The organism is Streptomyces sp. NPDC001902 (genome assembly GCF_042891295.1).
Lineage (GTDB): Bacteria > Actinomycetota > Actinomycetes > Streptomycetales > Streptomycetaceae > Actinacidiphila.
In genome coordinates this window covers 55,830-169,686 of record NZ_JBIATA010000011.1, presented here as the reverse complement: position 1 = coordinate 169,686, position 113,857 = coordinate 55,830, and the positions used below count along the sequence as shown (strand labels likewise).

Sequence of the window (113,857 nt, the reverse complement as noted above, 5' to 3'; positions counted from 1 at the left end):
CGCCCATCTTCCGCTCGACCTGCTTGCGGTACTCGACGGTGCCCTGGGTGGGGATGAACTGGTCGGCCTGACCGTGCCAGGTCAGCAGTTTGCCGCCGGACGTGCGGAAGCCGGAGAGGTCGGGGTCGTCCGTGCCGATCACCTTGTCGTACTCGGCCTCGGACTGCCGGAACAACTGGGTGAACTGGCTGTAGGTGATCTCCGAGAGGTCGAAGGTCGGGTCCTTCTTCAGCCAGAGCTGGACCCACGCGGCGGGTACCGGAAACGGCGCACCCGTGACGTTGCCGTTCGCGTCCGGCTTGTTGGTGGCCGCAAGGCCGTTCAGGTCGGCCCCGATCGGGACGCCGGACCACAGCTCCTCACCGGTGGCGGTGCGCGGGCCGTCCCAGATCTTGCGCACCACGGCCGCGTCGGCCGCCGTGATCGTCAACTCCCGGCCGTCGCAGGCGACCTTGGTGCCGATCAGCTTGCGAGGATCGAAGTCGCACCGCTCCGGGTCGTTGACCAGGCCGTCCTTGACGCGGTCGAGCGAGTCACAGGCCTTGACGGCGGCATCGGTGAACGCGTCGAACTCACACCTGGTCGGGTAGGCCTTCTCGTTGTTCATGACCACCTGCGGCCACAGGGTGGCGACCTCGAACTCGTCCCAGTTGATGGCGGGCGCGTCGGCGAGGATGCCGTCGTAGTCGTCGGGGTAGCGCTGGGCCTCCATGTAGCCCTGGCGTCCGCCGGTGGAGCATCCGGTGAAGTAGGAGTAGGCGGCGCGCTTGCCGTAGACCGCGTCGACGACCTGCTTGCCGACGACCGCCGCCTCGTGCTGGGAACGGGAGGCGAAGTTCTTCAGCGGAGTGGTGCTGACCTCGCCGTCGCTGTTCAGCGCCCAGCTGACGTCGAGGGCGTCACCGACGCCGGCGTCCGTGGTGGTCGCCGCGTAGCCGCTCTTGACCGCGGTGCCCATCCCGACGCCGTTGTCCCCGGCGAGGTAGGCGCTGCCGCCGAGTGCCTGGAAGCGGCCGTTCCAGCCTTTCTCGGGCAGCCAGGTGGTCACCTTGGCGTGGTCACCCTCGCCCGGGTGGGTGAGGGTGACGGTCACCTTGCAGAAGGCCGGGACGCCGGTGACCTCGCCTTGGAGGACGCCGGTCCCCTTGATGGTGCCGCCCACGTCGCGGACCGCCGCCAGGGCCTCCACCTCGGTACCGGCCGGGGCCCGAACCGGCATGGAGGCGCAGCCGAACGGCTTGGCCGAAGCGGGAGTTGGGGTCTGGGCCGAAGCGGTCGGCAGGTACACCGCCGCGACCAGCGGCACTCCGGCCGCGATCACGGTCAGAAGTTTCTTCTTCAATTTCATAGCTTTCACAATCCGCTGAGTAGGTGTGCGCCTGACCGCGGCGACACATGTGCACATCACACGATGGGAAGGGCGAGGGCGGGTCTCCGGGCGAGCTGCCCCGTGACCTCGGCAGGTGCCCCGAGACGGCCTCGGGGCGCCAAGACTGATCCGAACGTATCACCGGTTAAGGCGGTGACGAAAGTGGGTGGCGAAAGTGAGTGCGATGCATGCAAAGGTGTGACCCACGGCCTCGGTGCGATCCGTCCGGCGGTGCGCCGCACATCCGAGACCAGGTCAGGTGGTGGACCCGCCCGGGCGTCGCAGGTCAACTCGCCGGGTACGGTCGGCGGGTGGGGCTTCGCGGACGCTGGGGGCGGTCGCCGCTCCGGCCCGGCCCGGGCAGGTCGCCGTCGAGGTGCATCCGGTGCCCCGGATACGCCCGCCCCGATGGTTCGGCGAACGTCGAGACGGAGCTGCCGGCGCGGTTGACGGTGGTCATCACGCGGTGGCCTGCGGCCGGAACCTCCACGTCCATGGCGGAGCGACCCGGCTCGCCGGCCGATCCGCCCGGAACGGCCGCGGGCCTCAGCCCAGGGTCAGCAGCCCGGTGACGGCGACGTGTAGGGTACGACCGAGCCGCTCGGCGAAGTCGACCCGCGTGCCGGCGAGTTCGGGGTCCCGCTGGGCCTCGGCGACCGCCTCCGAGGGGTGGGCGAACGGCCAGAGTCCGGCCGTGCACACGACGGTCAGGGAGACCAGCTCCCGGGCGGCCGCCGGCGTCAGTGCGGTAATGTTGCGCTGCACCAGATTCGCCAGCGTGCCCAGCAATCTGCCATGGGCCAGCTTGAACTCGCGCGCCGACTCGGCGGACAGGTTCCGCTCCAGTTCCGACCCCAGCGCGCTCAGCAGGCCGCACAGCAGGGACCTGCGGGCCAGAGACCGGGCCAGGGCGTCCGTCACGGCCTCCGGTGAGGCGGCACCGTGCGTCCCCGGGGACGGGAGTTCGGCGGGCAGCTCCTCGATCCACTGCGCGAGGGACCGGTTGAGCAGTTCGAAGAAGACCGCTTCCCGGGTCTCGAAGTACCGCACGACATTGGTCTTCGACAGCCCGACCCGCCGGCTCAGCTCGCGCAGGCTGATCTCGCCGACCGGCATCTCCGCCAGGAGCTGTGTCGCGGCGTCGATGATGGCCTGCTTGCGGATCTCGCGCTGCTCGGCGCTTCGCGCCCGCTGGAATTCCGTCGACCGGTCGTCTGCCACTGTCACTTCCCCGGGAAACCTCTCGGCCTGCACTCGGCGCCGCCTGCCGTAAGCCTAAGCCCCGACCGGGCAGGCAGGCCCGATGCCCCGGGTCATACGGACTCGCTCACCTCACGCCACTTGGCGTCGGAGGCGGCGAGGGTCTCGGCCACGACCCGGCCGACCCGGACCGCGTCCTTGCCGAGCAGCAGACGCAGCGGCGGCTCCTCGGACTCCGTGATGTCCAGCAGGATGCGTGCGACGCGTGCGGGGTCGCCGGTCTGGTTGCCGTCCGACGCCCGCTGGCGGGCAATCGCGGGTTCGACAACCGGCTTGTAGGGCTCGCTGACCGGCGGGGTGGCCATCGAGGAGCCCGCCCAGTCGGTACGCATGGCGCCCGGCTCGGCGACGGTGACCTTGATGCCGAGGTGGGCCACCTCCTTGGCCAGGACCTCGGAGAAGCCGCCGACCGCCCACTTGGCCGCCTGGTAGGCGCCGAGACCGGGGCCGCCCACGCGGCCGCCGACGGAGGAGATCTGGACGATGTGCCCCGAGCCCTGCTCGCGCATGACGGGCAGGGCTGCCCGGGTGACGTTGACGACGCCGTGGAGGTTGGCGTCGATCTGGTCGCGGAAGGCCTGCTCGGACATGTCCTCGATGGCGGCCATGTCGGCGTAGCCGGCGTTGTTCACGACGACGTCGAGGCGCCCGAAGGCCGCCACGGCCGTCTGCACGGCCCGCCGAGCGGCGGCGGCGTCGGTCACGTCGAGGGTGACCAGGCGGACCTTGTCGCCGTACGTGCCGACGAGGTCGTTCAGGGACTCGACGCGCCGGGCGGTCGCGACCAGGTTGTGGCCCGCCGCCAGGACCGCCTCGGCGATCGCGCGGCCCAGGCCGCGGGAGCTTCCGGTGATCAGCCAGGTCTTGCTCATGGTGGTGCCTCTGTCTCTCTTGCTCGGTGGGGGAAGGGGAAAGGGTGGGCGGGGATCTTTGTGGTTCAGACGAGGAACCCGCCGTCGACCGCGAGGTGGGCGCCGGTGACGTAGGAGGCCTCGTCGGAGAGCAGGAAGGCGACGGCCTTGGCCACTTCCACGCCGGTGCCGAGCCGACGGGCCGGGATGCGCTCGGCGATCTTCGCGACCTCGTCGGGGTTGCCCTGCTGGCGAGGCACCGGGATGACGCCGGGCTGGAGCTCGTTGACGCGGACACCGTGCCGTGCCCACTCGGAGGCCGCCGTGCGGGTCAGTCCGCGCATGCCGTGCTTGCTCGCGCTGTAGGCGGCGCGGGCGGACAGGCCCCGGTCGGCGAAGACGCTGGAGATGTTGACGATGGCGCCGCCACCGGCCTCCCGGATCGCCGGGATCTGGTACTTCATCCCGTAGAAGACGCCGGAGAGGTTGATTCCGATGGTCCTGCTCCATTCCTCCTCGGGGAGGTCGGGGACCTCGTGGAGGACGCCGGAGGTGCCCGCGTTGTTCACGGCCAGGTGCAGGGCGCCGAAGTGGCCGACGGTCTCGGCGACTGCGTGCTCGACGGCGAGCGGGTCGCTGACGTCGGCCGGCAGGACGAGGGCCCTGCCGCCCGCCGCGGCGATCTCGCCGGCGAGCTCCTTCAGGGGTTCCTCCTGGCGGCTCACCAGGGCGACGGCGGCCCCGCGGGCCGCGAGCAGCCGGGCGATGTCGGATCCGATGCCGCTGCCCGCGCCTGTCACGAAGGCGGTCCGGCCGGCGAATTGGTCGTCGAAGTCCATGGGATGTGCTCCTTGCCCAGGGGCGGCCGGTCGCGGCCGGGCCCCTGCGTGTGGTGTCCGGTGGGGACGTCACTTGTCGGTGTCGTCCGGGAGGGTGTTGAGGGCTCCGTAGCGGGCGCCCTTGACCCGCACGGGGTCGAACAGGGCGCCGAGGCCGGCCACGTCGTCGACGCTGAGCCGGACCGAGGTGGCCGCGAGGTTCGTTCGGACGTTGTCCGGACGCTTGGAGCCGGGGATCGGGACGATGTCGTGGTGCTGGGCCAGCAGCCAGGCGAGGGCGATCTGGCCGGGGGTGGCGCCGGCGCCTGCGGCGAACCGCTCGAGCTCATCGACCAGCCGCAGGTTGTGCTCGAAGTTCTCGCCCTGGAACTTGGGCAGCGTCGAGCGGAAGTCGTCGCGGCCGAACTCGGCCCCGCGGCGGAGGGCTCCGGTGAGCATGCCGCGGCCCAGCGGGCTGTAGGGCACCAGGGTGATACCCAGGCGGCGGCACTCCGGCAGCACCTCGGCCTCGACGCCGCGTTCCCAGAGCGAGTACTCGCTCTGCAGGACCGAGACGGGGTGGACGGCGTGGGCCCGCCGCAGGGTCTCCGCGCTGACCTCGCTCAGACCGATTCCCCGGATTTTGCCCTCGACGACCAGGTCGGCCATGGCGCCCACGGTGTCCTCGACGGGCACGGCCGGGTCCAGGCGGTGGTAGTAGTACAGGTCGATCCGGTCCGTTCCGAGCCGCCTCAGGCTGGCCTCGCAGGCGGCCCTCACGTACTCGGGGCGGCCGTCGAAGAAGCTGCGGCCCTCGGGGGTGGGGCGCGCGGAGAACTTGGTCGCCACGACCGCCCGGTCCCGGCGGCCTTTGAGGGCCCGTCCGAGGAGTTCCTCGTTGTGCCCGAAGCCCGGCACCGGCCGGCCCGGGGTGGCGCTGCTCGCCCCGTAGTAGTCCGAGGTGTCGAACAGCTCCACGCCCAGCTCGATCGCGTCCTGGATGGTGGCGACCGAGGCGTCCGGGTCCGCCGCTCCGTAGAACTGCGACATCCCCATGAGTCCGAGGCCGACGGGCCGCACTGAGATGCCGGAGCCGCCGAGCGGCGTACGCGCTGCCGCTGTGGTGTCTTCGTTCACGCCTTGCCGCCTTTCTTGTGGAGTCCGTCCCGCAGCCCTTTAAGAGGCCACTGGAACTTTATGCCTTCACGGTAAAGGTCCACTGGCCTCTTGTCGAGTCGCGGAGGCCCGGAGTGAGGTGCGCAACGCCAGGCCCGGGATGCGCCGCCCGGCTCCGACGGGCCGCGGCGAAGGCTTTCCCGCCCGGCGCGTGGTGTCTCGCCCGCGGCGGCACGTGGGGGCGGGTCGCTCGGTTCGGACCACCGGCCACCCCGGTCGTTGCGGGCCGGCTGCGGCGGGGACGGCGTGCCGGCTGCCACCGGCACAGGGTTGCCGGCGGACACGCGGGGGCGCCGCCGGGTGAAGTCGTACGGTGCGCGAGGTTCATCGTCCGCACCATCGGCGGCAATGCGGTGCGGCCGCGGCCGCGCGGAGGCGGAGCGATCCGCGCCGGTTCGGTGGACGGGGCCTGCTGCCCCGCCGGACCGCCATGCTCACCGCGGACCGGCCCGAGACGGAGCCCACGCGCGTGGTCGTCCGCGCCGTCGGCGCCGTCCGCCCTGACCCTCGGTACACCCCGCCGACGCTCCGGCCCTCTCCGGCCCGGCGGCGTGTCTGCCGAAAGAACGAGCTCGCCCGGGTCCGGGAACGATGTCCCCGACCGGCTCCCCCGGATAAGCGGAAGCAGCCCCAGCACGCGACTGCGGGACGTGCGCGGCCTGCTGCTCCCCGTTGGCCGATGCGGGAACACCGGGCGGGGCGACCATGGCCTGAGCAGCGGTCAGACCGGCATAGGCTACGAGCCGTTCCGCAGCGCGGTACTTGGAGAACTCCAACGGCTGGTCGAAGTACGACCGAAGATGAGTGGCCGCGGCCTCCCGGGACCGGACGAACGTCTCGCCGACGTGGCCGGCCAAGCCCGCGGAAACCGCACCGAGGCCACCGGCGGGGTTCGGGGTGGGGGGGGTGCGGGGTGCGGGGTGCGGGGTGCGGGGTCCACTACGCCGGCGGCTTCTGGTGGGTGGTGCCCAGTCCGGCGAGCCCAACGCAGGCATGCCTGGCCCAAACCTCACCAACGAGTCCCTGGGCAGGATCGACCTCACGCACTTCCTGCGCGCCCGCTTCCAGCTCGACAACGGGGAGATGGTGCGTGCCGGCGCCTTCACCACGAACGTCTGCCGTCACGGCGACGGCGCGGAGTGCGAGACCGGTGCGTGCCAGTTCGACGACACCCGTACCGTCGCCGGGATTGTCACGGTCGGCATGAACGCCCGCGGCATGTAGCGGGAGCAGTTCGAGGTAGTCGCCGCGAGCGGCAAGGTCGTGTTCACCTGCGGCAACAAGGCCACGGCCGAGACCGTCGCCCGCGGCTACCCCGACAGCGAGGTCTGCGAGAAGGCCTCGGCCGGAGCCAAGTCCCCAGCCCAGGCCGGCGGCCCCTGACCGGACGGACCCGGCGCACCACGCGGTGCGCCGGGCTCCGCGTCGCCTACCACCAGATGACGACGTATCCGTTGCCGCCAGCGTCACCGGGGGCGATAGGACCACCGGCGCCGCTGTTGCCGCCGGTGCCCGCGTTCGGCGGCGCGGGCTGGACCACTCCGTCCACTGCCGGACGGCCGCCCGGGGTCGCGGGAGCATTCGGGTTGCCAAAGGTGCCGGTCCCGCCGCTGGCGCCTTGCCTGGCTGTGCCCTGACCAGGACAAGTGCCCGTGCCGCCGGCGCCACCGTTCGTAGTTTGCCCGCCGTCGCCGCCGAAGGCGGTCACGTTATTGGGGCCGCTGCTCACAACGGTGTTGCCGCCTGTCAGACCTGGCCCAGGCCCGGGTGCGCCGCCCGGCCCTCCTGGGCCGACGACTACCGTCACTGCAGGCCCGGGCGTAAGGACGCACCAGGCGAAGCCGCCGGCACCGCCACCGCCACCAGTGTGGGCGAGGTCTGATCCCGCGCCGCCCCCGCCGGCACCCCACGCCTGGACGAAGACTGAGGTGACCCCCGGGGGCGGGAGGAATAGGAAGGTACCGGGCTCGTCGTAGTCCATCAGGCCGTGAGCCGGGGCGACACCAGGTGGCCCCTGCGGGCCGGTCTCTCCTTGCGGGCCCTGAGGTCCGGCAGGTCCGGCGGGCCCCTGCTGGCCAGTCTCGCCCTGAGGACCGGCAGGACCGGCAGGGCCAGCGGGCCCGGCAGGGCCAGGAGGCCCAGGCGGGCCGGGAATGCCGGGGCGCCCCGGGTGCCAGTGATAGCCAGGGCGGCTGGGGCAGTACCCGGGGAAGTACGGGAACAGCAAGCAGGGGTCCGCGAGACCGGTGACAGCGCCGGGTTTCGCGGCGTCAACCTCGCCACCCTCGGCGCTCCCCGCGTACGCGGCGCCCGTCAGAGCACTGGACGTCAGGGCCACGCTCGCGGCCACCGTCCACATCCGCACACCCACTCGGCGCCGCCGTAGCGGCGCCTGAGGCACGGCTATTCGAGACAACACGTCACCTCCAACAAGGGGCCCGCACCGCGCGGCAGGCGCCGCTCCCCAGGAGAGAAAAACTGTCGAAGACAGCAGCGAGCCCACAGCAAGAATCGCCCTGCGTAGCGTGCTGTGCACATTCAGTAGCCGAGTGGGTGACCTGCCCTGATCGGCGCGCCACACGGTGCGCCGGGCCCCACGGTCACGGCCCGCCTGTGATGAGGCCGAGGAGGTCGAAGCCGCGCTGGAAGACCACGGCCGCCACCAATACCGCCACGAGCGCCATGACGATCGGTTCGGCCCCGTTGGACAGACCCCCGAAGGACACGCCGATCTCGCGCCCGCCGTGAGCACCCGGACGACGATGCGCACCCACTTCCGATCGGGCCCTGCCTCGATGCCCTGTCGCTGCTCGTCGAGGAGCGCCCGCCACGCCCCCGCAGGAGATGGCCCTGGCGGGAGCGCAGCGATCGAGTAGTCCCCTGTCGGCTGACTGCCTCTCTTGTCAGCCGACCAGGGGTTCGGTAGGACTGCTCGGGTGACTGATCAACGAAGCTTTGCGCGCACCGTCATAGCGCTGTCCTTGGCCGTGGTCGCCGCCTGTGCGGTAGTGGTGACGATCAAGGTGGCCCAGGGCCCCATTTCAGTCGAACCACCGCGCGTGCTGGATCAGGAAGCGCTGGAGAAGCAGGTGGCGGGTGAAGCCGGCGGTCTGAAGAAGGACAACCCCGGCGCCTTCGTGGACTGCCCCCTGTCCGTCGTGGTCAAGGAGGGCACCACGTTCGACTGCACGGTGTATGGAGACACCAACCCTGAGACGGTGCAGGTGGAGATCACCAGCGATCAAGGTGACATCCTGACGACGCCCGGCGGGTAGTAAGCGGCGGGAAGCGCCCTGCGTCAACATGCCAAGGCGCGATGACCAGGCACTCCGGCGGACCGGGGTGGGCCGATCTCTGGGTGGACAGCACTGATTGCTTCCTCAGAGGGAACTGGCGGCTGCTCCCAGAAGCGGTTTCTGGCCAAGATCCGCGGGTGGCGGGAGCCGAGATGGCGCCGCGAGTGCCGAGGCCAAAGGTGGTGTGGCCGCGGCCGCACGGGAGCGGGTCGGAACGGGGTGGGAAGGGACGGTTCGTTCCGAAGCGGGTTCGTCCGCCATACGTCAGCGCACCGTGTCCGGCAGGAGGCCCTCCTCGCGGAACTGCGTGCGGTAGAGCTCCGCGTACCGGCCGTCAGCCGCCAGGAGTTCGGTGTGGGTGCCGCGCTCCAGGATGCGGCCGTCCTCGACGACGAGGATGAGGTCGGCGGCGCGCACCGTGGAGAGGCGGTGGGCGATGACGACGGCGGTGCGGTCGGCGAGGGCTTCGGCGAGGGCTTCCTGGACGGCGGCCTCGGAGGTGCTGTCGAGGTGGGCCGTGGCCTCGTCCAGGATGACGACGCGCTGCCCGGCCAGGAGCAGCCGGGCGATGGTCATGCGCTGGCGCTCCCCGCCGGAGAGGCGGTAGCCGCGTTCGCCGACGACGGTGTCGAGGCCGTCGGGGAGCTCGGCGACCAGCCGGTCGAGACGGGCGCGGCGCAGCACGTCGCGCAGTTCCTCGTCGGTGGCCTCCGGCCGGGCGAGCAGCAGGTTGGCCCGGATCGTGTCGTGGAAGAGGTGGCCGTCCTGGGTGACCATGCCGACCGTGGCGCGCAGGGAGGCGGCCGTCAGGTCGCGGACGTCGGCGCCGCCGACGCGGACGGCGCCCCCGTCGGCGTCGTAGAGGCGGGGCAGCAGCTGCGCGATGGTCGACTTCCCGGCGCCGGAGGAGCCCACGAGCGCGACGGTGTGGCCGGGTTCGGCCCGGAAGGAGATCCCGTGGAGGACCTCGCCGCCGACGCGGGTGTCCAGCGTCGCGACCTCCTCCAGTGAGGCCAGCGACACCTTGTCGGCGGACGGGTAGCCGAAGCGGACGTCCTCGAACTCGACGGCGACGGGCCCGTCCGGCACGGGGCGGGCGCCGGGGCGGTCGGCGATGAGGGGCTCCAGGTCGAGGACCTCGAAGACCCGCTCGAAGCTGACCAGGGCGCTCATGATGTCGACGCGCGCGCCCGCGAGTGCGGTCAGGGGCGCGTAGAGGCGGGTCAGGAGGAGGGCGAGGGTGACCACGGAGCCGGCGTCGAGGGCGCCGGTGAGCGCGAAGTGGCCGCCCAGTCCGTAGACGAGCGCCAGCGCGAGGGCGGAGACGAGGGTGAGGGCCGTGATGAACGCCGACTGCGCCATGGCGGTCCGCACGCCGATGTCCCGTACCCGCCGGGCACGTTCGGCGAAGCGGGCCGACTCGTCGGCGGGCCGGCCGAAGAGCTTCACCAGGGTGGCGCCGGGTGCCGAGAAGCGCTCGGTCATCTGGGTGCCCATGGCGGCGTTGTGGGCCGCGGCCTCGCGCTGGAGGCGGGCCATGCGGGTGCCCATGCGGCGCGCCGGGACGACGAAGACCGGGAGGAGGACGAGGGCGAGCAGGGTGATCTGCCAGGACAGGGTGAGCATGACGCCCAGGGTCAGCAGGAGGGTGACGAGGTTGCCCACGACGCCGGAGAGCGTGTTGCTGAACGCGCGCTGGGCGCCGATCACGTCGTTGTTGAGACGGCTGACCAGGGCGCCGGTGCGGGTCCGCGTGAAGAAGGCGACGGGCATGCGCTGGACGTGGTCGAACACGGCGGTGCGCAGGTCGAGGATGAGGCCCTCGCCCAGGTTCGCGGACAGCCAGCGGTTCAGCAGCCCGAGGCCCGCCTCGGCCACGGCGATCACGGCGATCAGCACGGCCAGCGTGGTGACCCGGCCGGGGTCGCCGCCGGAGACGATGGCGTCGACGATCCAGCCGGCGAGGACCGGGGTCGCCACGGCGAGCAGCGCGGTCACGGTGCTCAGCAGGACGAACTGGGTGATGCGGCGCCGGTGGGGCCGGGCGAAGGCGCCGACGCGGCGCAGGGTGTCGCGGGCCAGGGGGCGTCGGTCCTGCGTGGCGTTCATGACGCTGTGCAGCTGGGTCCAGGCCGTGGTCTCCATGCTCATGCAGTGACCGTAGAACCTCGACCGACCTTGAGGTCAAGCGACCCCGCAAACGCGCCGGATCCGGGGTGCCCGCACCCGGTCCCGGGCCGGGATCACCCGAGCCGGTCCGGCTATTGGATGTGCATGACGACGTGCCCGAGGCGATGCTCGCCTCGAGGGGCGGCTACGGCTCGACGGTCGGCTCCGGCTCCGCGGGCTCCTCCCGCTGTGGCCCCCGGCTTCGCCGCGCCGCCGCCCTCCCATGGGCGCCGACGCGGCCCGCCCGGCACCGTGGGCGGGCCGCGTCCTCGTCCCGGGCTACGTCACGGGCAGGAACGGCTTCTTGCAGTGCATGCAGATCATCTGCTTCAGCCACTCCGCACGCTTGCGCTGAGAGATCTGCTCCTTGCCTCGCTCCCGCGTACCCCACACCGCCCCGCCGACCGTCACGAGCAGCCCCAGCAGGATCACCCCCGACACCAGCAGCGCCACCCCGAACCCGGCCACCAGCAGCGGCCCGATCAGCGCTGCCTTCTCCTCCGCCGGTTGCGCGAAATCCTTCTTCAGTGCCGAGCCCGGATCCATCGTCGCCACGTACAGCTCCAGGCTCTGCACCTGAGTCGACCCGCATCGCTTGCACTGCAACACCGCCACCGCATCCCCCGATCCGTCGACAGACAACGAGAATGCGGGTTACCCCGCCAAGTCGACAAGATGACAAAACGCCTCGCGCGGAGGTTGTGCGGCCCGGGGATCACCCGGTCCGGCTACTGGATGTGCATGACGAGGTGCCCGAGGCGAGGCTTGATGCGGGCCCGCCGCTGTCCACGACCGCTCACTCTCCCCAAAAGCGGTAGCTGCCGCCCGTCGTGGGCCGTTCCTGGAGGTGACGTGGTGTCTCGAACCGTCGTGCCCCGCGTGTTGCGGGCGGTGGTCACGAGCGTGGCCCTGGTGGCCGGTTCGATGGCGGGTGCGGCCTACGCGGTCGGCGCGGACGGTGGCCTCGCGCCCGAGGTCGGCGGACCCCAAGCCGGGAAGCGTGCGGCCCAGCCGTGCTCGTTCTTCCCGTACCTGCCCTGGCACTGCCCGGGCCGGCCGGGCCGCCCCGGTCCACCGGGGCTCCCCGGTCCGCCGGGACCTCCCGGGGCCTCCGGCCCTCCCGGCCCGCAGGGACCCGCAGGCCCTCAGGGGCCGCAGGGCGGGACCGGTCCGCAAGGACCCGCCGGGCCCGCCGGACCGGACGGCCCCCAGGGGCCCGCCGGGCCTCAGGGGCCGCCCGGAACCGCAGCCGCCCACGGCCTGGTGGACTTCGACGACGACGGTGTGTTCGTGCCGCCCGCCGCGGTGACCACGGTCTTCGTCCAGGCATGGGGCGCCGGCGGGGGTGGAGCCGTAGGCGGCGGCGCGATCACCGGCGCCGGAGGCGGCGCCGGCGGCTTCGCCTGGTGCGTCCTCCCCGTCCAGCCGGGCACACCGGTCGCGGTGGACGTCGGCGCCGGCGGCGCCGGTGGCGCCGGCGCGGCCAACGGTTCTCCAGGGACGCCGACCGAAGTGGACAACAACCTGGGCGGCGTCGTGTCGGCCGGTGGGGGCGGGGGCGCGTCGCTGCTCCTCGGCGGCAGCGGTGGCACGGGCTTCTGTCCCGGGCAGGGCACCGTCCGCATGGGCGCGGACGGCGGGATGGGCAACCCGCCACCCGGCGCCCCGGGTCAGGGCGGCCGCCCCGCGGTGGACGGCGTCGTCCAGCCCGCTCCGCCCGGTGCGGGCGAGGGCGGCGACGGCGGCAGCGACACCGACGCTCCGGGTTCGGCGGGCGGCGACGGATACGTCGTCATCTGGTGGTGACGCACCGCCCTCCGGTCCGAGTGCGCCCGCCCTCGCCTTACGGCCTCCCCCGGATTCCGGCCGGAGATCGATATCCTCACGTTCAGTCGGCGGACCACCTCTCCAGGGAGCAGTTCATGCCACATTCGGGAGAAACCGCGGACGGAATTCCCCGGCCGCAGCGGTTCGCGGACGTCGAAGGCTGGTTCTGGCCGGTGGACCAATTGCTCTTCGACTGGTTCCTGCGGTGGCAGAACGACCGGGAACACCGGGGTGACCTGCTGGAACTCGGTGCCTACATGGGGAAGAGCGCCATCTTCATGGGCGGCTACCTCCGTCAGGGGGAGCGGTTCACGGTGTGCGACCTGTGGGATTCCCCGGCCGTGGACGACCCCAACAGCGCCGAGATGAACAAGGCGTACGCGACTCTCACACGCCGGGCTTTCGAGGCCAATTACCTGTCGTTCCACGACCGGCTCCCCACCATGGTGCAGGGCCCGACCTCGGTGATCACCTCGCACGTCGGCGCCCGCAGTTGCCGGTTCGTGCACGTCGACGCGTCGCATCTGTACGAGCACGTCTCCGGCGACATCGCGGCCGCCCGCGAGCTGCTCCTCCCGGAGGGCATCGCGGCCTTCGACGACTTCCGGAGCGAGCACTGCCCGGGAGTCGCCGCCGCCGTGTGGGCGGCGGTGGCGACGGTCGGACTCAAGCCCGTCGTGGTCACGAGCACCAAGCTCTACGGCACCTGGGGGGATCCGGAGCAGGTCCGCGAGGAACTGCTGCGGTGGCTGAGGACGCGCCAGGACCTGTGGCACGCCGTGGACCAGGTGGCGGGAGTGCCCCTGATCCGCATCAGGGGCACGAAGGCGAAGTCCCCGGCTCTGCCGGTCTCCCGCCACGAGCCGCTCAACGGGCACCCGTCCCCGTTCGGGGAACGGGCCTCCGCCGCCCGCCGCCTGGCCAAGGACCTCGTCCCTCCGGTCCTGGCCCGCGCCGTGCGGGCGGCGTCCCGCCGGCGCCGGACGTCATGAGGTGCTGAGCCCGTCCTCACCCCCCAGGAACCCTGCGACGGACGTCACGAAGCGGCCGGCGTCGTCGAGCCAGGGGAAGTGCCCGGCCCCGGGCTGGACGACGAGCCCGGCGTCCGGGAACAGCGCGGCGAACTCGGCGACCGTGGCCGGGGGCGCCCCCAGGTCGACCTGCCCGGCCAGCAGGAGGACCGGTGACGCCAGCCCGGCGAGCGCGGCACGGGTGCCGTCCGGGTCGAAGGCGCCCTCGGCGCCGAAGGCGGACACGACCTCGTCGCTCATCTGCTCCCGTTCCGCCGCCTGATGGGCCCGCGCCACCTCGTCCCAGCGGCCGTAGGAGAACGGCGCGACGGCCTGCCACCGCTCGGCGGTGGCCTCGCCCGCCACGATCGCCTCCAGGGCCGCGAACGCCTCCGGGAACCACGGTTCGTCCCGGCGCAGCAGGGCCGTCTCGCGCCGGAGGCCGCCCGTGATGGGCAGGCCGACGGCCCGGACGCTCGGCGTGACGAGGACGAGGCTGCCGACCCGGTCCGGATGGCGGCCCGCGTACCGCGCGGCGAGGTTGGCCCCCGCGCTGTGCGCGAGCACGTCCATCCGGTCGAGGCCGAGGTGCCCGCGCAGGGCCTCGACGTCGTCGACGAGCCGGTCGCAACGGCAGGAGGCGATGTCCCGCGGGATCCCGGACCGGCCGGTGCCCCGGAGGTCCAGCCTGATCAGCTGCCGGTGCGCGGACAGGCCGCCGAGGTCACCGAGGTACACGGAGTCCTGCGGCCCGCCGGGCAGGCAGACCAGCGGGCGGCCCGAACCGAGGACGTGGTAGGCGAGTTCGGTGCCGTCGTACGAGGGGAAGACGGGCATGGCGGAGATCCTTTCGGCGGTGCTGGGGGAAGCGCGGTACCGGGGGGCCCGGAGGGTCAGTGGTGTGCCTGTCGCGCGCCGGGGCGGTCCCGGACCAGACGGCGGGCGAAGAAGCGCTGTTCGCTCTCCACCTCGGACGTGGGCAGCTCCATGTGCCGGCCCGGGTTGGCACGGAGCGTCTTGTCGCGGGAGGCGAAGGCGTCGAAGAGTGCGAGCGACGACGACCGCGGCACCAGCTCGTCGTCCCACTGCAGGAGGAAGCGGACCGGGACGGTGATCCGGGCCGCCGTCCCGGCCAGGGACTGGTGACCGAGCAGCCCGAACACGGCGGCGGTGATCCGGGGTTCGGCGGCCACGAGCGGTACGCCGACGGCGGTGCCCAGCGACACGCCCCAGAACCCGACCGGGGCGTCCGGGCCGACACGGCCGTGGGCCTGCAGGGCGTCCAGGGTGGCCCGCCACTCCGGGACGGCGCGGGTGGCCAGCGCCGCGTTGTGGGCCGCGATGAGCGGGGCGACGGGCCCGCCCGAGGCCACCGCCTCTCTGATGCGTACCGCGGCGGCCTCGTCGGCGGCGGTCCGCGGGCGGTCGCCGTGCCCGGGTGCGTCGATGGCGGCGACCGCGAAGCCGCCGGTCGTCACATGGTGGTGGGCGCGAGCCAGGAGGCCCGGGGCCTTCTTGTCCCGGCCGCCGCCGTGGGCCAGCAGGATCAGCGGGCGGTCGCCCGCCGCGTCGGCGGGGGCGTCGGCGGGGGACCAGAGCACGCCGGTGATGTCGCCGAGGACGAAGAGGTGTTCCGAGACGCCGTTCGCGGTCGTCTCCGAGAGGAAGCGCATGGCTCGATGCCTTTCGGGATGCCTTCGGGCACTCCCGGGGACACGTGCGTCAGAGGGTCCGCGCAGCCGTGCGGGAGGGGAGCACCCGGCCTGTTACAGCGTTGATGGGTCTCACCTCCTCGGTCGTCACTGCACGGTGACGCTATCAGGCCCGTGATCGTGGGGCAGCCGGTTTTCCCGGCCCCTTCCCCGGCCCCTTCCCGGCGGTCCCGTCGCCCCCCGGCGGTACGGGGGGCGACGGGGAGAAGCCCTAAGGCTGTCGGGAGGTGAACGCGGTCAGGAAGCGGTCGCGGAAGGCGTCCATCCGCCAGACCGGCGCGTCGTGTTCGGGCTGCAGCCCGTCGCTCCAGCCCCAGTCGGAGACCTGGTCCAGCACCTTGGGGTCGTGGGCGACGATCGCGACCGGCACGTCCCGGCTGGCGTTGACGCCGACGACCGTCGACACCGGCTGGTGGTCGCCGAGGAAGACCAGCACGGTGTTCTTGTTGCCGTACTTCGTCACGAAGTCGATGAGGCTGGTCAGCGAGTACTGGATGGCCTTGCTGTACTCCTGGCGCACCTGCTTGGGGTCCTTCCAGACCTCCTTGGGGTCCTTGCCCTCCTTCTTGATGGCGTCGTAGACCGAGCCGTCGCCTACCTGGTCCCAGTCGATCATGTGGGGGATCGGCGCCCAGGGGTTGTGGCTGGAGGCCAGGATGATCTCCGACATCATCGGCTGGTTCGACGCCTTCCCGTGCTCCAGGCGCTCGAACGCCGACAGGGTGTACTGGTCGGGCACCGGCGACCAGCTGAACTTGGGCCCCTGGTACCCCATGGTGCGCGAGTCGTGGATGTGGTCCAGGCCGAAGAACTTGCCCTCCGGCCAGGCCCGGGTGACGCCGGGCATCATGCCGACCGTCCGGAAGTCGCCGGTGCGCTTGAAGGCACTGGTGAGGGTCATCCGGTCACTGGAGCTGACGTAGCGGTAGCGCTGCTGGTCCGGGACCCACAGCCCGGACAGGAAGGTGGTGTGGGCGAGCCAGCTGCCCGCGCCGGTGACGGGGGAGGTCAGCCACCCGCTGCGGGCGGAGAAGCCCGCGTCGGCGAGCTGCTGCGTGCCGCCCCGCAGCACCGCGTCGACGTCCGGCGCCATCGCCGGGTTCTCGACCGCGTCCCGGCCGTAGCTCTCGATGAACGTGAAGATGACGTCCTTGCCGCGCAGCCCGGACAGCAGCTGGTCGGACGGGATCTTCGCGAACGGGTCGTTGGCCACCTTCTTGGCGAACACCTTCTGGTCGGCCAGGCCCTGCTGCACCATGTCCACCTGGCCCCGGACCCGCAGGCTGGCGTCCTTGGCGGCGAAGTTCAGCCCGGAGACCTGGAGGCCGAGCGTCGCGCACGTCATCCAGACCACGCCGGCCACCAGGGTGCCGCGGCGTGCCACCGAGGGGTGCCGCACCATCACCTTGCACAGCCGCACGATCGCCAGCGGCATGAGCACGAGGAGCGCGAGGACGGCGAGCAGGGCCCCGGCCAGGGCGCCGTACGCGGTCGTCGCCCCGGCCGAGTCCTTCAGGAACGACAGCCCGTCGGAGAACAGGGGCCAGTCGAACAGCAGGTAGAACGGGCGTTGCAGCGTCTGGTAGAAGCCCATGTCCACGCAGTTGAGGACGACCAGCAGGCCGAGCAGGACCCCGCTGAGGACCGCCACCACGCGCCGGGGCCTGGGCGGCAGCACGAGCAGCAGGGCGGCCAGCAGGATCGGCTCCGCCGGGACGCGGACGAAGCGGGAGGCGGTCAGGTAGGGGAGCCGGTCGGGCATCAGGAAGGCGAAGAGCACCAGGGCGGCGGCGAGGATCGTGAGGCTCCACGACACGGCGCGGGTGACGTCCGGGTGCCGCTCCCGCCATCGGGCGAGGGCGCTGCCCGCGGCGGGAGCCGGTTCGCCGGGGTCCTCCTCGTGGGCCTGCTCGTCGTCCGCCCCGAGGTCGGGGGCGGGAGCCGCCTCCGCTTCGGGCTCGGGCTTCGCTTCGGGCTCGGTCTCCGCCGCCTCCACCTCCACCTCCGCCTCCGCCTCCGCCTCCGCCTCCGCCTCCGCCTCCCGAGCGTCGCCCGGGGGTGGTTGCTCCGTCGTGTCCGCCTGGTCCGTTACCGGTCGCTGATGAGCGCTGGAGAGCGACAACCCGAAGTTCCTTCCAAGCGAGCCACAGTGATGGGGGCGACCCCCGCTGGAGGAGCTTGGGCCACCGACAAGCCTGTACGGCTCGCCCCACGCCCTGGTTCACCCATCTCCCGTACGTCGGGAAAACGGACCATTGCATGGGGATGTCTTTACGGAAGCGGGAGGGTCTCCACCTGGGCGTCCTCGCGGGGCACGCACCGCATCGGCATCGCGGTGGGGTGGACGACCGCGCCGCGGGCGAGTTCGCGCACGTGCGGGCCGGCGTCCGCCGGGCGCAGGCGCCACCGGGCGGCGACGGTGGCGACCTGGATGACGGCCTGCGTGAGGGCGAAGACGTTGCCCGGGCACTGGCGGCCGCCTGCGCCGAAGGGGATGGACGCGGCCCTGGGCAGGCGCGCGGCGCGTTCGGGCAGCCAGCGGTCGGGGTCGAAGGAGAGGGGGTCGGGGTGGAGTTGCGGCAGGTGGTGCAGGACGTACGGGCTGAACAGCACCGTCGCGCCCGCCGGGACGCCGACGTCACCGAGGAGCACCTCCTCCGGGGAGAGCCGCAGGATGATCCACGGCGCGTACCGGCGCAGGGCCTCCTGGACGACGCGCTGGGTGTGGGGCAGGTGGGGCAGGTCCTCGAAGACGGCCGGGCGCCCGCCGAGGACCCGGTCGGTCTCCTCGTGGAGCCGGCGCTCCACCGCGGGCTCGCGGGCGAGTTCGTGGAAGACCCAGGCCAGGGTGGCGCCGGTGGTCTCGGTTCCTGCGACGAGCATGTTGACCAGCTGGTCGTGGACCTGGTCGTCGGTCAGCCGCTCCCCGGTCCCCTCGTCCGCGGTGAGCAGCAGGACGGAGAGCAGGTCGCCGTGGTCGGTGCCGTCGGCGCGGGCGGCCTCCACCACGTGCCGGGTCGCCGAGCGCAGACGCCGTACGGCCCGGTCGAAGCGCCGGTTGGCGGGGGTGGGCAGCCGCAGCAGGGCGTCGGGGAGCATGGAGCGGCGCGGGATCTCGTCCAGGACGACGGGAAGCGAGCGCTGCACCTCGGCGACGGCCTCCGCGCCGAGGTCCGAGGAGAACAGCGCCCTGGCCACGGTGGTGAGGGCGAGCGCGTTCATCTCCTCGTCCACGCGCAGGATCCCGCCCGGCCGCCAAGCAGCGGTGCGCTCGGCGGCGACGGCGCTCATGGTGGCCGCGTAACGGGCGATGCGGGCCCGGTGGAAGGCGGGCTGCATCAGCCGGCGCAGCCTGCGGTGCTCGGCGCCGTCGGCGGTGCCGACGCCGGAGCCGAGCAGAGGGCGCACCTTCTCGATGAGCACGCCCTGGTCGAACCGGCCCGCTTCGCCGACCAGCACGGAGCGGACCAGTTCGGCGTCGTTGACGACGTACGCGGGCAGGCCGCCCAGGCGGATGCGGACCACCGGGCCGACGGCGGGGAGCGAGCCGAGGAACTCCAGAGGCCGGCGCAGCAGTGCGGGGCCGTGGCCGAGCAGGGGCAGCGCACCGGGGGCCTCGGGAGCGCGCCGGACGGCGGAGGGTGCGTCGGCGGTCGCGGTGGTGGGGAGGGGGGTCACGGCGTCCCGTCTTCCGTCGGGCCGGCGGTCGCTGCCGCCGGCGGGGCCAGAGGGGCCAGAGGGGCGAGATGGGTGAGCGGGGCGAGGTAGGCGCGGTACCAGGGCGCGGCGGCGGCGAAGCGGGTGGCGAAGGCTCCCGGGGTGTGTCCGGTGCGCCGCCAGACGCGGCCGCTGTCGTAGTGGTGGTCCTGGCCGAACAGCGCGAGGTGGCGCAGGTTGCGGGGCCGCCCGGCGAGGAGCTCGCGGGCCTCGTCGTACGTGAGGTCGGCCGCGGGGGCGGGCACGCCCAGGTGCTCGGTGAGCGCCGCGGTCAAGTCGCGCACGGCGACCGGCTCCGGGTGGCCGACGTGGAGGACCTCCCCGCCGGGCACCGGACCCCAGTCGGCCACGGCCAGTGCGGCGATCGCCGCCGCCAGGTCCTCGACGGCGACCAGGGAGAGCAGGGCCCGGCCCCCGTCAACGGAGACCGGGAGCGCGGTGAGGGTGCGCACGAGCTGTGGGACCAGCCATCGGTCGCCCGGCCCGTACACGAACAGCGGCCGCAGTACGACGCCCCCGGCGGCCCGGACCGCGCGCTCGCCAGCGAGCCGCGAGCGGCTCACGGCGGAGACCGGCGCGGGGACGAGGTCGCCCTCGGCGGCGCCGCGGTGCGGTCCGTCGCCGTAGACGGCGGCGGTGCTGAGGTGGACGATCCGCCGCACCCCCGCACGCCGCGCCTCGGCGACCAGGGCGGCGGTGCCCCGGTCGTTGACGAGGCCGCAGGCCCGGGGATCGTCCTCGTCCACGGTGCCGGCCAGGTGGAGCAGGGTGTCCACGCCGTCGCAGACGCCGTGCAGGGTGCCGCGGCGGGCGAGGTCGGCGTGGACGAGGCGGGCCGCGGGGTCGGCGACGGGCGGGCGACGGTGCGTCAGCAGCCGCAACTCCACCGGCTGGCCGCGGAGTAGACGGTGGACGGCACGGCCGGTGAAGCCGGCGGCGCCGGTGAGCAGGACGGTCCTCATCGGGCACCTCCGGGGGCGGACGGGAAGCCGACGGCGCAGGCCCTCACCGCGGGCATCGGCCGGGCGGCGTTGCGGTGGTGAGGGAAGCCCGGCGCCGTCATGACCGGCAGCGCGCAGGGCGGGGCCGTGGATGGGCGGTGGTATTCCGGTAGTGGCAACTCGGGTCGATGACCGCAGGGTTGGTGGTTGGCAGCGGTCGTCATCGCGGGCCTCCGGGGGCGGAGGGGAAGCACGTCGGCCACACGGCGGTGCGGCGGTGCGGGAGGTCCGGTGCTGCCGAGGTCGGGAGGGCTGGCGGGGCGCTGGGCAGGGTGGTGGATGGGCGGTGGTGTTCCGGTGGTCGCAAGTCCGGTCGGGGGTCGCAGGGTTGGTGGTTGGCAGCGGTCGTCATCGCGGGCCTCCGGGGGCGGCGGGGAAGCACGCCGGTGCGGCGGTGCGGGAGGTCCGGTGCTGCCGAGGTCGGGAGGGCTGGCGGGGCGCTGGGCAGGGTGGTGGATGGGCGGTGGTGTTCCGGTGGTCGCAAGTCCGGTCGGGGGTCGCAGGGTTGGCGGTTGGCAGCGGTCGTCATCGCGGGCCTCCGGGGGCGGCGGGGAAGCACGCCGGTGCGGCGGTGCGATGGTGAAGGAAGCCGGACGCTGCCGAGCCCCGGAGGGTTGGCGGGACGCAGGGCAACTCCGCTCGGTGGTTGCGGAGTTGCCGGTCGCCAAGGGTCGTCATCGGGGGCCTCCGGGCGCCGCGGACTGGATGAGCAACGCCGAGGTGAGCAGGGCGGACAGGAAGCCGACGACGAAGGCCATCGCCGCGGGCACCGGCCAGGCTGCGGCGCGGTGGCGCAGGAAGCGCAGCGCCGCCATGACCGGCAGGGCGAGCAGGGCGCAGGGGAGCAGTGCCCGGGGGTCGCGCAGCAGGGCCGCGGCCAGCACGGTGGCGAGCACCGCCCAGCCCAGCGCCGTCAGGGCGCTGGGCACCGGGCCGATGACGCCCGAGTACGTCCGGGAGCCGGGCTCGGACCGCCAGCGGGTCTTGCGGGCGAACTCGAAGTGCAGGAAGACGCAGGCGGGGACGAGCAGCAGCGGCAGCGCGTGCCAGCGGGCCGGCACGGGCGTGGAGGCGGTCAGGGAGACGTAGACGTACACGCTGAGCAGCAGTTGCACCGGGTGGGTGACGGCGAGGTTGAGCAGGACGCCGTCCCGGAGCCGGGGGGACCACCGCTCCAGCACCACCAGCAGCCAGGAGTAGGCGAGGCAGGCGGCGAGCGGGAGCAGCGAGACCGGCGACAGCGCCGCGTTCAGCGTGACGAGGAGCACCGCCACGGCGCCCATCGCGCACCGCAGCTGGGCGACGGTGACCGTGCCCCGCACCAGGGGGCGGTCCGGGTTGTACGCACGGTCGTAGTCGAGGTCCTTCTGCTCGTCGACCATCCGCAGCCAGAAGAGCGCCAGGACGGCCGAGGCGCAGCGCACCGCCGTGCCGGCGCCGGGGTGCCAGGGCGTGCGGGTCGCCGCCGCGGCGGCGGCCTCCAGCGACAGCACCCACAGCGTGGCGTAGGGGACGTACACGTACGGGGTGAAGACCTGGACGGTGAAACGGAAGAGCGCGGTCGCCGTCCTCATCGGCCCGCCTCCGGCGGGGACGCGAGGATCTTGACGCGACCGGTGGAGCCGTCCATCTCGATGAGCGCGCCGTCGGGGATGGCGGTGGTGGCACCGGAGACGGCGACGACCGTGGGGATGGCGAACTTGCGGCCGGTGATGGCGGTGTGCGAGAGCAGGGTGCCGCGTTCCACGACCAGCCCGCGCGCGCCCAGCATGAGGAAGAGCCAGCCGGGGTCGGTCTCCCGGGCCACCAGGATCATGTCCGGGCACGGTTCGACGGGCCGCAACGGGTCGAGGACGACGCGGGCGGTGCCGCGGACGACCCCGCCGCTGGAGCCCAGCCCGGACAGTTCCCCCTCGCCGTGCCCGTTGGCGGCCGTCGTCGCCGCCGGGCCGCCGGGGAGCCGGTCGCGGACCGGGCCCAGGGTGGTGAAGCCCGGCGGCAGGTCCGGCCCGGGGACCTCGTACTCGGCGCGGCGGACGTCGGCGAGCGCCTGGAGGTTGCCGCTGACCCCGCTGCCGTCGTACCAGCCGAACAGTTCGTCCTGGGTGAGGTGGACGACGTCGCCGGGGTCGCGCAGCACCCCGCGCGCGTGCAGGTCCTCGCCCAGCGAGGCGAAGACCGCCTTGCTGTAGCCGAAGAGCTCGCTGCGGAAGTAACGGGAGTTCTCCCGGTGGGTGATGGCCCGGCGCAGGGCCGCCAGCAGCGCGCGCACCAGCCGCAGCCGGGGCGAGCGGGCGCCGAGCGCGGCGGCCAGCCGTTCCTCGGCCGCGGCGCGCACCCGTAGTTCGGCCGCGCGCAGGGCGGGCCCGTCGAGGCCGCCGGCGGCGTGCTCCCCGGCCATCCGCAGCAGCGTCCAGGGGGTGCTGCGGAGGTTGGGCCGCTCCATCTTCAGTTCGTGCAGGCCGCGGTCGCCGTAGCGGTCGAGGTGCTCCAGGGCGGCCGCCCGCGTTTCCTGCCCGTACGCGCCGTCCCTTACGGCACGCCAGAGCTCCGGGCCCGGCTCCGGGCCGGAGCGCAGGGCGGCGGACAGCCGCGGGTCCCGGCGTACGGCTCCGGCCAGCCGCAGCAGCGACATCACCGCCTCGCTGCTGCGGTTGGACTCGTCGCCGCAGAGCAGGTCGCCGAGGAGGCCGGGGCCCTCGTGCGGCGCCCAGCGCGCGAGCAGCCGGCCGGTGATGCCGGCGGTGGTGCCGAGCACGGAGTCGTTGAGGAGGGTGACGCCCCAGTGGTTGCCGGCCTGCCGCCACACCTCGCGGTGGTCCTGGATGCGGGCGAGCGGATCAATGGCCGACCAGTCGGCGCCGCGGCGATCGGCGATCAGCGCCTCCCACCACTTCTCGAAGGCCGTCATGGACCGGTGGTGACCGGCGACCAGCCGGACGACCCGGGCCACCGGACGGACCAGCCGCACGGGGGAGGGGGCGGGCGCCGCGGCGGGGCCGCTGCCCTCGGCCAGGCCCATCATCGACTCCCACGAGGCGCGGAACCACGGGAAGACGGCGAGACGGCCGTGCAGCCGGTACCAGGACTCCAGGTCGTAGTGGATCCGGTTGCGGTGCAGGCCGATCATGCGCTCGAGGTACGGCTCGTCGTCGTGGAGGGTCCGGGCCGGCACGCCCAGCCTGCGGTACAGGTCGTGGAAGATCGTGCGGTAGAACCGCTGCGCGAAGGAGTAGGTCAGCGCGGTGGTGGGTCCGGGGAAGCTCTCGGTGACGTTGGCGCTGCTCCACAGCCGGCGAAGCCGCAGGTCGACCGCGACCGGGCGGGACTGGACGAGGTGCACCCGTCCGTCGGCGGTGACGGCGCCCTCGACGTCCTGCGGCCGCCCGCCGAAGAGCTTCTGCACGGTGCGGCCGAGGGCCGCCAGTTCCCGTACGAGCGGGTCGTCGAGGACGGGGACGTCGCGCAGTTCCGGCGGCACGGGCTGCGGCACGGGCCCGGCGTCGGGGCGCCGCGGGTCGGGGACGAGGCGTTCGGGCTTGGTGGCGACGACGCGCTCCAGCCGCTGCTCCGGGCCGCGCAGGAAGTAGTGGTCGACGCCGACCTTCTCCTGCACGACGCCTTCGCCCAGGCCCAGGCCCGCGGCGATCAGGGTGTCGGCGGCGCCCGTCCCCGGATCGCAGGTGAACATCACGAAGGAGCGTTCCGCCGGCACCATCCGCTGGACGCCGACGGCGACCGCGACGCCGTCGGTGCCGCCGGAGTCCACCGGCAGGCCGCGGGCGTGCCGGTAGAGCAGGGCCTCCGCGTTGTGCCCGGAGGCCCAGCAGGCCCGGACCCGGTCGACGAGCGCGGCGCGGCGCACCTGCAGGAAGCTGTCGCTGAGCCCCGCGAAGGGGTCCTCGGCGGCGTCCTCCCCGTGGACACCCACGGTGCAGGCCCGTACGGCGGCCGGCGCGCCGGGGCCGATCACCTCGTCGAAGGCGGCGAGCAGCCGCCGTTCGGCCTCCGGCGGCAGGGGCGCGCCGGCGTACAGCTCGCGGATCCCGGCGGCCGCGGCCCGGACGGAGGCGGGGTCGGCGAAGTCCGCCGACCGCAGCAGGGCGTCGATGCGCGGGCGCAGCGGCCGGGTGAGGGCGCGGTGCCAGTCCGCGGGCAGGACGAAGAAGGCGGGCACGGTCAGTCCGGCCTCGCGCATCCGGGCGAGCCGCGCGAACTTGTGCCCGCAGTCGTCGGGGGTCATCCGTTTCCCGTCCAGCAGCGGGACGAGGGCGTTGGGACGCCGGCGGGCGCGCCGGCCCCTGTCGTCGGTCACGGTCACGGTCACCACACCGCCGGGATCAGCCGCTTGCGGTGCCGGGCGTACGCGGCGTACCCGCGCAGGTCGGCCAAGGCCCGCTCCTCGGCGCGGATGCGCAGCACGACGGCGGGCAGCAGCAGCGCGAGGAACGCGCCCACGCTCAGCGGGTTGGCCAGGACCCCGACGAAGCCCGCGTGCGCCAGCACCATGCCGCTGTAGGCGGGGTGGCGCACCACCCGGTACGGGCCGTCGGTCACGACCTCGTGGTCGCCGAGGGTGCGCACCTTGTGCGAGTAGAAGCGGCCGAGCCGGCGGATCGCGGCCAGGCGCAGCGCGGCACCGCAGACGAACACGGCCGTCGCGAACCACTGGCCGGGCCCCCAGCCCTGCCACCAGGGCTCCACGAAGAGGGCGGCGGCCACCACCGCGCCGCGGGCCGCCCCGTACCACTGCATGGTGCCGCGGTCGTCGCCGCCGCCGGCCTGCGGGGCGGCACGGAAGGTGACGCGCAGTTCGAGGAGGGTCCACAGCAGGTAGAGGCCGATCACCACGGCCTGGGCGCGGTGCCGGGGCTCGGACCAGTGGCCGCCCTCCCGGACCAGGGCCCAGCCCAGGGCCACCAGTCCGGCGGCGAACAGGGCGGGCGGGAAGAGGCTCTCCAGGCGGGGGCGGCGCTCGTGCCGCGGCGGGGGTGCGGGGCGGGTGTCCGTCCCGGCGTCCGGGGTCATCGGGTGCCTCCCGCGGAGGCGCCGCGCAGCCTGCGGTACGCGGCGGGGGACATCGCGTACCCGCTGAAGCGGGCCTCGCCGACCGGACCGCCGCTCGCGCTGAACCGGACGCGGACGTCACCGCCGCAGACCGGGGGCAGGGCGTCCGTCCACAGCCGGACCCGCTCCGCGCGGCGTACGGGACGGGCGGTGGCGGCGCGCAGCGAGGCGACGACGTAGCGGCGGTCGAAGTCCACCCGGCGCGACTGGTGGCCCAGCAGCGTCACGAACTGCCGTGCCGCCTCGGTGAGTTCGGTCAGCGATCGCAGCTCCACGCCGGTTCCGCCGGAGCGGGTGCGCAGATGGTGACCGCGGGGCGGGGAGAGCAACTCGGCGCTGTAGCCGCCGGGGCCGTGGTTGCGGTAGCCGGCGAGCAGGACGTTCTCGGGCCGGTGGCGGTGGACCAGTTCGGGGGCGACCATCGTGTCCCGGCGCGGCCCCCGGTCCTCGCCGGCCCGCGGTCCGGGCAGTCCCACGGCCCCCGGGCTCCCCGGGGCCGGGACGGCCACCGCGTGGATCCGTCCGTCGCAGACCGCGCGGTCCTGCTGCAGGCAGTGGACGCGCCACCCGCCGGGCGTCCCGGGCAGGGCACGTGCGGTGATCTCCACGGGGAGGTGCTTCTCGGTGAAGCGGCCGAACTCCAGCTCCAGTGCGTGGACCCGCCAGGCGGGACGGGAGTCCGCGTCCGCCCCGGCGATGCGCTCGACGAGTTCGGTGGCCCCGTCGATCAGCAGGGCCGCGGGCAGGTGGTCGAGGGGGTGGTCGAAGAAGAAGGGGTCCTGTTCGACCGTCCGCAGGCGGGCGGTCCAGGTCACCGCGGCGTCGCCGCCGCGGTGGGTGGCGCGCTCGTCCGTGGGTGCTTGTAAGACTGGCATCGGACAACAACTCCGTTGGTCTTCCCGGCGTTTCACCGTGCATGGGCAGGTTCGGTCGATCGGACCAGTTGTGTGTTGCGCGCTGGAGTCGACGCTACTACCCGTGGGTAATAACTATCGGCGGGCCGGCCGGGGCGGGTGGATTCCGGCCACGGCCCGGCTTCGGCGTTACCGGGGGTCCGCCGTCGCGGTCGCCGGCCGGACGGCGGCACGGGGTGCCGCGGGACCCTGGGGCGCGCGAGGGTCAGCGTTTGCTGTTGCGAACAAAGTTGGCGTGATCCGGGCCCTCGAACAGGACCGAATTCCCCGGGGATTTCCCTTTCGTTCGCCGCGGCGGGTGTTCGCGCCGTGACGTGCGGTGAGGCTTAGTCCTCTTGGAGTCAGTTCCCGGGTGCGGTCCAGGCGTTCGGCCCGAGCCGGTCGATGATCGTACGGAGCTGCTCCCGGTCGAGCTCGTAGATCGTCTCGCCCGCCCTCGGGTCGCGCGCGTGCAGGGTGTGGAACAACGGCCCCCCGTGGGCGCCGATCTGGACCAGGGTGGCCGAGGCCCCCCGGACGGCACGCTCGGTACCGGGCGGCGCGGTGAGGTCGACCCGCCCGACGACCCCCGGGGTCACCCACACCGGCACCGACTCCAGGTGCCCGGACAGCTGGAGGTGGAAGTGGCCGCACAAGATCAGCCGCACGTCCGTGCCGCGGATCGCGTCGGCCAGCTCGCCGGCGTTCCGCAGTCCCAGCGCGTGCTGCACCTCGACGTCGAGCGCGATCGGCGGATGGTGCAGCACCAGCACACTGCCCATGGGGGCCGGGGTGGCCAGGACCTCGCGCAGCCAGTCGAGCTGGGCCCCGCCGAGCAGGCCGTACCCCATGCCCGGCACGAGCGAGTCCAGGGTGATGAAGCGGAAGCCGTCGACCAGGCTCACGGCCGCCCGCTCCCCGGCGGGCGAGGTGAGCATCGCCCGGGCGTGGTTGCCGCCCTCGGGGCGCAGGTGCCCGCTGCCCAGCGCCCGCGCGAAGGCGCGGCGCTCGTCGTGGTTGCCGGTGCTGTAGAACACCGGCGCCCGCCGCCGCAGGGCGAAGTCGCGGACGATGTCGCGCACGGAGATGTACGCGTCCAGCGACCCGTCGTCGGCGATGTCGCCGCTGATGACGATGACGTCGATGTCCGCGACCGGCTCCAGGTCGTTCAGCAGACCGCGCAGCGACTCCCTCGCGTTGACACCACCCGCCCTCGGCGCACCGAAGCGATCGAGATGGGTGTCGGAGAGATGCAGGATCCGCATTGCGCGTACGGTACTCGGCTCGCGGCGCGACGTCACCGATCATTGCGCCGCGCAACCGGACGACGGCCCGGACGACGGCGAGGCGGAGCGGAACGGAGTTGCGGGGGGACGCGGCGGAGCGGAACGGAGTTGCGGGGGGACGCGGCGGTTCGTGAGGCTTGGACCCGGCGACGGGAATCCGGAGAAGAGGGGGGTCGCGCCATGGACCGGTCGTGGAAGCGCTTCGACTGGACGGCCACCGAGGTGCCGCAGGCGCCGCTCGACCACCGGCAACGGTTGCGGGCGGGCGTGCCGTTGACACTGCGGGCCGTCCAGGACGCGCGGGCCGTGCAGCGGCCGGTGTTCGACCCGGCGTTGCAGCAGTACCCCAACGCGTACCGGGCGGCCGACCCGCGCTTCCCGGACCCCGGGGTGGAGGCGGACTGGCTGGAGGCCCGCCGCCGGGCGACGGACCTCGTGCTCGCGGCCGTCGCGGACTCTCCGTGGGCGGAGCATCTGGTGCTGCGCGGCAGCAGGCTGCTGCGCGCCTGGCTCGGGGACGCCGCGCGGGAGCCCGGTGACCTGGACTTCGTCGTCGTGCCGCGGGAGTGGCGGATCGAGGAGCCGCGCACGACCGGGCTGTTCGAGGGCATCGCCCGCGCAGCCGGGCACGTCTCCGCGTCCGGGCCGGTACGGATCTCCGCCGCGGACGCGGTCGCCGAGGACATCTGGACGTACGACCGCGTGCCCGGGCGCAGGCTCGCCCTGCCGTGGACGGCGGACGGGCTGCCCGGCGGGATCGTCCAGCTCGACGTCGTCTTCAACGAGCGGCTGCCCACGCCGCCGGAGCGCTTCCCGCTCCCCGCCCTGTCGGCGGGCGGCCCGCAGGCCGCGGTGCTCGGGGTCTCCCCGGAACTGTCGCTGGCGTGGAAGCTGATGTGGCTGGTCAGCGACAGGCATCCGCAGGGCAAGGACCTGTACGACGCGGTGCTGCTCGCCGAGTCCTGCCGGCTGCGGCCGGAGGTGCTGCGTGACGTCTTCCTCGACGCCGAGGGCTGGTACGCGCTGCACCCCGTCACCGCGGACGCGCTCGGGGACCTGGTCCCGGAGGTGGAGTGGCGGCACTTCGCGGCGGAGTACCCCCGGCTCGGCGGCGACGCGGCCGCGTACGGCCGCCGCCTGACCGCGGCCCTGGCCCCGACGTTCGACGGCGCCCCGCAGGGCGCCGCCCTGCGGGCCTGGTGGATGGCGCCCTGGCTCGCCGAGTACCGCGGCGTCCACGAGCGCGAGGGCATGGCGGGCATGCAGCAGCGGCTGGCCGCCGAGGTGGGTCCGCCGGCCGCCGTCGTCATCACCCGCCACGTGCTCGGCCCCGGGCGGTGCAGCCCCGAGGACGCCCTCGCCATCATGCTGGCCGACCCGGCCTGGTCCCAGTGGGTCGAGATCTACGAGCGGCACCCGAAGTGGCGGCGTGAGCACCTGTCCGAACCGGGGGCGTGACGGCGGCCCCGGGCGGGCGCGTCTGCCTACGGGAGTGCGCGCCGGACGCCCTCTCGCCTGTTGATCGGCTGCGGCTGATTCCCGCCGTGTCGCGGTGCCCAGGCTGGGACCGCAGTCGTGGGGCACTTGGGAGGTGCTAAGCGAAGGAGCCCCAGTCGTCGGACTCCCGCATGCGCCGCTCCTCCTCGCGCCACGATTCGAAGGTGGGCGGGTCGATCGTCAGTCGGGCGTTGAGCGGTGGCGTGATGCGCCCGCTGACGAGATGGACGAGGAAGTCGACCATGCCGAGGTCGTAGTCGTACCGGCTTTGGGACCGGGTGATGACAGCCACCGTCCATTGGTCCGGATCGGCGTTCGTGCAGCACCAGTGGAAGTCATCGGCTCCCTCGTTCGTACCCCAGCACAAGAGGTTGTCCGAGGGCGGGTAGGGACGTTCGTAGAGCAAGTGCTCACCGTAGGGGTAGCCGGCGAACGGCGGAGTCCCGATCCCCAGCGAATCGCTGATCGCGCCCAACCCATAGGCGGCAACGAAGTCCCGATAGTCGTTCGGGAGGCGCCACCCGAAGTCCTCGAGCACCTGGTTCCAGTCCACCATGTCGCCGCCGTCGTGCGGCGGGGGCATCAGCTGGATCAGCCGCTGGACCGCTTCGTGCATCGCAACCTCCATGAAGACTCCCGGCGTGCGGCTCGGGCCTGCTCCAGCCGGCGAAGGTGGTGAAGGCGCCGAGTAGGGACTGTCCCACAAACGCCGGCTGGTTGAGGCCAGGTGAGAAAGGGATACCCGCGAGACTCCGACGCGGCCCCCGTGGCAGCCTGCTGACGTGCCATGCGAGCTGCGGGAACAGCCCTGAGGAGCGCGTCGTCTCCTACGCGATCATGCGCTGGTTCATGGAGCAGGTGGCCGACCAGGTCGAACGCTGCCGCATCGCGTTCGAGCAGGCGGGCCCTGAAGCAGCGGAATGATCACGCGGTGACCGATGCGATCACGGCCCACCGGGGCCCTCTCGGAAAGCCCCGGCCAGGGCCGCGCGTTACGACGCGAGGGCACGGACCCAGATCGCAAGATGACCTCCCGCGCGAGCGCGGGCGGATGCGGCGGCCTGCGTGAGGCGCCGCACCCGCCCGCCCGGGGTGTGTCCGTCAGCCGCGGGCGCCGGACGCCACGGGCTCGGCTTCCGCCGGGGCCGGCGCGGTCGCGGCCGCGGCGTGGCGGGCGGTGGCGTGGCGGGCGGTGGCGCGGTGGACCGGGACGAGGAGCGCGGCCAGGGCCGCCGCCAGGCAGAGCACCGCCAGCAGGCTGAACGCGTGGGTGTAGCCGGAGGCGTAGGGCAGGCCGGAGGGCTGGAGCCGGCTGGTGACCAGCACGCTGGTGACCGCGGCGCCGATGGAACCGCCGATCGTGCGGATGTTGGCGTTCATGCCGCTCGCGGCGCCGGTCTGCTCGGCCGGGACGCTGCGCACGATCAGGTTGGCCATCGAGGCGAAGGCGAGGCCGATGCCGAGGCCGAAGACGCCGGCCGCGAAGGCCACCTGCCACTGCTGGTCGTGCCAGGCGGCGAGGAAGCCGCAGGCCACCGCGCCCAGCGCGGCACCCGCCGTGAGCAGGCGCTTCGCGCCGACCACGGGCTCCAGGCGGCCGCTCAGGACGCCGGAGAGGAACATCGCCACCAGCATCGGCAGCATCAGCAGCCCGGCCCCCGTCACACTGGCGCCGAAGCCGTAACCCGCGGCGCTCGGGGTCTGGGCGAAGCCGGGGAGGAAGGACCAGATCGAGTACATGCCCGCGCCGAAGAGGAGACCGGCGGCGTTGGTGGTCCACACGGCGCGCAGCCGCATGATGCGCAGGTCGATCAGGGGGTGGCGGGAACGGGCCTCGGCCGTCAGCCACAGGGCGAACAGGACGACCGCGGCGGCGAACAGGACGAGGGCGCGGCCGGAGGTCCAGCCCCATTGGGTGGCCTGGCTGAGCGGCAGCAGCAGCGCCACGAGCCAGCCCGACAGGAGGACGGCGCCGAGCCAGTTGACGCGTCCCTCGGCCCGGCTCGGGGACTCGGGCACGTAGCGGAAGGCGATCAGCGCGGTGATCGCGACGACGCCGACGGGCAGCCAGAACAGCCAGCGGTAGTCGAGCGCCGAGACGATCGGGCCGGCCGCCACGATGCCGACGCCGCCGCCCGCGGCGATGACGGCGGACAGGTTGCTGATGCTCGGGCCCACCTCGCTCGCGGTGAACTCGTCCCGGATGATGCCGAAGGACAGCGGGAACAGCGCGCCGCCGATGCCCTGGATGACGCGGGCGATGATCAGTACGCCGATGGACGGCGCGAGCGCGGCGAGCAGGCAGCCGAGCGTCAGGACCACCAGGACGGCGACGAGGGTGCGCTTCTTGCCGACCAGGTCGCCGACCCGGCCGAGGATGGGGGTGAAGACCGAGGCCGACAGCAGGTAGGCCGTCATCACCCAGGTCGCGGTGGACTGCGAGGTGTGCAGGGCGTGCTGGACGGTCGGCAGGGCCGGCGCGATCAGCGACTGGAGCATGGAGAACACGCCCGCACCGGTCGCGAGGACCGCGAAGGTGAGGCGGGTGGACTTGCGTGGCATGGAAAGCCTCTCCGATTCCGAACGGGGGCGTGGCCGGGACCGTCCGGCCGTGGTCGTACGGGCCGCGTGGGCAGCCTGGGGACGGCGACCGCGCGCGGCGGCCGCCGGGGAAAGCCTGGGAAACGTCGGGGGTCGGGCGATGCGCCGGCGCAGGGCCCGTGGAAGGGGTCACACCGGGGTGCGTACGCCTGACCGCCGCGTGCCGGGCACGCGGCGACGGGAACGACACCCCGACTGGTAAAGTGGAGGTATGCCTCCACTGTAGCGGAGGCCACCCTCCACTTCAAACGTTCCGGTCAGGAGGCAGCAGTGACGGCCGACACGTTCCCCGTCAGCGCGATCGTCGCGTCCCAGCGCCCGCACCGCAGGGACGCGGCGCGCAACTACGACGCCCTGCTCGCGGCCGCCCGCGAGGCCTTCGCCGAGAACGGCGCCGAGGCCTCGCTGGAGGACATCGCCCGCCGCGCCGGCGTGGGCATCGCCACCCTCTACCGGAACTTCCCCACCCGGCGGCACCTCTTCGAGTCCGTCTACGCGGACGAGGTCAACGACCTGTGCCGGGTCGCCCAGGAGGTCGCCGACCGCGAGCCGTGGGAGGCGCTCACCTCCTGGCTGGGCCGCTTCGTCGACTACACCGTGACCAAGCGCGCCATCCGCGAGGCCCTCAACAACGAGTCCGACGTCTTCCTGGCCTGCCGCGACTCCATGTTCCAGGCCGGCGGCCCGCTCTTCGACCGCGCCCAGCAGGCCGGCGAGGCACGCGCCGACATCTCCTTCGACGACCTGCTCCGCATGGTCTCCGGCATCTCCGCGACGCACTTCGCGGACGACGCCCAGCGCGACCGCATCCTCTCCGTCGCGCTCGACGGCGTCCGCGTCCGCCGCTGATTCGCGGCGGACGCGCCGGACGCGCCGGAGGCGCCGGTCAGTCGCCCGGTCGCGGCGCGGTGTAGGCGCGGACGGCCACCCGCCGGTCCGGGCCCCACCGCTGCTCGACGGTGGCCAGCAGCGTCCATCCCAGCCGCTCGTACAGGGCGGCCGCGGCCGTGTCCGACGCGACGACGTCGAGCACCGGGTGCAGGCCGCGCAGCCGCGCCTCCTCGACGGCCGCGGCCATCAGCAGGGCCCCGATGCCGTGGCCGCGGGCCCCCGGCGCGACGAACAGCCGGCCCACGACCGCGGTCGGTCCGGCGGCCGCGCCCTCGCGCGCGCTCCACAGCCCCGGCGCGGCGTCGCTCCCGCTGCCCGCCCCGAGGCCGACGTGACCCACGACGACACCGTCCGACTCGGCGACCCACGCGGCGAGGGATGCCGCCCCGGAGATCCACGCGGCCGGTGCGGCGGGCCAGTCGACCGGGTAGCCGTCCCGGTCGTGGACCGCGGCGAGCACCCGCACGCACGCGTCGAGGTCGCCCTCCTCCCGCCGCCGGACCCGTATCGCCGTACCTGCCGTCGCCTCGTCCACCCGGGAATGCAACCACAGGCCGCCCGTCGCGCGGGCAGCGGGAGACCGCCGGGAAACCCCTGGCCGGCGATGCCGCGCGGGTGGCGGCGCGGTGGCCGTCCGGTGGCGGCCCGGTCGCCCCGGGAGCGGCACCCGTACGGCGAGATCAAGACAAGTGCCCGCCGCAACGAGGGCGCCGGCTTGCCGGCGCGGGCAATCCACCTCATTCCCGGAGGACTTCGTACCCACGACCCGCACCCTCACCGGCGCCCTGCTCGGACCCGCTTCGGCCGCGCGTCACCTGATTTCTCCCAGGATGCCCCGGCCTTCAGGCCGGGGAGGAATGGGTCCTTGAGCCGGAGCCGCGAAGCGGCGGAGCTCTCTGCATATCCGTTCTGGCCCGTGCTCTCTTTCGTTGTCAGTGGGGGCTGTTAGGTTCCGGAGCGTGACGTCGACAGTGATGGCCGAGCAGGGGTCGGGGCATGCCCGGTACACCTTTCGGCTGCGTGTGTCGTCCATCGCGCGTGCCGGTTTGGAGGCGGAGTGGGCGCGTTGCCGGTGGGTGTGGAACGAGTGCGTGGCGGTGTCCCGAAAGGTCCACGGCCTGAACAAGAGTGCCGAGCAGAAGGTCACGTGTGGCCCCGCGCAGCTCGACAGGATGCTGACCGAGGCGAGGCGGTCGATGGCGTGGCTGCGGGCGGGCAGCTCGGTGCCGCAGCAGCAGACCATCCGGGATTTCGCGAAATCCCGGACCAAAGCGTTGAAGGACATCACGGCGCGGCTGCCGATGCGGCAGCGGGCCGGGATGCCCCGCATCAAGCGCAAGCGTGAGACCGCACCATCGCTGAACTACACCACCCGCGGTTTTAGGCTCAAGAACGGACGCCTGCACCTGGCCGGCGGCATCGTGCTCACGGTGGTGTGGTCCCGCGACCTGCCGTCCGAGCCATCCTCGGTGCGGGTGTACCGGGACGGCCTCGGCCACTGGTACGCCTCGTTCGTCGTCGCCGTCCAGGTAGAGCCGCTGCCCGACACCGGCGCCGTGATCGGTATCGACTGGGGCGTCGTTAAGACCGCGACCACGACCAGCGACGTCCACGACCTGCCGCACGCCCAGCACGGCAGGAGTGCCGCGGCGAAACTGGCTCGGTACCAGAAAATGATGGCCCGCCGGCGTACCCCGCGGAACAGGCCCGACACCGGTGGCTACCGCAAGGCCCGCCGGGCCGCCGCGAAGGTGTCCAAGAAGGTCGCCCGCCGGCGGCAGGACACTGCCCGCAGGTGGGCCAAGCGTGTCGTGCGCGACCACGACGCGATCGCGGTCGAGGACTTCCGGCCGAAGTTCCTCAGCCGGACCACCATGGCGCGCAAGGCGGCGGACGCCGCGATCGGCGCCACCAAGACGGCGCTGATCGAGATGGGCCGCAAGCACGGACGCGATGTGCGCCTGGTGCATCCCGCGCACACCACCATGGACTGCGCGTCGTGCGGAGCGAGAACCAAGCACGCACTTCCTCTTTCGGAACGTACTTACACCTGCACCGCGTGCGGAGCCGTGTCCCCCAGGGACAAGAACTCCGCCCGTGTGATGCTGGTCCGGGCTGGTCTCAACCCGGCTGGTGCCGATCGTGTAAGCGCTGGCGGACCGCTGGTCCCCAGCCCACGTGAGCCAGGAATCCCCGTCCACTAGGACGGGGAGGATGTCAACTCGAGATGCGAGCCTCGATGCCGTCGAGCAGGAAGTCGAGGCCGATCCGGAAGGTGTGGTCGGCGTCCAGGTGGGCGGCATCGCGCACCACCGTGGCCAGCGCGGGGAATCGGCCGGTGGCGAACGTCCGCTCCAGATAGGGCCCCAGTGAGGCCTGCCAACGCGCCTCGTCCATCCCGGTGGCCCGCTCCGCGCGCCGCTCGGCGACCTCACGGCGCACCGCGCCGATCGCGTACGCGTTGACCGCGGCGACCACCGGCATGACGGCGTCCACGTCGACCCCGCCCAGTGCGGCCACCACGGTCTCCCCACTGGCCAGCGCGTGCGGCCCGAGCTGGGGTCGGCCACCCAGGAGGTCGGCGAGCCATTCGTGCTCGTGGGCGGCGTGCCGGGTGGCTTCGGCAAGGGACCGGAGCACCTCCCGCCAGCCGTCCCCGGCCGGCCGGATCTCGGCGTGGACGGCGTCGACCATGAGGTCGAACAACTCCTCCTTGCTCGCGATGTAGCCGTACAGCCGCATCGGACGGACGTCCAGTGCGGTGGCGACCTTGCGCAGCGACACCGCGTCCAGGCCCTCCGCGTCGGCCAGTTGGATCGCCGCCCGCACGATCCGCTCCCGGCTCAACGGGGCGGGCACAGGTCGATTCGGTGGCTCCGGCCTCTCCCACACCAACATGCCGCTCACCATACATCGCCTCGGACCGATACAGTGTATCGGTCAGTACGGTGTATCGAAGGAGAAGCGGCCATGACCATCGCCATCGTCGGAGCGGGCCTCGGCGGCCTGGCTCTCGCCCGGGTGCTGCACGTGAACGGCATGGATTGCGTCGTGTACGAACGAGAGTCGTCACGCGGTGCGCGCGGTCAGGGAGGCATGCTCGACATCCACTCCGGCCAGCGGGCGCTGCGCGAGGCCGGTCTGATCGACCGGTTCCACGCGATCGCCCGTGGTGAAGGCCAGGACATGCGTCTTCTCGAGCCGGACGGCACCCTGCTGCTCCAGGAGGACACGCCCGACGACGCCCCGCTCGCGCGACCCGAGGTCGACCGCGCCGACCTGCGCGACCTGCTGCTGGATTCCCTCCCCGACGACGTGGTGCGCTGGGGGCACGCGTTCACGTCCGCCGACAACGGCCTGCTGCACTTCGCCGACGGCAGCAGCGCGACGTATGACCTGCTGGTCGGCGCGGACGGCGCGCAGTCCCGCGTCCGCCCGCTGCTCACCGACGCCCGCCCGGCGCACATAGGCCAGAACGTCGTCGAGGTCGGCATCCCCGACATCGACCGCACGCACCCCGACCTCGCGGCGATGGTCGGGCGCGGCAACTACTGGGTGCTCGGCAACGGACTGTCCCTGGCGGCGCAGCGCAACGGCGACGGCCGCGTCCGCATCGGCCTCAGTTTCTACAACACCCCCGAGGACTGGTTCGCCACCAGCGGGATCCCGTTCGACGACCCGGCCGCCGCGCGGGCGCGGCTGATCGACCTGCTCCCCGGCTGGGACCCGCAGTTCACCGCGCTGATCGCGGCCTGCGACGACACGGTCGTCCCGAGGTCGATCAGCACCCTCCCGGTCGGCCTGACCTGGCCGTCGACGCCGGACGTCACGCTGGTCGGCGATGCCGCGCACCTGATGCCGCCGGTGGGGGAGGGCGCCAACATGGCGCTGCTCGACGGCGCCCTGCTCGGTCTCGCGCTGGCCGCGCACCCGGACGACTTCCCCGCCGCCGTCAGGGAGTACGAGCGCGAGATGTTCGAACGCACCGGCGCTGCCGCCCGGATGTCCGCGGACATCCAGGAACTGCTGATGTCGCCGGACGCCGGCAAGAAGATGCTCGCGTTCTTCCAACCCGGCTGAACGCGACCGCATACGCGGTTGTACGGCCCGACCGCCCTCCGCGCGTTCGGACAGCGCCTCCCCGAGATCCGGTCGGTCCGGCGCGGCCGACCCCGCCCACCAGGGGTTCTCCGGCCGGGAGGCGAAGAGGAAACGGGAAACCCCTGGTGCCGGCGGTCCGTCAGGGGTCACCGTGAGGGCCGACACGCGACCGAGGGCGGCGCCGGGCGCCGCCCCGTCTTTGGGGGAAGACCGCATGAGAGCACGACGCTGGGGAGGCGGGCTGGTCGCCGCCGTGGTGACCGCCCTGCTCCTCGCGCTCGTCCCGGCCGCCGCCGCCCGCGCGGCCGGGACCGGGGAGCAGAACTGGTGCAGCCTGCAGGGCATCGCCTCCGACGAGGCGCACCGGGCCGCGGACGCGGCCTGCCAGGAGTGGCGCAACCGCACGCTGTACACCTGGGGTGGCGGGCACGGCCCCGCGCCCGGCGCCAGTTACGGCACCATCGACATCCACGACCTGGAAGAGACCTGGAACGACCCGTACACCCGCGGCTTCGACTGCTCGGGGTTCGTCCGCTGGGCCTGGTACAAGGCCGTCGGGTGGGACATCCTCGGCGGCGGCACCGCCAAGTCGATGTACCAGAGCGCCGGGCGCACCTACCAGGCGGTGCACGGCAGCGGGGGCGGCAAGCCGGCCGTCTCCGACCTGGAGCCGGGGGACATCGTGTTCACCGGGGTCGGCGGCACGGTCGACAGCATCAGCCACGTGATGCTCTACCTCGGCGGCGGCTACGTCGTGGAGGCGTACCAGTCGCAGCACCCCGTCCGGGTGATCGACATCAACGCGCGCATCGACAACAACCGCCTGGTCGGGGTGGCGCGCATGCCGCAGGGCGGCCCCTTCACGGAGCCGCCCGGCTACGACGGCAGCCTCCAGGTCACCTGGGGCACCGACGTGGCCGTACGGCAGCACCCCAACAAGGCGGCGGCACTGGTGACCCGGCTGTCCGGGCCGGACCTGGTGTACGCCACGTGCCAGCAGCACGGGGAGACCGTCACCGCCGAGGGCTACACCAACGACGCCTGGACGTACCTGTCCAACCGCGGCGGCTGGATCAGCAACATCTACCTGAGGGGGCCGGCCTGGCTGCCCGAGGTGCCCGCCTGCACCGGCTCCGCCTACGACCCGCAGACCGGTTCCGGGGGCGGCGGCGACGTCTGGCAGGGCGGCGCCTACAGCACCTGGGGCACCGGCGTGGCGGTCCGCTCGGAACCGTCCACGACCACCGGCACCACGGTGGCCCGGCTGGCCGGCCCGACGAGCGTCGCCGTGAGCTGCCAGACGCACGCGCAGACCGTGACGTCCGAGGGGTACACCAACGACGCCTGGTCCTACCTGCCGCAGTACGGCGGCTGGGTCACCAACATCTACATGCGCGGCGACGCCTGGCTGGCCGGGGTCCCCGCCTGCGACGGCAAGGGCACCTCCACACCGGCCGGCGCGAGCCCGTACGGCACCTGGGGCACCGGCGTGGCGGTCCACGCCTACCCGGCCACCGGGTCCGCCGTGGTGGTCCGGCTCGCCGGTCCGACCAACGTCGCGGTGTCCTGCCAGAAGCACGCGGAGTCGGTGACGTCCGAGGGGTACACCAACGACGCCTGGTCGTACCTGCCGGAGTACCAGGGCTGGATCAGCAACATCTACATGCGCGGCGACGCCTGGCTGTCCGGCGTGCCGAGCTGCGGCGCCCCGGGCGGCGCGATCTGAGCGACCCCGGTCCGCCACGGGCGGCGTGGTCCCACCGCTCACGGGGGCGGTGGGGCCCGCCGGCCCGTGGCCATTTCTCGACCGTGCGCACCCCTTCGCCCGCGACCCTGGGAACCACGCCCCGCCCCGCGCACTCCTCACCTTCCGACGGGCACGCCGGTCAGGCGGCCGGGGACAGGGAACGGCGCCCTCCGCGCCGTACGCGGCGGGGACGGGATGGACCGGACACCACACAGGCCGACCGAGCCCTTCGGCCCGGCACTGCGCGAACTGCGCCTGGAGCGCGGCCTGTCGCTGTCGGCGCTGGCCCGGCGCACCCACTACAGCAAGGGGTACCTGAGCAAGATCGAGACGGGCGGCAAGCCGGTCAACGCCGACGTCGCCCGGCGCTGCGACGAGGCGCTGGAGGCCGGCGGGACACTGCTCGCCCTGCTGCCGCCCGAGTCCGGGCCGCGAAGTACCCGACTGTCAGGGGCCGATGACGAGGCGTCGCCCTGCCCCTATCCCGGGCTGTCCGCCTACGGCACCGAGGACGCGGGGCGCTTCTTCGGCCGCGAACGGGCCGTCGCGGACCTGGTGGAACGCCTCGGACGACGGGCCGGCCAGGGCCCGCTGGCCGTGGTCGCCCCCTCCGGGGCCGGGAAGTCCTCGCTGCTGCGGGCCGGGCTGCTCCCCGCCCTGGCCGACGGCCCGTACGGCCGGTGGCCGGTCGCCTTCTGCACCCCCACCGCGCGGCCCCTGGACTCCCTCGGGCACGCGCTGGAGCAGGCTCTGGAGCCTGCTGCGGGCGGAACGCCGCAGGACCCGGGCGAACAGGGGCCGCCCTCCGCGCGTGCCGCCGCCCTCGTCGCCGCGCCGCGCGGAGGATGCGTCGTTGTGGTGGACCAGTTCGAGGAGACGTTCACGCTCTGCGACGACGAGGCCGAGCGGCGCTCCTTCATCGCCGCCCTCACCGGGCTCGCCGCGACCGGTGACGCCCTCGTCGTCCTCGGGATCCGGGCCGACGTCACCGGACGCTGCCTGGAGTACCCCGCGCTCGTCCCCGTCATCAGCGACGGGCTGTTCGCGCTGGGCGCGATGAGCCCGGACGAGCTGCGCGAATGCATCGTGCGCCCGGCGCGCGAGGAGGGCACCGAGCTCGAACCGGGCCTGGTGGAGGTCCTGTTGCGGGACCTGGGCGCCGCGGAGTCGCCGGACTCCCCGGGGCACCCGGCGGGTGCCGTCCGGCCCGGCGGCGACCCCGGGGCGCTGCCGCTGCTCGCGCACGCCCTGATGGCCACCTGGCGGCAGCGCACGGGCCGCACCATGACCGTCGAGGGCTACCTCGCGGCGGGCGGCATCCACGGCTCCGTCGCCACCGCCGCCGAGGCGCTGTTCACCGCCCTGTCCCCGGCCGAGCAACTGGCCGCCCGCAGAATGCTGCTGCGGCTGGTGCGGGTCGGCGAGGACAACGAGCAGTCGCGGCGCCCCCGCGACACCGCCGACCTGCTGGACGGGCTGCCGGACACCGCCGCCGCCCGCACCGCGCTCGACTCCTTCGTCGCCGCGCGCCTGCTGACCGTCGGCACCGACCACGTCGAGATCGTCCACGAGGCGCTGCTGCGGGCCTGGCCGCGCCTGCGCACCTGGATCCACACCGCCCGCGCCGACCTCCTGCTGCACCAGCAACTCGCCGCGGCCGCCCGCGAATGGGAACGCGAGGGCCGCGACCCCGCCTTGCTCCACCGCGGCACACGACTGGCCGCCGCCCGCGAGTGGGCTGCGGGCCCCGGCCGCCGCGACGGCGAACTCGGCCCCGTGGAGGCGGACTTCCTCGCCGCGGCCGCCCGCGAGGAGGACCTGCGGCGCACCCTCGTACGGCGCCGGGCCCGGCAGCAGCGGACCGGGCTGGTCGTGCTCGCCGTCCTGCTGGTGCTGGCGGTACTGGCGGGCGGCGTCGCCGTCGAGCAGCGGCTCGGCGCCGACCGGCAGCGCGCCACGGCGCTCTCCCAGGCGATGGCCGCCCGCTCCGCCGAACTGGCCGCCGGGCGGCCGGAGGCCGCGATGCTGCTGGCCGAGGCCGCCTACCGCACCGCCCCCACCACCGAGGCCCGCAGCGCCCTGCTGAGCACCCAGGCCAACGCCTTCGCCGGGCGGCTGACCGGCCACACGGCCGCCGTGAACGCCGTGGTGTTCTCCCCGGACGGCCGGCTGCTGGCGTCGGCGGGCTCCGACCGGACGGTACGGCTGTGGGACGTCGCCGGACGGACCGCGGCGGGCGTCCTCACCGGCCACCGCGGGCCCGTCCGGTCGGTCGCCTTCTCCCCGGACGGCCGGCTGCTCGCCTCGGCGAGCTCCGACGGCACCCTGCGGCTGTGGTCCGTACCGGAGCGCCGGACGGTCGTCGTGCTGACGGAACATCAAGGACCCGTACGCGCGGTGGCATTCGCACCCGACGGCCGCACGCTGGCCTCGGCCGGAGCCGACGGCACCGTACGGCTGTGGGACGCCGCGACCGGACGCCGGAAGGCCGTCCTCACCGGGCACACCGACGAGGTCCTCGCGCTGGCCTACCGCCCCGGCGGCCGGACGCTCGCCTCCGCGGGCGCCGACCGCACGGTGCGCCTGTGGGACACCCGGACCCGCCGGAGCACGGCCGTGCTGCGCGACCACAGCGGCGACGTGCTCGCCCTCGCCTTCAGCCCGGACGGACGCACCCTCGCCAGCGGCGGCGCCGACCGCACCGTGCGGCTGCGGGACGTCGCCGCGCCGCGCCGCACCACCACCCTCGCCGGGCACGACGACGACGTGAACGGGCTCGCCTTCGGGCCCGGCGGCCACACGGTCGTCTCCGCGGGCGGCGACGGCACCGTCATCCGCTGGGACGTCCACACCCACCTGCCCGTCGAGACCCTCACCGGCCACACCGACTACGTGCTGTCCGTCGCCGTGGCCGCCCACGGCGACCTCCTCGCCACCGCGGGCTTCGACCGCACCGTCGTCCTGTGGGACCTCAGCCGCAGCACGCTGGGCGCCTCACCCGTCACCGAGGTGTGGAAGGCCGCCTACGCCCCCGACGGGCGCACCCTGGCCTCGGCCGACGGCGACGGCACCGTACGGGTCTGGGACATGGCGCGCCACGCCCCCGCGTCCACCCTCACCGGGCACAGCGGCCCCGTCTACGACGTCGCCTTCAGCCCCGACGGCCGGCTGCTCGCCTCCGCGGGCGCCGACCGCACCGTACGGCTGTGGGACACCCGGACCCGGCGGAGCCGCGCCATATTGCGCGGCCACGACGGCGCCGTCTTCGCGCTCGCCTTCAGCCCCGACGGGCACACCCTCGCGACCGGCGGCGCCGACCGCACGGTGCGCCTGTGGGACACCGCGACCGGGCGCCGCGCGGCCGTCCTGACCGGTCACACCGACTTCGTGAACTGCCTCGCCTTCAGCCGCGACGGCCGACTGCTGGCCAGCGGCAGCGACGACCTGACGCTCCGCCTGTGGCACCCCGCGACGGGGCGCCGCGCGACGGTCCTGACCGGTCACACCGGTTCCGTGCGCGGCGTCGCCTTCGCCCCGGACGGCCGGACCCTCGCCAGCGGCGGCAACGACGGTACCGTCCGCCTGTGGGACGTCCCGCGGGCCCGCGCCGCAGGGGTCCTCACCAGCCACACCGGGTCCGTCCGGGGCGTCGCCTTCTCACCCGACGGCCGCACCCTCGCCAGCAGCGGCAACGACCGCACCGTACGGCTGTGGGACCCGGCGGCACGGAGCCTGACCGCCACCCTCACCGGGCACACCCGCGCCGCGTGGAGCGTAGCCTTCAGCCCCGACGGCGCGACCGTGGCCAGCGCCGGCAACGACGGCACGGTCCGCCTCTGGGACCCGGACGTCCACCACCGCACCGCCGTGCTCTGCCGCCTCGCCGGCCCCTCCGCCCCGGCCCGCTGGCGGCACCTGCTGCCCGGCTACGCCTGGCCGGGCGCCTGCGGTTCGTCCAGCGGCTGAGCTCCGGGTGGCTCCCGAGGGCCTGCCTCCCGGCATGACGCGGCCCAACCGGCAGGTGGGCCTTTCCGGTTCGTCCTGGCCCGTCACGGCGCGGCGCGGGCCGCGTGGCTCCCGGTCGGCGCACGCCGTCCAGGCTGCGGACCGTGTCCGTGCGGAGTGGTCGTACCGGCACGCTGCTCCCCGCGTCTGTGGCGGTGAAGCCGGGGGAAGGGTTCCGCCGGGCCGGGACCCGGACGGAGCACGCGTGCGGGTGCCGGTGGCGGTGGGGGCCTGACCGTCCTGGGCCCGCCGCAACGGCGGTGGCGCGGGGGCGGAGCCTGCGTCCGAGGGGCCCGCGCAGCGGGCCCTGATGGCCTTCCGTCAGGTAGCGCGCGGCCCGTGGCGGCACAACTCCGCAGGGCGCGTGAAGCCCGCTCGATCCGCACCTGTCGCCGGGCGGCACCGGTCCTCGACCGGATTCCGTGGACCGGGGCGGGGAGCCGGGTGCACGGGTCGCGCACGCCCTCTCGTGCCGCTGCTCACGGTCCGCACGCGCTGATGTCGTGGCACCGGTAACCGTCGGGGGCGCGCCGATGCGGCGGCGGCCGGGACGGTGCGGGCCTCCCCGGAAAAACCCGGTGCCCCCATCCCGTCCCGCTCACTACACTCGCGTTGATCGCGCGCCGCCCGACACCGTGGCGCGCTCCGTGACGGACGAAGGGAGCCCGGCCGTGCGTTACCGCACCGCAGCCGTCGTGCCCCCGTCACGCCATGAGGTGATCCTGGTGTCTTCGCAGGCCCGGTGCCCGCTGCGCGGCCGGCACCGGAAGTCCGCGACGACCATCTGACCCCCGCACACCCGCAACCGCACCAGCGGAGCCGGCGGCCGGGTACGCCCTGCCGCGACCCGGTCCGACGTGCACGGGGGCATCCCCACGGCCCGCACGCGGGCCGTCCCGTCCGGGAATCGCGCCGCCCACTCTCCGGATCACCCGAAAGGCCACCGGGCCATGCGCACCGTCAATCCGCTGACCGCCGTCCGCAACCTGGGCATCCTCGCCCACGTCGACGCGGGCAAGACCACCGTCACCGAACGGATCCTCTACCTCACCGGCGCCACCCACAAGCGCGGCGAGGTCCACGACGGCACGACCGTCACCGACTTCGACCCGCAGGAGCGCGACCGCGGCATCACCATCTTCGCCGCCGCCGTGAGCTGCGACTGGGACGGCCACCGGCTCAACCTGATCGACACCCCGGGCCACGTCGACTTCTCCGACGAGGTGGAGCGCTCCCTGCGCGTCCTGGACGGCGCGGTCGCCGTCTTCGACGCCGTCGCGGGCGTGGAGCCGCAGAGCGAGTCGGTGTGGCGGCGGGCCGACCGGCACGGCGTGCCGCGGATCGCGTTCGTCAACAAGCTGGACCGCGCCGGCGCCGACCTCGACGCCGCCGTCGGTTCGCTGCGCGAACGGCTGCACACCGTGCCGCTCGTCGTTCAGCTGCCGATCGGGCGTGAGGACGGCTTCACGGGCGTCGTGGACCTGCTGCGCATGCGCGCCCTGGTGTGGGCCGACGGCCACGGCACGTACGCCGAGGGCCCGGTGCCGGAGGACTTGCGCGAGGAGGCGCTGCGGCGCCGCCGTGCGCTGGAGGAGACGGTGGCGGAGCTGCACCCGGCCGCGTTCGAGGAGTTCTGCGAACGGTCGGTGCTGCCGGAGGCGACGCTGCGCTCCGCGCTGCGCGACCTGACGCTGTCGGGCGACGGCGTCGTGGTGCTGTGCGGCTCGGCGTACCGCAACCGCGGGATCGAACCGCTCCTGGAGGCCGTCGTCGACTACCTGCCGTCGCCGCTGGACGTCCCGGCGGTACGTCAGGCGGCCGACCCTGCGGCGCCGTTCGCGGCGCTGGTGTTCAAGGTGAACGTCACCGCCACCGGGCGGCTGACCTACCTGCGGGTGTACGAGGGGACGATCAGGAAGGGGGACGCCGTGCTGGACACGCGCGCCGGACGCACCGAGCGGATCGGCCGGATCCTGCGGGTGCAGGCCGACCGGCACGTCGACGTCGACGCCGCGGTCGCCGGGGACATCGTCGCGGTGGTCGGGATCAAGTCCGCCGCCGCGGGCGCGACCCTGTGCGCCCCGGGGGCACCCCTGGTCCTCGAACCGCCGTCCGTCGCCGAGCCCGTCGTCTTCGTCGCGGTCGAGGCCGCCCGCAACACCGACACCGACCGCCTGGCGGTGGCCCTGGCCCGGCTGGCCGAGGAGGACCCCTCGCTGGCCGTGCGGACCGACCCCGAGACGGGCCAGACCGTCCTGTCCGGCATGGGCGAACTGCACCTGGAGGTCGCGGTGGAGAAGATCCGCCGCGAGCGGGGACTGGACGTCCGCGTCGGACGGCCGCAGGTCGCCTACCGGGAGACGCTCGTGCGCGGCGTGCCGGGGCTGGTCTTCCGGCACGTCAAGCAGGAGGGCGGCGCGGGGCAGTTCGCGCACGTCGTCCTGGACGTCGAGCCGTACGGGGAGTCCGCGTTCGCGTTCGTCTCGACGGTCGTCGGCGGGCGGGTGCCGAAGGAGTTCGTCCGCGCGGTCGAGGCCGGCTGCCGGGACGCCCTCGTCGAGGGCCCCCTCGGCGGCCACCCCGTCACGGGCGTGCGGGTCACCCTGACCGACGGCGCCACGCACTCCCGCGACTCCTCCGAGACGGCCTTCCGCACCGCGGGCCGCCTCGGGCTCCGGGAGGCGCTGCGCAGCGGCGTCATGGCCCTGCTCGAACCGGTCGTCGAGCTCACGGTCACCGTCCCCGACGCCGCCGTGGGCACCGTCCTCGGTGACCTCGCCGCCCGCCGCGGCCGCGTCACGGGCTCGACGACGCGCTCCGGCACGGCGGTCGTCACGGCGACGGTGCCGCTGGCCGAACTGTTCGGCTACGCGACCCGCCTGCGCAGCCGCACCCAGGGCCGCGGCACCTTCACCACCCGCCCCGCCGGGTACGCCCCGGCCCCCGCGGGCACGGTGACCCGGTAGCCGGCGCGCCCGGCCCCGCCCCCACGATCCCCGGGGGCGGGGCCGGACCGCGTCGGGTCGGTTCACCCCTCCGCCATGAGGGCCTCGTTGACGGCCGCCACGCGCGCGTGGAGCGGGCCCTCGCGCACGATGTCGTCCCCGAGCCCCCGGCGGTGCGGCGCCACGGCGATGACGGTGACCAGGGTGTCGCCGAACCCGATCACCGCCCACCAGTCCTGTCCGGCCGCCCGGACACGCCACGTCGCCTTGACCCACCGCCCGGTGTCGGTCCGCACCTCCGCGGAGACCAGCTCCCAGGTCGCGGGGTCGAAGGCGAGCAGCGCCTCGACGGGTGCTCCGCGGCGCTCCAGGCGCTCGGTCACGTGCGGGCCGCGCGCGGTGAGCCGTACGGGCTCGCGCAGCACGTGCCGCACCCGCGCGAAGAGCGCCGCGGGGCCGGTGGCCACGTGGAAGCGGGCGGTGTCGAAGCGTGGTGCCAAGGGGGAGTCCTCACCGGGAACGCCGCCAACGCCGAAGGGCGATGGGCATCGTGACCAGGAAGGATACCGGCACACCTGCCGGCGGTGCGTCCGGCCGCGGCGACCTTGGCGGGATCGGGCCGCCGGGGTGGGGGCCGAATGCGGACGGCGTCGCCGCTGCGGCAGGATGTGTCACCTCGCGCCTGGACAACGCCTGTTCGGCGCGACTTCCCCGAGCATCCCCCGAACGTCCCCGAACGATGAGGCGACCAGTGACGACACACCACCCCCCGCGCCCCGTGCGTGAATCCGTACGCACGTGGGGAGGCGACCGGTGAACCGCGCCCTCACGCTGCACGACCTGATCGTCGCCGGTGCCGCGATCGCCGCCGGCGCCCTGGCGGGGCTGTTGCTGCGGCTGGCCCTGAAGTGGCTGGGCGAGCGGGCCAGCGCGACGAGGTGGGGCGGTGACGACATCGTCGTCGCCGCCCTGCGCACCGTCGTGCCGTGGGCCGCACTGGCGTCGGGCGCCTGGGTGGCCGCCGCGGCGCTGCCGCTGACCCGCATCGTCGACCGCACCGTCAACCAGGTGCTCGTGGCGGTGCTGATCCTGGCGGCCACGGTCGCCGCGGGCCGCATGGTCGCCGAGACGGTACGGTCGCTGGCGCTGGCCCGGTCCGGGGTCGCGGCCTCCGCGACGATCTTCGTCAACATCACCCGTGTCGTCGTGCTGGGGATGGGATTCCTGGTCCTGCTGCAGACCCTGGGGATCTCCATCACGCCCCTGATCACCGCCCTCGGCGTCGGCGGTCTCGCCGTCGCCTTGGCCCTGCAGGACACCCTCGCCAACCTCTTCGCGGGCGTCCACATCCTCGCGTCCAAGACCGTGCAGCCCGGGGACTACATACGTCTCAGCAGCGGCGAGGAGGGCTACGTCGTCGACATCAACTGGCGCAACACCGTGGTGCGCCAGCTGTCGGACAACCTGGTGATCATCCCCAACGCCAAGCTCGCGAGCGCGATCGCCACCAACTTCCACCAGCCCGAGCAGCAGATGTCGCTCATCGTCCAGGCGGGCGTGGGCTACGGCAACGACCTCGAGCACGTGGAGCGGGTGACCATCGAGGTCGCGGGCGAGGTCATGGCCCACGTCGAGGGCGGCATCCCCGAGCACGAGACGGTCGTCCGCTTCCACACCTTCGGCGAGTCCCGGATCGACTTCTCGGTGATCCTGCGGACGTCGGAGTACGGGGAGCAGTACCGGATCAAGCACGAGTTCATCAAGCGCCTGCACCGCCGCTACCAGGAGGAGGGCATCGAGATCTCCTTCCCGACGCGGAACGTGGTGCTGCGTCAGGAGCAGCCCGAGGCGATAACGCTGCCGCACCAGCGCACGGTCCCGGCGCCGGACCCCACCCCCGGCGGCTGACGGCCGCACGCCGGGCACGCACTTCGGTGCGTGCCCGGCGGACTTCCTCCCCCTGGGACAGGACGGGCCGATGTACATCCTCCACCTCGTCGACCGGCCCTCCGACGAAGCGGTGGCCGTTGCCCTGGCGCGGGTCTTCGGCGTGCCGCCGAGCGAGGTCGACATCGCCGCCGACGGCGTGATCGAGCGCGACTGGGAGGCGCTGGTGTCGTGCACCACAGGGGAGCGGTTCGGTGACGTGGCGCTGTCGCTGGACATCTACGTCCTGGCCGCCGTGACGGCGGACCGGCCCGCCGAGCACGCCCTCGCCGCCGAGGTCGCGGAAGTGCTGCGCACGCCGGTCCTGTTCGCGGCGGAGGGCGTCCGGCCCAGTGCCTTCTGGGTGGCGACACCGGAGGGAGTCGTGACGCGGGCCAGGGTGGGCGACACCGACGACCCCGACGAGTTCATCGTGGACGCGTTGGAGGCGCCGGTGGCCCGACTCCCGCACGTGCGGGTCATACGCATCCCGGAGGCAGTCGAGGATCTGGGGACAGCCACTCCCGTCGCCGACGCCTTCAGTGAGGCAGGGTCCCAGGACGGGCCGGCGGATGCGGGCCGTCCCCTCGCGGCCTGGGAAGAGCTCGTCCGGATGATGGCCGACGGGTGGCGGCCCGCGGGATGGTGCCCGGCCGACGTCTACGGCTGGCGCCTCGAGGCCCGCGACGAACTCGCGGAAGCCGCAGCCGCGCTGCCGTCGGAGGCCGCGGAACCGCTCCGGAACGCGCTGGCCGAGCTGGACCGGCTGTTCGTGACCCACACCGTCGAGGACCCGGAACGCCTCCTCGCCCGGGAGATCGCCGGCGGCGACGACACGGGCGGGCGGAGCTGGTGGTGGTACCGGCGGCCGGAGCCGCTGCCCTGGGACGAAAGCCTGAGGCCGCGTCACCAGCCGGGGTAGCGGTCCCGCCAGTGGGGGTCCCAGCCCGGTACGTACTCGCTGCCGCTCGGGCCGTCGAGGTTCTCGGCGACGAGGTCGCGGGCCAGGGTGTCGACGACCCACACCAGTTCGTGGCGGCTCACCACGTCCACCGGGAAGGCCTCGAAGCCGTGCGCCGCGCCGAGGAACGCGCCGGTCACGGTGGCGACGGACTCGCCGTCCGGCGCGGCGGCCGCGAAGCGCAGCGCCGCGACGAGGTCCGCGCGCTCCGGGAAGGACGCGGCGGCGTAGAGGCCGCCCAGGAGCGCCGAGGGCGCGGTGGAGTCGGGGGCGAGCCGGGCGAGGCGGGCCGGGTCGGCGGGGTGGGCGACGGCCTCGTCCAACACGGCTCGCAGACACGCGTGTTCGTCATCGGTGATGACCGTGACCCGCTCGGAGGCCCGCAGCGCCGTCAGGCCGTCTTGGAGGGCGCCTCGTATCTCCTCCCCGGCCAGGACGTGCCGGGCCAGGACGGTCGCATGGGACGTGGCGGCCTGCGCGGCGGGGTCCCCATGGGTGAGCGCGGCGACGTCGCGGGCGTGCGCGTCCCAGCTCTTGACCGCCGCCGGCTCGCCGAGGGCGGCGATGGGCAGGGTGCGGCCGAGGGCATGCCAGCCGCGGCTGGCCGTCGTGGGCTTGTCCACGGTGCCCTGCTCCGGCCGGGACAGCGCCTTGACGGTCGCCGGCGCCGTACCGCGCCGCTCGGCCAGCACGGGGATCCCGGCCAGCCAGCCGGCCAGCCAGCCCGCGCCCGCCCACGTGCCCCAGTGCTGGGTCAGCCGGTCGCGGTCGATGCCCTGGATCGCGGCCCAGCGGCAGTACGCGTGCCAGAGCACCGACGGGGGATGGCAGATGCCCTTGTGGCTCCCGCGGACCAGGGCGCGGATGGAGCCCTCGACGGTGAAACAGGCCAACTGGGTGCAGACGCCGGCGCGCAGCGGGCCCGTGGCGGGCAGCGTGCCGCGTGCCGCCCCGGTGGTCTCGCCGAGGGTCAGCCCGATGAGCATGCCGCGCACGCGCGAGGTGGTGCGTCCGCGATCGGCCTTGCTGTCCTGGCCCTCGTTCGCTGCGCTCAAGACGGCTTCCTCTCCCCGGATTCCGGCAGATGGCAGGGGGCCGACCCTATCGGGAGGCCAAAAGGTGACGGAGGGGGCACGGAGGGTGTGCACGCAGGAATAATTGGTGCTAATTACTCCATAAGTGGACATGATGAACCCGGCTCGATACGGTCGTCTGTGGGCGAGACCCGCCCTCGAGCCGGTGCCCCGCCGCTCCCCAATGGCACGCCTAAAATTGTGGATTTGAGCCTGACCAGGGACGAGGCACCACCCCCGTACGCTTCCGAGAGGGGAAACAGCCATGCGCGCACAGCGATTTCTCGCACTGCTCGCAGGCCCGGTGGCCGTGGGAGCCCTGGCGGTCCTGCCGGCGGCGCCCGCGCAGGCCGCGACCGCCGGCCATGTCACGGCTGGCACGGTCCAGGCGCAGGCGGCGGGCACCCTCGCCCCACTGGCGGGCGACCGGTACTGGCGCGGTTACCGCGACGGCCGGGACGACGGACGGTACGACGCCCGCTCACGCCCGCGCTGCCGGAACCAATGGGACTCCTACCGCCCCCAGAGCTGGAACTCCGAATACCGCCGCGGCTACCGCGACGGCTACCGCTCCGGCTGGAACACGTACTGCTGAGCGCGGTCCACAATGGTTACCTCAGGACGAGGGCGCGGGGGGACGAGAGTTGACCACGGGGGACGACGACCGGGTCTTCACCGGGAGCTGGGTCATCGAGACCAACCTGCGGCCCCTGTGCGAGTCGGTGGCGCACTTCACGGGGTACGGGTTCGACGACCGGGACTGGCAGGCGATCGACGCGGCCCTCCCGGCGACGGACGCCGAGCGGCACGACGGCTGGTACGCCTACCCTCTGTCGGGCCGCGTGCCGCTGACGCTGCTCGTCGCGGGCGACCCCGGTTCCTCCGTGGTGTTCGTCCGGTTCGCGGGAGAGCCCGGCGAGGGCGAGAGGGCCCGGATCGAGGCGGCGCTCCACATCTTCGCGACCTGGGCCGTGCGATGACGGCCGCTACTGGCACACGCGCTTGAAGTCGTCCGCCCCCACCCGTGCGCGGAAGCGCACCTCGTGGCCCGCGGGGTCGGTGAAGACCGCCGACGTCGGTGACAGCAGCGTCATCGTGCCCCGCTGCGTGGGGTTGTCCCAGTCCGGCGGGGGGTTGAAGGCGCCGCCGGAGAGCGGGGTCTCCGCCTCGAAGTACGTCGAGCCGATGAGGGCCTCGTCGATCCCGCAGTGGGTGTACAGCTCGTAAGGGATGGAGGTCGGGGCCGGGGCGGTCGGGAACCGGACGGACGGAGCAGGGGCAGTGGGGAGCGCCACGCGGGGGGCGTCCCGGCCTGCGTCCCGGTTGGCGCAGCCCGCGAGGGCGGCGGCGAGGGCGGCGGCAGCGGCCGCGAGGGCGGCGGTGCGTGCGAAGTGCCTGGTGGTCATGGCGGTTGGACGCGGTTGCCGCAGGGTGGGTTCCGTCGGCGCCGCCCGTTCAGGGCGCCGCTGCCCGCGGGCTGCCGCGCCCGACCGGGACGCAGGTCGCGGCGACCAGGAGCGCGGCCGCGACGCCGGTCACGAGCACCGGGGCAGGGGTGAACGTGGCGGCGAGGATCGCCGCCGCGGCGAGCGCGTGCACCACGTCGGGCGCGGTGGGGTGCCCGGCGGTCCGGCGGTGCAGGAGCCACACGGACAGGACGAACCCGGCGACGGGCACCGTGTAGGCGGCCGCCACGCCGTGGGCGCCCAGATGGCCGTGCCCGGTCGCCTGGGCGACGTTGACGGCGAGTCCGGCACCCACGGCCGCGGCGCAGGCGAAGACCGCGTAGTGGCCGTAGCCCCACAACGTGGCCGTGGTGAAGCTGTTGAGGCGGCGGGAGGCGTTCTGGGCGAAGTACAGCCACCACAGGGCGCAGACGGTGAGGGTGCCGCCCAGCACCAGCGTGGCGATGTCGCCGAACGTCGCGTCGGTGTCGAGGGCGGTGCGTACCGCCCCGGCGGCGGCCGTGATGGACTCGCCCAGCACGATGAGGGTGAACAGGCCGAAGCGCTCGGCGATGTGGCGCGGGTGCCAGGTGGTGTGGGCCACCCGCTCGGCCCACACGGGAACGGCGAGTTCGGCCAGGGCGAGTATCGCGTGCGCCGGGAGGCGGATGTCGCCCGGCACCACCAGGTGCGCCAGCCAGCCGGTCTGCACCACCAGGATCCCCGCGGCGTACCGCAGACAGCACCGGCGCCGCTCGGGGTCGGCGCCGGCAGCCCGCAGCCACTGGCTGACCATGGCGAGCCGCATGACGACGTAGCCCCAGGTGATGACGGTGTAGTCGCCGTGCTGCAGGGCGGCCGCCGTGCCCGCGGACATGACGAGGGCGCCGCTGATCTGCACGACGGTGAGCAGGCGGTACGGGATGTCGTCGGTGTCGTAGGCGGAGGCGAACCAGGTGAAGTTCATCCACGCCCACCAGATCGCGAAGAACACCAGCGCGTAGCCGAGGACACCGCGCCCGACGTGCCCTGCGGCCAGTTCCTCCTCGAACGCGGCGGACGTCTGCGCGACGGCCACCACGAAGCAGAGGTCGAAGAAGAGCTCCAGCGCGGTGGCGGTGCGGTGCTTCTCGTCGGCGACGCGGGCGACCATCCGCCGCCGCCACGCCGTGGCGGCGGTCTGCGGCGCGCTCACGCCGCTCCCGTCCCCGCGGCGCGCGCCGTGCCGCGCCGTCCGGGAACCGCTTCCTCGCTCACGGCACGCTTCCTCACATTCCCGGGGACAGGGCTCTGCTTCCTCCACTGAGACCGGACGTCCTGCGCGCGTGTGACACACCCCGGGGAACGCGGCGTCACCGGGCGCGCCGCCCCGTCCCGCGGTGCCGGGGTTGTCACACTTCGCGGGCGGCGCCGGTCGGAAGCGGTGGATGCCCGGTCGTCCTCGTGTGACCGCCTCCGGTTCCCGAGGCCGTCTCCCGTTCACCCCCGAAAGGTTTCTCATGGCAGGCCATGGCGTTCCCGAACCTGTCGGCGACGATCCCCTGGCGCGGTCGTCCACCGCCGGGGAACCGGCTCCCGCGACGGGCGCCAGTCGTACGAGCGTCGACAAGTACGGGGTGCTCGTCGGGTACAGCGGCTCGGCCCCCAGCAGGCGGGCGCTGTCGTACGCGGCCGGAATGGCGCGGCGCACCGGCGCGGCGCTCCTCATCGTCCACGTCGCGAAGGAGAACCCCGTCGCGTCGCTGCTCGGCTACGAGAACCCGGGCGGCGGCTGCGGGCCGCACGCCGGCGGCAGGCACACGCTGCTGGGGCAGCTCGCCTGCGAGGACCATCTGTCGGGGCTGCCGTGGACGCTCATCCACCGCAGGGGCGCCGTCGCGCAGGAGCTGGAGAAGGCCGGCCGCAAGTACCGGGCGAACGCCATCATCGTCGGCCGCAGGCGCGGGGCCGGCATCCGGCTCTTCCGCCCGATCTCCGACCGGCTGGCGCGCAGCGCCCAGCGGCCGGTCATCGTCGTCCCCTGACGGCGGCCCCCGGAACCCTCTGCGCGGCCGCCCGGCCGGGGGCCGGCCTTCCTTCGGGAAGGCCGGCCCCCGGTCCGGCATGGAACGGTCGGCACATCGGTCTGCGGTCAGCGGGAACTGATCAGCAGGCCGGGTACGACGGTTCGGCCGGTGCGGAATTCGGTGTACGCCCACTGCTCGACGTCGGGCTGCGGGCCCACCGGGTTCAGTGTCACCTGCGCGTTCCCGCCCCGCTGCACCGCGGACGGTGTGGTCAAGGTGGCGTTGCGCCGGTCGGCCTTCTCAGGGATGACGGTCACCCCGAGCCGGTAGGGAATGTCGGGTGACGTGGCCGTCTGGGCGTGCACGTAGGCGGTGTAGACGCCGGGTTCGGGGAAGAACCGGACGCTGCGCTCGTTGCTGTGCCACGACGCCCAGCTCCGGTCGACCAGCTTGCCGTCCTTGTAGAGGTACAGGTCGAGATTGGTGTTGGGGTCGTCCGAGGCCGTCTGCACGACGAGTCCGGCCGCGCCGCGCGGCACGGTGATCTTCGTGCCTTGGGTGCCCACCCCGCCGGGGGAGAAGACGCCGCCGCTGACGGAGGTCGTGAGCTTCTTGTCCGTCCAGGTCACGGGGGTGTACCCGGTGGTGCGGCCGGTCAGCGGTCCGGTGAAGCCGGGCTCCAGGAAGCCTTGGCCCTGGCCGCCGGTGCGGCCGAACTCGATTCCCGTGTCGTCGTACGGCCGCGGCGTGAAGCCCCACGGACGGCCGGCGACGGTCAGCCGCACCCGGTGCTTGGCGCTCGTGAACACCAGTGAACCGGTGGTGTAGCGGTCCCAGGTCGCGGTGCCGCGCTCCAGCGTGATGGTCACCGTGGCGGTGGCACCGGGCTTCACCGAGATCGTCCGGGGGCTGACCGTCACCTTCATACCGGGCAGTCCCTCGACGCGCGCCGTGTACGTCTCGGTTCGCGTGCCGACGTTGGTCAGCCGACGCGTGAGGCGCACCGGCTTCGTCCCGTCGTACTCGCGCAGCGCGATCGAGGGCAGGTTGATCTCCTTGCCGTCCGGAGTCGCCGCGGAAGCGAAGGCGGTCAGTTCGGCCGCGGAAGGCTCGATCACCAGGCCCGGGTCGTCGGCGGACGAGGTACGGGGCATGCCGGAGCCCTGCTGCAGCGGGCTGGCCGTGCCCTTGGTGTCGGTGGCGGTGGTGCGCAGGGCCGAGGCGGTCGCGCCAGGCGACCACTTCGGGTGCCGGGCGCGCAGCAGCGCGGCCATGCCGGCCACGTGCGGGGCCGCCATGGAGGTACCCGAGTACGCGTCGAAGAGACGCCCGCCGTCCATCGGCGACACCGCCGCCACCACGTCGATGCCGTCCGCGACGAGGTCGGGCTTCTGCAGTCCGGTGTGGACCTGGTCGGGGCCGTACGACGAGAGGCCGGCCACGCTCGGCAGTCCCACGAGGCTGCTGCCGTCGCCGCCCTCGACCAGCGACGCGGTCCCGTCCGTACGGTGCGCCCACAGGTAGTTGAAGAGCTTGCCCGCCTGTTCGGCGCTCCATAGGTAGACGGTCGGGAAGTCGTAGATCACGTTGAGCCGGGTGTTGCCGGTCGACTGGAACAGCACCACGCCGACACCGCCGGCGGCCTTGACCGTCGCCACCGCGTCGACGGGGTCGATGAAGTCGCAGGCCACGATCTTGCCCTTGACCTTGGCGGGGTCGAGGCTTCCCGACCAGCAGTACTGCGCGCCGTCGTCGAGCGATCCGGCCTGGTCGGCGAAGACGATGGGGGTGCTGCGACGGGACGGCAGCTGGTCCATCGACGTGCCGACGATGCGGGTGCCGTCGCCGAGCCGCACGGTCGCCTCGTGGGAACGCTCCACCGTCGCGCCCACCGTGGTCACCCATGGTTCGGCGTTGCTGACCATTCCGGACATGCCGTCGTTGCCGGCCGCCGCGGCGACGAAGACGCCGGCGAGGTAGGCGTTGAGGAAGGCGTCCCCGATCGGGCTGTTGGGCTGGTAGTCGCCCATCGAGTTGCCGATCGAGTAGTTTATGACCTGGACACCGTCGGCCACGGCCGCGTCGATCGCCGCGATGATGTCGGCGTCCGTGCCCGAGCCGCCCCACAGCGCCTTGTACACGGCGATCCGCGCGTCGGGCGCCACTCCGGAGATCGCGCCGTAGTCGTGCCCGAGGACCATCGCGTGCTTGACGGGAAGACCCGCCGCGGTGGAGGCGGTGTGGGTGCCGTGTCCGTTCATGTCCCGGGGCGAGAGGGTCTCCCCGTCGGGGAGCGAGCCGTAGGCGCTGAGCCACCCGTCGGCGAAGTACCGGGCGCCGACGATCTTGCCGTTGCAGGCGCCGGCGGGGAAGCCCTCACCGGTCTGGCAGGTGCCGTGCCAGCCCGCCGGCCGCGGCATGGTGGCGGCGAAGGAGGCGCTCTCCGGCCAGATGCCGGTGTCGATCACGCCGATGACCACATCGGAGCCGTGAGCCGGCTTGGTCTGCGTCGCGGTCTGCGGAGCCCTACCCGTCGGAGCCTGTGCCGGGGGCTGCGCCGCCTGCGTTGTCCCGGTCGTCGCCGCGTCGGCCTTCACGAGACGGGCCGGGGTGACCGCCGCGACGCGCGGGTCCTTGGACAGCTTGCCGGCCTGCGCGCCGGTCAGTTTGACGGCGAAGCCGTTGAAGGCGGTCGTGTAGGTCCGCTGAGCCCGCACACCGAAGTCGCCGAGTACGTCACGCTGCGCTTCGCCCAGGTGCTGCCGGTACTTCTCGGCCGCGGCCGAATGGGGCTGGAGCTCCTGCCCGGCCACCGGCCTCGTCGCCGCGAGTCCCTTGACGCCGCCCGTGTACGAAGTGACGGGCGCTTCCCGCAGCCGCACGACGTACTGCCCCTTGATGGCCTCGGGCTGCGCGGCGGTGTGCAGGGCGCCACCGCCCGTGAGGGTGGCTCGTGAGTGGTCGTACTGACCCAGCTTCAGGTCCGGCAGCGGAGCGCCGGTCTGTGCCGCGGCCGGCCCGATGTTCCCCAAGCCGCTGAATATGGTGGCGAAAACGGTGATTGCCGACGCCGCGACGATGCGGCGTCGTCGTCGTCGAAGGCTCGCGCTCGTGACCACGAGTCTCCTCCCATGAAGTGAACGGTGTGAATGTCCGTCACACCCAACCTCCGACCGATTACGAGAAGATCACGTTCGAATGACGATCCGTCCCGGCCGGCGTTGCCACGGCCGCCTGTTGGGGGCGTTTCACCGGCGCGGGCGCGGTGGGTTCCCCGCGACGGGAGCGGCGCCCGGTCGCTCGCCGAAGTGCGGGTGACCGAGCCTGTCAAAGCCCTGAGCAGCGCGAACTCGGATACGGGTGGTGGCGGTTCGGTCCGCGCTCCTGGGTGCTGATCGCGGGGTTCCCGGGAGGCGGCACGTTGCCGCGGCCCCGAGCGACGTCCGCACCCAACTGCCTGTCGTTTTGCAGACAGCTGTCGGGATGCCGACACCGTGAGCACGTTGACGGTTGACCGAGTGCACCAGCAGGGCGCCTGATCTAGCTCATCTGGCGGCGCACCAGTTCGCGCAGCCGGCCGCCGGGGTTCGCCAGCAGGTCGGAGGGGCGGCCCTCCTCGACGACGCGGCCGTCCTCCATGACGACGACGCGGTCGGCGTCCATGACGGTGGAGAGCCGGTGGGCGATCACGACACGGCTGGCGCGCAGCCGTCGGGTGCTGTCGATGACGGTGCGCTGGGTCTCGTTGTCGAGGGCGCTGGTGGCCTCGTCGAGGAAGAGGATGCGGGGCCGCCGGATCAGGGCCTGGGCGATCATCAGGCGCTGGCGCTGGCCGCCGGAGATGGTGCTGCCGCCCGCGATCATGGTGTGCAGGCCCATGGGCATGCGCTTGATGTCCTCGGCGAGACCGGCCATGGCGGCGGCCTCCATCGCCTCCTCCTGGGTGTGGACCTCGGCGCCGCAGATGCAGTCGAGGATCGAGCCGGTGAACGGCTGGGCGTTCTGCAGCACTACGCCGCACTGCCGGCGGACCGCGCCCTGGTCGAGCGCGGCCAGGTCCTGGCCGTCGTAGAGGACGCTGCCGGACGCGGGCCGGTCGAAGCCGATGAGCAGGCGCAGCAGGGTGGACTTGCCGCAGCCGCTGGGGCCGACGATCGCCACGAACTCGCCGGGCCCGACCCGCAGGGAGACGTCGTCGAGGACGAGCGGGCCGTCGCCGGAGTAGCGGAAGGAGAGGTTGCGGGCCTCGATCGCGCCGGACAGGACGCCCGGCTGGGTGCTGCCGCCGCGCACCTCGGGGGTCTCGTCGAGGATCGGTTTGACCTGCTCGTACATCGGCAGCACCGCCGCGGCCGACAGCAGCGCCCCGGTGAGCTGGGTGACCGAGGTCAGCAGCATCGTCATGGCGGTGCTGAAGGTGAGGAAGCCGGACGCGGACAGCGAGCCCCGGGCCGGGCCGGCCAGCAGCATGAACATGATGAGGGAGCAGAGCGGCAGGTAGACCGCGTTGAGCACGGTGGTGATGTTCTTGATGCGGCCCGCGCGCTGCTGGAGTTCGCGGCTGCGGGCGAAGCGGCGGGCCCAGGCGGCGTAGGCGAAGCTCTCGGCGGCGGCGACGCGGAGCTTGGGCAGGCCGCGCAGGGTCTGGAAGGCCTCGTTGTTCAGCTTGTTGCCGAGCACCACCAGCCGTCGCTGCCAGCGCAGTTCCCACAGCCCGAGGCCGAGGAGCAGGGCCCCGATGACGACGAGCATGCCGAGGGCGGCGAGCGCGAGCGGGACGCTGTACAGGAGCAGCAGGACGAGGTTCATCGCGCCGACCGTCGTCGCCTGGACGGCGACCGGGCCCACCCCGGCGAGCACCCGGCGGATGGCGCTGATGCCCATCGCGGCACTGGCGAGCTCGCCGGTCGAGCGGCCGGCGAAGAACCCGGTCGGCAGGCGCAGCAGACGGTCCCACACGGCGGGCTGCAAGGTGGCCTCGATGCGGCCCTCGATGCGCAGCACGGTGAGGTTCTGCATCAGCATGAAGACGGCGCAGACCAGGCCGGTGACGACGACGGCCAGGGCGGCCTGGACGATCAGCCCGGTCTCCGCGTCGGGTACGTACGTGCCCAGCACCTGCCCGGTCGCGATGGGCACGAACGCGCCGAGGCCCACGGTGACCAGACTGCTCAGGACGAGGTTGCGCAGATCGCCCGCCGAGCCCCGGAGGCTGAAGCGCAGCAGCCGCGTCAGCCCGGTGCCCCGTTCGGGGAGCGGCCGGTAGAGCATGACCGCGCGCTCCTCGAAGTCCTCCGCGTTGTGGTCGGCGACCCGCACGCGGCTGCTGCCGCCGGGCCCGACCGCCTCGTAGCCGCCGCGCCGCCACAGCAGGGCCACCGGCGCGCCGGACGCGGCGCGCCGGCCGACCAGGGGGCCGGTGTTCTCCCGCCACCAGGCGCCGTCGAGGCGTACCGGGCGGGTGCGGATGCCGGAGGTGACGGCGACCCGCTCGACCGGGTCCATGCGGTCGCTGACCGCCCCGCTGCGCGACGGCGGGGTGAGGGTGATCCCGGCGGCCTCGGCGACCTGCCGGCAGACGGCGTACGTCGTGTCGTCGGAGGCCTCGGCGGTACGCGCGGGGGCCTTGCGGGAGGTGGCGATGGAGGCCAGCAGATCGCGGTCGGCCTGCTCGCGGACGGCCTCCCCGGCCCTGATGCCCGCGGCCGTGCGGTCCTCGTGGGCGCGCTCCAGGCCCTCGATCCAGCCGTCCAGCGTCGACAGCAGCCGGTACTGCTGGTTGACCATGCTCTGCCACATCGCGCCGTCGAGGAGCAGGTCGCCCGCCGCCTCCGCGGAGTACGCGGCGCCGTACTGCACGCTGCCCGGCAGGACCGGCAGCCACAGGATGTCGTCGTCGGCGACGTGTTCGCCGTCCGTGGTGCGGCCGGTCAGCGGGGCCTCGTAGAGCACCCGCTGGCTGCGCCCGACACCGAGTGCGAAGGCGTGCTCGAGGAGGCTGAGGGCGAGCTCCCGGGTGTCGTGGCCGGCGCCGTACGGGCCCTGCTGCGCCCAGCCGTCGCCGTGCGCCGTCTGGTGCGGGTGGGGCGGCCGGTACAGCTCGCGCAGCGGGACGCGGCGCAGGAAGCAGCCCTGCAGCGGGCGTCCGACGAGGGTGTGCCGGGGCCCCTCGACCGGGCCGAGGAGGAGGGTGCCGGGTTCCAGGCGGCCCAGGTAGTGCCAGTGGCCCTGCTGGGCGGCGTCGACCGCGAACAGGTCGAGGGCGCCGGCCACCACGAGCCACAGCACGTGCGGGCCCTCCAGGGGCAGGCTGCGCAGGCCGGTGCAGTCGACGGGGCCGCCGAGCCCGCCGAGGGCGGTCAGGACCGGATCGCCGGCGGCGGTGCCGGGCTGTACGGGGATCACCTCAGTGCTCCTTGACCAGGGCGGCGTACGCACCGCCCGCCGCGATCAGCTCCTCGTGACGTCCGCGCTCGACGACCGTGCCGTGGTCGAGGACCACGATCTCGTCGCTGTCGCGGACCGTGCTGAGCCGGTGCGCGATCACCACGCAGGCGCAGCCTCGGCGCCGCAGGTTGTCGATGATGACCTGCTCGGTCTCCGCGTCGAGGGCGCTGGTCACCTCGTCGAGCACCAGCACGCTGGGCCGCCGGACCAGGGCCCGGGCGATCTCCAGCCGCTGCCGCTGCCCGCCGGAGAAGTTGCGGCCGTCCTGCTCGACGTGGCTGTGGACGCCGCCGGGGCGGCGGGCGACGACCTCGTACAGGCAGGCGTCGCGCAGTGCGGCCTCGACGTCCCCGTCGGGGATGGAGGGGTCCCACAGCGCGACGTTGTCGCGCACCGTGCCCTCGAAGAGGAAGACGTCCTGGTCGACGAAGGAGACGGAGGCGGCCAGGGACCCGCGCGGGATGTCCTCCAGGCGCTGCCCGTCGATGCGGATCGTGCCCTCCCAGGGGCTGTAGAGCCCTGCGATCAGCCGGGAGACGGTGGACTTGCCGCTGCCGGAGCCGCCGACGAGCGCGACCTGGCGGCCGGGCGCGACGGACAGTGAGAAGCCGGACAGCAGCGGCTTGTCGAGGGGGCTGTAGCCGAAGGTGACGTCCTCCAGCGTGACGTGGCCCTTCAGCCGGCGGGTGCTCGCCCCGGACTCGGGGCGCGCGTACAGCGAGTCGACGGGGAAGTTCTCGACGTCCTTGAGCCGCACCACGTCGGCGGCGAAGTCCTGGATGCGGCCGGCGACGCCGTTGAGCCGGGTGATGGGCGCGGTGAACCGGACGACCAGGGACTGGAAGGCGACGAGCAGGCCGATCGAGATGTGCCCCTCCACCGCCCGCAGCCCGCCGATCCACAGGATGAGCGCGCTGTTGAGCGTCGCGAGGGTCGGGGCGACGACCGACAGCCAGGCGCTGGGCACGCCGAGCCGCTGCTGCTCCTCCAGGGTGGCGGCGTGCTGCCCGGCCCAGCGGCGGAAGTAGCCGTTCTCGCCGCCGGTGGCCTTCATCGTCTCGATCAACTGCAGGCCGGTGTAAGAGGTGTTGGTGAGCCGGGCGCTGTCGGCGCGCAGCTTCTGCGTCCGGGTGGCCCGCAGCCGTGTCACCACGCGCATGGCGACGGCGTTGAGCAGGGCGATCCCCACCCCAAGGACGGTGAGTTGCGGGTCGTACGTCCACATCAGCAGCGCGTAGAGCACGACGACGACGCCGTCGACGGCCGCGGCGGCCAGGTCGCGGGCGAGGGTCTCGGCGACCGCGTCGTTGGACTGCAGGCGTTGTACGAGGTCGGCCGGGTTGCGCTGGGTGAAGAAGGTGACCGGCAGCCGCAGCAGGTGGCGCAGGAAGCGGGCGCTGCCGAGGGTGGAGGAGATGATGCGGCCGCGCAGCAGGTTGGACTGCTGGACCGCGGTGAGCGCGGCGGTGAGCGCCACCATCGCGGCCATCGACGCGAACAGCGTGCCCAGCAGTGAGGTCTGGTCGCCGATCAGGAACAGGTCGATGTACGTGCGGCTGAGCGCGGGCAGCGCGGCTCCGACCGCGACCAGCAGGAGGCTGGCCACGAGCGCGGCGAGCATGGTGCCGCTGGTCCCGCGCAGCCGGGCCGGGAGGGCGCCGAGCACGCCGGGCCTGCGGCCGCCGCGGTGGAAGTCCGGGCCCGGCTCGAAGGTCAGCACGACTCCGGTGAAGCTGGTGTCGAAGTCCTCCAGGGGCACGAACCGCCGCCCCTTGTCCGGGTCGTTGACGTGGACGCCGCGCCGGCCGAGGCGGCGGCCCATGCCGTCGTAGACGACGTAGTGGTTGAACTCCCAGAAGAGGACGGCCGGGGCGCGCACCTCGGCGAGGGCCGCGGTCTCCATCTGCATGCCCTTGGCCTGCAGGCCGTAGCCGCGGGCCGCCTTCAGCAGGTTGCTGGCGCGGGAGCCGTCGCGGGAGACGCCGCAGGCGATGCGCAGTTCCTCCAGCGGCACGTGCCGGCCGTAGTGGCCCAGCACCATCGCCAGGGAGGCCGCGCCGCACTCCACGGCCTCCATCTGCAGCACGGTGGGGGTGCGGACGCTCCGGGGCCTGCGGCCCGGCCGCTGCCGGCGGGTGCGTGCGGGCTCAGGGCGGTGTCTGCGGCGGCCGGCGGGCGGCAGCGGCCGCTGCTGGGGCCGGGCGGGCGCGGTCACGGGAGCAGCCAATCGATCGGGCGCTGTGCGGCCAGGTGGACGGCGCCGGTGGCCAGGGTCATGGAGTCCAGCTCGTACGAGGGGCCGTCGCCCTTGGACCAGCGGTAGCCGGTCGGGGTGCGGGAGGAGGCGTCGAGCGTCACGACGACGGCCACCGGGCGTCCCGCTCGGGTGAGTTGTGCGGCGAGTTGCGGGTCGCCGAGGTCGGCGACGATCTGCCGGGCGGTGCGCGAGGTGCGGCCGACGGCCCGCACATGGCCGCGCAGCACCCCGTACCGGGCCTGGGGCGCGGACTCGACGGCGAGGTCCACCGCGGCGCCCACCGGCACCGAGGAGGCGCCGGTCGCCGGGACGTAGAGGGTCGCGACGAGCGGGTCGCCGGTGCGGGCGGCGCGTTCGACGGTCGCCACGTCCGCGCCGACGGTGACGACGGTGCCGATCGAGGCCACCAGGGCGCTGACCCGGCCGGCGGCCACGGTGCGGACGACGGTGTCGCCGCGCGGGGTGCGCACGCTGAGCAACGGGGCGTCGGCGGGCAGGCGCTCCCCTTCCTCGGCGAGGACCCGGGTGACCTGTCCGGCGACCGGACTCTGCAGGACGTAACTGCCCTGCCCGTAGCCGATGATTCCGGGTGCGCTCAATTTCGAGGACACGGAACCGTTTACCGCCCAGGAACTCGCGGCGGCCATCACGAGAATGGCGACGGAGAGCACGAGACGGCCCTGCGGGCGCGCGAATCGCACCGGGAGATCGAGTTCCTCCGGTGACTGGAGCTTGGCAAGGGCCTTTTGGCGAAACTGCACGGAACTCTTCCCTCAGCCGCATCCCTCGCCATTGGGACACAAGGCCGCAATGGCGTCCGCGGGTCCCGGAAGGGAGGCCTCCGGGACCCGCGGATCCATCAGTCTCAGAGACCCGCGATCAGGCCGGTGGCCAGGCCGGTCACGGCGCCGGTGTTGACGCCGGAGATGCCCTCGACGGTGCCGACGACACCGGACACGGTGCCGGCGACCGGGGCGATCGACTCGACGGTGCCGGTGGCGTTGGCCACGAGGCCGCCCACGAGACCGCCGGAGACGTTGTCCAGGTCCGCGTCGGAGATCTCGCGGGTCTCAACCTGGGGGGTGAAGTCCATGGGGGGTTTCCCTTCGTGTGAACACATTTCATGTGGCGAATCATCAGGGGGGCAACCTCTTCGCCACGGCACGGGATACAAGCATGGGGGCAGGTGGGACGGCCAATTGGAGATTGCCGCGTTCGAATTTGGTTCGGATCCGCGGCTTCACCGGTGTGCCTTATTTCCCACGCGCCGGTGGCAATTCCTTCACAGACGCGCTTCCCGTCGGGGCTGCGGAACCGGGCACTCCGGATCAAACCGCGCACACCGGCGGGGGATGTCCCGTGCGTACGTGCGGGCGTATGTCGCCCGCGTGTGCGGTGTGCAGATTTACCGAAGGTAATGTTCAGCCCTGCGCTTGAGCCGCTCTGCCGAGCCCGTGACCAGGGCGGATCCACGGCGCGCGGGGCGTCGGGGCCGGTGGCCGGAAGGACTCAGCCGGTGGCGTCGCCGGTGGCGGCCGACAGGCCGAAGTCGCAGAGCCTGCCGATGAGTTCCAGGGCGGTGTCCGTGAGGCCGGCGGCCTCGCGCGGGTCGTCGCAGGCGACGAGTTCCCGTCCGATCTCGGCGATCGTCGTGGTGAGCGAGATCAGCAGGGCGCGGTCGCCCGGCCGCTCCTGCGTGATGCCGAGCAGGGTCGCGTTGTGGCTGATCCAGGTCCGGAGGTTCTGCCGGCCCAGCAGGTCGAAACCCGGCGGGGTGTCCCCGGTGTAGAAGAGCCTGGCCATCTCCCGCCGCGCCCAGGTGTGCTCCAGGTACGCACGGGTGCCGGTGAGGAAGAGCGCGCGGGGCCGGCTCTCCCCGCTCTCGCGGAGCCGGGCCACCGCGCGGGCCGTGGTGTGGACCTGGGCGGTGCGGAACTCCTCCCACAGGGCCAGGAAGAGGTCCACCTTGCCGTCGAAGTGGTGGTAGAGCCCGCCGACGCTGGCGTCCGCGCGGCGGACCACCTCGGCGACGCCGGCCGCCGCGTACCCCGACTCCCCGAAGACCTCGCGGGCCGCCGTGAGCAGCGCCTGCCGGGTGGTCGCCGCCCGGCCGGGCGTCCGGGCCGGGGCCGGCCCGGACGCCCCACCGGTGCTGGGGAGGTCCGCGGGATCGCCGATGAGCAGCTCGTCACCGCGTCTGTCGCCCATCCCGGGACCTTCCGTCCGTCACGGTCGCGTCGCGCCGTGGACCCACTGCCTGGCGGGGCAGCACACTACCCCTCGCCCCTCAGGACGCCGGGATGCCGTCGGCCGGGGCCTGCGGCTGTGCCGTGGTGTACGGCGTGATGGCGCCCTGCTCGTCGTCCGTCACCAGCGGCGTGCCCTGCAGGGTGACCTCGGTGCTGCCCTTCAGGATGCCGATCTGGACCCCGGTGTAGCCGGCGTGCGAGTCCGCGCTGAACCGGAACGGCACCAGTCCGGGCCCGGTGAAGCCGCCCTTCTCCACGGCCTTCACCAGCGACTCCCGCGTCGGGTTCTCCCCGGCGCCCTGCAGTGCCTGGACGAAGGTGTAGGCCATGGACATCCCGAACTCGACGTTGCCGTCGAAGGGCAGCTTGGGGATGTACTTGTCGTGGACCTCGCGGAACAGCTTGATCCAGCTGTTAGACGTGTCGGTCGTCGGCGGCATGTAGGTGTCGGTGATGATGCCGTTCATCAGCGCGGCGGGGTCGGCCGTGCCGCCCGCCTGCTTCGCGAAGGACTCCAGCAGGCCCGCCAGGGTGGTCGGGTCGGAACCGACGTTGGTCACCACCATCTGCGGGTTGTACTGGAGCTTGAGCGAGGTGAGCTTGAACAGCGCGGTGTACGTCGGGATGGTGAAGAGCACCACCACGTCCGCCTTGGACTGGGCGATGGCCGTGACCTGCGGGGCGATGTCGGTGCCGCCGGGCTGGTAGCTCTGCCGGCTGACCACCGACTCCTTGGGGATGTACTGGTCCAGGCCCTCGACGCCGTCCTTGCCGAAGTCGTCGCCCTGGTAGAAGTAGGCGACCTTCTTGCCGGCGAAGTTCTCCTTGATGTACTGGCCGAGGATCTTGCCCTCGACGAGGTAGTCCGGCTGCCAGCCGAAGGTCTGCGGGTGCTTCTCGGGCTCGTCCCAGCAGCGGCAGCCGGAGGAGACGAACAGGTCCGGCACGCGGCGGCTGTTGAGGTAGTCGACCACCTTGGTGTGGGTCGGCGTGCCGAGACCGCCCACCATCGCGAAGATCTTGTCCTCCAGGACGAGTTCCTTGGTGACCTTCACCGTCTGGGTCGGGTTGTACGCGTCGTCCTTGTACTTGAACTCGATCTTCCGGCCGTTGACCCCGCCCTTGGCGTTGACGTGGTCGAAGTACGCCTTCGCGCCCGCCGAGACGTTGCTGTACCCCGGCGCCGCCGGGCCGGTGAGCGGCTGGTGGCTGCCGATGACGATGCTGTCCTTGGTGACGCCCGGCGCGGCGGAACCGCTGCCGGAGCCGTCGGAACAGGCGGTGAGCACCAAGGCCAGCACGGCCAGCGCGGCGCCGCCGCGAAGGCGCAGGCCGTGTCGGTGACTTCTTCTCATGACCCCTCCTGGAACCGAATCGGATTCGGTGGGTGTTGGACGGATTTCAGGTGACGTGCCGGTGGCCGGGGGAACGGGATACCGGCGGTCAGGTACCGGAGCCCCGCGTGCGGAGCCGCCGGACCAGACGGATGAGGGCCCCGTGGATCCCCTGCGGGAACAGGAGCATCGACAGGACGAGGGCGAGGCCGTACAGGGCGAGCGGCAGGTTCGCGTAGAAGCCCCGGGACAGGTGCAGGGCGTCCGCCACGTCGCCCGTCCAGTTGGGCAGCAGGACCAGGAGCACCGAGCCGTACACGGCGCCCGCCAGGCTGCCGAGCCCGCCGAGCACCGCCGCCGTCAGCAGGGACAGGGAGAGCGCCAGCGGGAACGCCCCGGGCGCGGCCAGCGAGCTGACCACCGCGAGGAGCCCGCCGCCCAGCCCTGCGCAGGCCGCGCTGACCACGAAGGCGAGCACCCGCAGCCGGGCCACGTGGATGCCGGCCAGCGCCGCGGAGACCTCGTCGTCCCGGATCGCCCGCCACGACCGGCCGACACGGCTGCGCCCGAGGTCGGCGAGGAGCACCAGCACGACCACCGCGCACAGCACGCAGACCCAGGCCTGCCAGCGCTCCAGCGGGAAGTACGGGCCCAGCGACTCGGGCGGCGGGGGCGAGGCCACCACGAGCCCGTTCTCGCCGCCCAGCAGATCGGTCAGATGACGGTAGTTCGCGAGCGCCGGCAGCCCGACGGCCAGGGTGAGGGTCGCGCCCGCGAGGTACGGGCCCTGCAGCCGCGCCGCCGCGGCGCCCACCAGCGCGCCCAGGGCGGCAGTCACCGCCGTGCCCGCCAGCAGCGAGACGGCCAGCGACCAGCCCAGTTCGGTGAGGAACAGACCGGTCCCGTAGGCGCCGACCGCCATCAGCGCGCCGTGGCCCAGCGAGATCTGGCCGTTGGTCCCGGTCAGGACGGTCAGCCCGGCGACCGCGCACACATAGGTGGCGACGCCGGCGACCTCCAGGTTCTGGTACGGCGACAGCAGGGCGCTGACGGCGCAGACCACCAGCAGCCCGAGCAGCGCGGGCACCAGGTGCCGCACCGCGGTGCGGTCCATCCGCCCCCTCAGCCCGGCGCTCAGGCCGGTCGCGGCCGGGCCCCCGAGCGGGGACCGCAGGTCCTTCGTGTCGGTCGTCTCGGTCATGAGCCCCTCACACCCGTCGCACGGAGGTCCGCGAGAACAGGCCGTTGGGCCTGATCATCAGCACCGTCATCAACACCGCCAGCGCGCCCAGCAGCGCGACCTCGGACCCCAGGTACCCCGAGACGTAGGAGAGGGTGAGCCCGACCACGAGCCCGCCGACCACCGCACCCGGCGGGCTGTCCAGCCCCCCGACGACGGCGGCGGCGAAGCCGAACACCAGTACCGCGTCGAACTGGTTGGGCCCAACGAAGGTCGCCGGCGCCACGAGGACCCCGGCGAGCGCCCCGACCGCCCCCGCCAGCGCCCAGCCCAGCGTGAGCACCCGCCCGACCCGCACCCCGAACATCCGGGCCACCTCGGGGGAGAACGCCGCCGCCCGCATCCGCAGCCCCACCGGGGTGACCCTGAAGAGCAGCACGAGCAACGCCATCACCACGAGCACGGCCCCGATGACGAACAGGTCCGAGGGCGACAGCAGCAGCCTCGCACCGCCCACCGTGAAGCCCTTGATGCCGAGCAGCGGCGGGAAGGAGCGCGGCGAGCCGCCCCACACCATCCCGGCCACCGCCTGCAGGAACAGCAGCAGTCCGAGCGTGACGATGACCGCGTTCATCGGCGGTCCGTTCTCGACCGGCCGGACCAGCACCCGTTCCACGACCGCCCCCAGGACGAACCCCGAGGCGAGGGCGGCCAGCAGGCCGAGCCAGTACGAACCGGTCGCGTGGATCACGCCGAGGGCGACGAAGGTCGTGATCATCAGCATGCCGCCCTGGGCGAAGTTGACGATCCGGGTCGCCCGCCAGATGAGCACCAGGGCCAGCGCGACCGCCGCGTAGACGATGCCGCTGCTCACCCCGCCCAGTGTCAGATTGATGAAGTACATTCAGAACCCCAGGTAGGCGTGGCGGAGGTCTTCCGCAGTGGCGAGGCGCGCGGCCGCGTCGGCCGCGACCACCCGCCCCAGGTTCAGCACGACGCCGTGGTCCGCGACGGACAGGGCGCTGCGCGCGTTCTGCTCCACCAGGAGCACGGTGAGCCCCTGCCGCTCCCGCAGGTCCCGCAGGACGGCCAGGATCTGGGCGGTGACCCGGGGCGCGAGCCCCAGCGACGGTTCGTCGAGCAGCAGCAGCCGCGGCCGGGTCATCAGCGCCCTGCCGATGGCGAGCATCTGCCGCTCGCCGCCGGAGAGGGTCTCCGCGGGCCGCGCGCGCCGCTCGGCCAGGGCGGGGAAGAGGGCGTAGACCTCGTCCAGGCCGGCGGACTGCAGCGCCCTGCGCTCGCGCCGGCCCCGCCACAGCCCGCCCAGCCGGAGGTTGTCGTGGACGGTCAGCTCGGTGATGACCCCACGGCCCTCGGGTACGTGGGACAGGCCCAGCCGCACGACCTCCTCGACGGGCAGCCGGGAGATGTCGGTGCCGTCGAGCAGGACGCTGCCGGAGCGCGGCCGGACGAGTCCGTTGACCGTGCGCAGCAGCGTGGTCTTGCCGGCGCCGTTGGCCCCGAGCACGGCGGTGATGCTGCCCTGGTCCACGGTGAGGGACACCTCGTCCAGGGCCCGCACCATGCCGTAGGAGACGACGAGTTCGCGGACCTCAAGCACGGGAGGACTCCTCTCGGGACCCGGGTGCCCCCGGCGCGGCGGTGTCGGGCGGCGCCGCGGCCGCTCCCGCGGTGACCTCGTCGCCGAGGTACGCCTCCGTCACCAGCGGGTCGTCGCGCACCTCGTCCGGGGTGCCGTGGGCGATGACCTTGCCGAAGTCCAGGACGAGGACCCGGTCGCAGACCCTCATGACCAGGTCCATGTGGTGCTCGACGAGGATGACCGCCATCCGTTCGCGCAGTCCCGAGATGACCTCGCCCAGGTCGCGCATGCCGTCCTCGGACAGCCCCGAGGCCGGTTCGTCGAGCAGCAGCAGCCGCGGTTCACCGGCGAGCGCCCGGGCGAGCGCCACCTGCTTCTGCACCCCGTAGGGGAGTTCGCCGGGGAGCCGGCCGGCGGCGTCCTCCGCGCCGAGCTCGCGCAGGACGGCCAGCGAACGGTGGCGCAGCAGCCGCTCGTCGCGGTCCGAACACGGCAGGCCCAGCAGCGCGGAGGTGAAGCCCGCCCGCGCGTGCCGGGTCGCCCCGACCATGACGTTCTCCAGCACGGTCAGCCGGGGGAACAGCCCCAGACCCTGCAGGGTCCTGGCGATGCCGAGCCGGGCCAGCTGGTGCGGCCGGGGCCAGGGCAGTGCCCGGTCCTGCCAGTGCAGCGTCCCGGCGGCCGGGCGTACGAAGCCGCACACCGCGTTGAACAGGGTCGTCTTTCCGGCCCCGTTGGGCCCGATGACGCCGAGCACTTCGCCCGGCCGGACCGACAGGGACACCGCATCGAGCGCGGACAGGCCTCCGAAGGAGACCTCGAGTCCGTCGATGCGCAGGAGGCTTTCCACCAGTCACCCTTCCTTGGGAGTTCGGCGGGGTGGTACGGGACGAGGGGGCGGGGGTCGGGGAACGGGGGTCGGGGAACGGGGATCGTGGATCGGATCGCGCGGTCGGCCCGGCGCTCCGGCGGCGGAGCGGCCTGCCGTCCGGGAGGGCTCCTCCCGGCCCGACCGAATCAGAATCGGATTCGGTTCCGACTGAGGGTGACCCCTGTCCGAAGCGCTGACAAGCCCCCAGTGACGGGGAGTTGGACTAGCCGGCGCCCGCCAGCAGCCGTGCCTCGCCCGCCTCGTAGCGCCGCCTGCTCTCGGCGGCCGTCCCGTCGCGGCGCCGCCGGTCGTAGCGGCTGCCGAGCCAGCCGGCGAGGAAGCCGAAGGGGATGGACACCAGCCCGGCGGTCTGCAGCGGGAACCAGTGGAAGTCACGGTCCGGGAAGAGCGCCGTGGGACCGCCGGACACCGCCGTGGAGAACACCGTCAGCAGCAGGACGCACCCCGTGCCGCCGTACAGCGCGGCCAGCAGGCCGGTGCGGCCGAAGCCCCGCCAGAACAACGAGTACGTGAGGGCCGGCGCCACCGCGGAGGCGCCGATCGCCAGCGCGGTCGTCGTCATGACGGCGACGTTCCAGTCCTGGACCAGCGCGGCCAGGGCCACCGCCGCCGCGCCGACACCCACGGCCGCCCAGCGGGCCACGGCCAGTTCGGTGCGCGGGGCGGCCCGTCCGTCGCGCATCGCGTGCCCGAACAGGTCGTGCGCCAGTGACGAGGCCGCGGCGAGGGTCAGTCCCGACACCGACGACAGCAGCGTCACGAACACCGTCCCGCAGACGGCGGCGTACAGCAGCGTCTCGCCGATCGACGGCGCGGCCTCCCCGAACGCCCGGGCCAGCATCAGCACCGACGTACGGCCCTCGGGGTCGGCCCCCGTGATCAGCCGGGCGCCGACCATGGCGGCCGCGCCCGCCCCCATGACCGTGCCCAGCAGGCAGAACGTGGTGACCGCGCCGACCGCCCAGGACATCGAGCGGCGCACGGCGGGGGCGTCGGGCGCCGAGTACAGACGCATCGTCACGTGCGGCAGGCAGGCCACCCCGAGGACGACCGTGAGCTGCAGCCCGATGAAGTCGAGCTTCCCCTCGGTGGTCCGCCCCAGCTCCAGGCCCTGCCGCAGGTACGCCTCGCCGGCCCCGCTGCCCGCCTGCGCGGCGCGCAGCAGGGCGTCCGCGCTCCAGCCGAAGCGGCTCATGACGAGCGCGGCGACCACGACACTGCTGCCCAGCAGCATCACGATCTTGATGATCTGGATGAGCGCCGTGCCCCGCATCCCGCCCATCGCCGCGTAGACGACCATCAGGGTGCCGATCATGGCGATGGAGACCGTGCGCGCACCGTCGAGGTGGATGTCCAGGATGGCGGTGAGCAGCGAACCTGCCCCCGACAGTTGCACGATGAGGAACGGCAGGCACGCGGCCAGGGTGACCACGCTGGCGGCGATCCGCACGGACCGGCCGCGCATCGTACGGGCGAGGACGTCGCCCATCGTGAACCGCCCCGCGTTGCGCAGGGGTTCGGCGAGCAGGAACATCAGCACCACCAGCGACATGCCGGTGCTGGTCGCCAGCACGAAGCCGTCGTAGCCGAAGAGCGCGATGATGCCGGTGGTGCTGAGGACGGTCGCGGCGGAGATGTAGTCGCCCGCGATGGCCAGGCCGTTCTTGAACGGGGTGAGGGTGCGGTAGCCCGTGTAGAACTCCGCGAGGTCGTCCCGTTCCGGCCCGGCGAAGACGCTGAGCAGCAGCGTGCAGGTCACCAGGAACGTGAAGAAGAGCAGGACGACGGTCTGCGTCCCCGAGTCGTATGCGGCCGCGAACCGGTTCACCGGGCGGCCCCGTCGGCCGTCTCCCGCTGCCGCACGCGCAGCGCCAGCGGGTCCACCGACCGCCGCGCGCTGCGCTCGTACCAGCGGATCGCCGCGAACGTGACGGCGAGCTGCGACAGCCCCATCAGCGTGCCGAGCGTCAGCTGTCCGGCGACCCTCGTGCCCATCGTGTCGCGCGCGAGCACGGAGAGCAGGAGGAAGGCCAGGAAGTAGCCGAGCGCGGTGAGCGCCGAGACCCGCCGCAGCAGCCGGTAGGCCGAACGCAGCCGCCTGAGCTCGACGGGCCGCACGGGTGGTCGCGGTGGTGGTGCCGGTGCGGGCGGCGGTGGTTGCCGGTGGTGCCAGGTGTCGCCGTAGTACGTCATCGCGCGGTCTCCAAGCGGCTTGCGTGGCGAGGGTGTGCGGGCGCGGTGGGGGGACGGGCAGGTTCGACCGGTACGCCCCGGGGCGTCGGTGCCCCGGGGTGGCCGCACGATACCGACTGGTCGGCATGTCGGGAAGAGGTGCTGCAGGTCACGGTTGGAGCACCAAGCCGACCGGCCCCTCGCGGACCCGCTGCCGGCGCCCGGCCGGGCGGCAACGTGCCTGCGTGCGAGGTGGGTTCGGAGCGATGGTGAAGTGCGCGCGTGAGGGCGCGGGTGCTTCTCGTGGCGGCGACCCGGGGCCCTGTGCCCGGGCGGGCGAAGGCCCGGCGTGACGGGTTGCCGCGGCTGGGCCGTCGCGCGGACCGGCAGGGGCACCTCGCGGCGCGGGCGCGCGCCCGCCCGTCCGGGCCTGTGTGCCGGAAGCGACTCCCGCCCGGCGCCGTGCTGCCTCAGCGTGGACGGTCGGAGGGGCCCGCGCGACCGCCACGTCGGCGGTCCGGGCGTCGCCTTCGCGACACCTGGACCGCCGGAACTGCTCCTTGCCCCGGCGGAGTTCACGGTGCGGGCCGGCGCGGGCACTGCCTCGCCGGTGGGACCCCGCCGGGCGCGGGAACACCCCGCGGCGCGGGCGCGCCGCCCGGCCAGGGCTGCGCCGCAAGTTCGCGCGGACGCAACTGCCCCCGGCGGGCCGGGGACTGCTGCCCTCAGGAGGCTTCCCACGCTCGTGTCCGGCGCCCGAGGGCGGCCCACGTGGACGGTCTGAGGGGTCCGGGTGAAGGGGCACGCCAGGTGTGGCTTCGAGTCCTTGGGCCCGCAGCGGAGGCTGCTCGCGCAGGCGGCGACTGCGCGTGACCAGCGTCCGGCGCCCGAGGGCGGCCCACGTGGACGGTCTGAGGGGTCCGGGTGAAGGGGCACGCCAGGTGTGGCTTCGAGTCCTTGGGCCCGCAGCGGAGGCTGCTCGCGCAGGCGGCGACTGCGCGTCACCAGCGTCCCGTGCGCGAGGGTCCACGCGATCCGGCCGGCGGCGCCTCGTGGCGGGGACGCATGCCGTCGCCCCCGGCCGCGTCAGGCGCCGGGCGCAACTGCCGCCCGTGCAACGGGTCCCCCGCGTGCACCCCCGGCCGGTCGCGTCAGCTGCCGCTGCCCGGGTCGACGTGCGGGGGGTGGACGGGGATCTCGCACCACACCTGCTTGCCGCCGCTGAGCGGCATCGTGCCCCAGGCCGCCGACATCGCCTCGACGAGGAGGATGCCGCGGCCGCCGGTGTCGTGCCAGTTGATGATCGCCGGCTTGACCGGCGTCCGCGGCGAGCCGTCGCCCACGGCGATCCGCAGCCGGTCGCCGGTGAGCGTGATGTCCAGGCGGACCTGGCCCTCGGTGTGCACCAGGGCGTTGGTGACCAGCTCGGAGACGACCAGCAGCACCGTGTCGGCCGCCTCGCCGAGCCCCCACGCACGCAGGGTACGGGCGGTGAACCGGCGGGCGTGCGAGGCGGCGTCGGGGAGCCGCCACACCGTCCAGCTCTCGCGCACGGGCTTGACGGCCATGCCGTCGTAACGCATCAGCAGCAGTGCGATGTCGTCGCTGCGGGTGGCGTTGCTCAGCAGGGCGTCCGCCATGCGGCCCAGGTGGGAGGGGTCGGCCTCGGACAGCTCGCGCGACATCCGCGCGATGCCGTCGTCCATCGGGAGCTCGGCGGACTCGACCAGGCCGTCGGTGGTCAGGGCGAGGACGGTGCCGATCTGCAGCCGCAGCGGGATCAGCGGGAAGTCCGCGTCGTCGACGACGCCCAGCGGGGGCCCGCCGTCGCCCTCCACGGTGAGGGTGGTGCCGTCCGGGAGCCGTAGCACCGGGGGCAGGTGACCGGCGCGCACGCACCAGGCACTGCCCTCCTCCATGTCGATGCTGACGTAGCAGCAGGTCGCGAAGAGGTCGGTCTCCATGCCCATGAGCAGGCGGTTGGCGTGCGACACCACGACGTCGGGGGAGTGGCCCTCCACGGCGTAGGCGCGGATCGCGGTGCGCATCTGGCCCATGAGCGTGGCGGCCCCGGCGTTGTGCCCCTGGACGTCGCCGATGACGAGGGCGACGTGGTGGTCGTGCAGGGGTATGACGTCGTACCAGTCGCCGCCGACCTCCAGCCCGCCGGTCGTCGGCAGGTACCGGGCGACCGCGACCCCGCCCGGAAGCACCGGGAGCCGGCGCGGCAGCAGGGTGCGCTGGAGGGTGCCGACCAGTTCGTGCTCGGCGTCGAAGGCCCGTACGCGGACCAGTGCCTGGCCGACCAGCCCGGCCGCGGCGGTCAGCACGGCGCGTTCGTCCGCGCCGAACTCGTGGGGCTCGTCCCAGCCGATGAGGCAGCAGCCGACGACCCGTCCGGCCGCGGGGAGCGGCAGCACCGCGAGTCCGCCGGGGCCCACCCCGGCCAGCGTGGACTCCAGCGGTGCCCCGGCCGGCCAGAAGGCGACCCGGCCCTCGCGCAGCGCGGTCGCCAGCGTGGGCATGGCCCGGGTCGGTGCGTCCGGCCATTCCGAACGCCATTCGGTGCGCCACACCTCGGGCCACGCGGAGGGGTCCGCAGGGTCGAGGACGGTGACCACCAGCCGGTCGTTCTCCAGTTCGGCGAGCGCGACCCGGTCGGCGTTCAGCGGGCGGCGCAGCGCCGCCACCACCACCGCGCTGACGTCCCGTACGGTCGCGGCGTTGGCCAGGTCGGCGGCGAGCTGCTGCACCCGGCCCACGTCGTTGACCCCGGCGCGCATCCGTGAGGCGTCCCCGACCGTGCCCAGCAGCCGTACGGGGCGGCCGTCCGGGGCGAAGAGCACCCGCCCGCGCAGCCGTAGCCAGCGCAGCTCCCCGGAGGGCCGGCGGATGCGGAACTCCAGCTCGCGGTCGCCGGTGGCCATGTGCCCGGCCTCCACCACCGACATCAGCGCGGGCAGGTCCTCGGGGAGGGTCAGCGCGAGCAGGGTCTCCACCCGGCCGTCGAACCCCGAGGGCTCCAGGCCGAACAGGGCGAGCACGTCGTCGCCCACGTTGATCCAGCCGGTGTCCATGTCGAGGGTGAACCCGGTGCCCCGGGACTCCGCCCCGGCCATCGGGTCGGCGTCGCCGCAGGCGTCGCCGGGCGTGGGGCCGGGGTGGCCGATCGCGGTGGCGAACAGTTCGAGGCGCTGCCGGTCCTCCGTGTCGAAGCCGCCGGGCTGGTCCGTGACCGCCACCAGGCAGCCGACGCTCACATGGTCCGCCCGCAGCGGCAGGGCGGTCAGCGAGACCTCCAGCGGCTCCGGGGTCCCGTTCCCCGTCAGCCGGGCGACCTCCGCGGGCCCCGCGGACACCACGCGGTCCTGGCGCACGGAGACGGCCATGGGGGAACCGCCGTCCGTCGCGTAGCTCTGGCGCAGCCCGTGCAGGGCGCGCGGCACCCCGGCCGAGGCGACCAGGCACAACTCCCCGCCGGTCTCCGAGGGCGCGTACACGGCGACGTGGGTCGCACCGGTGAAGACCAGCGCCTGTTCGATGACGGATCGCAGGCGGGCGGACTGGCCAAGGTCGGATCGGAGCGTTTTGAGCGCGAGCTCGGCGGACAGCGCCCGAACTCTGCGTCCTTTCGCGCCGTCGCTGACCACGTGGTCATTACACCGCCTCCGGGGCCCCGGCGCAGCCCGTGTGCAGGGAATCGTCACGGGGTGTGAGAAGAACGCGGGTCGTGTCCTCCGTTTCCCCCATCCTCGACCAGCTCCGCACGCGGGCGCGCCCCGGCGGGGCCGGGCCCGGGCCGTGGATCTAGCGCTGGGGGAAGGTGTAGGTGTAGCCGGCGGCGTCGAGCCGGTCGAGCAGGGTCTCCAGCGCCTGCACGGTCTGGCTGCGGTCGCCGCCGCCGTCGTGCATGAGCACGATGGCGCCAGGCTTCAGTTCGGAGTTCACGGTCGCGAGGATGGCCTCCGCGCCGGGGCGGCGCCAGTCGTCGGAGTCGACGGTCCAGCCGAGCGGGCGCAGTCCGTGGTCGGCGGCGATGGCGCGGATCGCGGGGGAGAAGTCGCCGCCGGGGGCCCGGTAGTACCACAGCGCGGTGTCGCCGGAGCCGGCGGCGCGGGATATCTCGCTCTGGGCGTCGAGTATCTCGTGGCGGTTGTACTCCTGCGACTTGCGGCTCTGCGCCTCGTCGTGGTGGACGGAGTGGTCGCACAGCCGGTGTCCCGCGGCGGCGATCCGCCGCACCAGGTCGGGGTGGGCCCTGGCGTTGGGGCCTATCTCGCAGAAGGTGGCCTTGGCGTGGTGCCGGGCGAGCACCTCCAGGACCTTGGGGGTCCACACCGGGTCCGGGCCGTCGTCGAAGGTGAGGGCCACCGACCTGCCCGGGGCCTCCACGCCGTGCTGGATCGAGCGCGCGGTCACGGACGTGCCATGGGCGGGGGCCTGGACCGCCCTGCCGTGGGCCCCAGTGCCGCCGCGCTGCGGGTCCGCGCCGTGCGCGGGGGCCTGCGGCCGGGCGGTCCCCGGGGCGGCGGCGTCGTGGTGCGCGGTCTCGTGGTGCGGGGCGTCGTGGTGCGCGGTGCCCGCCGGGGTGCGGGCCGTGTCCGGCGTGCCGGACGGGGCGCCGGGTGCCGTGGACGGCGTCGCAGCGGGGGCCGACGAGGGCGCGGAGGGCGCGGAGGGCGAGGCGGCACGGACGGAGGGCGCCGAGGCGGCGCTGCCGGTGGTCTGCATCATGTGCTCCGTGCCGCAGGCGGCGAGCGTGGCTCCGGCGAGCGTCACCGCCGCGACTGCTCCGAGGGCTCGGGTCGCGCGGGTCGTCAGTGCCACGGTGGTACCTCCTGGGGCCGGCTGCGTGCATGCCGGGCATGCGGATCAGCCCCCCACCGTAGGCGGCGCGCGGCGGCGTGCCCTCGGTCTTTCGGTCATCCTCGGGTCCTTCGCCGGCGGGACCTTCGTCCTCTTGGCATGGCCCCGACAAGATGCCAAGCTGTGGATTAGGAAAGTTTCCTAACGGAAGGAGTCCCTCGTGCGCAAGCGCCTCGCACTGGCCACCGCCGGGGCCGGAGCCACCCTGCTGGCCGCCCTCCTCACCCCCGCCGCCGGCGCGGCCGGTGCCGCCGGGTCGTCCCCCCGCAGTCCCCAGGAGGGCTCGGTCACGGCCGCCCAGTTACTGGCCAAGGTCAACGGTTGTATGCAGATCTCCAGCGGCAGGTACCGCACCGACGAGGAGACCTCCGCCACCGTCCCGGTCTGCGGTGCCAACGGCGCCGTGTTCTGGAAGGCCGACATGGACATCGACTGCGACGGCCAGGTCACCGCCCGCTGCAACTGGGACACCGACCCCTGGTTCCAGGACGACACGGCCTTCCACCAGTCGGACGGCCGCCCGCTCAACGCCGAGACGCTCCCCTACGTCGTCGTCCCCAGCCCCAGCGGCACCTGGGACTACCGCGGCGCCGGCATCAAGGGCGGCGGCGTGGTGGCCGTCGTGCACGACGGCCAGGTCGAGTACGCCGTCGTCGGCGACACCGGCCCCACCGCGATCATCGGCGAGGCCTCCTACGCCACCGCGCAGGCCCTCGGGATCGACCCCGACCCGGAGACCGGCGGGGCGGAGTCCGGCGTGACGTACATCCTCTTCAAGAACTCCTCCGTCGCGCCGATCGAGAGCCACGCCACGGCGGTCTCCGTCGGCGAGGCGCTCGCCCGCCAGTTCGTCGCGAACAACTGATCCGCCCAGGACCCGGACGTACGCCGGGCGGCCGACGTGACGCGGCGGACGCCACCCCCGTGTTGCGCGGCCGCCTCCGGCGCGTGATCGTGGGCGACGGGACCGTCCGGCCCGCTCGAGCTTCCGCACCGTGGTCCACACAGGGGTCGCCGCATGAGCACACACGTTGACGTCGTCGTCCTGGGCGCGGGTCCCGGGGGGTACGTCGCCGCCATCCGGGCCGCCCAGCTGGGCCTGCGCACGGCGATCGTCGAGGAGCGCTACTGGGGCGGGGTGTGCCTCAACGTGGGGTGCATCCCCTCCAAGGCCCTGCTGCGCAACGCCGAACTGGCGCACATCTTCACCAAGGAGGCCAGGACCTTCGGCATCCGGGTGAACGGCGAGGTCAGCTTCGACTACCGCGAGGCCTTCGCGCGCAGCCGCAAGGTCGCGGACGGCCGGGTCAAGGGCGTCCACTTCCTGATGAAGAAGAACGACATCACGAAGTTCGAGGGCCACGGCACCTTCACCGACGACCACACCCTCCACGTCGCGCTGGGCTCCGGCGGCAGCGAGACCGTCACCTTCGACCACTGCATCATCGCCACCGGCGCGACCACCAGACTGCTCCCCGGCACCTCGCTCAGCGAGCGGGTCGTGACGTACGAGGAGCAGATCATGACGGACACGCTCCCGCGGAGCATCCTCATCGCGGGCGCCGGCGCGATCGGCGTGGAGTTCGCGTACGTCCTGCACAACTACGGGGTGAAGGTGACCCTCGTGGAGTTCCTCGACCGGATCGTGCCGTTGGAGGACGAGGAGGTGTCGGCCGAACTCGCCCGCCAGTACCGCAAGCTGGGCATCGACGTGCTCACCTCGACCCGGGTGGAGGCGATCAACGACGGGGGCGGCCCGGTGAAGGTCATGGTGACCACCGGCGGCCAGCGGCAGACCCTCGAGGCGGACAAGGTGCTCCAGGCGATCGGTTTCCAGCCGCGCATCTCCGGCTACGGCCTGGAGCAGACCGGGGTCCGGCTCACCGAGCGCGGTGCCATCGACATCGACGAGTTCTGCCGCACCAGCGTCCCGCACATCTACGCCATCGGCGACGTCACGGCGAAGCTGATGCTCGCGCACGCCGCCGAGGCCATGGGCGTGGTCGCCGCCGAGACCATCGCGGAGGCCGAGACCATGTCCCTGGACTACGTGATGATCCCGCGCGTCACCTTCTGCCAGCCGCAGATCGCCAGCTTCGGGTGGACGGAGGCGCAGGTCCGTGAGCGCGGCCTCGACGTCCGCGTGGCCAAGTTCCCCTTCACCGCCAACGGCAAGGCGCACGGCCTCGGCGACGCGAGCGGCTTCGTGAAGCTCATCAGCGACGCCAAGTACGGCGAACTCCTCGGCGGCCACCTGATCGGCCCCGAGGTCACCGAGCTGCTGCCCGAGCTGACGCTCGCCCAGAAGTGGGACCTCACGGCGGCCGAACTGGCCCGCAACGTCCACGGCCACCCCACCCTCAGCGAGGCCGTCCAGGAAGCGGTCCACGGCCTCGCCGGCCACATGATCAACTTCTGAGCCCGCCCGCACCACGGCCAACGCCCTGCTGCCCAACGGCACCGGCTAGGCGTCGGCCGGGCGCCTCGCCCGCATCCGCCTCCGCGTCAGCGGCGGCGGCGCAGCAGGAAGACGACGAGCGCACCGACGGCCGCGGCCAGCAGACCGGCTGCCGCGGCGCGTTTGGCGACCGGGGCGCCGGCGATGCGGAGGAGGTCGATGGGTTCGTCCTCGTGGTTCGCCGGTGCGGCGGGCGCGTCCTCGGCGGCGTCCTCGCCCCCGGCAGGGGGCTGCGGGGCGGCCAGCCGGCCGGCGAGGCAGTCGGCGAACTGGCCGATGATGCGGTCGCCGACCTCCGCCATCACGCCGCGCCCGAACTGCGCGGGCCGGCCGGTCACGGCGAGGTCGGTCGTCACCGAGACGACCGTCGTGCCGTCCTTCTCCGCCAGGGTGCCGGTCACCGTCGCCCGCGCAGTGCCCTGGCCGCGGACCTCCTTGCCACGGGCGGCCAGCACGACGCGGTGCGCGGTCCCGTCCCGCTCCTCGAAGACCGCCGTGCCGCGGTAGGTCACCGTCACCGGGCCCACCTTGACCTTCACCGAGCCCCTCACGGTCTCGCCGTCGTACTCCTCCACCGTCGCGCCCGGCATGCACGGCGCGACGCGCTCGATGTCCAGCAGCGCCCGCCAGGCGTCCGCCACCGGGACGGGGACCTCGAACTCGTGGTGCAGTTCCATGATCTCCTCCTCGTCACACCGGCCTGAGCACCGGAGGGTGGATCGCGCCGGCCGTGCCCGACAGCGGGGTGCCGCTGCCGCCCCAGCGCAGCGCGATGATCTCGGCGGCGATCGACACGGCGACCTCCTCGGGGGTGCGCGCGCCCAGGTCCAGCCCGATCGGCGAGCGCAGCCGGGTCAGTTCGGCCGGAGCCAGCGTCGTGTCGCGCAGCCGCTTGAGCCGGTCGTCGTGCGTCCGCCGGCTGCCCATGACGCCGATGTACGCGGCCGGGCGGCGCAGCGCGACCTCCAGCAGCGGCACGTCGAACTTGGGGTCGTGGGTGAGGACGCACACCACCGTGCGGTCGTCGGTCTCCGTGCCGCCCAGGTAGCGGTGCGGCCAGTCCACGACGACCTCCACGCCCTCGGGGAAGCGCTTGGGGGTCGCGAACACCGGACGGGCGTCGCAGACGGTCACCCGGTAGCCCAGGAACAGCCCGATCCGCGCCACCGCCGCCGCGAAGTCGATCGCGCCGAACACCAGCATCCGCGGCGGCGGGGCGAAGGACTGCAGGAACACCGTCACGTCGTCCTCGCGCCGTTCGCCGTGCCGCCCGTAGTGGCGCTGCCCGGTCGCGCCCTGGGCCAGCTCACCGCGGGCGTCGTCGGTGACCGCCGCGTCCAGGCCCTCCGCTCCGAGGGTGCCCGCGACCCGGTCCGGCCACACCGTGAGCGTGGCGCCGCGCGGCGCGGGACCGTCCAGCACCGTCGCGGTGACCACGGGGCGGTGCGCGGCGACGGAGGCCGCCACCTCGCCGAAGCCCGGGTCCGTGGCCGGGGACACCGGACGGACCAGCAGGGTGATCTCACCGCCGCAGGTCAGGCCGACCTCGAAGGCGTCGGCGTCGCTGTAGCCGAAGGTGTGCAGCCGGGCCTCGCCCGACTCGACGACCTCCTTGGCCAGTTCGAAGACCGCGCCCTCCACGCAGCCCCCGGAGACGCTGCCGACGACCTCGTCGTCCGGTCCCACCGCCATGGCCGCGCCCGGTCCGCGCGGCGCGCTGCGGCTCACCGCCACGACCGTGGCCAGCCCGAAGGGGGTTCCCGAGGCGTACCAGTCGTTCAGCGCCGGAAGGATCTCACGCACCGTCGGCTCCTCTCACCACGGCGGCCAGACGTTCCAGCGCGCCCAGACTGTGCCCCTCCACGAAGGCGTCGACGCTCGGCAGCGCCGCCGCCATCCCCGCCGCCAGCGGCGCGTACCCGGGCCTGGCTTTGCGCGGGTTGGCCCACACCACGCGGTGCGCCAGCCGTGCCAGCCGCCGCATCTGCGCGGCCAGCAGGTCGGGGTCGCCGCGCTCCCAGCCGTCCGACAGCAGCACGACGACCGCGCCGCGCGCCGTCCCCCGTGCCCCCCAGCGGTCCAGGAACGCCCGCAGCGTCTCCCCGAGCCGGGTCCCGCCGCTCCAGTCGGGCACCGCCGCCCCGACCGCGGCCATCGCGGCGTCCGGGTCCCGGCGCGCCATCTCGCGGGTGACCCGGGTGAGCCGGGTGCCGAGGGTGAAGACCTCGGTGGGCGTGCGGCCGCGCGAACCGTGCGCGGCGGCGTGCGCGAACCGCAGCAGCGCGTCCGCGTACGGGGCCATCGACCCGCTGACGTCCAGCAGCAGCACCACCCGGCGCGGCTTGCGGGCCGGGGCCCGCCGCGGGAGCGCGGCAGGCTCGCCGCCCCGGCGCAGCAACTCCCGTACGGTACGCCGCGGATCCACGTCCCCGCGGCGCGCCGGACGGCGCCGCGGGGTACGGCGCGGTTCGCCGTCCAGGGCGAACACCGCCAGCAGCCGGTGCAGTTGGGCCCGCTCCGGTGCGGTCATGGCGGCGACGTCACGGTGCCGCAGCACCTCCGTCGCGCTGGCGAGCGCGGTCGCGGCGGGCCCGTCACCCGCCTCCTCACCGGTGCTGCGCTCCCCGGGCACGGCACGCGGCACCGCCGGCGGGCGCACCGGGCGGACCGCCGGCCGCACCCGGCGGTGCGGCGGCCGCCCGCCGTCGAAGAAGGCCGCGAAGACCCGGTCGTAGCGCTCCAGGTCGTCCGGGCCGCCGCAGAGCGTCAGCCGTCCCGCCCAGTACACGTCGCGGCGCCGCGACGGGTCGAGCCGGCCGAGCGCGGCCAGGAACGCCGCCACCCGGTCCGGGCCGGCCGGCACCCCGGCGGCCCGCAGGGCGCGGGCGAATCCCACCACCCCCGCCGTGCCGTCCGCCGTGACCGTGCGCATGGTGCTCACCGCGACCCGCCCGCCCGCGCGGCGAGGATCTCCGACAGGTCGAGCGAACGCGCCCGCTCCGCGTCCTCGCGGTACTTCAGCACCGAGCCGAGGGTGGTCATCGCCAGGTCCGCGTCGAGTTCCGTCGCCCCCAGCGCGGCCAGTGCCTCCGCCCAGTCGATGGTCTCCGCCACCCCGGGCGGCCGCACCAGGTCCTGCTCCCGCAGGCGCTGCACCACGGCCGTCACCTGCGCCGCGAGCCGGGCCGCCACGTGCGGCTGCCTGCGCCGTACGATCGCCAGCTCCCGCTCGAAGCCGGGGTGGTCGAACCAGTGGTAGAGGCAGCGCCGCTTGAGGGCGTCGTGCACCTCGCGCGTGCGGTTGGACGTGAGCACCACCACGGGCGGCGACTGCGCGCGCAGGGTGCCCAGTTCGGGGACGGTGACGGAGTACTCCGACAGCAGTTCCAGCAGGAAGGCCTCGAACTCGTCGTCCGCGCGGTCGATCTCGTCGACGAGCAGCACCGAGGGGCTGGTCTCCAGGGCCCGCAGCAGCGGCCGCGCCAGCAGGAACCGCCGGCTGTAGAGCTCGCCCTCCAGGGTTTCCGGATCGCTGACGCCCGCGGCCTCGGCCGCCCGCAGGTGCAGCAACTGCCGGGGGAAGTCCCAGTCGTACAGCGCCTGCGACGCGTCGATGCCCTCGTAGCACTGCAGCCGGATCAGCGGCGCGCCGAGCGCCTCGGCGAGCGCGTGCGCCAGTGCGGTCTTGCCGACGCCCGCGTCACCCTCGCAGAAGATCGGGCGGTGCAGCGTCAGCGCCAGGTAGCAGGCGACGGCGAGGCCGTCGTCGACCAGGTAGCCGGTCTCCTCCAGCCGGGCCCGCATCTGCTCGGGGCCCGCGATCCCCGGGAGCGGGCCGGTCGTGTGCGCGGGGAGCCCGGCGGTGGCGGCGAAGGGAGGGCGGGCATCGCGGGGCGCGGCGGCGGGCGTCGCGGCGGCGAAGGGGCCTGGGGCGCCGGGGCCTGGGGCGCCGGGGCCGTGGGGGCCCACCGCCCCGGCGCGTGCCGTCGTCGCGGGAAGCGGCCCGCAGGAGGACCCCGCCGCGGCGGTCCACCCCGGCGGATTCCCGTGCGCCGGCCAGGTCATGCGCTGCGTCCGCTCCTCATGTCAGGTCCGCCGCGGCGAGGACGGCCCTGCGGGTCAGCACCCTCACCAGGTGCTCCCGGTAGTCCGCGGACGCCGACAGGTCGGACGCCGGACGGGTGCCCTCCGCCGCGCTGTCGGCGGCCGAGGCCACCGCCTCCGGTACGGCGTCGGCACCGGCGAGGGCCGCCTCGCAGGCGGTGGCGCGCACCGGGGTGGGCCCCATGTTCGACAGCCCGACACGGGACTCGACGATGCGGCCGTCGTCCCGCCGCACCAGCGCCGCCACCCCCACCACCGCCCAGGCCTGCGCGCTGAGCTGGAACTTCTCGTAGTGGAAGCCCCAGGCGTCCGTCTTGGGCACCCGTACCTCCACCAGCAGTTCGTCGGGCCGCAGCACCGTCTGCAGGTAGTCGGTGAAGAACTCCCGCGCCGGGACGGTCCGCCGCCCGTCAGGACCCTGGACGACCAGCTCGGCGTCCAGGGCGAGGACGGCCGCGGGCACGTCCCCCGCGGGGTCGGCATGGGCGAGGGCGCCGCCGATCGTGCCGCGGTGACGCACGGCCGGATCGGCCACCGTGGCCGTGGCGGCGGCCAGCAGCCCGGCGTGCCGCCGCACCAGCGGGTCGTGCACGACGTCGTGGTGCGAGGTCAGGGCGCCGATGACGAGGGTGTCCCCGTCGGCCCGCACCCCGCGCAGGCCGGGGATCCGGCCGACGTCCACGAGGAGTTCGGGGAAGGCGAGCCGCATCCGCAGGATCGGCAGCAGGCTCTGACCGCCCGCCAGCACCTTCGCCTCCTCCCCGGCGAGCGCGAGCTGCCCCACCGCCTCCTCCACGGAGCGGGGCCTGGCGTAGTCGAACGACGCGGGAATCATGAGCCGCCCTCCTCCGGCCGGGCGGACCGCGCGTCCCGCAGGGCCCGCCAGACCCGTTCCGGTGTGCACGGCATCGGCACGTCCGTGACGCCCAGCGGCCGCAGGGCGTCGACCACGGCGTTGACCACCGCGGGGGTCGAGGCGATCGTCCCGGCCTCGCCGACGCCCTTGACGCCCAGCGGGTTGGTGGTCGCCGGCGTCTCGGTGCGGTCGGTGAGGAAGTCGGGCAGGTCGGCCGCGCAGGGCACCAGGTAGTCGGCCATGGTGCCCGAGACCAGGTTGCCCTCCGCGTCGTACACGGCCTCCTCGAACAGGGCCTGGGCGATGCCCTGGGCGAGACCGCCGTGCACCTGGCCCTCCACGATCATCGGGTTGACGACCTTTCCGACGTCGTCCACGCACACGTAACTGCGGATCCGGACCCGGCCGGTCTCGGTGTCGACCTCCACCGCGCACAGGTGCGTGCCGTGCGGGTAGGAGAAGGCCTCCGGGTCCTCCACGTGCTCGGCGTTGATCGTCGGTTCCAGCCCGTCGGGCAGGTCGTGCGAGGTGAACGTCGCGAACGCCACCTCCTGGATGGTCCTGCGCGCCTCCGGCGAGCCCTTCACCGAGAAGACGCCGTTCGTGAAGTCCAGGTCGTCCTCGCTCGCCTCCAGCAGGTGCGCGGCGACCTTGCGGGCCTTGTCCACCACCTTCCGCGCGGCGCGGTGCACGGCCACGCCGCCGACGACCAGCGAGCGCGAGCCGTAGGTGTCCATGCCCTGCGGCACCGTGCGCGTGTCGCCGTGCAGCACCTCGACGTCCTCGAAGGGCACGCCGAGCACGTCCGCCGCGATCTGGCTCCAGCTCGTCACATGGCCCTGCCCGTGCGGGCTGGTGCCGGTCAGCACCTCCACCTTGCCGGTGGGCAGCATGCGGATCGACGCCGCCTCCCAGCCGCCCGCGCCGTAGCGCAGGTCGCGCAGGATCCGGCTGGGCGCGAGCCCGCACATCTCCGTGTACGTCGACACCCCGATGCCGAGCCGCGTCCGGTCGCCGCGCTCCTCCCGCTTGCGCTGCTCGGAACGCAGGTCGTCGTAGCCGAAGAGGGCGAGCGCCTTGTCCGTCGCCGACTCGTAGTTGCCGCTGTCGTAGGTCAGTCCGCCGATGGTGGTGTACGGGAACTCGTCGTGACCGATCCAGTTGCGGCGGCGGACCTCCACCGGGTCCATGCCGAGTTCGGCGGCGAGTTCGTCCATCATGCGCTCGATGGCGAAGGTGGCCTCGGGGCGGCCCGCGCCGCGGTACGCGTCGGTGGGGGTCTTGGTGGTGAAGACGCCCGTGCAGGTGAAGTCGTAGGCGTCCATCTTGTAGATGCCGGGGAACATGAACGCCCCGAGCAGCGGGACGCCCGGCGTCACGATCATCAGGTACGCGCCCATGTCGGCGAGCAGGTCGACCTTCAGGCCGAGCAGCTTCCCCTCGCGCGTCGCGGCGAGTTCGAGGTCCTGGATCTGGTCGCGGCCGTGGTGGGTGGCCAGGTAGCCCTCCGAGCGGGACTCCGTCCACTTCACGGGGCGGCCCAGCTTGCGGGCGACGGCCAGGCCGAGCGCCTCCTCGCCGTACACCTGGAGCTTGGAGCCGAAGCCGCCGCCGACGTCCGGCGCGACCACGCGGAGCCGGTGCTCGGGGATGCCGGTGACGACGGCCATCATCACGCGCACGATGTGCGGGATCTGCGTCGCGGAGTACAGGGTGTACTGGTCCGAGGTGTCCGGCGGCACCGCCACGACGGCCCGCGGTTCCATGGCGTTGGGGATGAGCCGCTGCTGGACGAAGCGCCGGCGCAGCACGACGTCGGCCCGCTCGCGCACGGTCGCGTAGTCCTCGCCGGTGGCCAGCGGCCAGGTGTAGCAGCGGTTGGTGCCCTTGTCGGCGTGGACCAGCGGTGAGCCCTCGGCGAGCGCCGCCTCCATGTCCAGGACCGGAGGCAGCGGCTCGTAGTCGACGTCGATCGCCTCCAGCGCGTCGGCGGCCGCGTAGCGGTCCCGGGCGACGACGACGGCGACCGGGTCGCCGGTGTGGCGGACCTCGTCGACGGCGACGGGCGGGTGCTCGGGCAGCACGATGTCCTCGGTGACGGGCCAGGCGCACGGCAGCGACCCGAGCCCCTCGGCCAGGTCGCGGCCGCTGTACGCGGCGACGACCCCCGGCCGCTCCAGGGCGGGTGTGACGTCGATCCGCTCGATGCGGGCGTGCGCCATGGGGCTGCGCAGGATCGCCATGTGCAGCAGGCCCGGGACGGTGATGTTGTCGGTCCAGTTGGTCCGGCCGGTCACCAGCCGGGCGTCCTCCTTGCGGACCCGGGCGCGGCCGACCTCGGGCTCGCGTCCGGTGAGCTGGTCGGTCATACCGGTGCCCCGCTTCCGGCCGTGCTGGGGTGGGCGTGCTCGGCCACGGCGCCGGGCTCGGGCGCCTGGTGCCGGCGTTCCTCTGCGGCGGCGGCCAGCACGGCGCGCACGATGTTCATGTAGCCCGTGCACCGGCAGAGGTTGCCCTCCAGGCCCTCGCGGACCTCCTCGGGCGTGGGGTCGGGGTTCTCCCGCAGCAGGTCGCGGGCGGCCATGATCATGCCCGGCGTGCAGAACCCGCACTGCAGGGCGTGCTGCTCGTGGAACGCCCTCTGCAGCGGGTGCCACTCGCCGTCGGCGGAGGCCAGCCCCTGGATCGTCGTCACCTCGCCGCCGTCGGCCTGGACGGCGAGCACCGAGCAGCTCTTCACGCTCTTCCCGTCGAGGTCCACCGTGCAGGCACCGCAGTTCGTGGTGTCGCACCCGACGGGGGTACCGGTCAGACCGAGCCGGTCCCGCAGGTAATGGACGAGCAGGAGACGGGGCTCCACCTCGTCCTCGTAGGCCGTGCCGTCCACCTTCACCGAGATGCGGGTCATATGCCCTCCCAGAGGCGCCGCGTGGCGAATCCCCCGTTCTGCTCCGATACGCGCAACTGTAAGTCGCGCCCGGGGACAACGCGACGCCTCGGACGCGAGTTTCAGGGGGCTCTTGCGCTCGGAAATCCGAGGCGTAATGTTGATTACATGATTACCAGCGAACAGAAGGAAGCGCTGCGCGGCTGGCTCGCCGGGCGGCTCCCCGACGGACTGTTCGAGGCGCTCGTGGACGTGGCCGTCGACCGCGAGGAGATCACCGTCGTCGGCCGCATCCCCGAACCCGCGGTCGGCGCCGGCGCGTCACCGGTGGAACGCGAGGCCGCGCTCGACGGACGGATCGCCGAGTTCCGGGAGCGCACCCGCGAGGACCGCGTCGCCGTCGCCCGCGAGGCGGAGCACCGCTTCGGCCGCAAGGTCTCCTGGGGCGTGGAGTGCGGCGGGCGCCGGGCCATGTACACCACCGTCTCCGTCCCCGTCATGACCCGGCTCCGCCAGCCCGAGCGCCAGGTCCTCGACACCCTCGTCGCGGGCGGCGTCGCCCGCAGCCGCAGCGAGGCCCTCGCCTGGTGCGTCCGCCTCGTCCGCGGCAACACCGATACCTGGCTCGGCGACCTGCGCGCATCCCTGGAACACGTCCAGCGCGTCCGCGCGCAGGGCCCCGACCGCGACACCCCGGCGTCCGCCGAGGACGACTGACGGTCCCCGCCCGCCCGGCCCGGGTGCCCCGGCGCTCAGGCCCAGCCGCGGCGGGCGGCGTGCCAGCCGAGCTGGATGCGGCTGTCGACGCCGGCCTTGGTCATGAGTTCGGCGATGCGGCGCTGGACGGTGCGCCGGGAGACCCCGAGGCGGCTCGCGGCCGCCTCGTCGGTGAGCCCGGCGAGCACCAGCGCGAGCAGGCGGGCGTCGAACTCCTCGATGCCGTCCGGGCGCTCCTCGGCGACGCCGTCCCCCGCCGCCCGCGGCGACAGCGGATAGGCCTGTTCCCAGGCCAGTTCGAAGTACGCGACCAGCGCGTCGAGCAACCCGCCCGCGTGCACCAGCACCGACGCCGCGGCGGTGTTCCGGCCGCTGAGCAGCGGCAGCATCGCCAGGTCCCGGTCGGCGATCATGAATTTCACCGGGACGACGTCGGTGACGCCGATCCGCTGGCCCGCCGCGAGGTCCGCGAGCGCCCGCGTGACCATGCCCGGCTCGTTGAGGGCGTCACGTTGCACGATCGTGCGGTAGAGGACCCCACGGCGGACCCCGGCGCTCTCGGCCGCGTTGTCGTCCGGCCGCACCACGGCGAGCTCGGGCACCATCATCGACCGTACCTCGTGCCGGGCGGACTCCTGGAGCTGCCGGAACCGGTGCCGTACGGCGCCGACCTCGCTGATCACCTCGACGACGCCGCTCCCGGCGGAGGTCCGGTGCTGCTCGGCCAGTGCCAGCACCGCGTGCTCCGCCGCGCCGAGCTCGTCACGCCGTCGCCGCAGTTCGCCGCCGAGGGCGACCGTGGGGGGTGCCGCCGTGAACCTGGCCGCCGTGCCCGTCACGGCCTCGTGCACGGCGAGGCCGCGCCCGGTCAGGGCCGTCAGCAGTTCCCGTACCTCCCCGGTGGCCCGGCCGCTTTCGGCCGCGAGTTCGTGGACGGCGGCACGGCCGCGGGCCACCAGGAGACGGTAGATCTCCTCTTCGGCCGGGCCGAGACCGAGCGCGGCGAGCATGGGACTCCTCGGAGCGGTGGGGACGCCGGGCGGGCCCCGGCCTGTGGATGCCCGGGGCCCGCCCTTGACGCGGATGCGGAAAGTTACTTCAGTCCGTAGGCCCGCGTCACCTCCTGTGTGAGGCTGTTGCCCGCGTCGTCCCAGGTCCGGGCCTTCAGCGACACGAACCCGCGGTGCGGGGCGTCGAAACGGGCCGTCCAGTGGCCCGTCGCCGTACGGTCCAGGCGGACCGGACGCCAGTGGCGCCCGTCGTCGTAACTGACGGCCAGCGTCGCGCCCGTGACCCGGCCCGCCCCCGCCGCGTGCGGCAGGTGGCTGCCGGTCAGGCGCAGGGTCTGCCGGCCGCCGCGCGCGTTCCCCGAGAGGTCGGTGGCGATCCCGTAGTCCAGTTGCATGAGCGCCATCCGGTCGATCCCCAGCGGGTCGGTGACCGGCTCGGACCTGACCCGCCACACGCTGTGCGTCCGGGGGGAGAGGCGGTAGGCGGCCGCGTCGCGCTCCGCGTGCAGGTCAAGGGTGTACGTGGAGGGCACGGTCGGGATCGGCCAGAGCGTCGCCGACGCGTACGCCGAGGTCTTCACCAGCTCACCGTCCTGGTACACCTTGAGGTCCAGGCCGGATGTGCCGTCCTGCATGGTGCCGCCATGGCCGCTCCCGCTGTCCGTCCAGGGCTGGATGTTGAAGGACAGGAAGCCCTGCTGCCGCTCGGACCACCAGTAGCCGCCGCCGTTGCGCGGATGCACTACGGGGGCGAACCAGTCGCTCGCCACCCGGGTGCCCGCCCGGTACGTGGTGAGGGCGCCGTTCGACTCGAGGGCCAGACCGGGCCCCGTGATCGCGTCCTCGGCCCACGAGGTGCCGGGCTGCGCGGAGAGGTAGTCGGTCCGCGTCCCGGGCATGTCCATCCTCAGCGGGAACCCGACCGCGTAGGTGCGGTAGGGCCGGTAGTCCCAGCGGTACTCGCCACTGGGGTACCCGGTGGTGCCGTGGAAGCGCATGTCCACGACGGCCAGTTCCGAGGCGCGCGGCCGGTAGGTCAGGCCCGTCGCCGGGATCCGGCCCGGGTGCGGGTCGACCAGGTCGTAGACGTACGGCGAGTCGGGCACGCCCTCCACGTCCAGACGCAGCGTCCCGTGCCGGGCCCGCTCGATCAGAGGCCCGCCCTCGCGGGTGGTCACCGAGGCCACCGAGACGCTGCTGTAGCCGCCCTCGTCGGTGCCGACGTACTCCAGGAGCTTGCCCGGTCCGTCGTTGACGACGATCAGCAGGGCCGCGCCGGCGTCGGCCGCCGCCTCGGCCCGCTGCGAGCCGGTGAGCGCGTCCGAGCGGTCCACCAGCACGGCCTTGCCCTTGACGCGCAGCCCGGCGTAGTCGGCGGGTGCGCCGGAACCGGCGTACACCACGGCCATGCGCTGCCGGCCCTCGTAGAAGCCGGTCCCGGCCTGGCCCAGGACGGTGACGGGCCTGCCGTCCCGGGACAGGGACAGCAGCGGGTAGGCCTTGCGCCAACGGGTCTCGTACTCGAAGGTGCCGCGGGTCACCTGCCGGGTGGGCAGGACGAACATGCTGTCGTACGTCGACGGCAGGAGGTACTGCGAGTCCACGGTGCTGGTACCGCCGTCCGAGCGGTACCAGTTCATGTAGAGCATCCGGTCCTCGGTCCTGCGCGGTACCTCGGCGGTGACCTCGCGGGTCCTGCTCGCGTCCAGGACGAGCGTGCGGCCCCGGTCCATGACGAGCTCCGGGTCACCCATCAGGGCCATGCCGAGGGAGTCGGGGCCGTGGCTGCCGGCCACGGCGAGGTAGCTCAGCGCGCTGTAGGTGCCGGCCCGCAGTCGCACGGTCGCGCGGCCGGTCCCGTCCACGGGGACGATCTGCGGGTCCGCGTCGGTGCCGAAGCGCTGCAACTGGACGAAGCCCGGGGCGGGCTTGCCTGCCCGGTCCTTCAGCGTGACGTCGAGGGGGTGACGCTCCTCCTCCCGGTAGAGACCGACCTGGGTGCGCGCCCGCACGGAGCCGGACGCGTCGCTCGCGGAGATCCGCCCGAGGTAGCGGCGGCCGTCGGCGCCGAGCCCCGGCCGGGCGGTGGCGGTGACGGAGGCCGTCCCGTGCGCCGGGACGGTCACCGAGTCCGCGGAGAGGGTGAACATCCCCTCGGGCGCGGGGGTCCCGGCGTCGGCGCCCGGATCGACGTCGTACGGGCCGCCGGCCACGGATGCGGTCATGCCGAGGGAGAGGGTGACGGGGGAGTCGCCCGCGTTGCGGTAGGTGACCGTGCGTCCGACCGCGGCCGGTCCGCCGTGCGGCCAGGCGTCGAAGCCGAAGTACGCCGAGCCGGTGGCGGTGACCGTGGCCGCGGTGGAGGCGGCCAGGTCGGCCCGGCCCGCCCCGACCTGATAGGCCGTCAGGCCGGGGAGCGGCTTGGCCGTGCTCATCAGTGCGTCCTTGAGCTGCGGGGCACTCCAGTCGGGGTGCTCCTGGGCCAGGATCGCCGCGGCGCCCGCGACGTGCGGAGTGGCCATCGAGGTGCCGCTCATCGTCTGGTACCAGCCGCCGTCGGCGCTGCCCCCGGCCTTCGCGGCCAGGATGTCCACGCCGGGGGCGGCGATGTCCGGCTTGAGCGCGTAGTCGCCGTACCGCGGGCCCGTGGTCGAGAAGTACGCGAGCTCGTCCTCGGAGTCCACCGCGGCCACGGTCAGCGCGGAGCCGGCGGTTCCCGGGGCGCTCATCGACGCCTCGTGGCCGGTGTTGCCGGCGGCCACGACGAACAGCGCGCCGCTGCTCGCGCTGAGCCGGTCCAGGGCCTGACTCATCGGGTCCGTGCCGTCGGTGGGCTCGGACCCGCCGAGGCTCATGCTGACCACCTTGGCGCCCTGACCGACCGCCCACTCCATGCCCGCGATGACCCAGGAGTCATCGCCGTACCCCTCGTCGGCGAGCACCTTGCCGATCAGCAGGTCCGCGCCGGGGGCCACGCCCTTCTCGGCGCCTTCGGAAGCGGCGCCGCTGCCGCCCACGGTGGAGGCGGTGTGCGTGCCGTGCCCGTTGCGGTCTTCGGCGGACTCGCCGGGCACGAAGCTGACCGCGCCGCTCACCCGGCCCGCCAGGTCGGGGTGGTGGGCGTCGGCCCCGGTGTCCAGCACGGCGACCTTGACGCCCTTGCCGTCGAGGCCGGAGCGCCAGGCGGCGGGCGCGCCGATCTGCGTGGTGCTGTCGTGGAGCGTGGCACGGACCCGGCCGTCCAGCCAGATCCTGGACAGGCCGCCGCGCAGGGCGGGCCGGTCGGCGGGGGCGTCCGTGGCCACCGAGGTCCACAATTTCCTGACCTGCTTCTTGGCCGCCCTGACGGAGGCCCCGTTGACGCTCCTGAGCGACCGCACCTTGGTGGTGCCGGCGGGTGCCGTGGCCGCGACCTCGCCGCGGTAGCCGAGGATCAGCGGGATGCCGGTGCTGTGCTGGTCGTCGTAGCCCTGCTCGATCAGCGAGGTGACGTCGAACAGCCTCCGGTCCAGGCGGTTCGCGGCGAGGTAGGGCAGGGCCTCGTCCGGGTAGACGTACAGGTCGCCGCCGACGGTCTCGGTCCGTACGCCTCCGGTGGAGCCGTGCGGGCGCCGCACGTCGACGGACTTCTTGCCGCCTCCGACGTCCGTCACCCGGACGACATGGCCGGTGATCAGCGTGACCGTGCGGGTGGCTGCGGAGGGACGGGGCGCGGCCGGTGCCGGCGGCGTGCCGTCCGCCGCCGCGGGCCCGGCCGGGCCGGTCAGGGTCGTGAGGACGGCGACGACGCCGACGGCGGCCGCGAGGGCCCGTCCGCCTCGTGGGCGACGGGGTATGAGGGACATCATGGCCCGGTCCTACCGGCCCCGCCCGGACCGGGGGAACGACCGGCGACTGGCGTCAAAGCGCCACGTCTCACATGTGCCAGCGGGCCGGCCCCGCACCGGCGACACCGTCCGGGCCCGCCCGGCGGACGGCACGCCGCCGTCGCACCGGGGCGCACCGCGCCGGGCGGCCGGAAGTCCTCCGGCCCCGCACGGCACTTCGCGTACGTCCGCGTGCCGGCGGTCCGGCCGGGCCCGCCGGGCGGCGCGTCGTCCCCCTCGCGCCCGAGCGCCCTGCGAGACCCCGTCACCCGGTGCGGGCACCTGCGCCGGTGAGCCGTACGGGTTAGATTCGGAGGCGTGTTGCGCATCGTGGACGGCAGGAGCGGCGAGTTTGTGGAACTGGACCCGGGGCGGCGCTTCCCGCTGCGGGTGCTGGCCCACACCGGTGCCGCGGGCGGGACGACCGCGCTGCGGGTGCTGCTGCTGGCGGACGTCCTGGCGCGTACGGCGGAGACCCACGGCGGGCAGGTGCTGGTGGCCTCGGTGGGCCCGGCCGACCCCGCCCTGGACGCGGCCGCGGCGGCACTGGGCATCAAGCCCGGCGCGGCACGCGGCGACGACGTGCGCGAGGCCGAGGAGGCGCTCGCCGGACCCGCCCGGGTGCACGTCGCACCGGCGGGCACCGAGACCGGCGGCCCCCGCCTGGACGTCGGACCGGTTCACCCGGACGAGGTAACCGCGGGGCCCGGCGTACGGCTGGCGCTGCTCCGCCTGGACCGCCGGGCCCCGGCGCAACTGACCCCGCGGACCCTTGAGGCGGCGGACGCGGGGCTCCGGCACTGGCGCCGTGCCGTGGCCCGCTGGGCCGAATCGCCGTCCAGACCGATGTGCGCCGCGTACGTGGAGCGCCTCCAGGCGGCCCTGAGCGCGGACCTCGACACCGCCGCCTACCTGGCCGCCCTCGACCGGCTGGAGACGGAGACCGCCCTGCCGGACGGCTCCCGCTTCGAGACCTTCGCCCAGGCGGACCGTGTGCTCGCCCTCGAACTGACCGGCGAGGTCGGCGGAGTGAGGTCGTGAGGCGCCGGACGGAAGGACCGCGTCGGCTCGTCGTGCTGCGGCACGCCAAGTCGGCCTGGCCGCCGGACGTCCCCGACCACGACCGGCCGCTCGGCCCCCGCGGCCGGCGTGACGCCCCGGCCGTCGGCCGCTGGCTGCGCGAGGGCAAGCACACCCCCGACCTGGTGATCTGCTCGACCTCCCGGCGCACCCGGGAGACCTGGGAACTCGCCGCCGAGGCCCTGGGCGCCACGCCGCCCCCGCCGGTGCGCCTCGACGAGCGGGTCTACGCGGCCACCGCCCGCGCCCTCCTCGACGTCCTGCGCGAGGCCCCCGACGACGCCGCGTCGCTCCTTCTGGTCGGCCACAACCCGGGGGTCCAGGACCTCGTCCTGCGCCTGACGGGCGAGGCCCGCGCCGACGCCCTGCTCCGCGCCGCCGACAAGTTCCCGACCTCCGCCCTCGCCGTCCTCACCTGGCCCGGCCCCTGGTCCGCCCTCACCCCGGAACGCGCCCGCCTCGACGACTTCGCCGTCCCCCGCGGCTGAAGCGCGGCACCGGAAGCGGCGCCGCCCGCGTCAGGCCGAACGCCGGTCGAACCCCGGGGTGTTGTCGGCGCGCGCGGGAGCACCACTGCCGCCGGCGTCCCGCCGTGCCGCCGGTTCCCGGGCGCTCCAGCTGGCGAGGAGCTTCCACGCGTCCTGCGAGGCCTGTTCCTGCGCCGGCAGGTACACGAACAGGGTCTGGTCGGGCTCGCCCGGCATCGTGAACGCCTGGTAGTCGACGGTCAGATCGCCGATGACGGGGTGGTGGTGACGCTTGGTCCCGTGGGTGCGGTCGTAGACCTTGTGGTCGGCCCACCAGCGGCGGAAGTGCTCGCTCTTCATGGCCAGTTCGCCCACCAGCTCGGCGGTGCGGGTGTCCTCGGGGTGACGGCCGGCGTCGAGGCGCAAGGTGGCGGTCATCTCGGCGGCGACCTGCTCCCAGTCCGGGTACAGGGCGTGGGCGGCCTCGTCCAGCAGGATCCAGCGGGTGAGGTTGCGCTCGCGTACCGGCATGGCGTCGAAATCGGCCATCAGCGCGCGGGCCAGGTGGTTGGTGGCCAGCACGTCGGTGCGGCGCCCGAGGACGAAGGCGGCCTGGTCGACGAAGGAGTCCATGAGCCGCCGCATCCCGGGCCTGACGCGCTGGACGGTCGGCGCCGAGCGGCGGCGGGCGGTGCCGGGCTTGGGCCCGGCGAGGTCGAACAGGTGGGCACGTTCCGCGTCGTCGAGCCGCAGCGCGGCGGCCACCGCCTCCAGCACACCGGCCGAGGGGCTGATCTGCCGCCCCTGCTCCAGCCGCGTGTAGTAGTCGGTGCTCACTCCGGCCAGTTGGGCGACCTCCTCCCGGCGCAGCCCCGGCACCCGCCGGTAGGCGCCCCGTTCGGGCAGCCCGGCCGATTCGGGGCAGATGCGGGCGCGTGATCGACGCAGGAACTCGCTGAGCTCGACGTTGCGGGCCATGCGTCCATTCTCGCTCGCCAGGTGGCGCGGGCGACCCGGGAAGGGGGGTCGCCGAGTCCTACGCAACCGGTTCCCCGGCAGGTCAGGGCCGGAAAGCGGCCCCTGCGGCCCGGTTCCCGCGTGGTGTCCTGGATTGCGGAGGCCCACCGGGCAGGCACGGATCCAGCCGAGCCCCCGTTCCCGGTCCCCCTCCCCTCCCGCAGACGGCATCCCCGAGCGCATCGAGGCTGCCGCCACCTGCCGCGATCACCGAACGTGATGGCACCGATCCTTGAGGAGACCACGGACATGACCAGCACCACCCACGCGTACGCCGCTCACGCTCCCAAGTCCCCGCTGGAGCGCACCACCATCGAGCGTCGCGAGATCGGCGAGTTCGACGTCCTGATCGACGTCAAGTACGCCGGCATCTGTCACTCCGACATCCACCAGGTCGACGAGGGCTGGGGAGAGGCGATCTTCCCGATGGTCCCGGGCCACGAGATCGCCGGCGTCGTCTCCGAAGTCGGCCCCGGCGTCACGAGGTTCCAGGTCGGTGACCGGGTGGGCGTCGGCTGCATGGTCGACTCGTGCCGCACCTGCGACAACTGCAAGGCGGGCCTGGAGCAGTACTGCACGGGCGGCGGCATGATCTTCACGTACAACGCGGTCGGCAGGGACGGCGAGCCCACCTACGGCGGCTACTCCCGGGCCATCGTCGTCGACGAGAACTACGTCCTGCGCATCCCCGAGGGCCTCTCCCTGGACGTGGCCGCGCCCCTGCTCTGCGCCGGCATCACCACCTACTCCCCGCTCCGGCACTTCGGCGCCGGACCGGGCAGGAAGGTGGCGGTCCTGGGCATGGGCGGCCTCGGTCACCTGGCCGTCAAGATCGCCCATGCGCTCGGCGCCGAGGTGACGGTGCTCTCGCAGTCCCTGCGCAAGAAGGAGGACGGACTGCGGCTGGGTGCCGACCACTACCGCGCCACCGGCGACCCGAGGACGTTCGAGGAGCTCGAGGGCACCTTCGACATCATCCTGTCCACCGTCTCGGCCCCGCTCGACTTCGGCGCCTACCTCAAGCTGCTGAAGACCGACGGCGCCCTGGTGAACGTCGGCCTGCCCGAGGAGCCGATCTCCCTGGACCTCTTCTCCGTGATCACCGGCCGCAGGACCATCGCCGGTTCTCTGATCGGCGGCATTGCGGAGACGCAGGAAATGCTGGACTTCTGCGCGGAGCACGGCTTCGGCGCGGAGATCGAGCTGATCCCCGCCGACCGGATCAACGAGGCCTTCCGGCGCATCCTCGCCAGCGACGTGCGCTACCGCTTCGTGATCGACGCGTCGACGATCTGACCGGGCCGCGGCCCGCACGGGACGCGACCGCCACGGGGCCGCCCGCCGACCGCACCGGACCGGCGGGCGGCCCCGGCCGGTCACCACCCCCGGTGGCCGACCGATCCAGGGGAGCAGAAGGCATGCACACCACCATCGACGGGCAGCACCCGGCCGGCCCCACGACCTGCGCGGACCAGTGGCTCGTGGGCCTGCGCCGCCACGCGGCCCGCAGCGGCGAGACGTGGCACTACTACGTCGTCGACGACACCCAGGAAGGAGCCGACGCCGCCGTGGCCGCCGCGATGGGGCGAGCCGCGGCACGCGACCAGGCCGACCGGGCCGACCAGGATCCAGCCGCGTCGATCACGGACCTCGAGGTCCGGCGGCTGCGCCACAGTCCCCTGGGCCAGGTCTACCTGGAGCCCGGCACGCGCGGGCGTCAGGCCGACGCCGCCAGGGCCGCGGCCGTGGCGGCGGCGAGACGGTCGAGGTAACGGGGGGTGAGGGGGGAGCGGAGGACCGCGAGGCGCCAGTAGAGGGGGCCGGCCATGAGGTCGAGCGCGAGGTCGCAGTCCGTGCCGGCGGGGAGCTCGCCGCGTTCGACCGCGGCCTCGACGATGGCGGTGGCGATGCCGCGCTGGGTGTCGCGCAGCGCCGTCTGCAGGGTCTCGGCGATCTCCGGGTTGCGCGAGGCCTCCGCCAGCAGGTCGGGGATGATCTGCGAGGCGACGGGGTGCCGCAGCGCCCGCGCCGTCACCTCCAGCAGCATCCGGATGTCACCCGGCAGGCTGCCCGTTGCGGGCGCCGGCACGCCGAGCGCGGCGACGGCGGAGACCACGTCGAGGACGAGCGGCAGCTTGGAACGCCAGCGCCGGTAGACCGCGGCCTTGCCCACGCCCGCACGCCGTGCGATGCCCTCGATGGACATCCGGCCGTACCCGACCGCGGCGAGCTCCTCGAAGACGGCCGCCCGGATCGCCTCCGTGACATCGTCTCGGAGCACAGCCGCCCCGGCGGGGGCGCGTCGTGGGGGTGCGGTGTCCGGTGCCATGTCCGGCAGCCTACGCGACGACGGGACGGAACGGTTGCGTTCCAACGCTCGTGTGGTCTAACGTCCTGGTAACGACGATACGGTCTCGTTCCGTCGGCGCACAACCACCCCCCTGCGCCTCACCCCCCGAACGGAAGCGCCCCCCTCGTGAGCCTTGACATCGAGTCCTCCTCAGCGGCGCCCGCGCCGCCCGGCGCTCCGGCGCCGTCCCCCGCACAGCTGGCGGCCGCGTACGGCCTCACGGTGAGCGGGGCCCGTCCCGGTCTGGGCGCCTACGTGCGGCAGCTGTGGGGACGCCGGCACTTCATCACCTCGTACGCCACCGCCCGCGTGGCGGCGCAGTACACGCGGGCGCGCCTGGGTCAACTGTGGCAGGTGCTGACCCCGCTGCTCAACGCGGCGGTGTACTACCTGATCTTCGGCCTGCTGCTGGGCACCGACCGCGGCGTGGACAACTACATCGCGTTCCTGGTCACCGGCATCTTCGTCTACACCTTCACCCAGTCCTCGGTGATGGCGGGCGTGCGGGCGATCTCGGGCAACCTCGGCCTGGTACGGGCCCTGCACTTCCCCCGTGCCAGCCTGCCGATCGCGCAGACGATCATGCAGCTGCAGCAGTTGCTGATGTCGATGCTCGTGCTCTTCGCCATCGTGCTGATGACCGGCGAGGTGCCGAGGCCGTCCTGGCTGCTCGCGATCCCGGCGCTGATCCTGCAGTCGGTGTTCAACGCGGGCCTGGCGCTGGTGATGGCGCGGCTCGGCAGCAAGATGACCGACCTCGCGCAGCTGATGCCGTTCATCCTGCGGACCTGGATGTACACCTCCGGCGTCATGTACAGCATCAGCCACGTGGCGGCGCACGCGCCGCAGGCCGTGAAGATCCTGCTCGGACTGAACCCCGCGGCGGTCTACATCGACCTGATGCGCTTCGCGCTGATCGACAGCTTCACCTCCGAGCAGCTGCCGCCGCACGTGTGGGCGGTCGCCCTGGGCTGGGCCCTGGTCATGGGCATCGGGGGCTTCGTGTGGTTCTGGAAGGCTGAGGAGAGGTACGGCCGTGGCTGAGCGCATCCCCACCGTGATCGTGGACGACCTGCACATCGTGTACCGGGTGCACGGCGCGGGGTCGGGCCGCGGCACCGCGGTCAACGCCCTGTCGCGGCTGGTCCGCCGCAAGGGAGGCAACCCGAACGTCCGCACGGTGCACGCCGTGCGCGGCGTCAGCTTCACCGCCTACCGGGGCGAGTCGATCGGGCTGATCGGCTCCAACGGCTCGGGCAAGTCGACCCTCCTCAAGGCGGTCGCGGGGCTGCTGCCCGCGGAGAGCGGCAAGGTGTACACCCAGGGGCAGCCCTCGCTGCTCGGCGTGAACGCCGCCCTGATGAACGACCTGACCGGCGAGCGCAACATCATGCTCGGCGGTCTTGCGATGGGGATGTCGCAGGACGAGGTGCGGGAGCGCTACGACTCGATCGTGGAGTTCTCCGGCATCAACGAGAAGGGCGACTTCATCTCCCTCCCGATGCGGACCTACTCCTCCGGCATGGCGGCCCGGCTGCGCTTCTCGATCGCCGCGGCCAGGAGCCACGACGTGCTGATGATCGACGAGGCGCTCGCCACCGGCGACAACCGGTTCCGCAAGCGCTCCGAGGCGCGGATCCGCGAGCTGCGCAAGGAGGCCGGCACCGTCTTCCTGGTCAGCCACAACAACAAGTCGATCCGGGACACCTGCGACCGCGCCATCTGGCTGGAGCACGGCACGCTGCGGATGGACGGCCCCACGGACGACGTGCTCAAGGCCTACGACGCGTTCACCCAGGGGAAGTGACGCCGCCCGGCGCGAGCCGGGCACCGGTGCCAGACTGAGGACGGACACCGGGACCACGGCAGCACCGGGCACGCACGCAGGCCAAGGAGACCGCCATGCTCACCACCCAGTACGTCAACGGCGCCCCGAACTGGATCGACCTGGGCAGCCCGGACCTCGGGGCGGCGGTCTCCTTCTACACCGGGCTCTTCGCCTGGGACGCGCAGTCGCTCGGGCCCGAGGCCGGCGGCTACGGCTTCTTCCGTCTCGGCGGGAAGACCGTGGCCGCGTTCGGGCCGCTCAGCGAGGAGGGCATGCGGTCCTCCTGGACGCTCTACTTCCAGACGGCCGACGCCGACGCCACCGCCAAGGCGGTCGAGCAGGCCGGCGGCACGGTCCGCTTCGCGCCCTTCGACGTCTTCAGCAACGGCCGGATGGCCGGCTTCACCGACCCCGGGGGAGCGGAGTTCGCCGTGTGGCAGCCCCGCGACACCAAGGGCCTCGACGTGGTCACCGAGCCGGGCAGCCTCGGGTGGGCGGAGCTGTACGCGCCCAACGCCGCCGCGGCCGGCGCCTTCTACGGCGCGGTCTTCGAGTGGCAGGCGCAGGACGTGCCGCTGGGCACCACCCGCTACGCCGTGCTGTCGACCTCGGGCGGCGGCCGGGAGGCGTCCCTGGGCGGCATCGTGGAGATCACCGAGGAGATGAGGGCCGCCGGCGTCACCCCGCGGTGGCTGCCCTACTTCGAGGTCGAGGACGCCGACGCGGTCGTCGCCAAGGCCGGGCAGCTCGGCGGGACGGTCGTCATGGCGCCGCAGCACGCCGAGGGCGTCGGGCGCTTCGCGCACCTCGCGGACCCCTTCGGCGCGCTGTTCGCGGTCATCGCCAGCCAGCCGGGGCAGGGCTGACGGAGCGGTACGGGGCCACTGTCAGTGCCCGCTGCAAGACTGTGAGCGACCAGGGCACAGCACCCCCGTCGAAGGAGCACACCATGCTCAGCACCAACTACGTTCCCGGCGCCCCCAACTGGCTCGACCTGGGGACCCCCGACGTCGAGGCCTCGGTGGCCTACTACCGCGAGGTCTTCGGCTGGGACTTCCTCTCGGCCGGACCGGAGGCCGGCGGCTACGGCATGTTCCGCACCGGTGACCGGACCGTCGCGGGCATCGGCCCCAACAACGAACCCGGCGTCACCACCGCTGCCTGGGAGCCGTTCTTCCAGACGGCCGACGCCGACGCCACCACCAAGTCCGTCGAACAGGCGGGCGGCGGCGTGCGGTTCTCCCCCATGGACGTCTTCGACCTCGGGCGGATGGCGGCGTACGCCGACCCGACCGGGGCCCGGTTCTGCGTGTGGCAGCCGGGCGCCAACAAGGGCCTGGACGTCGTCAACGAGCCCGGCTCCCTGTACTGGACCGAGCTCTACACCACCGACGCGCCCGCGGCGCTGGCCTTCTACCGCTCGGTCTTCGAGTGGAAGACCGAGGACTCCCAGATGCCCGGCAACGTCTACACCATGGTCTCCCCGGCGGGCGGCGGCGAGAGCGACGCCCACGGCGGCGTCATGCAGCTCGACGAGGAGATGCTGGCCGCGGGCGCCGGCGGGCACTGGCTGCCGTACTTCGCGGTGGCCGACTGCGACGCCACGCTCGCCAAGGCCGTCCAGGCCGGCGGCACGATCCGCGTCCCCGCGATGGACATGCCGCAGGTCGGGCGCTTCGGCCAGGTCGTCGACCCGCAGGGCGCGGCCTTCGCCGTCATCACACCGGTGCCCTCCGCGGGCTGAGGGCGCCCGGCGGCTACTCCGGTGGCGTCGGGGTGTCGTGGCTGGAGAACATGGCCTGGACGTCGAGTTCCAGCTTGACGGTCGGGCCCACCACCGCGATGCCCCGCGCCAGCATGCTCCGCCAGTTGAGGGTGTAGTCGTCGCGGTGCAGTTCGGCGGTGGCGAGGGCGGCGCAGCGCAGCTCCTCGCCGTAGCCGCCGGTCGCCATGCCCAGGTAGTCGGTGTCCAGGGTCACCGAGCGGCTGGTGCCGTGCATGCTGAGGTGGCCGTGGACGGCCCACCGCGAACCGCCCTGGTGCACGAAGCGGTCGCTCGCGAACCGGATCCAGGGATGGGCGGCCACGTCCAGGAAGTCACCGGAGCGCAGGTGGTCGTCCCGGGTCCGGTTGCCGGTGTTGATGCTCGCGGCGTCGATGGTGATCTCGACATGGGAGTCCTCCATGCGTTCCGCGACGCGTACGCCGCCCTCGAAGCGGTCGAAGCGGCCGTGCACATGGGCCATGCCGACGTGCTTGGCGATGAACCGGACGGCCGTGTGCGGCGGGTCGAAGAACCAGGTGCCCGGCGGCGGCAGTTCGAGCTCCGGTGCGGGGGCCAACCGCACCGTGCCGATGGGGGACTGGAGTCCCGCCGCGATCTCCACCGTGCCCCGGTAGGGCCGCATGCCGTCCGCGCTGATCATCACGGAGTGGTGCCCGGGCGGCAGGGTGGCGAGGAACGTCCCGTACGGGTCGCTGATCGCCCTCACCTGCGTGCGGTGGGTGCGGGCGTCGGACACGGTGACCTCGGCTCCGCCCATCGGCCGGCCCGCGGGGTCGAGCACCTGACAGCTGATCAGTCCCGCGCCCCTGGCGATCGGTGGCAACAGAGCGGGATCCGTGGTGCCGTTGGCCGTCCGATTGCGCCGAAAGAGTGCGAAAGCCATGCGACCACCCTAGATGGCGGGTCCATGCAAGTGTCAATTCGCCCTCAGGCCTGCAGCCAGTGCCGACGTCCCAGGTGGATCAGGTAGAGCTCCTTGCGGGCCCGCTCCGCGATGTGCTCCTCGGCCGCGGCGTCATCGGCCGGCGCCTCCATGAAGGCGATCGCCGTCATCAGCATGCGGTCCACGTACAACTCGGCGAGCATGCGCACGTCCTCGGCCGTCCAGCCCTGCGAGACGGGCTGCGCGCCGAGCGCCTCGGCCACTTCGTCGGCGAAGAGCGAGAGTTCGGCGGCGATGGCCTCGCGGACGGCCTGCACCCCGCCGTGCCGCTCGCGGGCGATGAAGCGGATGTGCGACCGGTGGTCGCGCACGTGCAGGGTGATGACGCGGACGGAGCGGGCGATGACCTCCTCGGCGTCGTCCTGCTCGGCCAGGATCGCCCGGATCATCGCGTGCAGACTGCCCAGCGACTCGGCGACCAGGGCCACTCCGAGATCGCCCATGTCGCGGAAGTGCCGGTAGAACCCGGCGGGCGCGACGCCCACTTCACGGGTGACCTCGCGCAGCCCCAGGCTGCTCAAGCTCTGGTTCTCCAGCAGGCGCAGGCCCGCGTCGAGGAGGGCCCGCCGGGTCTGCTGCTTCTGGGCCTCACGGACCCCGAGGGTGTGACTCATGTCATCCAGTAAACAGCCGTTCGCCGAGTTGCGCGAGAGTAGAGTACCGACTCAGTGAACAACTGTTATTCCAGTTGTTCACTGAGCTGTGACGTCGTCCGCAGCCCGCAGTGCCATCCGGCAACCGAGAAAGGCACACGCCGTGACCCTCCTCGTCGTCCTGGTCGCCATGGGGATCCTCCTGGGCACCGTCTCGTACACCTCGTCCTCCGTCTTCTTCGTCGCCGCGGGCGTGGTCGGTGTCTGGCTGCTCACGTTCTACGTCCGCGAGCGCGTCGGGCACCACCGCCACCACCGCTGACCCCACGTCTCCCAGGGGGGAACCCACCCATGGACTCCTACGTACCTGCCCGTGAGCGCGAACTGCGCGCCATGGAAGCCCGGTCGGGCTCGGACGGCTCCGACGGCATGGCCGTCGCCTCGTTCGTGCTGGGCCTGGTCGGCCTGCTGGCCTTCAACATCGTGCTCGGCCCCTTTGCCCTGATCCTCGGTGGCGTCGCGCTCGTCCGGGGCACCCGGCGTCCGGTCCGGGCGATCCTCGGCCTGGTGCTCGGCGCGGCCGACCTGATGGTGCTGGTCGTGCTCATCACCATGAACAAGGGCCTCATCTGGCCGTTCGGCCTCTGACCGCGAGGGACGCGGCCGACGGGAAACGGGGGAGCGGGTCCCCACCCTTCACGGGGGGTGGGGCCCTTCCGCACGTCCCGGCGCGGGCGACGGGGCACGGGCACGGGGCGTCGGGACGGGGAGCGGAGCCTAGTTGCGGGTCCAGCCCCCGGAGGACCAGTAACCGTACTCGGGGCGGCCCTTGACGCCGCTGGTGCGGAAGGGGAGCCCGCCGTCGTCGATGCGGACCGTGTCCGTCAGGCCGCCGGCGCTCCACTCCAGTTCGAGGAACCAGTCGCAGTCGCAGCGCACCGTGCGGGCGTGCACCCTGAGCACCAGCGGATCCTGTGCGGAGACCTGGTACGGGAGGCGGACCGCGGGAAGGACGTGCTCGCTGTCGGAGCCGTCCCGTGGCCGCGGCTGCGGGCGCGCGGCGTCGAGGTCCACCGCGTACTCCGCGGGGGTCAGCGCTCCACCGCAGCCGTTGTCCATCGAGTACGACGACCAGCGCAGCGGGTCGCGGCGTTCGACGACGCGGACGTGCAGGGCCTGCACCACCACCGGCGTCGACCCGCGCCCCCGGATCGTGGCCTCGACGATGGTCGTACCGCCGTGCACGGCGCCGAGCGCGGCGGCCCAGGCGCGCGCGTCCTGGGAGACCGGCGGGGGAGGGACGTCCGCGGGGGGCCGGTCGATGAGGTAGTCGTGACCGCAGCCGTTCTCCCAGACGTGCGAGCGCACGCTCCAGACCAGAGGCCGCGCGGGCACCGGGGCGTGGGAAGCCGTGCTGCCGCCGGGGGAGCGCGGAGCGGTGTCGGTGCCGTTCGCCGACGGCGTCGTGGACGAGGCCTGCCCGGAGGGGGACGTGCCGGGCGAGGCCGGGACCGTGCCCGTCCCACCCGGCGAGGGGGGTGTGCCTCCCGCCCCGCCGGGGCGCGCGGAGGGCGAGGACGCGGCGTGGGCCGGCGGACCCTCGCCGCCCGTGCCGTCGGTCATCGCCAGCGCGGCGCCGGTGAGCACGAGCGCCGCCACCGATCCGGCGACGGCGGGCCGGGACAGACGCCGGCGCCAGGAGCGCGGCGGGCGCGGCGCCGGGACGGTGCCGATCGGGTCGAGTTCGGCGGGCGCCTGTGGGGCCGCCTCGGGGCCGGGCGGACGCGCGTTTCCGACGGGGGCGTTCCCGGCGGCGGCGTCGTCGTTCGCGTCGGCCTCTCCGTCTCCGCTCCCGTTGCCGCTCTCGTCGCGCTCGGCCGCCGCACCGCCGCGGTTGCCGACCCGCCGGACGGCGTCCGCGAGCACCCATCGGCGGTGCAGCTCGACCAGTTCCTCCGGTCCCGCGCCGCACAACCGCGCCAGGCGCTCCACGACCGCGTAGTCGGCCGGTACGGCGTCGCCGTTGCAATAGCGGTGCAGGGTCGACGTGCTGACGTGGAGCCGAGTCGCCAGCTGCCCGTAGCTCAGCCCCGAACGGCCCTTCAGGTCACGTAAATACCGGGCGAAGTGCTCGCTGCCCGCTGCCGTACCACCCATGTCCCGCGCCCCCGACGTCTTCCCGTGTCCCGGCCGCCCGTTCCAGGGCGCTCACGTCTCCCCAGGCCAGGGTACGCGCAACCGTTCCGGCGTCCCGGAACCGGCCGCTGCTGTTGCCGGGTCGTGACGGCGCCGCGCAGGCTGAGGTGCAGTACCGGCGCCGCTCGGCGACGGTCCTCGTCCACGACCTGACCACGGGGGAAGCACCTTGAACCGCACACCCACCCGCCGCGCCGCCGTGACCGCGCTGGCCGCGGTCGCCGCCACCTCTCTGCTCGCCGCCGGCTCCGCCGAGGCCGGGGCCGCCGCGCCCACCGCGGCGCCGAGGTTCCTCGCGCCGAAGGAACTGCCGCCGTACCCCCTCTCGCCCTGGTACGCCGACCGGGTCACCGGCGGCCTGCCCGAGGGCGGCACCGCCTGCGCCCTGCGCGGCCTGCCCCGCAAGGGCGTCTCGCACCGCTCGTTCTGGACCGAACTGGACACCAACGCCCAGCAGGTCACCTTCACGACCAAGAACACCAAGGCGGCGCGTGACCTGGCCGCCAAGCTCCGCGCGTCCGTGCGGGGCTGCGCCGGCCGCTTCCTGGAGCAGAACCCGGGCTCGGAGGCCGACTGGAAGGACTTCGGCGCCCTCGACGTGGAGGAGGGCGCGCACGTCTACGGCGTGCACGTCGCGCCCCCCGAGTCCGAGCACAACGTCCGGCTCTACGGGATCGGCCGCGACGGCCGCACCGTCACCGTCGTCGAGTGGGGCCAGATGGGGACCCTCGACCAGATCCCGCTGAAGGCCTTCAAGAAGACCACGCGGACCGCCGTGAACAAGCTGTACCGCTGACGACAGCCGACGCCGGAGCGCGGCCCACGGACACCGGCGGCGGGGCCCCGGGGGGAGCCCCGCCGCCGGAGCGGCACCACGTCCGTCACAGCGGCTCGACGCGGGTGAGCCCGCCGGCGTCGAGCCGCAGCCAGCGCGTGACGCCGATGCCCCGCAGGAACGGCAGGTCGTGGCTCGCCACGACCAGCGCCCCCTCGTAGGAGGCCAGTGCCGTCGTCAACTGCCGTACGCTCGCCATGTCCAGGCTGTTCGTCGGCTCGTCGAGCAGCAGCAGCTGCGGCGAGGGCTGGGCGAGCATCAGCGCCGCGAGCGAGGCCCGGAACCGCTCCCCGCCCGACAGCGAACCGGCCGCCTGGTCGGCCCGCCCCCCACGGAACAGGAAGCGGGCCAGCGACGCGCGGATACGGTTGCCCGTCGCCTCCGGGGCGAACCGCGCCACGTTGGCCACGACCGACAGCTCGTCGTCCAGGACGTCCAGCCGCTGCGGCAGGAAGCGCAGCGGCACGTGCACCTGCGCCTCGCCCGCCGCCGGCGGCAGTTCGCCGGCGATCGTCCGCAGCAGCGTCGTCTTCCCGGCGCCGTTCCGGCCGACCAGCGCGATCCGTTCCGGGCCGCGCAGCTCCAGGTCCCCGGCGGGCGCCCCGTACGCCGTCCGCAGGGAACGCAGCGTCAGCACGTTCCGGCCGGCGGGCACCGCGGTGTGCGGCAGGTCGACGCGGATCTCGTCGTCGTCCCGCACCGCCTCCACGGCCTCGTCCAGCCGCTCCTTCGCCTCCGCCAGCCGCTCGGTGTGCAGCACGCGGTGCTTGCCCGCCGACACCTCGGCGCTGCGCTTGCGCAGTTTCATCACGGCTCGCGGCTCCCGCTTGTTGTCGTACATCTTCTGCCCGTACCGCACGCGGCGGGCCAGTTTGACGTTGGCATCGGCCAACTCCCGCTTCTGGCGCCGCACATCGGACTCCGCGACGCGCAGCATGCGCTCGGCGGCCTCCTGCTCGACGGCCAGGGCCTCCTCGTAGACGGCGATGTCGCCCCCGTACCAGCGGACCTCGCCGTCGCGCAGCTCGGCGATCCGGTCCACGTGCCGGAGCAGTTCGCGGTCGTGGGAGACGACCACCAGCACGCCGTTCCAGGCCGCGACCGCCTCGTGGAGCCGCCGCCTGGCCGCCAGGTCCAGGTTGTTGGTCGGCTCGTCGAGCAGCAGCACGTCCGGACGGCGCAGCAGCAGGGCCGCCAGCCGCAGCAGGACGCACTCGCCGCCCGACAGTTCGCCGACGACCCGGTCGAGGCCGACGTGGCCCAGCCCGAGGCCGTCCAGTCCGGCGCGGGCCCGCTCCTCCACGTCCCAGTCGTCGCCGACCGCCGCGAAGTTCTCCTCGCGTACGTCGCCGGCCTCGACGGCGTGCAGCGCGGCCCGCGCGTCCGCGATGCCCAGGGCCTCGTCCACCCGCAGCGCGGTGTCCAGGACGACGTCCTGCGGCAGGTAGCCGACCTCGCCGACGACGCGAACCGTCCCTTCGGCGGGGGTCAGTTCGCCCGCGAGGAGCCGCAACAGGGTGGACTTCCCGGAGCCGTTGAGCCCGATGAGGCCGGTGCGGCCGGGGCCGACGGCGAGCTGGAAACCGTCCAGGACGGGAGTGCCGTCCGGCCAGGCGAAGGAGAGGTCGGTGCAGGTGATGGAGATCGCGGGATGTCCCATGTGGTCCTCCGGGGTGCTCGTGAATGACGACGGGTCGGCACACGGGGACACCGGAAGGCGGGCGCTGCACACAGGCGGCTGCTCACGGCCGAGGTCGCACACGGGCCCGCGCGGACGCCGGTTCGGCGAGCCGCGGACACGGTGTCCCTGACCTCAGAAGAGCAACGGCCTTCTCCAATCGGACGGTGGCAGGCCGGAGCAGAAGCTACGCCGGTGCCCGGGCCCCGGCAACGCATTTACCGGGCGCCCGGTCCGTGGGAGTGTGACGCCGTGACCTCCCGGACCACCGCGCCCGACGGCCGCGTCGCCTCCGTCCTCCGATTCACCACCGAGCTCATGGCCTGGGTCGCGACCCCGTGGGCCCTGGCCGGGCACTCCTGGCCGCTCGCGGCGCTCTCGGTGGTCGTGCTCGTCGGCCTGCCGACGGTGTTCGCCACCCCCGGGGACAAGGCGCAGGTGATCGTCCCCGTCCCCGGCGCGGTGACCGTCGCGCCGGTGCTGCTGCAGCTCGGAGCGGCCGTCGTCTCCTCCTGGGTGGCCTGGCCCGCCCCGGTCGCGGTGCTGGTCGGGGTCCTCGCGGCCGCCACCGTCGTGGCCGAGATCCCCCGCTGGCGGTGGCTGACCGGGAATGGATTTGGTCCTGGCGCCGACACCCCGTAAGGTTGCGTTCAACGACGCGGGGTGGAGCAGCTCGGTAGCTCGCTGGGCTCATAACCCAGAGGTCGCAGGTTCAAATCCTGTCCCCGCTACTGAAGCCGAGGGCCCGGTGCATCAGCACCGGGCCCTCGGTCTTTGCCTGCCCGTGCGTGTCCGGCCGTGCGCTCAGCGTTTGCGGAGCGGTTCGTAGGGCGGGACGTCGCGCCCCGGCTGCCAGTGCGCGCCCTGGCGGATGTGCCGGACGATCAGCACCAGGTCGGTGCCGGCGGCGAGCGCCAGCAGACCGAAGAAGACGGCCCACCCGGTACGCCCCAGGTCGGCGAAGAGCACCGTTCCCGCGATCGCCCAGACCAGCCCGAAAGCCGCGAGTGCGAGCCGCATCCGCAGTGCGCTGCGAGCCCGCAGGGGCTCGTTCCCGCTCCGTCCCATACGCATGGAAAACGCCTCCTCATCCGGTTCGTACCCGGCTACGCTCGTCCCATGACATGGCGACATTGATCCGCACCGGAGTCCCCACTGGCGCGCAGGCTCTACGCCTACGCCTTCCTCGAGGACCTGATCCCGCTCTACCCGGTGTACGCGGTGCTCTTCGCGGGCGCCGGGCTGTCCGAGGCGGGGATCTCCTCGCTCTTCGCCGTGTGGTCCCTCACGGCGTTCCTGCTTGAGGTGCCCTCGGGCGTGTGGGCCGACCGCTTCTCCCGGCGTGCCCTGCTCACCCTCGCGCCGCTGCTGGCCGGGGCGGGCTTCACGCTGTGGACCCTGTGGCCGTGCTACGCGTCCTTCGCCGCCGGGTTCGTCCTGTGGGGCGCCGGGTCGGCGCTGCGGTCCGGGGCGCTGCAGGCCCTGGTGCACGAGGAGCTGACCCGCGTCGGCGCGGCCCACGCGTACGCCCGCCTCACCGGCCGGGCGCAGGCCCTCGGCACCACGGCGGCCCTGGCCGCGACCGCGCTGGCGGGACCGATCCTCGCGGCCGGCGGCGACCGCGCGGTCGGGCTGGTCAGCGTCGCGGTGACCGTGCTGACCGCGCTGGCCGCCCTCGCGCTGCCCGAACCCCGGGCACGCGGCGCCGGTGCGGACGAGGACGGCGGCGCGGCCTCGTACGCCGGGCTGCTGCGCGAGGCCCTCGACCAGGCCCGGCACACCCCCGGCGCCGGGCGCATGGCGGCCGTCGTCTCCCTGGTGGCCGGCGCGACCGCGCTGGACGAGTACGTCCCGCTGCTCGCGCAGGCGACGGGCGTGCGGCCGTCCTTCGTCCCGCTGCTCGTACTCCTGGTGACCGCGGGGGCCACGGCCGGCGGCTGGCTCGCCGGCCGCGGTACCCGCTGGGCCCCGCTCGCACCGGCCGTCGCCGTGGTGTGCCTGACCGCGGGCGCGGCCGGCACGCATCCGGCCGGCCTGGCACTGGTGGCCGTCGCCTTCGGCCTCCTCGACTGGGCGACGACGGCCGCCGACGCCCGCCTCCAGGACCGCATCACCGACCGCACCCGTGCGACGGTCACCTCCCTGGCGGGCCTGGGCTCCGAGGCCGGATCGCTCCTGCTCTTCGGCTCCTGGGCCCTGGGCTCCCACTGGTCCGGGCCGGGTCCGCTGTTCGCCCTGGCGGCGCTGCCGCTGCTGCTTCCTGTGCTCCTGCTGTGGAGGTGCAACATTTCCCCACCCCCACGACGTCAGTGAGGTGAGGGCGACGCCGGACGACGACGGGGTGGGACATGCACGAGGACCGTACGAAGGACTTCCTGGACTTCGCGAGGACCCGCGCTGCACATCTCTTCCGGTCGGCCTGCCTGCTCACCGGCGGTGACACCCATCTCGCCGAGGACCTCGTGCAGGAGACCCTCGGCAAGCTGTACGTCACCTGGTGGCGGGTGTCCCGCGTGGGCAACCCCGCCGGGTACGCCCAGACCGTGCTCGTCCGCACCTTCCTCAGCCACAGGCGGCGGCGCAGCAGCGGCGAGTCCCCCACGGGCGAGCTCCCCGACGTGCCCGCGGACGCCGGCGATTCCGACAGCGACACGGCCCTGCTGCGGCTGACCTTCCTGGACGCGCTCGCCCGGCTGGCGCCCAAGGACCGCGCGGTCGTCGTCCTGCGCTACTGGGAGGACCGGAGCATCGAGGAGACCGCCGACGCGATGCGGGTCAGCTCGAGCGCCGTGCGCAGCCGGTCGGTGCGTGCCCTCGCCAGGCTCCGCGAACTGCTCGGCGACAGCCTCGCGGAACTCGTCTCCTCCCACTGACTCCCCCCCACCGGCTTCCCCTTCCCCTTACGACCTCTCCTCTCCTCCGGACGGTGGTTCACCATGCCCTTCGAAGACGACCTCGGCGCCGCTCTGCGGAGCACCGGCGACAGTTTCAGCACCGACAACCGCGCCCTCGTCGCGGCCGGCCTCGCGCAGGGCCGCAGCCTCCACCGCCGCCGTACGGCCGCCGTCGCGGGCACCGTCGCCGCCGTGGCGGCCGCGGGGGTGACCGCCGCCCTGGTCGTCCCCCGCGGCGGCGCCCAGGACGTGGGCCCGGCGACGACGGACACGATCGCGAACTTCGGATGGGGCCCCGAGACGGCCTCCGACCGGCAGATGCTCGCCCTCTTCGAGGACCTGCTCCCCGCGGGCAGGATCCTGGCCGGGCACGCCACGGACACGCGGCCCTCCGCGCACATGGTCCCCAGGGCCCAGGTCGTCTGGGACGACGGTCACGGCGCGTCGACGATCGCCGTCGCCCTCAGTCGCGCCACGCCCGGCCAGGAGCGCACCCGTTGCCCCGACCTCACGCTCATGAGGGAGGGCAGCACCTGCACGCGCACGGAACTCCAGGACGGGTCGGTGCTGGTGGTCATCAGGACCTGGGAGTACCAGGACGATCGCACGGGGCCCAAGAACTGGCGGGCCGTCCTGACCACCCGCGAGGGCCACCAGATCGAGGCCGACGAGTGGAACGCCACCGAGCAGAAGTCCGAGCACACCACCCGGGACGACCCGCCGCTCAGCGCGGCGCAGCTCGGTGCCCTGGTGCGTGCGACGGAGTGGAAGCGCCTGTTCGCCGTGTTCCCGGAGCCTTCGGCCTCGTCCGGGGCGCCCCGCCCCGGATCCGGCGAGGTGAGCGGCACGGAGATCCTGAAGCGCCTCAAGGCCGTCATGCCGGCGGGCCTGAAGATCTCCGCGCCGGTGGGGGAGGACGGCTATGCCCACGTAACGGTGGACGACGGCCACGGGCCCACGCTCGTCGAGGTCAACGTTCAGCACTGGGCCGAGGAGGACTTCGGGGACCTGCAGTTCTCCGACCCCCAGACCCTGCCCGACGGCACCAAGGTGCAGACCACTCAAGGGGCGGGGGACAAGGGCGGGGCCGGGATCCAGCAGTGGACCGCCGACACCCTGCGGCCCGACGGGCTGCGGGTCGTGATCTCGGAACTCAACTCCGGTGGCTACCACCGGCCTCCCACGCGCACCACGCCCGCCCTCGGCATGGACGCCCTCGTGAAGGCGGCGACCGACCCCCGGTGGAAGTCGCTCGGATGATCACCCGGGCGGCCCGCCCGGCGGGCCGCCCGCCATGGGGTCGGTTAGCGTCGCCGGTGGCCCCACGGGATTCCACGAGTCGCTGTTGACGGGGGGACAGCAGGCCTAGAATCCGGGACTGTTGCAGTGTCCACCGACCCGTTCAGGGGGAGCGCGCATGTCCCACCTCCCGTCCAGACGTGCGATGTTGCGGACGGCGGCGACGGCCGCGGGCGCCGTGGTCGTCGGATTCGACCCCGTGGGCCGCAGTTGGGCCGTGGCCGCGACGGCCGCGGACCGGGCGGACGGCACGCTGGTGGGGCTGCCCCACCTGGACGGGACGCTGTTCACCGACGACGCCTCGCTCGGCGCCGCCGCCGACGACTTCGGGCACATCGTGCACCGCACGCCGGTCGCGGTGCTGCGTCCGGGGTCGGTCGACGACGTCGTCGCCATGGTGCGCTTCTGCAACCGGCACGGGCTCAAGGTGGCGCCGCGCGGCCAGGGCCACGGCACCTTCGGTCAGGCGCAGGTCGACGGCGGGCTGGTCATCGAGACCACGCCGCTGGCGGGGATCGGCCCGGTCGGAGCGCACAGCCGTACCGTCACGGTCGGCGCCGGGGCCACATGGAGCGAGGTCACCAGGGCCACCCTGGCGCACGGGCTCACGCCGCCCGTCTTCACCGACTACCTCGAACTCTCCGTCGGCGGCACCCTGTCCGTGGGCGGACTCGGCGGGCAGAGCCACCACCACGGCGCCCAGGTCGACAACGTCACCGAGCTGCACGTCGTCACCGGGGCGGGCGAGTCGCTGCGTTGCTCCCCGTCGCGGCACCGGGACCTGTTCGAGGCGGTGCTGGCGGGCCTGGGGCAGTGCGCCGTCATCGTGTCGGCCACGCTGCGCCTGGTGAAGGCCCCGACGACGGTCCGGCACTACCTGCTGCCGTACCACGACCTCGGCACCTTCCTCGCCGACCAGCGACTGCTGGTCACCGACGGCCGGTTCGGCTACGTCGAGGGCCAGGTCGTCCCGGACGCGAACGGCGCGTTCCGCGGCTACGTCCTGGAGGCGGTCTCGTACGACGCCGCCCCCGACGACGCCGCGCTGCTGGCGGGGCTGCACCACGACACCGCGGGCGTGCAGACCGAGGACCTCGGCTACTTCGCCTTCCTCGACCGGCTCGCGGCCTCGGTGGCGGCGCTCAAGGCCGCCGGCCTGTGGGACTTCGCCCACCCCTGGCTCAACCTGCTCATCCCCGGGGACAAGGCCGCCGCCGTGGCCGGCGGCATCCTCGACGCGCTCACGCCCGCCGACCTGGGCCCCGGTGTCGTGCTGCTCTACCCGCTGCTGCGCGAGCGCCTGCACCGCCCCCTGCTGCGGGCCGGCCAGGACCCGGTCCCGTACCTGCTCGCCGTGCTGCGCACCACCCCGCCGCAGGACACCGCGACGGTCGACCGCCTCCTGGCCGCCAACCGGGCCGCGTACGAGGCCACCCGGGCGGCCGGCGGCACCCAGTACCCGGTCGGCTCCATCCCCTTCGGCCGCGCCGACTGGCGCGCCCACTTCGGCTCCGCGTGGCCCGCCCTGGCGGCGGCCAGGCGCCGGTACGACCCCCGGGGGATCCTCGTCCCCGGTCAGGGGATCTTCTGAGCGGGCGGCCCGCCCCGTAAGGTCCCCCCATGGGGAGACACATCGCGTTCGACCGACTGCACAACTTCCGCGACCTGGGCGGCTACCGCACGGCCGGCAGCCGCACGGTCCGCTGGGGGCGGCTCTACCGTTCCGACGCGCTCTCGAAGCTCGGGGGCACGGATCTGGAGCGCTTCGCCGCCCTCGGGGTGCGCACGGTCATCGACCTGCGCTACCCGTTCGAGATCGAGGCCAAGGGGCGCGTCCCGGAGGCCACCGGGGTCGCCTACCACAACCTCAGCATCGAGCACCGGCCCGTCGACCAGACCGCGTTCGGGCCGGAGGTCGAGACGACCGCCTTCTACGCCCGGCTGCACGCGGAGGTCGCGGCCGACGGCGTCAAGGAGCTGGCGCGCGCGCTCGAGGTGATCGCCGCCGACACCAGCGGGCCGCTGGTGTTCCACTGCGCGGCGGGCAAGGACCGCACCGGGCTGCTCGCGGCGCTGGTGCTCGGGCTGCTGGGGGTGTCCGAGGAGGACATCGTCGCCGACTACGCGCTGAGCGAGCTGGCCACCGCCCGCCTGCTCGCGGACTGGACGGCGGCCAACCCGGAGCGGAGCCTGCGCTGGCCCGGCTGGGGGAGGGCGCCCGCCGACGCGATGCGGATCTTCCTCGCCGGGCTGACCGCCGAGCACGGCTCCGTCGAGGGGTACGCCCGCGCGCGGCTCGGCACGGACGACGCCCTGCTCACCGCCCTGCGGGAGGTGCTGCTCACCGGCTGACCCCCCAACGTGCAACTCATCGGTTGCGCGATATGGCCTTACGTGCAACCCTGGAGTTGCACGTAAGGCTGTCCAGCGACGGAGGAACTCATGAGCACCCAGACCCAGGACCGGATCGAACGGGAGATCGGCATCGCGGCGCCGGTCGAGCGCGTGTGGGACGTCCTGACCAGGCCCGAGCACATCGGCCGCTGGTTCGGCGAGGACCTGGGCGGTGGCGGCGCGCCCGCGGACGTGGACCTGCGGCCGGGCGGCGCCTTCGAGATCGACCACGGCTTCGGCGTCTACCCCAGCCGCATCGTGAGCGTGGAACCGCCGCGCTACTTCTCCTACCGCTGGGCCACCGCCTTCCCCAGCGCGGAGGCCACGCAGGACAACTCCACCCTCGTCGAGTTCACCCTCACCGCCGACGGGGACGGCACCCGTCTGCGGGTCGTCGAGAGCGGTTTCGCGGCCCTCGCCGTCCCCGAGGACCGCATCCCGTACGCCGGGTACGAGAGCCATGCGCAGGGCTGGGCGGACGTCACGGCCGGACTCGCCACGTACGTGGAGAAGCTGCCCGCATGACGCAGACCCGTACCGAGGGCGAGGAGGACGTCTTCGCCGCGCTGGCCGACCCGATGCGGCGTCGCATCCTGGACGCCATCGCCGAGCACGGTGACACCACCGCCACCGTGCTCGCGGCCGAGCTCCCCGTGTCCCGTCAGGCGATCGTCAAGCACCTCACGGTGCTGGACCACGCGGGACTGGTCGCCGGGAGGCGCACGGGCCGGGAGATGCGGTACGCGGTACGGCCCGAGCGGCTGGTGGCGGCGGCGCGGTGGATGGACCGCGTCGCCGCCCGCTGGGACGCCCGGCTGTCGGCCATCAAACGCCTTGCGGAGGAACCCACTTCGCGGGACCCCGGTGTAACCTGAGCGCCGTGAACGGGGAGAGGCCGCCGGACAAGTTCTCCGGCCGCATAGGCGACGGTCAGATCAACTGGCAGGTG

At 73.6% G+C, this 113,857-nt stretch carries 97 protein-coding genes, 1 tRNA gene and 2 pseudogenes (2 of these 100 only partly in view); 42 read left to right on the top strand and 58 right to left on the bottom strand.

The window, feature by feature from the left end:
• The 5 genes from ACFYYN_RS20020 to ACFYYN_RS20000 all read right to left on the bottom strand — a co-directional run.
• On the bottom strand, positions 1–1,348 hold the 5' portion of the coding sequence (locus tag ACFYYN_RS20020; RefSeq protein ID WP_500546892.1) for a tannase/feruloyl esterase family alpha/beta hydrolase. The gene continues 281 nt to the left of window position 1, outside the view; 1,348 of the gene's 1,629 nt are visible here — the first part of the coding sequence; its start codon is at positions 1,346–1,348; its stop codon lies off the left edge, out of view.
• Between the two features lie 567 nt (positions 1,349–1,915).
• Positions 1,916–2,590 carry a TetR/AcrR family transcriptional regulator gene (locus ACFYYN_RS20015; protein WP_500546891.1) on the bottom strand — a complete coding sequence of 225 codons (675 nt, stop codon included), beginning with the start codon at positions 2,588–2,590 and terminating at the stop codon, positions 1,916–1,918.
• 92 nt (positions 2,591–2,682) lie between these two features.
• The gene (locus ACFYYN_RS20010; RefSeq protein ID WP_500546890.1) at positions 2,683–3,501 is read right to left on the bottom strand and encodes an SDR family NAD(P)-dependent oxidoreductase; all 819 of its coding nucleotides are present in this window, start codon (positions 3,499–3,501) and stop codon (positions 2,683–2,685) included.
• A gap of 65 nt (positions 3,502–3,566) precedes the next feature.
• Positions 3,567–4,319, bottom strand: a complete 753-nt coding sequence (locus tag ACFYYN_RS20005) for an SDR family NAD(P)-dependent oxidoreductase (RefSeq protein ID WP_500546889.1) — start codon at positions 4,317–4,319, stop codon at positions 3,567–3,569.
• Positions 4,320–4,388: 69 nt separating this feature from the next.
• Positions 4,389–5,435, bottom strand: coding sequence for an aldo/keto reductase (locus ACFYYN_RS20000; RefSeq protein WP_500546887.1), 1,047 nt, complete (start codon positions 5,433–5,435; stop codon positions 4,389–4,391).
• A gap of 1,032 nt (positions 5,436–6,467) precedes the next feature.
• Here ACFYYN_RS20000 and ACFYYN_RS19995 point away from each other — a divergent pair.
• Complete coding sequence (locus ACFYYN_RS19995) at positions 6,468–6,698, top strand: hypothetical protein (RefSeq protein ID WP_500546885.1); 231 nt, start codon at positions 6,468–6,470, stop codon at positions 6,696–6,698.
• Between the two features lie 205 nt (positions 6,699–6,903).
• On the opposite strand, the gene ACFYYN_RS19990 is transcribed toward ACFYYN_RS19995, so the two are convergent.
• Positions 6,904–7,455, bottom strand: coding sequence for a glycine-rich domain-containing protein (locus tag ACFYYN_RS19990; RefSeq protein ID WP_500546884.1), 552 nt, complete (start codon positions 7,453–7,455; stop codon positions 6,904–6,906).
• Between the two features lie 619 nt (positions 7,456–8,074).
• Positions 8,075–8,200 (bottom strand): hypothetical protein, encoded by a 126-nt coding sequence (locus tag ACFYYN_RS19985; protein WP_500546883.1) that lies wholly within the window; start codon positions 8,198–8,200, stop codon positions 8,075–8,077.
• A gap of 210 nt (positions 8,201–8,410) precedes the next feature.
• Between ACFYYN_RS19985 and ACFYYN_RS19980 the strand changes: the two genes are divergently transcribed.
• The gene (locus ACFYYN_RS19980; RefSeq protein WP_500546882.1) at positions 8,411–8,749 is read left to right on the top strand and encodes a DUF4333 domain-containing protein; all 339 of its coding nucleotides are present in this window, start codon (positions 8,411–8,413) and stop codon (positions 8,747–8,749) included.
• A 285-nt stretch (positions 8,750–9,034) separates the two neighbouring features.
• Here ACFYYN_RS19980 and ACFYYN_RS19975 read toward each other — a convergent pair whose 3' ends face one another.
• Both ACFYYN_RS19975 and ACFYYN_RS19970 read right to left on the bottom strand, forming a co-directional pair.
• Positions 9,035–10,921: an ABC transporter ATP-binding protein gene (locus tag ACFYYN_RS19975; RefSeq protein WP_500546881.1), complete on the bottom strand. Its 1,887-nt coding sequence runs from the start codon at positions 10,919–10,921 to the stop codon at positions 9,035–9,037.
• Between the two features lie 297 nt (positions 10,922–11,218).
• Positions 11,219–11,554 carry a hypothetical protein gene (locus ACFYYN_RS19970; protein WP_500546880.1) on the bottom strand — a complete coding sequence of 112 codons (336 nt, stop codon included), beginning with the start codon at positions 11,552–11,554 and terminating at the stop codon, positions 11,219–11,221.
• A gap of 648 nt (positions 11,555–12,202) precedes the next feature.
• On the opposite strand from ACFYYN_RS19970, the gene ACFYYN_RS19965 reads away from it, so the two are divergent.
• Positions 12,203–12,745, top strand: a complete 543-nt coding sequence (locus tag ACFYYN_RS19965; protein WP_500546879.1) for a glycine-rich domain-containing protein — start codon at positions 12,203–12,205, stop codon at positions 12,743–12,745.
• Positions 12,746–12,861: 116 nt separating this feature from the next.
• Entirely contained in the window at positions 12,862–13,758 is an 897-nt protein-coding gene (locus ACFYYN_RS19960) for a class I SAM-dependent methyltransferase (protein WP_500546878.1), read from the top strand.
• Here the strand turns inward: ACFYYN_RS19960 and ACFYYN_RS19955 are convergent.
• The 10 genes from ACFYYN_RS19955 to ACFYYN_RS19910 all read right to left on the bottom strand — a co-directional run bounded on the left by ACFYYN_RS19955 (position 13,753) and on the right by ACFYYN_RS19910 (position 27,431).
• Complete coding sequence (locus tag ACFYYN_RS19955) at positions 13,753–14,613, bottom strand: alpha/beta fold hydrolase (protein ID WP_500546877.1); 861 nt, start codon at positions 14,611–14,613, stop codon at positions 13,753–13,755. The two genes, ACFYYN_RS19960 and ACFYYN_RS19955, sit on opposite strands and share 6 nt — an antisense overlap.
• Positions 14,614–14,669: 56 nt before the next feature.
• Positions 14,670–15,449: a dienelactone hydrolase family protein gene (locus tag ACFYYN_RS19950; RefSeq protein ID WP_500546876.1), complete on the bottom strand. Its 780-nt coding sequence runs from the start codon at positions 15,447–15,449 to the stop codon at positions 14,670–14,672.
• A 250-nt stretch (positions 15,450–15,699) separates the two neighbouring features.
• Positions 15,700–17,490 carry an alkaline phosphatase family protein gene (locus tag ACFYYN_RS19945; RefSeq protein ID WP_500546875.1) on the bottom strand — a complete coding sequence of 597 codons (1,791 nt, stop codon included), beginning with the start codon at positions 17,488–17,490 and terminating at the stop codon, positions 15,700–15,702.
• 269 nt (positions 17,491–17,759) lie between these two features.
• Complete coding sequence (locus ACFYYN_RS19940) at positions 17,760–19,166, bottom strand: cytochrome P450 (RefSeq protein WP_500546874.1); 1,407 nt, start codon at positions 19,164–19,166, stop codon at positions 17,760–17,762.
• Positions 19,163–20,167: an NAD-dependent epimerase/dehydratase family protein gene (locus tag ACFYYN_RS19935; protein WP_500546873.1), complete on the bottom strand. Its 1,005-nt coding sequence runs from the start codon at positions 20,165–20,167 to the stop codon at positions 19,163–19,165. The genes ACFYYN_RS19940 and ACFYYN_RS19935 overlap by 4 nt, the downstream gene beginning before the upstream one ends.
• 713 nt (positions 20,168–20,880) lie before the next feature.
• The gene (locus ACFYYN_RS19930) at positions 20,881–21,780 is read right to left on the bottom strand and encodes a hypothetical protein (protein ID WP_500546872.1); all 900 of its coding nucleotides are present in this window, start codon (positions 21,778–21,780) and stop codon (positions 20,881–20,883) included.
• A complete protein-coding gene (locus ACFYYN_RS19925; RefSeq protein ID WP_500546871.1) occupies positions 21,777–24,521 on the bottom strand; it encodes a PEP/pyruvate-binding domain-containing protein in 2,745 nt (914 codons plus the stop codon). Before ACFYYN_RS19925 ends, ACFYYN_RS19930 begins: the two co-directional genes overlap by 4 nt.
• 8 nt (positions 24,522–24,529) lie before the next feature.
• On the bottom strand, positions 24,530–25,234 hold the full coding sequence (locus ACFYYN_RS19920) for a methyltransferase family protein (RefSeq protein WP_500546870.1): 705 nt from the start codon (positions 25,232–25,234) through the stop codon (positions 24,530–24,532).
• On the bottom strand, positions 25,231–26,148 hold the full coding sequence (locus ACFYYN_RS19915; RefSeq protein WP_500546869.1) for an AfsA-related hotdog domain-containing protein: 918 nt from the start codon (positions 26,146–26,148) through the stop codon (positions 25,231–25,233). The genes ACFYYN_RS19920 and ACFYYN_RS19915 overlap by 4 nt, the downstream gene beginning before the upstream one ends.
• 380 nt (positions 26,149–26,528) lie before the next feature.
• The gene (locus ACFYYN_RS19910) at positions 26,529–27,431 is read right to left on the bottom strand and encodes a metallophosphoesterase family protein (RefSeq protein WP_500323753.1); all 903 of its coding nucleotides are present in this window, start codon (positions 27,429–27,431) and stop codon (positions 26,529–26,531) included.
• Between the two features lie 201 nt (positions 27,432–27,632).
• Here ACFYYN_RS19910 and ACFYYN_RS19905 point away from each other — a divergent pair, with 201 nt between their 5' ends.
• Positions 27,633–28,910, top strand: a complete 1,278-nt coding sequence (locus ACFYYN_RS19905) for a nucleotidyl transferase AbiEii/AbiGii toxin family protein (protein WP_500546868.1) — start codon at positions 27,633–27,635, stop codon at positions 28,908–28,910.
• Positions 28,911–29,046: 136 nt separating this feature from the next.
• Here the strand turns inward: ACFYYN_RS19905 and ACFYYN_RS19900 are convergent, their stop codons facing one another.
• Positions 29,047–29,565: an SMI1/KNR4 family protein gene (locus ACFYYN_RS19900; RefSeq protein WP_500546867.1), complete on the bottom strand. Its 519-nt coding sequence runs from the start codon at positions 29,563–29,565 to the stop codon at positions 29,047–29,049.
• Between the two features lie 485 nt (positions 29,566–30,050).
• Complete coding sequence (locus tag ACFYYN_RS19895) at positions 30,051–31,511, bottom strand: MFS transporter (RefSeq protein WP_500546866.1); 1,461 nt, start codon at positions 31,509–31,511, stop codon at positions 30,051–30,053.
• Positions 31,512–31,820: 309 nt separating this feature from the next.
• On the opposite strand from ACFYYN_RS19895, the gene ACFYYN_RS19890 reads away from it, so the two are divergent.
• Positions 31,821–32,399, top strand: a complete 579-nt coding sequence (locus ACFYYN_RS19890; RefSeq protein WP_499515095.1) for a TetR/AcrR family transcriptional regulator — start codon at positions 31,821–31,823, stop codon at positions 32,397–32,399.
• 37 nt (positions 32,400–32,436) lie between these two features.
• Here the strand turns inward: ACFYYN_RS19890 and ACFYYN_RS19885 are convergent, their stop codons facing one another.
• Positions 32,437–32,976 (bottom strand): GNAT family N-acetyltransferase, encoded by a 540-nt coding sequence (locus ACFYYN_RS19885; protein WP_500546865.1) that lies wholly within the window; start codon positions 32,974–32,976, stop codon positions 32,437–32,439.
• A gap of 439 nt (positions 32,977–33,415) precedes the next feature.
• Between ACFYYN_RS19885 and ACFYYN_RS19880 the strand changes: the two genes are divergently transcribed.
• Entirely contained in the window at positions 33,416–34,645 is a 1,230-nt protein-coding gene (locus tag ACFYYN_RS19880) for an RNA-guided endonuclease InsQ/TnpB family protein (protein ID WP_500546950.1), read from the top strand.
• A 13-nt stretch (positions 34,646–34,658) separates the two neighbouring features.
• Here ACFYYN_RS19880 and ACFYYN_RS19875 read toward each other — a convergent pair whose 3' ends face one another.
• Entirely contained in the window at positions 34,659–35,339 is a 681-nt protein-coding gene (locus tag ACFYYN_RS19875) for a TetR/AcrR family transcriptional regulator (RefSeq protein ID WP_500546864.1), read from the bottom strand.
• Positions 35,340–35,411: 72 nt separating this feature from the next.
• On the opposite strand from ACFYYN_RS19875, the gene ACFYYN_RS19870 reads away from it, so the two are divergent.
• From ACFYYN_RS19870 to fusA, 6 genes and pseudogenes are all read left to right on the top strand, one after another.
• Positions 35,412–36,521, top strand: a complete 1,110-nt coding sequence (locus ACFYYN_RS19870; RefSeq protein ID WP_500546863.1) for an FAD-dependent oxidoreductase — start codon at positions 35,412–35,414, stop codon at positions 36,519–36,521.
• Between the two features lie 235 nt (positions 36,522–36,756).
• A complete protein-coding gene (locus ACFYYN_RS19865) occupies positions 36,757–38,268 on the top strand; it encodes an NlpC/P60 family protein (protein WP_500546862.1) in 1,512 nt (503 codons plus the stop codon).
• A gap of 216 nt (positions 38,269–38,484) precedes the next feature.
• Positions 38,485–38,691, top strand: a pseudogene (locus ACFYYN_RS19860) (helix-turn-helix domain-containing protein); the annotation flags it as partial.
• Positions 38,671–39,969, top strand: a pseudogene (locus ACFYYN_RS19855) (nSTAND1 domain-containing NTPase); the annotation flags it as partial. The pseudogenes ACFYYN_RS19860 and ACFYYN_RS19855, both read left to right, overlap by 21 nt.
• A 294-nt stretch (positions 39,970–40,263) precedes the next feature.
• The gene (locus ACFYYN_RS19850) at positions 40,264–42,255 is read left to right on the top strand and encodes a WD40 repeat domain-containing protein (protein ID WP_500546949.1); all 1,992 of its coding nucleotides are present in this window, start codon (positions 40,264–40,266) and stop codon (positions 42,253–42,255) included.
• A 989-nt stretch (positions 42,256–43,244) separates the two neighbouring features.
• Positions 43,245–45,260, top strand: a complete 2,016-nt coding sequence (gene fusA / locus ACFYYN_RS19845) for an elongation factor G (protein WP_500546861.1) — start codon at positions 43,245–43,247, stop codon at positions 45,258–45,260.
• 62 nt (positions 45,261–45,322) lie between these two features.
• On the opposite strand, the gene ACFYYN_RS19840 is transcribed toward fusA, so the two are convergent.
• Positions 45,323–45,739: a hypothetical protein gene (locus ACFYYN_RS19840; protein WP_500546860.1), complete on the bottom strand. Its 417-nt coding sequence runs from the start codon at positions 45,737–45,739 to the stop codon at positions 45,323–45,325.
• Between the two features lie 313 nt (positions 45,740–46,052).
• On the opposite strand from ACFYYN_RS19840, the gene ACFYYN_RS19835 reads away from it, so the two are divergent.
• Positions 46,053–47,147, top strand: a complete 1,095-nt coding sequence (locus ACFYYN_RS19835; RefSeq protein ID WP_500546859.1) for a mechanosensitive ion channel family protein — start codon at positions 46,053–46,055, stop codon at positions 47,145–47,147.
• 70 nt (positions 47,148–47,217) lie between these two features.
• Positions 47,218–48,087: a hypothetical protein gene (locus tag ACFYYN_RS19830; RefSeq protein ID WP_500546858.1), complete on the top strand. Its 870-nt coding sequence runs from the start codon at positions 47,218–47,220 to the stop codon at positions 48,085–48,087.
• On the opposite strand, the gene ACFYYN_RS19825 is transcribed toward ACFYYN_RS19830, so the two are convergent.
• The gene (locus tag ACFYYN_RS19825) at positions 48,072–49,181 is read right to left on the bottom strand and encodes an ADP-ribosylglycohydrolase family protein (protein WP_500546857.1); all 1,110 of its coding nucleotides are present in this window, start codon (positions 49,179–49,181) and stop codon (positions 48,072–48,074) included. The two genes, ACFYYN_RS19830 and ACFYYN_RS19825, sit on opposite strands and share 16 nt — an antisense overlap.
• A 283-nt stretch (positions 49,182–49,464) precedes the next feature.
• Here ACFYYN_RS19825 and ACFYYN_RS19820 point away from each other — a divergent pair, with 283 nt between their 5' ends.
• The gene (locus ACFYYN_RS19820) at positions 49,465–49,794 is read left to right on the top strand and encodes a hypothetical protein (protein WP_500546856.1); all 330 of its coding nucleotides are present in this window, start codon (positions 49,465–49,467) and stop codon (positions 49,792–49,794) included.
• 49 nt (positions 49,795–49,843) lie between these two features.
• Positions 49,844–50,179, top strand: a complete 336-nt coding sequence (locus ACFYYN_RS19815; protein ID WP_500546855.1) for a hypothetical protein — start codon at positions 49,844–49,846, stop codon at positions 50,177–50,179.
• 6 nt (positions 50,180–50,185) lie between these two features.
• On the opposite strand, the gene ACFYYN_RS19810 is transcribed toward ACFYYN_RS19815, so the two are convergent.
• Both ACFYYN_RS19810 and ACFYYN_RS19805 read right to left on the bottom strand, forming a co-directional pair.
• Positions 50,186–50,605 carry a hypothetical protein gene (locus tag ACFYYN_RS19810; protein WP_500546854.1) on the bottom strand — a complete coding sequence of 140 codons (420 nt, stop codon included), beginning with the start codon at positions 50,603–50,605 and terminating at the stop codon, positions 50,186–50,188.
• Positions 50,606–50,654: 49 nt separating this feature from the next.
• On the bottom strand, positions 50,655–51,839 hold the full coding sequence (locus tag ACFYYN_RS19805) for a low temperature requirement protein A (RefSeq protein WP_500546853.1): 1,185 nt from the start codon (positions 51,837–51,839) through the stop codon (positions 50,655–50,657).
• A 304-nt stretch (positions 51,840–52,143) separates the two neighbouring features.
• On the opposite strand from ACFYYN_RS19805, the gene ACFYYN_RS19800 reads away from it, so the two are divergent.
• Positions 52,144–52,668: a universal stress protein gene (locus tag ACFYYN_RS19800; protein WP_500546852.1), complete on the top strand. Its 525-nt coding sequence runs from the start codon at positions 52,144–52,146 to the stop codon at positions 52,666–52,668.
• 107 nt (positions 52,669–52,775) lie between these two features.
• On the opposite strand, the gene ACFYYN_RS19795 is transcribed toward ACFYYN_RS19800, so the two are convergent.
• The 15 genes from ACFYYN_RS19795 to ACFYYN_RS19725 form a co-directional block, all read right to left on the bottom strand.
• Positions 52,776–55,682: a S8 family serine peptidase gene (locus tag ACFYYN_RS19795; protein ID WP_500546851.1), complete on the bottom strand. Its 2,907-nt coding sequence runs from the start codon at positions 55,680–55,682 to the stop codon at positions 52,776–52,778.
• Between the two features lie 508 nt (positions 55,683–56,190).
• The gene (locus ACFYYN_RS19790; RefSeq protein WP_500546850.1) at positions 56,191–59,055 is read right to left on the bottom strand and encodes an NHLP bacteriocin export ABC transporter permease/ATPase subunit; all 2,865 of its coding nucleotides are present in this window, start codon (positions 59,053–59,055) and stop codon (positions 56,191–56,193) included.
• 1 nt (position 59,056) lies between these two features.
• Positions 59,057–61,312, bottom strand: a complete 2,256-nt coding sequence (locus tag ACFYYN_RS19785) for an NHLP family bacteriocin export ABC transporter peptidase/permease/ATPase subunit (RefSeq protein WP_500546849.1) — start codon at positions 61,310–61,312, stop codon at positions 59,057–59,059.
• A complete protein-coding gene (locus ACFYYN_RS19780) occupies positions 61,309–62,115 on the bottom strand; it encodes a hypothetical protein (protein ID WP_500546848.1) in 807 nt (268 codons plus the stop codon). Before ACFYYN_RS19780 ends, ACFYYN_RS19785 begins: the two co-directional genes overlap by 4 nt.
• Positions 62,116–62,219: 104 nt before the next feature.
• A complete protein-coding gene (locus ACFYYN_RS19775; RefSeq protein WP_500323772.1) occupies positions 62,220–62,447 on the bottom strand; it encodes a type A2 lantipeptide in 228 nt (75 codons plus the stop codon).
• A 416-nt stretch (positions 62,448–62,863) separates the two neighbouring features.
• Positions 62,864–63,562 carry a TetR/AcrR family transcriptional regulator gene (locus ACFYYN_RS19770; RefSeq protein WP_500546847.1) on the bottom strand — a complete coding sequence of 233 codons (699 nt, stop codon included), beginning with the start codon at positions 63,560–63,562 and terminating at the stop codon, positions 62,864–62,866.
• A gap of 79 nt (positions 63,563–63,641) precedes the next feature.
• The gene (locus ACFYYN_RS19765; RefSeq protein ID WP_500546846.1) at positions 63,642–64,958 is read right to left on the bottom strand and encodes an ABC transporter substrate-binding protein; all 1,317 of its coding nucleotides are present in this window, start codon (positions 64,956–64,958) and stop codon (positions 63,642–63,644) included.
• Between the two features lie 88 nt (positions 64,959–65,046).
• Positions 65,047–66,138: a branched-chain amino acid ABC transporter permease gene (locus ACFYYN_RS19760; protein ID WP_500546845.1), complete on the bottom strand. Its 1,092-nt coding sequence runs from the start codon at positions 66,136–66,138 to the stop codon at positions 65,047–65,049.
• Between the two features lie 7 nt (positions 66,139–66,145).
• Positions 66,146–66,991 (bottom strand): branched-chain amino acid ABC transporter permease, encoded by an 846-nt coding sequence (locus tag ACFYYN_RS19755; protein ID WP_500323776.1) that lies wholly within the window; start codon positions 66,989–66,991, stop codon positions 66,146–66,148.
• A 30-nt stretch (positions 66,992–67,021) separates the two neighbouring features.
• The gene (locus ACFYYN_RS19750; protein ID WP_500546844.1) at positions 67,022–67,738 is read right to left on the bottom strand and encodes an ABC transporter ATP-binding protein; all 717 of its coding nucleotides are present in this window, start codon (positions 67,736–67,738) and stop codon (positions 67,022–67,024) included.
• Positions 67,731–68,570 carry an ABC transporter ATP-binding protein gene (locus ACFYYN_RS19745; RefSeq protein WP_500546843.1) on the bottom strand — a complete coding sequence of 280 codons (840 nt, stop codon included), beginning with the start codon at positions 68,568–68,570 and terminating at the stop codon, positions 67,731–67,733. The genes ACFYYN_RS19750 and ACFYYN_RS19745 overlap by 8 nt, the downstream gene beginning before the upstream one ends.
• Before the next feature lie 244 nt (positions 68,571–68,814).
• Entirely contained in the window at positions 68,815–70,440 is a 1,626-nt protein-coding gene (locus tag ACFYYN_RS19740) for a sodium/solute symporter (protein ID WP_500546842.1), read from the bottom strand.
• A complete protein-coding gene (locus ACFYYN_RS19735) occupies positions 70,437–70,805 on the bottom strand; it encodes a DUF485 domain-containing protein (protein WP_500323779.1) in 369 nt (122 codons plus the stop codon). The genes ACFYYN_RS19740 and ACFYYN_RS19735 overlap by 4 nt, the downstream gene beginning before the upstream one ends.
• Before the next feature lie 1,130 nt (positions 70,806–71,935).
• Positions 71,936–74,434 (bottom strand): SpoIIE family protein phosphatase, encoded by a 2,499-nt coding sequence (locus tag ACFYYN_RS19730; protein ID WP_500546841.1) that lies wholly within the window; start codon positions 74,432–74,434, stop codon positions 71,936–71,938.
• A 157-nt stretch (positions 74,435–74,591) separates the two neighbouring features.
• Positions 74,592–75,611 (bottom strand): polysaccharide deacetylase family protein, encoded by a 1,020-nt coding sequence (locus tag ACFYYN_RS19725; RefSeq protein WP_500546840.1) that lies wholly within the window; start codon positions 75,609–75,611, stop codon positions 74,592–74,594.
• Between the two features lie 199 nt (positions 75,612–75,810).
• Here ACFYYN_RS19725 and ACFYYN_RS19720 point away from each other — a divergent pair, with 199 nt between their 5' ends.
• Positions 75,811–76,515 carry a glycoside hydrolase family 75 protein gene (locus tag ACFYYN_RS19720; protein ID WP_500546839.1) on the top strand — a complete coding sequence of 235 codons (705 nt, stop codon included), beginning with the start codon at positions 75,811–75,813 and terminating at the stop codon, positions 76,513–76,515.
• A gap of 153 nt (positions 76,516–76,668) precedes the next feature.
• Positions 76,669–78,069: a dihydrolipoyl dehydrogenase gene (gene lpdA, locus ACFYYN_RS19715; protein ID WP_500546838.1), complete on the top strand. Its 1,401-nt coding sequence runs from the start codon at positions 76,669–76,671 to the stop codon at positions 78,067–78,069.
• A gap of 86 nt (positions 78,070–78,155) precedes the next feature.
• Here lpdA and ACFYYN_RS19710 read toward each other — a convergent pair whose 3' ends face one another.
• From ACFYYN_RS19710 to ACFYYN_RS19680, 7 genes are all read right to left on the bottom strand, one after another.
• Positions 78,156–78,785, bottom strand: coding sequence for an SRPBCC family protein (locus ACFYYN_RS19710; protein WP_500546837.1), 630 nt, complete (start codon positions 78,783–78,785; stop codon positions 78,156–78,158).
• Positions 78,786–78,798: 13 nt separating this feature from the next.
• Complete coding sequence (locus ACFYYN_RS19705; protein ID WP_500323785.1) at positions 78,799–79,911, bottom strand: XdhC family protein; 1,113 nt, start codon at positions 79,909–79,911, stop codon at positions 78,799–78,801.
• Complete coding sequence (locus ACFYYN_RS19700) at positions 79,904–81,040, bottom strand: vWA domain-containing protein (RefSeq protein ID WP_500546836.1); 1,137 nt, start codon at positions 81,038–81,040, stop codon at positions 79,904–79,906. The genes ACFYYN_RS19705 and ACFYYN_RS19700 overlap by 8 nt, the downstream gene beginning before the upstream one ends.
• A gap of 5 nt (positions 81,041–81,045) precedes the next feature.
• Entirely contained in the window at positions 81,046–81,912 is an 867-nt protein-coding gene (locus ACFYYN_RS19695; RefSeq protein ID WP_500360193.1) for an AAA family ATPase, read from the bottom strand.
• 277 nt (positions 81,913–82,189) lie between these two features.
• Positions 82,190–83,047: an FAD binding domain-containing protein gene (locus tag ACFYYN_RS19690; protein WP_500323788.1), complete on the bottom strand. Its 858-nt coding sequence runs from the start codon at positions 83,045–83,047 to the stop codon at positions 82,190–82,192.
• Complete coding sequence (locus tag ACFYYN_RS19685; protein ID WP_500546835.1) at positions 83,044–85,437, bottom strand: xanthine dehydrogenase family protein molybdopterin-binding subunit; 2,394 nt, start codon at positions 85,435–85,437, stop codon at positions 83,044–83,046. The genes ACFYYN_RS19690 and ACFYYN_RS19685 overlap by 4 nt, the downstream gene beginning before the upstream one ends.
• Positions 85,434–85,976: a (2Fe-2S)-binding protein gene (locus ACFYYN_RS19680; RefSeq protein WP_500546834.1), complete on the bottom strand. Its 543-nt coding sequence runs from the start codon at positions 85,974–85,976 to the stop codon at positions 85,434–85,436. The genes ACFYYN_RS19685 and ACFYYN_RS19680 overlap by 4 nt, the downstream gene beginning before the upstream one ends.
• A 147-nt stretch (positions 85,977–86,123) precedes the next feature.
• On the opposite strand from ACFYYN_RS19680, the gene abmR reads away from it, so the two are divergent.
• A complete protein-coding gene (abmR, locus tag ACFYYN_RS19675; protein WP_500323791.1) occupies positions 86,124–86,672 on the top strand; it encodes an ATP-binding transcription factor AbmR in 549 nt (182 codons plus the stop codon).
• Positions 86,673–86,707: 35 nt separating this feature from the next.
• Here the strand turns inward: abmR and ACFYYN_RS19670 are convergent, their stop codons facing one another.
• A complete protein-coding gene (locus ACFYYN_RS19670) occupies positions 86,708–87,682 on the bottom strand; it encodes a helix-turn-helix domain-containing protein (RefSeq protein ID WP_500546833.1) in 975 nt (324 codons plus the stop codon).
• A gap of 83 nt (positions 87,683–87,765) precedes the next feature.
• Positions 87,766–91,530 carry a S8 family serine peptidase gene (locus ACFYYN_RS19665; protein WP_500546832.1) on the bottom strand — a complete coding sequence of 1,255 codons (3,765 nt, stop codon included), beginning with the start codon at positions 91,528–91,530 and terminating at the stop codon, positions 87,766–87,768.
• 336 nt (positions 91,531–91,866) lie between these two features.
• Here ACFYYN_RS19665 and ACFYYN_RS19660 point away from each other — a divergent pair, with 336 nt between their 5' ends.
• Positions 91,867–92,589 (top strand): hypothetical protein, encoded by a 723-nt coding sequence (locus tag ACFYYN_RS19660; protein ID WP_500546831.1) that lies wholly within the window; start codon positions 91,867–91,869, stop codon positions 92,587–92,589.
• Positions 92,586–93,116, top strand: a complete 531-nt coding sequence (locus tag ACFYYN_RS19655) for a SixA phosphatase family protein (RefSeq protein ID WP_500323795.1) — start codon at positions 92,586–92,588, stop codon at positions 93,114–93,116. Before ACFYYN_RS19660 ends, ACFYYN_RS19655 begins: the two co-directional genes overlap by 4 nt.
• A 30-nt stretch (positions 93,117–93,146) precedes the next feature.
• Here ACFYYN_RS19655 and ACFYYN_RS19650 read toward each other — a convergent pair whose 3' ends face one another.
• The gene (locus tag ACFYYN_RS19650) at positions 93,147–94,073 is read right to left on the bottom strand and encodes a helix-turn-helix transcriptional regulator (RefSeq protein ID WP_500546830.1); all 927 of its coding nucleotides are present in this window, start codon (positions 94,071–94,073) and stop codon (positions 93,147–93,149) included.
• Between the two features lie 288 nt (positions 94,074–94,361).
• Between ACFYYN_RS19650 and ACFYYN_RS19645 the strand changes: the two genes are divergently transcribed.
• Both ACFYYN_RS19645 and ACFYYN_RS19640 read left to right on the top strand, forming a co-directional pair.
• Positions 94,362–95,408, top strand: a complete 1,047-nt coding sequence (locus ACFYYN_RS19645; protein WP_500546829.1) for an NAD(P)-dependent alcohol dehydrogenase — start codon at positions 94,362–94,364, stop codon at positions 95,406–95,408.
• Positions 95,409–95,530: 122 nt separating this feature from the next.
• Positions 95,531–95,884, top strand: coding sequence for a hypothetical protein (locus ACFYYN_RS19640; protein WP_500546828.1), 354 nt, complete (start codon positions 95,531–95,533; stop codon positions 95,882–95,884).
• Here the strand turns inward: ACFYYN_RS19640 and ACFYYN_RS19635 are convergent.
• Positions 95,830–96,441, bottom strand: coding sequence for a TetR/AcrR family transcriptional regulator (locus tag ACFYYN_RS19635; protein ID WP_499515141.1), 612 nt, complete (start codon positions 96,439–96,441; stop codon positions 95,830–95,832). The two genes, ACFYYN_RS19640 and ACFYYN_RS19635, sit on opposite strands and share 55 nt — an antisense overlap.
• 147 nt (positions 96,442–96,588) lie before the next feature.
• Between ACFYYN_RS19635 and ACFYYN_RS19630 the strand changes: the two genes are divergently transcribed.
• The 4 genes from ACFYYN_RS19630 to ACFYYN_RS19615 all read left to right on the top strand — a co-directional run bounded on the left by ACFYYN_RS19630 (position 96,589) and on the right by ACFYYN_RS19615 (position 100,034).
• Positions 96,589–97,506 (top strand): ABC transporter permease, encoded by a 918-nt coding sequence (locus ACFYYN_RS19630; RefSeq protein ID WP_500546827.1) that lies wholly within the window; start codon positions 96,589–96,591, stop codon positions 97,504–97,506.
• Entirely contained in the window at positions 97,499–98,269 is a 771-nt protein-coding gene (locus tag ACFYYN_RS19625) for an ABC transporter ATP-binding protein (RefSeq protein WP_500546826.1), read from the top strand. The genes ACFYYN_RS19630 and ACFYYN_RS19625 overlap by 8 nt, the downstream gene beginning before the upstream one ends.
• A gap of 95 nt (positions 98,270–98,364) precedes the next feature.
• A complete protein-coding gene (locus ACFYYN_RS19620) occupies positions 98,365–99,156 on the top strand; it encodes a VOC family protein (RefSeq protein WP_500546825.1) in 792 nt (263 codons plus the stop codon).
• A gap of 83 nt (positions 99,157–99,239) precedes the next feature.
• On the top strand, positions 99,240–100,034 hold the full coding sequence (locus ACFYYN_RS19615; protein WP_500323802.1) for a VOC family protein: 795 nt from the start codon (positions 99,240–99,242) through the stop codon (positions 100,032–100,034).
• A gap of 13 nt (positions 100,035–100,047) precedes the next feature.
• On the opposite strand, the gene ACFYYN_RS19610 is transcribed toward ACFYYN_RS19615, so the two are convergent.
• The gene (locus ACFYYN_RS19610) at positions 100,048–100,959 is read right to left on the bottom strand and encodes a YceI family protein (protein ID WP_500546824.1); all 912 of its coding nucleotides are present in this window, start codon (positions 100,957–100,959) and stop codon (positions 100,048–100,050) included.
• A 44-nt stretch (positions 100,960–101,003) separates the two neighbouring features.
• On the bottom strand, positions 101,004–101,633 hold the full coding sequence (locus ACFYYN_RS19605) for a TetR family transcriptional regulator (protein ID WP_500546823.1): 630 nt from the start codon (positions 101,631–101,633) through the stop codon (positions 101,004–101,006).
• Between the two features lie 142 nt (positions 101,634–101,775).
• Between ACFYYN_RS19605 and ACFYYN_RS19600 the strand changes: the two genes are divergently transcribed.
• Together ACFYYN_RS19600 and ACFYYN_RS19595 are read left to right on the top strand one after the other, a co-directional pair.
• Positions 101,776–101,934 (top strand): hypothetical protein, encoded by a 159-nt coding sequence (locus tag ACFYYN_RS19600; RefSeq protein WP_500323805.1) that lies wholly within the window; start codon positions 101,776–101,778, stop codon positions 101,932–101,934.
• 29 nt (positions 101,935–101,963) lie between these two features.
• On the top strand, positions 101,964–102,260 hold the full coding sequence (locus ACFYYN_RS19595) for a DUF4190 domain-containing protein (RefSeq protein WP_499515149.1): 297 nt from the start codon (positions 101,964–101,966) through the stop codon (positions 102,258–102,260).
• A gap of 129 nt (positions 102,261–102,389) precedes the next feature.
• Here ACFYYN_RS19595 and ACFYYN_RS19590 read toward each other — a convergent pair whose 3' ends face one another.
• Entirely contained in the window at positions 102,390–103,769 is a 1,380-nt protein-coding gene (locus ACFYYN_RS19590) for a helix-turn-helix domain-containing protein (protein ID WP_500546822.1), read from the bottom strand.
• 208 nt (positions 103,770–103,977) lie between these two features.
• Between ACFYYN_RS19590 and ACFYYN_RS19585 the strand changes: the two genes are divergently transcribed.
• A complete protein-coding gene (locus ACFYYN_RS19585) occupies positions 103,978–104,604 on the top strand; it encodes a hypothetical protein (RefSeq protein ID WP_500323807.1) in 627 nt (208 codons plus the stop codon).
• A gap of 85 nt (positions 104,605–104,689) precedes the next feature.
• Here the strand turns inward: ACFYYN_RS19585 and ACFYYN_RS19580 are convergent, their stop codons facing one another.
• A complete protein-coding gene (locus ACFYYN_RS19580) occupies positions 104,690–106,303 on the bottom strand; it encodes an ABC-F family ATP-binding cassette domain-containing protein (protein WP_500546821.1) in 1,614 nt (537 codons plus the stop codon).
• A 270-nt stretch (positions 106,304–106,573) separates the two neighbouring features.
• On the opposite strand from ACFYYN_RS19580, the gene ACFYYN_RS19575 reads away from it, so the two are divergent.
• Complete coding sequence (locus tag ACFYYN_RS19575) at positions 106,574–106,963, top strand: hypothetical protein (RefSeq protein WP_500546820.1); 390 nt, start codon at positions 106,574–106,576, stop codon at positions 106,961–106,963.
• A gap of 15 nt (positions 106,964–106,978) precedes the next feature.
• A tRNA-Met gene (locus tag ACFYYN_RS19570) sits at positions 106,979–107,052 on the top strand.
• 73 nt (positions 107,053–107,125) lie between these two features.
• Here ACFYYN_RS19570 and ACFYYN_RS19565 read toward each other — a convergent pair.
• The gene (locus tag ACFYYN_RS19565; protein ID WP_500323810.1) at positions 107,126–107,395 is read right to left on the bottom strand and encodes a DUF6343 family protein; all 270 of its coding nucleotides are present in this window, start codon (positions 107,393–107,395) and stop codon (positions 107,126–107,128) included.
• A gap of 138 nt (positions 107,396–107,533) precedes the next feature.
• Between ACFYYN_RS19565 and ACFYYN_RS19560 the strand changes: the two genes are divergently transcribed.
• From ACFYYN_RS19560 to ACFYYN_RS19525, 8 genes are all read left to right on the top strand, one after another.
• Positions 107,534–108,634: an MFS transporter gene (locus ACFYYN_RS19560; RefSeq protein WP_500546819.1), complete on the top strand. Its 1,101-nt coding sequence runs from the start codon at positions 107,534–107,536 to the stop codon at positions 108,632–108,634.
• Between the two features lie 35 nt (positions 108,635–108,669).
• Positions 108,670–109,194 (top strand): SigE family RNA polymerase sigma factor, encoded by a 525-nt coding sequence (locus tag ACFYYN_RS19555; RefSeq protein ID WP_500546818.1) that lies wholly within the window; start codon positions 108,670–108,672, stop codon positions 109,192–109,194.
• Positions 109,195–109,257: 63 nt separating this feature from the next.
• On the top strand, positions 109,258–110,475 hold the full coding sequence (locus ACFYYN_RS19550) for a hypothetical protein (RefSeq protein ID WP_500546817.1): 1,218 nt from the start codon (positions 109,258–109,260) through the stop codon (positions 110,473–110,475).
• Between the two features lie 157 nt (positions 110,476–110,632).
• Complete coding sequence (locus ACFYYN_RS19545; RefSeq protein WP_500546816.1) at positions 110,633–112,105, top strand: FAD-binding protein; 1,473 nt, start codon at positions 110,633–110,635, stop codon at positions 112,103–112,105.
• A gap of 29 nt (positions 112,106–112,134) precedes the next feature.
• Positions 112,135–112,866 carry a tyrosine-protein phosphatase gene (locus ACFYYN_RS19540; RefSeq protein WP_500546815.1) on the top strand — a complete coding sequence of 244 codons (732 nt, stop codon included), beginning with the start codon at positions 112,135–112,137 and terminating at the stop codon, positions 112,864–112,866.
• A 90-nt stretch (positions 112,867–112,956) separates the two neighbouring features.
• Positions 112,957–113,433 (top strand): SRPBCC family protein, encoded by a 477-nt coding sequence (locus tag ACFYYN_RS19535; RefSeq protein ID WP_500546814.1) that lies wholly within the window; start codon positions 112,957–112,959, stop codon positions 113,431–113,433.
• Entirely contained in the window at positions 113,430–113,783 is a 354-nt protein-coding gene (locus ACFYYN_RS19530; RefSeq protein ID WP_500323817.1) for an ArsR/SmtB family transcription factor, read from the top strand. The genes ACFYYN_RS19535 and ACFYYN_RS19530 overlap by 4 nt, the downstream gene beginning before the upstream one ends.
• Positions 113,784–113,788: 5 nt before the next feature.
• A protein-coding gene (locus tag ACFYYN_RS19525) for a hypothetical protein (protein WP_500546813.1) crosses the window boundary here: on the top strand, positions 113,789–113,857 show its 5' portion. 474 nt of this gene lie beyond the right edge of the window; 69 of the gene's 543 nt are visible here — the first part of the coding sequence; its start codon is at positions 113,789–113,791; the stop codon falls past the right edge of the window.

Bases quoted from the DNA above. Each gene is read 5' to 3' on its own strand.
- ACFYYN_RS19770 (WP_500546847.1), bottom strand. From the start codon at position 63,562: ATGGGCGACAGACGCGGTGACGAGCTGCTCATCGGCGATCCCGCGGAC.
- ACFYYN_RS19650 (WP_500546830.1), bottom strand. From the start codon at position 94,073: ATGGCCCGCAACGTCGAGCTCAGCGAGTTCCTGCGTCGATCACGCGCC.
- ACFYYN_RS19540 (WP_500546815.1), top strand. From the start codon at position 112,135: ATGGGGAGACACATCGCGTTCGACCGACTGCACAACTTCCGCGACCTG.
- ACFYYN_RS19565 (WP_500323810.1), bottom strand. From the start codon at position 107,395: ATGCGTATGGGACGGAGCGGGAACGAGCCCCTGCGGGCTCGCAGCGCA.
- ACFYYN_RS19640 (WP_500546828.1), top strand. From the start codon at position 95,531: ATGCACACCACCATCGACGGGCAGCACCCGGCCGGCCCCACGACCTGC.
- ACFYYN_RS19685 (WP_500546835.1), bottom strand. From the start codon at position 85,437: ATGACCGACCAGCTCACCGGACGCGAGCCCGAGGTCGGCCGCGCCCGG.
- ACFYYN_RS19535 (WP_500546814.1), top strand. From the start codon at position 112,957: ATGAGCACCCAGACCCAGGACCGGATCGAACGGGAGATCGGCATCGCG.
- ACFYYN_RS19695 (WP_500360193.1), bottom strand. From the start codon at position 81,912: ATGCGGGCCCGGCTGGAGGAGACCGGCTACCTGGTCGACGACGGCCTC.
- ACFYYN_RS19550 (WP_500546817.1), top strand. From the start codon at position 109,258: ATGCCCTTCGAAGACGACCTCGGCGCCGCTCTGCGGAGCACCGGCGAC.
- ACFYYN_RS19700 (WP_500546836.1), bottom strand. From the start codon at position 81,040: ATGCGCACGGTCACGGCGGACGGCACGGCGGGGGTGGTGGGATTCGCC.
- ACFYYN_RS19990 (WP_500546884.1), bottom strand. From the start codon at position 7,455: ATGGACTACGACGAGCCCGGTACCTTCCTATTCCTCCCGCCCCCGGGG.
- ACFYYN_RS19935 (WP_500546873.1), bottom strand. From the start codon at position 20,167: ATGAGGACCGTCCTGCTCACCGGCGCCGCCGGCTTCACCGGCCGTGCC.
- ACFYYN_RS19920 (WP_500546870.1), bottom strand. From the start codon at position 25,234: ATGACCCCGGACGCCGGGACGGACACCCGCCCCGCACCCCCGCCGCGG.
- ACFYYN_RS19610 (WP_500546824.1), bottom strand. From the start codon at position 100,959: ATGGCTTTCGCACTCTTTCGGCGCAATCGGACGGCCAACGGCACCACG.
- ACFYYN_RS19870 (WP_500546863.1), top strand. From the start codon at position 35,412: ATGACCATCGCCATCGTCGGAGCGGGCCTCGGCGGCCTGGCTCTCGCC.
- ACFYYN_RS19880 (WP_500546950.1), top strand. From the start codon at position 33,416: ATGGCCGAGCAGGGGTCGGGGCATGCCCGGTACACCTTTCGGCTGCGT.
- ACFYYN_RS19670 (WP_500546833.1), bottom strand. From the start codon at position 87,682: ATGCTCGCCGCGCTCGGTCTCGGCCCGGCCGAAGAGGAGATCTACCGT.
- ACFYYN_RS19905 (WP_500546868.1), top strand. From the start codon at position 27,633: ATGGACCGGTCGTGGAAGCGCTTCGACTGGACGGCCACCGAGGTGCCG.
- ACFYYN_RS19975 (WP_500546881.1), bottom strand. From the start codon at position 10,921: ATGAGCATGGAGACCACGGCCTGGACCCAGCTGCACAGCGTCATGAAC.
- ACFYYN_RS20005 (WP_500546889.1), bottom strand. From the start codon at position 4,319: ATGGACTTCGACGACCAATTCGCCGGCCGGACCGCCTTCGTGACAGGC.
- ACFYYN_RS19915 (WP_500546869.1), bottom strand. From the start codon at position 26,148: ATGCCAGTCTTACAAGCACCCACGGACGAGCGCGCCACCCACCGCGGC.
- ACFYYN_RS19930 (WP_500546872.1), bottom strand. From the start codon at position 21,780: ATGAGGACGGCGACCGCGCTCTTCCGTTTCACCGTCCAGGTCTTCACC.
- ACFYYN_RS19850 (WP_500546949.1), top strand. From the start codon at position 40,264: ATGGCCGCCCGCTCCGCCGAACTGGCCGCCGGGCGGCCGGAGGCCGCG.
- fusA (WP_500546861.1), top strand. From the start codon at position 43,245: ATGCGCACCGTCAATCCGCTGACCGCCGTCCGCAACCTGGGCATCCTC.
- abmR (WP_500323791.1), top strand. From the start codon at position 86,124: ATGATTACCAGCGAACAGAAGGAAGCGCTGCGCGGCTGGCTCGCCGGG.
- ACFYYN_RS19635 (WP_499515141.1), bottom strand. From the start codon at position 96,441: ATGGCACCGGACACCGCACCCCCACGACGCGCCCCCGCCGGGGCGGCT.
- ACFYYN_RS19760 (WP_500546845.1), bottom strand. From the start codon at position 66,138: ATGACCGAGACGACCGACACGAAGGACCTGCGGTCCCCGCTCGGGGGC.
- ACFYYN_RS19620 (WP_500546825.1), top strand. From the start codon at position 98,365: ATGCTCACCACCCAGTACGTCAACGGCGCCCCGAACTGGATCGACCTG.
- ACFYYN_RS19910 (WP_500323753.1), bottom strand. From the start codon at position 27,431: ATGCGGATCCTGCATCTCTCCGACACCCATCTCGATCGCTTCGGTGCG.
- ACFYYN_RS19775 (WP_500323772.1), bottom strand. From the start codon at position 62,447: ATGGACTTCACCCCCCAGGTTGAGACCCGCGAGATCTCCGACGCGGAC.
- ACFYYN_RS19680 (WP_500546834.1), bottom strand. From the start codon at position 85,976: ATGACCCGCATCTCGGTGAAGGTGGACGGCACGGCCTACGAGGACGAG.
- ACFYYN_RS19690 (WP_500323788.1), bottom strand. From the start codon at position 83,047: ATGATTCCCGCGTCGTTCGACTACGCCAGGCCCCGCTCCGTGGAGGAG.
- lpdA (WP_500546838.1), top strand. From the start codon at position 76,669: ATGAGCACACACGTTGACGTCGTCGTCCTGGGCGCGGGTCCCGGGGGG.
- ACFYYN_RS19895 (WP_500546866.1), bottom strand. From the start codon at position 31,511: ATGCCACGCAAGTCCACCCGCCTCACCTTCGCGGTCCTCGCGACCGGT.
- ACFYYN_RS19765 (WP_500546846.1), bottom strand. From the start codon at position 64,958: ATGAGAAGAAGTCACCGACACGGCCTGCGCCTTCGCGGCGGCGCCGCG.
- ACFYYN_RS19995 (WP_500546885.1), top strand. From the start codon at position 6,468: ATGCCTGGCCCAAACCTCACCAACGAGTCCCTGGGCAGGATCGACCTC.
- ACFYYN_RS19875 (WP_500546864.1), bottom strand. From the start codon at position 35,339: ATGTTGGTGTGGGAGAGGCCGGAGCCACCGAATCGACCTGTGCCCGCC.
- ACFYYN_RS19555 (WP_500546818.1), top strand. From the start codon at position 108,670: ATGCACGAGGACCGTACGAAGGACTTCCTGGACTTCGCGAGGACCCGC.
- ACFYYN_RS19800 (WP_500546852.1), top strand. From the start codon at position 52,144: ATGGCAGGCCATGGCGTTCCCGAACCTGTCGGCGACGATCCCCTGGCG.
- ACFYYN_RS20010 (WP_500546890.1), bottom strand. From the start codon at position 3,501: ATGAGCAAGACCTGGCTGATCACCGGAAGCTCCCGCGGCCTGGGCCGC.
- ACFYYN_RS19735 (WP_500323779.1), bottom strand. From the start codon at position 70,805: ATGACGTACTACGGCGACACCTGGCACCACCGGCAACCACCGCCGCCC.
- ACFYYN_RS19810 (WP_500546854.1), bottom strand. From the start codon at position 50,605: ATGACCACCAGGCACTTCGCACGCACCGCCGCCCTCGCGGCCGCTGCC.
- ACFYYN_RS19820 (WP_500546856.1), top strand. From the start codon at position 49,465: ATGCGCGCACAGCGATTTCTCGCACTGCTCGCAGGCCCGGTGGCCGTG.
- ACFYYN_RS19960 (WP_500546878.1), top strand. From the start codon at position 12,862: ATGCCACATTCGGGAGAAACCGCGGACGGAATTCCCCGGCCGCAGCGG.
- ACFYYN_RS19710 (WP_500546837.1), bottom strand. From the start codon at position 78,785: ATGGAACTGCACCACGAGTTCGAGGTCCCCGTCCCGGTGGCGGACGCC.
- ACFYYN_RS19830 (WP_500546858.1), top strand. From the start codon at position 47,218: ATGTACATCCTCCACCTCGTCGACCGGCCCTCCGACGAAGCGGTGGCC.
- ACFYYN_RS19580 (WP_500546821.1), bottom strand. From the start codon at position 106,303: ATGGGACATCCCGCGATCTCCATCACCTGCACCGACCTCTCCTTCGCC.
- ACFYYN_RS19545 (WP_500546816.1), top strand. From the start codon at position 110,633: ATGTCCCACCTCCCGTCCAGACGTGCGATGTTGCGGACGGCGGCGACG.
- ACFYYN_RS19865 (WP_500546862.1), top strand. From the start codon at position 36,757: ATGAGAGCACGACGCTGGGGAGGCGGGCTGGTCGCCGCCGTGGTGACC.
- ACFYYN_RS19645 (WP_500546829.1), top strand. From the start codon at position 94,362: ATGACCAGCACCACCCACGCGTACGCCGCTCACGCTCCCAAGTCCCCG.
- ACFYYN_RS19955 (WP_500546877.1), bottom strand. From the start codon at position 14,613: ATGCCCGTCTTCCCCTCGTACGACGGCACCGAACTCGCCTACCACGTC.
- ACFYYN_RS19950 (WP_500546876.1), bottom strand. From the start codon at position 15,449: ATGCGCTTCCTCTCGGAGACGACCGCGAACGGCGTCTCGGAACACCTC.
- ACFYYN_RS19530 (WP_500323817.1), top strand. From the start codon at position 113,430: ATGACGCAGACCCGTACCGAGGGCGAGGAGGACGTCTTCGCCGCGCTG.
- ACFYYN_RS19595 (WP_499515149.1), top strand. From the start codon at position 101,964: ATGGACTCCTACGTACCTGCCCGTGAGCGCGAACTGCGCGCCATGGAA.
- ACFYYN_RS19590 (WP_500546822.1), bottom strand. From the start codon at position 103,769: ATGGGTGGTACGGCAGCGGGCAGCGAGCACTTCGCCCGGTATTTACGT.
- ACFYYN_RS19665 (WP_500546832.1), bottom strand. From the start codon at position 91,530: ATGATGTCCCTCATACCCCGTCGCCCACGAGGCGGACGGGCCCTCGCG.
- ACFYYN_RS19605 (WP_500546823.1), bottom strand. From the start codon at position 101,633: ATGAGTCACACCCTCGGGGTCCGTGAGGCCCAGAAGCAGCAGACCCGG.
- ACFYYN_RS19615 (WP_500323802.1), top strand. From the start codon at position 99,240: ATGCTCAGCACCAACTACGTTCCCGGCGCCCCCAACTGGCTCGACCTG.
- ACFYYN_RS19900 (WP_500546867.1), bottom strand. From the start codon at position 29,565: ATGCACGAAGCGGTCCAGCGGCTGATCCAGCTGATGCCCCCGCCGCAC.